This is a genomic window from Salinisphaera japonica YTM-1, from assembly GCF_003788585.1.
Classification (GTDB): domain Bacteria; phylum Pseudomonadota; class Gammaproteobacteria; order Nevskiales; family Salinisphaeraceae; genus Salinisphaera; species Salinisphaera japonica.
Map to the genome: position 1 here is coordinate 1 of NZ_AYKG01000004.1, position 82,674 is coordinate 82,674.

The following is an 82,674-nucleotide window of genomic DNA, read 5'->3' on the forward strand; positions in this document are numbered from 1 at the left end:
TTATCAGCCTCAGATCGCTCGGTGAGCCGCTTGGTTTCAGTCGGGCGAGATGGTATCTAGCCCTCGCGCGCGGCTGGCCCGCGGGCCGCATTTCGGATGGCCGCAAAACCGCGGCCTGCTGCGAAAACCGGACACTCGGCGGCCCGGTTTGCGCAAACGGGATTTGGCAGGCCCTCCAGGCCTCGGTATAGTCAAGTTGCGATCGCAAATCGCGTAGGAGAGAGCGGCACGACGATGTGTCGCCGCCGAAGGCGCAATTCCCGCCCGGAAACGCTCAGGCTCACGGACTACGCGCCGGCTGCTTGCGGCCACGATCGACTCTGGAGAGCAACCGCCAAAACGCGGTTCACCGACGGGGCTAATCTCTCAGGTGCCAGGACAGAGGGGCGGCGGACAACGAATCACGGCCGATAGCGCCGTTCATGCCGCCCACGCGCCCAGAGTCGATCGCATGGCAAAGACAACGCCGCTCCACGCTGAACACGTCGCCCTTGACGCCAAACTGGTGAACTTCGCCGGCTGGGACATGCCGATCAACTACGGCTCCCAGATCGCCGAGCACCGCGCGGTGCGTGAGGATGCCGGCATGTTCGATGTCTCGCATATGCGCCCGGTGGATGTGTATGGCCCCGAAGCCCGGGCTTTTCTGCGACACGTGCTGGCCAACGACGTGGCCAAGATCGACGAGATCGGCCGGGCGCTCTATACCTGCATGCTCAATACCCGTGGCGGGGTGATCGACGACCTGATCGTCTATCACCTGGGCGAAGAGTGGTACCGCATCGTCATCAATGCCGGCACCGCGGAAAAAGATATGGCCTGGCTGCACGGCATGGCCGAGCACCACGAGGTGAGCGTCGAGGAATTCCGCGACTCGGCCATCATCGCGGTCCAGGGGCCGAAAGCCGCCGACAAGATCGCATCCGCCCTGGGGGAGCACGCCGAACGCGCGGCCGCTCTCAAGACGTTTCGTGGCTTTGCCGACGGCCAGTGGTCGATCGGGCGGACCGGCTACACCGGGGAGGACGGCTACGAGATCGTCATGGCCGCCGCGGATGCGGTGTCCACCTGGCAGGCGCTGCAACAGGCCGGTGTCACGCCGATCGGCCTGGGCGCGCGTGACACGCTGCGCCTGGAGGCCGGGCTGAATCTCTATGGCCAGGACATGGACGAGGACACCACGCCATTGGAATCCGGCCTGGGCTGGACCGTGGCGTTCGAGCCGGCCGAGCGTGATTTCGTGGGCCGCAACGCGCTGGAGCTGGCACGAGAGCTCGACGACGGCAAGAAGCTGGTCGGGCTGGTGCTGGGGGCTCGCGGCGTCATGCGCCACGGCGCGGCCGTACGCCCGGCCGGTGATGAACACACGAGCGCCGAGGCGGCAGCCGGTGTCATCACAAGCGGCAGTTTCGGCCCGACCGTTCAGTGCTCGATCGCGCTGGCGCGTGTGCCCGTCGCCTGGACAGGCGAGGTCGAGGTGTCACTGCGCGGGGCGTGGAAGCCGGCTCGTATCGTGGCTTACCCGTTCGTGCGCAAGGGCCGCTCACGCATCCCGTCGAACACCGATTGATCAAACCCGCACGGCCGAGTGCATCGAATCGGCTGCCATTTTCGAATCACTACCCAAGCCCCGACAAGGAAGTACGGCCATGAGCGAAATCCCCAAGGATCTGTCCTACGCCAAGACCCACGAATGGATCGCCAACGACGGCGACGGCACGGTCACCATCGGCATCACCGAATATGCCCAGGGCTCGCTGGGTGATCTGGTGTTTGTCGAGCTGCCCGAAGCCGGTACCAAGGTATCGGCCGGGGACGCCGTGGCCGTGGTGGAATCGGTCAAGGCCGCATCGGATATCTATGCCCCGGTCAACGGCGAGATCGTCGAAATCAACGAAGACCTGGACGAGTCGCCCGAGCGCGTCAACGAAGATCCCTTCGGCCAGGGCTGGCTGTTCAAGATGGCCGTCAACAACGCCGACGATCTGGACGGGCTGCTCGATGCCGCAGCCTACGGCGAGATCGTCGACGCCGAAGAAAGCTAACCCGTCTCAACGATTGCCTCTGGCGCGCCGAGAATCCGGTGCGCGCGGCTTTGCCAACGCGACTGATTTATGCCTTTCATCCCGCATACCGACCACGATATCCAGCAGATGCTGGCTGCCACCGGCGCCGACTCGATCGATGCGCTGTTCTCCGAGATCGATCCGTCGCTGCGCGATGTCGATATCTCGGCCGTGCCCGAGCGGGCCAGCGAACAGGCCGTCACGCGCTTGATGCACGACCGGGCCAGCCAGGACGCCCCCGGGCTGTGTTTCATCGGCGCCGGGGCCTACGAGCATCATATTCCGGCAGCGGTCTGGGAGATCACCACGCGCGGCGAGTTCTATAGCGCCTATACGCCGTACCAGCCCGAGGCCAGCCAGGGCACGCTGCAGGTGGTCTATGAATACCAGTCGATGATGGCCGGGCTGACCGGCATGGACGTGGCCAACGCCTCGCTCTACGACGGCGCTTCCGCCCTGGCCGAGGCGGTGTTGATGGCCGTGCGGGCCAATCGCAAGTCGAAATCCGCGCGCATCCTCATGCCGGCCAGCGTGCACCCGTTCTATCGCGAAGTGGCCTACAACATTTGCAAGAACCAGCAGATCACGTTCGAGGCCATCGGCTACGACGAGACGACCGGTCTGATCGATCGCGAGGCGCTGTCGGCCTGGGCCGATGAAGACATCACCGCGCTGGTCATCCCACAGCCCAATTTCTTTGGCGCCATCGAGGATGTCGACGCCTTGACCGATTGGGCGCAGAATAACGGCGCGCTGGCCATCGGCGTGGTCAATCCGTTGTCGCTGGCGCTGCTGAAGGCGCCGGGCCAATGGGGCCACGGCGAGGGCGCGGATATCGTGGTCGGCGAAGGCCAGCCGCTGGGCGCGCCCATGGCCGGGGGCGGGCCGTATTTCGGCATTCTGTGTTGTCGCAAGAAGCATGTGCGCCAGATGCCGGGCCGTGTGGTCGGCAAGACCACCGACATGGAAGGCCGCGAAGGCTATGTGCTGACGCTGCAACCGCGCGAGCAGCATATCCGCCGCTCCAAGGCTACCTCCAATATCTGTACCAACCAGGGCCTGCTGGTCACCGCGGCCACGATCCACATGAGCCTGATGGGCAATACCGGGCTGCATAACGTGGCCGCCACCTGTGCGGCCACCACGCGTGATCTGGTGGCCCGGCTGACGGCGATTGCCGGGGTCGAGAAAGTCTTCGACTCGGCCTATTTTCACGAGTGTGCGCTGCGCCTGCCGGTGGCAGCAGAGAACGTGCTGGCCCAGCTTGCCGAGCGCGATATCTTCGGCGGACTCGATCTGTCGCGGTTCTATGCCGGTACCGAGAACGTCATTCTCGTCTGTGCCACGGAAACCAAAACGGACGGCGATCTAGCGGCCTTCGCCGAGGCCTTGGCGGACGTGCTGGCCGACGAGACGGAGGCCGCCTGATGCGTGTGACGATCACCCGCCGCGGCGAGACGATGCAGATCAATGACGGTTTCCCGGCCGTCGGCGATACCTTGGCGCCCATGCGTCTGACCGGCTCGGATCTGGGCGACGTGGGCCTGGCGGATTTCGCCGGCCGCAGGAAGATCTTCAATATCTTTCCCAGCCTGGATACCAAGACCTGTGCGCTATCGGTCAAGCAGTTCAACGCCCGCGTCGAAGCGCTTGCCGATACCGTGCTGCTCCAGGTCTCGGCCGATCTGCCGTTTGCCCACAGCCGTTTCTGTGCTGCCGAAGGGCTGGAAAACGGCGTCACGCTGTCGATGATGCGTGACAAAGCGTTCGCCGCGGACTACGGCGTACTGATCGAGGACGGCTCGATGGCGGGCCTGTGTGCCCGGGCCGTGATCGTGGCCGACGGCGACGATCGCGTAGTGCACGCCGAGCTTGTCAGTGAAATCGCCCAGGAACCGGACTACGAGGCCGCTATGGCCGCGCTATCGCGCGACTAGCTTCGCCGCGCGTCTGATTTCCCAGTCGCCGAGCCGCTCGGCGCCAAGACAACGATGACGACCATGACCGAACAACTGATCTTCGAACACAGCCGTCCCGGCCGCCAGGCTGCCGCCCAGGCGCCGGCCAGTGCCCCGACCATCGATGACCTGCCGGCCACCGCCATGCGCCGTACCGCGCTCGGCCTGCCGGAGGTCTCCGAGCTGGATGTCGTGCGTCACTACACGCGGCTGTCGCAGCAGAATTTTTCCATCGATACGCACTTCTATCCGTTGGGCTCGTGCACGATGAAACACAACCCGCGGGCCTGTAACACGCTGGCCTCGTTGCCGGGGTTTCTGGGCCGTCATCCGCTGGCCCCGGCCCGCCACGGCCAGGGCATGATGGCTTGCTTCTACGAGCTGCAGGAGATGCTCAAGACCGTGACCGGCATGGCCGGTGTCTCGCTCACGCCGATGGCCGGCGCCCAGGGCGAGTTCACGGGTGTGGCCATGATCAAGGCCTATCACGAGGCCCGCGGCGATTACGAGCGCGACGAGATTCTCGTGCCCGAGGCGGCCCACGGCACCAACCCGGCCACGGCGGTCATGTGTGGTTGCAAGGTGGTCGAGATCCCGGCTGACGGTGACGGCGACGTCGATGTGGCCGCACTGCGGGAAAAGGTCGGGCCGAAGACCGCGGGTATCATGCTCACCAACCCGTCCACGCTGGGCGTGTTCGAGCAGGACATCCTGGAAATCTCGAAGATGATCCACGAAGCCGGCGGGCTGCTCTATTACGACGGCGCCAATCTGAACGCCATTCTGGGCAAGGCACGTCCGGGCGATATGGGCTTCGACGTCATCCATATGAACCTGCACAAGACCTTTTCCACGCCGCACGGCGGCGGCGGGCCGGGCTCCGGAGCCGTGGGGGTGGGCAAGCGTCTGTTGGATTTCATGCCGATCCCGGTGGTCGGGCGTGACGGCGAGGGCGAAGGTACGACTTATCGCTGGCTCGACGAGCGCGACGTGCCCCATACCATCGGCCGGCTGTCGGCGTTCATGGGCAATGCCGGCGTGCTGCTGCGCGCCTATATCTATGCGCGTCTGCTGGGGCGCGAGGGCATGACCCGGGTCGCCGAGTTCGCGACGTTGAACTCCAATTACCTGATGACCCGGCTCAAGGCTGCCGGCTTCGATGTCGCCTATCCCGAGCGCAAGGCCAGCCACGAGTTCATCGTCACGCTCAAGCGCCAGAAACAGGAGCTTGGTGTCGGCGCGGGTGATTTCGCCAAGCGCCTGCTGGATTACGGCTATCACGCGCCCACGGTCTATTTCCCGCTGCTGGTGCCCGAATGTCTGCTCATCGAGCCGACCGAGACCGAGTCGCGCGAGACGATCGACGGCTTCGTGGACGCCATGATCGCGATCTGGGATGAGGCCAGGGTGGATGCGACAACACTCACCGAGGCCCCGTTCAACCTGCCGGTCCGCCGGCTCGACGAGGTGGCGGCAGCCAAGAATCTGGATCTGAAATTCGAGGCCGAAACGGGTGACGCACGCAGCGTGGCCTGATCGCGGCGTCGCCATGCTTTTGTCGCGGGCTACTTGCAGCGATAATACAGGCGCTCGGTTTGGGGAACGGCCGGGCGTCATTCGTATAACGAGATCGGACGTGTCGTGACGCCACAACGAGTTGGCGTGCCCGGCATGCGGCTCGTTCAATGCACGATCGAGCCGATTTGTCATGAGCCACGCCCTGTATGACCTCGCCGCGCGTATCGACCATACGCTGCTCAAGCCCCAAGCCAGCCGCGATCAGATCGCGGGGTATTGCGACCAGGCGCTGGCCCATGGCTTTGCGGCTGTCTGCGTCAATCCACGTCATGTACGGGCGGTGGCCGATCGTCTGACGGGTAGCCACGTGGCGACCTGCGCCGTGGTTGGTTTTCCGCTGGGCGCTCACACCACCGAAATCAAGGCTGGCGAAGCCCGGCGGGCTGTGGCTGACGGTGCCCGCGAGATCGATATGGTGATCGCCATCGGCGCGCTGCTCGAAGGCGATGAGGCCTATGTGGCCGACGATATCGCCCGTGTACGCCAAGCCTGTGGCTCGGCCTCCTTGAAAGTCATCCTGGAAACCGGCCTGCTGGACGATGCGGCCAAACGGCGCGGCTGTGAAATCGCCCGCGCGGCCGGTGCACATTACGTAAAGACCTCGACCGGATTCGCCGACGGAGGGGCCACGGTGGCCGATATCGCGCTCATGCACGCCACCGTGGGCGGGGCGATGGGCATCAAGGCGTCAGGCGGGGTGCGCACCCGCGAGGCCGCCCTGGCTCTGGTCGAGGCCGGCGCCACGCGTATCGGCACCAGCAACGGCGTGGCCTTGCTGGGCGACTAACAACAAGAGAGTGCCGTGACAGCCAAACACGTGATCATCGACTGTGATCCGGGCCAAGACGATTTCATCAATCTCATGCTGGTCGCGGCCGCGCCCGAGGTCTTTGAGGTGGCCGCAATCACCACGGTGGCCGGCAATGTGCCGCTGGCCTTGACGACCCATAATGCCCGGCTGGCCTGTGATTGGGCTGGCTGGCGCCAGGTGCCTGTCTACGCCGGCTGCCCGGCGCCGCTCATGCGCGGCCTGGCCACGGCCGAGCACGTACACGGGGCCACCGGCGTCGACGGCCTGCCGCCGGCCACGCCCGGCACGCCACTGATCGACACCCACGCCGTGCCCGCGATGATCGATGCGCTGCGGGCCGCCGAGGCGCCGATGACGCTCATCGCCACTGGCCCGCTGACCAATATTGCAACGGCGCTGATCATGGCGCCGGACATCGTCGATGGCATCGAGCAGATCGTGTTGATGGGCGGGGCGCGCAGCGCGGGCGGCAACATCACCCCCTCGGCGGAATTCAATATGGCGGTGGATCCGCACGCCGCGGCTCGTGTGGCCGCGGCCGGCATACCGCTGGTGATTTTTGGCCTGGATGTAACCCATCAACTGCGTATGACCGGGCCGCGACGGGCAAGGCTACGCGCGATCGGCACGCCTGTTGCAACGGTGATTGCCGACATGCTCGACAGCACGGCCAATCGAATGACGTTTGCCGCCGATGATGGCCCGCCGTTGCACGACCCGTGTACCGCACTTTTTCTCATCGCCCCCTCGCTTTTCGATCTCGTGGATTGCCATCTGGCCGTTGAGACCGACAGCCCCGTGACCTACGGCCACACGGCCGTGGATATTGCCGGTGCCACCGGCCGGCCGGTCAACGCGCGCTGGGCCACGGCCATCGACGACGAGGCCGCGTTTGCCTGTATCGAGCAGCGCCTGGCCGGCCTGGCGGCCGGGGCCAACTGATGCCGCCCGGACACGCCCGTGGCGCCTTGATCTGGCTATGCGTCGTACTTGGCCTGGTCATGGCTGGCGCTGCCCGGGCCGAGGCCGGCGAGGGCGCTGAACAGCTTGAAGTGCCTGTGGGGGCAGATGCCGATGAAGCCGAGCAGGGCGATTCAGATAGCCCGTATCTGTCGGACTGGTTTCATCAGCAGGTTCAGTTCATCGGCTCGACGGATATTCGTTTTGGCCCGCGCCCGGTCGATGATATCTATCTCGAATACGAGTTCTTCGGTACGAAGGGCCCGTTCGATATCTACGGCTATATCGACTTCAACAAGATTTTCGGCGTTGGCAGTGATTTCAATAACGGCGTCTGGGACGCCGACGGCTCGCCGTTTTTCACCGAGCTACAGCCGCGTATGTCGCTCGACCGGCTGTTCGGCCGCGATTTCGGGTTTGGCCCGATCAAGGAATGGTTCGTGGCCACGGACTATATCCTGGATGTCGGTCATAACCGCAGCTCGCGCCAGAACACGTTCTATGTCGGCCCCGGGGCGGCTATTGACACCCATTCGCCGGTCAATCTGGAAGTCAATTTCTTCTTCCGGCGTCAGTTTGCTTATTACGATGCGCCGACCGTGGATACCTGGGACGGCTATCGTTTTCAGGCCAATTACTCGGTGCCGCTGGGCCGTGCGCCGCTGGATGGCAATCTGCTTTATGTCGGCTTTTTGAACTATGACTTTGGCTCGGAGCTGGGTGATCGAGCGGGTGCGTTTCGCACCAACGAGGCCCTGGTCGAAACCAACGTATTGATCCTGTCCTACACCCATCTGCGCTATTTCCTTGCCGCGCGTTATTTCAAGAACGGCGGGCAATGGCAGGACGGGGCGATCCTGGATTTCGGCAACGGCCCGCAGCGCCTGGATGAAAACGGCTGGGGCTATTACCTGGCTATCGGCTGGCAGTTCTGAACCATCAAGGATTTATGAATAACCCCCAGAACGCGACCCCGCACGCCGAGCGTGCTTCGGAAAACGTCGAGACGATCGGCATCGCCCCGGTGCCCGAGGCACGGCGTGATATGTCGGCGCTATCGCTGTTCTCGATCTGGGGGCTGGCCTCGGCCTCAGCCACCACGCCGGTGATCGGGTTGCTGCTCTACGACGTGGGGCTGACCAATTTCTTCATCGCGGTAATCATCGCCGGGCTGATCGGCATCATTCCGGCAGGACTGTTCTCCGAGCAGGGCCGGGAAGTACCGCTGATCTCACTGGTCACCGCACGGGCGACCTTCGGGCCCGGGGCCAGTTTCTTCCTGTCGATTCTCTATACCATCGTGGGGGCGGGTTGGTTCGGGCTGAACACCGATGTGGGCGGCCAGATCCTGTCCACGCTGTATCCCGGCTACGGCATGCTCTGGTACTGGCTGTTGGGTATCGGCCAGACCGCGCTCGTGTTCCTGGGCATGAAGTGGCTGGAACGGTTTTATAACTGGACCGCGCTGATCTTCATCGCCAGCTACGGCGTGTTGATCTATTACATGGTCACCCGGTTCCCGCTGGTATTGCCTTTCGAGGCCACCGGCTCGGTGCACTGGGGCGCTATTATCCAGACGATCCTGAGTTTCTCGCTTTTAGCGTGGGCCTACGAGTTCTCGACCGTCTCGCGCTTTTGCCCGCCCAAGACTGCCGACGAGCCCCCGGCCCGGCGCGCAGCTTATTTCAGTGCGGCCACCGTGGGTGTGCTCTTGCCCGTATTGTTGATGGGCGTGCTGGGGCTGATCGGCAAGGCCTCGACCGGCGAGTGGAACATCGCGCTGATCGCCAAGGACCTGCCCGTCGGCGGGGCGATCGCGGCACTCGGCGTGATTCTGGCGATCGCCCATACCAACGCCATGAATCTCTACCCGGCGGTGACCAAGCTGTTGGCGGCCAGCGAAACCGTACGCACGCCGCATCGCCTGGATCAGCCGATCGCCTCGCTCGTGCTCGGCCTGATCGCCACCCTCATGGCGGTCGGCGGCATTCTGGAGCACGTGGAGCCGTTTCTCTCGGTGTTGGGCGTGTTCCTGTTTCCTTTCACGTTCTTGATGATGTTCGACTGGGTGCTGATTCAAAAACGCGCCACGCCGGTCTCGGCGTTCTTCGAGAAGAAACAGCGGCTTGCCGAACAGTTTCGCCCGAGTGCCTGTATCGCGTTCGTGATCGGTGTGGCGTTGTCGCTGCTGGGCTATTTCAAGGTCTTGCCGGGCGTGTGGATCGAAACGCTGCCCTGGACGGTGATCGCCTCGGTCATCGCCTGTGGGGTCTATGCCGTGCTGCGACTCGTGATCAACGACCCGCCGATCCAGAGCGAGACGCCCTGATGCCCGCTGTCGTTGATTGGGAGGCGCTTATCACCGCGGCCTGGCGGGTGCGGGCCAATGCCCATGCGCCGTATTCACGCTTTGCCGTGGGGGCAGCACTTCAGAGCCTCGACGGGACGATCCATGCCGGCTGCAACGTCGAGAACATCGCTTTTCCCAGCGGCCAGTGTGCCGAGGCCAGCGCGATCGGCAACATGGTCAGCACGGCCGGGGCGATATCGATCGTGGCCGTGGTTGTGGCTACCGAGGCCCTGACGTTCACCTGGCCCTGCGGACAGTGTCGTCAGAAACTGGTCGAGCTGGCAGCCCCTGATTGTAGGGTGATGTCGGTCACGGCCGATGCCCGCTCGGCGCCGCGCGGGCTGGCTGTTCTGTTGCCCGGCGCATTGACGAGCCTGACATGAGTGCCGGGCGGTGTATTGTTCTGGTCATGGATTCGCTAGGCATCGGTGCGGCCCCTGACGCGGCGGGCTACGGCGATGACGGGGCCGATACGTTGGGGCATATCGTGGCCGAAACGCGGGATCTTCGTTTGCCGGTTCTGGCCGGTCTGGGCCTGGCCCGCGCAGCCGAGGCCGCCCGCGGCCAGCCGTTGGCCCACGACATCGGCGATGTAAACGACAACGCAGCCTGGGCCCATGCGTTGCCTGTCGGCCGGCCCAAGGGCAGCACCGGCGGTCACTGGGAGATCGCCGGCCTGCCGGTGCACGAAGACTGGGGCTATTTCGGCCGCGATTCGGCTGATCCGTACCCGGCGGGCCTGCTCGAGGCACTGGCCGGGCAGGCCGGCATCGACGGTGTCATTACTGTCGGGCGCGCCTCGGGCACGGCGGTAATCGCCGAGCACGGCGAGGCCCATGTCCAGAGCGGGCGCCCCATCGTTTATACCTCGGCCGACAGCGTGCTTCAGATCGCCGCCCACGAGCGTGTCTTCGGTCTGGCACGGCTTTATGCGGTCTGCGAGGCCGCGCGGACCTTGTGTGATGCCTATCGTATCGCTCGCGTCATCGCCCGGCCCTTCGTGGGCGAGGGGGCGGGGGATTTCAGGCGCACCGATAACCGGCGTGATTTCGCCATGCCGCCAAGCGCGGCCACGCTGCTCGACCGGTTACAGGCACACGGCGTGCCGGTGATCACCTTCGGCAAGATCGGTGATCTGTTCGCGCATCGCGGTATCGACACACAGCATCCGGCCACCGGCCAGGAACAGGTCTTTGATGCGCTGGCGGACACGCTGGCCAATCGCCCCGAGCCGGGTTTTCTGTTCGCCAATTTCTGTGATTTCGACTCCAAGTACGGCCATCGTCGTGACGTGGCGGGCTACGCGGGCGAGCTTGTGGCTTTCGATGCCCGGCTGGGGCGTTTTCTGGCCGAGCTTTCACCGAATGACCGGTTGATCATCACCGCCGATCACGGCAATGACCCGACCGCACCCGGCAGTGACCACACCCGTGAATGCGTGCCGGTGCTCTTGCACGGCGCCGGCGTGTCGCCCGGCAATCACGGGCGACGAGACGGCTTTGCCGACGTTGGGGCCACGGTCGCGGCATTTTTCGATCTGCCGGCGACGGGCCTGACCGGCCGGCCCATCACCTACGAGACAGATTCATGAGCCAGGCACGGCAATATCATATCGGCCTGTCGGCCGCCGATATCGGCGGGGCGCTCGACGTGCTGTTACCCGGCGATCCGGGCCGCGTGGCGGATCTGGCGCGGGCACTGGACGACCAGGCGTACGCGCTGGGCCAGAACCGGGAATATTGTTCCTGGCTGGCTCATGTCGACGGGCGCCCGGTGCTGGTGTGCTCGTCGGGGCTCGGCGCGCCCTCGACCGCGGTTGCCGTGGAGGAGCTGGCCAATATCGGCATCAAGCGTTTCATCCGCGTCGGCACCACGGGCGCGATCCAGCCCTATATCGATTTCGCCGATATCGTGATCAGCAAGGCCGCGGTGCGCCTTGAGGGCACCTCCCGCCACTATGCGCCGCTGGCCTATCCGGCGGTGGCCTCGTTTTCGCTGACCCAACGGCTGGTCGCCGCCGCCGAGCGCCTGGGCGTGCCGCATCATGTGGGCATCACGGCCTCGTCGGATACGTTCTGGCCGGGCCAGGAGCGCTACGACAGCCACTCCGGCTACGTGCGCCGCGCGTTTCAGGGCTCGTTGGCCGAGTGGCGCGCCCTGGGCGTGGCCAATTTTGAAATGGAGGCGGCCGCGCTATTCACGGTTTGTGCAACGTTCGGCCTGGACGCGGCCTGTATCTGCGGGGTGATCGCCCGGCGCGTTGACGCCGAGGCCGTGAACCACGCGGCTTACCCGCTGGCGGCCGAGCGTTGGCAGTCGATTCTGCTTGAGGCCTTGCGCGAGCCGGTCTGATGGCGGGCGGGCGCCGGCCATAAAAAGCCCTGCGCAAGTATGGCAAGATACCGGCCATATATGCCCCGCCGGGTATTGGTTTTGCCGATAAAGGATGTTTTATGTCCGCTCTGATTTGCGGTTCGATCGCTTTCGACACGATCATGGTCTACTCGGGCCAGTTCAAGAACGAGATCCTGCCGGATCAGGTTCACATGCTGAACGTGTCGTTTCTCGTGCCGGATATGCGTCGTGAGTTCGGCGGCTGTGCCGGTAATATCGCGTATTCGCTGGCACTGCTCGGTGGCCAGGGACAGGCCATGGCCACCGTAGGCAAGGATTTCGACGACTACGGCGACTGGATGGCCGAGCACGGCATCAGCCGCGATTACATCAAGGTCATCGACGACGCCTATACCGCCCAGGCTTATATCACGACCGATCTGGATGATAATCAGATCACGGCCTTTCATCCGGGGGCCATGAACCATGCCCACGAGCAGAGCGTGCCGGCCGATACCGGCATCACGCTGGGTGTGGTCTCGCCGGACGGCAAGGACGGCATGGTGGCCCATGCCCAACAGTTTGCCGATGCCGGCATCGATTTCATGTTCGACCCGGGCCAGGGCCTGCCGATGTTCAACGGCGACGAGCTCAAGACCATCATCGGGCAGGCGTCTTATCTGGCCTTGAACGACTACGAGTCACAGCTCGTGCGTGACCGCACGGGCATGAGCGAGGCCGACATCGCCGCACAGCTCAAGGCGTTGATCATCACCAAGGGGGGCAACGGCTCGATCATCTACGCCGATGGCCAGACCCACAAGATTCCGGCCGGCAGCCCGGCGGCACTGGCTGATCCGACCGGCTGTGGCGATGCGTTTCGCGCCGGGCTGATCTACGGCATGCAGCAGGGCTGTGACTGGCCGACGATCGGGCGGATCGCCTCGCTGATGGGCACGATCAAGATCGAGCGCCCGGGCACGCAGAACCACTCGTTCACGCTGGATGGCTTCAAGGCCCGCCTGGCCGACGAGTTCGGCGCCGAATACGCCGAAGCGCTCGGCTGATGAGACGTTGCGGCCGGGGCCGTCCGGGGCCAGTGCGAGGCCGGCCCGCGTGATCGTCATGCCGCGCCGACTCGTCACCGATCGGCTGACGCTGCGCCCCCCGACGCGCGACGATGCCTCGTCGATCTGGGCCTACGCCAGCGACCCTGTGGCTACCCGCTATATGGTGTGGCCGACGCACGTCGATCGTGACGATGTTGACGATCATCTGGACGATGTCGCCGACGGCTGGGCCGCCGGCGATGACTTCGCTTATGTGATCGCCCTGAGTGATCCAGGCGACGTCGTGGGCATGGTATCGGCCCAGTTCAGCGACGACGGGGTCGAGATCGGTTTCATCGTCGCGCGGGCCCATCAGCGCCGCGGTATCGCCACCGAGGCGGCCACGGCCGTGATGCAGGCGGTGCAGTCACTGGACGATGTCTATCGTATCTGGGCCAGTTCTGACGCCGATAACCCGGCCTCGGCAGGCGTTTTGCGGGGCCTGGACATGCAGTTTGAAGGCTGTCTGCGACGGCGCTCGGCACGGCCCAACCGAGCGGATGTTATCGGCCCGCAAGATGATCATATCTATGCTTGGGTGCGCTGATTCTTCGATCGGCGCGGCCTGTTATTCCATACCGTAGCGATACTGCCCATGTTCGTACGCCCTGATATCGACCCGGTCGCGTTTTCGATCGGCCCCATTGCCGTGCACTGGTACGGCCTGATGTATCTGTTGTCGTTCCTGGTTGGCTGGGGGCTTGCGGTCTGGCGCACGCGTCTGCCCCATATCCGCTGGAACAGCGAAGAGGTCGGCGATCTGCTGTTCTATGTCGTGCTCGGCGTGGTGCTGGGCGGGCGTCTGGGCTATGTGCTGCTCTATCAGCCGGGCTTTTTCCTCGGCCATCCACTGCAGATATTCGCGGTCTGGGACGGCGGTATGTCGTTTCATGGCGGCATGATCGGGGTGTTCATCGCCTCGGCGATCTTCGGTGCCAAGACTCGCCGGACGTTTTTTCAGATCACCGACTTCATCGCCCCGATCGTGCCCGTGGGCCTGTTTTTCGGGCGGATCGCCAACTTCATCAACGGCGAGCTGGTCGGCCGGGTCGCCGAAGTGCCCTGGGCGATGGTCTATCCCGACGTCGGCCCGCAGCCGCGTCATCCCTCGGAGCTGTACGAGGCCAGTCTTGAAGGGCTGGCGTTGTTCGTCATCCTGTGGCTGTATTCGTCGCGGCCACGGCCACGCGCGGCTGTCTCGGGGCTGTTTCTTCTTGGCTACGGCACGTTTCGTCTGTTCTGTGAATTCTTCCGCCAGCCGGATGCTTTTGCCGGGTTCATCGCCTTTGGCTGGGTCACGCTCGGCATGGCCTACTCGGCGCCGATGATCATCGCCGGCATCATCATGCTGATCTGGGCCTATACGCGCACCGATCCGAATAAGACAGACACCCGTCAGGACGCGACGTGATGCAGGCACTGGAACAGCCGTACCTGGATTTGATGGCCGAGATTCGCGATCACGGCGTGACCAAGGCTGATCGCACCGGGGTGGGCACGCGCTCGGTCTTTGGCCGCCAGATGCGTTTTGATCTGAATCGTGGGTTCCCCGTGCTTACGACCAAGAAACTCTATCTGCGAGCCATCATCCACGAGCTGCTGTGGTTCATCGCCGGCGATACCAATATCGGCTATCTGCGCGATAACAAGGTGCGCATCTGGGACGAGTGGGCCGATGCCAACGGGGATCTGGGCCCTGTGTACGGCTATCAGTGGCGCTCGTGGCCGGCCCCGAACGGCCAGGCCATCGATCAGCTGGTCCGTGTGATCGAGGCCATCAAGCACAACCCGGATTCACGCCGGCATCTGGTCACGGCCTGGAACCCGGCCCAGGTCGATGACATGGCGCTGCCGCCGTGTCATGCCCTGTTTCAATTCTATGTCGCGGAGGGGCGGCTGTCCTGTCAGCTCTATCAGCGCAGCGGTGACGTGTTTCTCGGGGTGCCGTTCAATATCGCAAGCTATGCGCTGCTCACGCATATGGTCGCCCAGGCGTGCGGGCTCGGCGTGGGCGAGTTCGTGCACACCCTGGGCGATGCGCATCTGTATCTGAACCATCTGGATCAGGTCGAAACCCAGTTGGCACGCGCGCCAAAGCCGGCACCGCGGCTATGGCTCAATCCCGAGGTGCATGACGTGTTCGCCTTCACCTTCGACGACATCACTGTCGAGGATTACCACAGCCACCCGAGCATCAAGGCACCGATCGCGGTATGACCTCAAAGGATTCCAGGCCCAGGCTCACACTCATCGCCGCGATGGACGAAAACCGGCTCATCGGCGCCGACGGCGACATGCCCTGGCATATTCCCGGCGATCTGCCGCGCTTCAAGCGACTGACCACGGGTAAACCCATTCTCATGGGCCGCAAGACGTTCGAGTCCATCGGCCGGGCGTTGCCCAACCGTCACAATATCGTGCTCTCACGTTCCAGCGCGCTGGATGCTCGGGACGACATCACGCGGGTCGCCTCGGTCGAGGCCGCGCTGGCCGCAGCCGGCGATGCGCCCGAGCTGATGGTGATCGGCGGGGCCGAGGTCTATCGCCTGGTGTTGGCCGCGGCCGACTGTCTGGATATCACGCATATCCAGGCCGAATACGCCGGAGACACCTGGTTTCCCCCGGTCGACTGGTCGGCCTGGCGTATCGAGGCCGAACAGTACATCGCCGCCGATGGCCAGACACCGGCCCACCGGTTCGTGACGTGGGTCCGGGCCGCGGTATAGACTCGAAAATCGATCGTTTAAAAAAAGAGGAGACCCCAATGGCCGATCTACAAGCCGACTTCGAACAGGCCCAGAAAGATGTCGAAACCCTGAGCAAGAAGCCGGGTAACGATGATCTCCTGGCTCTCTATGCGCATTTCAAACAAGCCAAGGAAGGCGACGTATCCGGCAAGCGCCCAGGCATGACCGATTTCAAGGGCCGCGCCAAGTACGATGCCTGGGCCAAGCTCAAGGGCACCGACGCCGAGACCGCCAAACAGGGTTATATCGACAAGGTCAACGCGCTGCTTGATGCCGACAAGAAATAACGCCTGCATCGAACCCGGTCGGGCCATGCGTAGAGTCACGCTATGACGCAGATTCCCAACTGGCTGATATTCGATCTCGGCGGCGTACTCGTCGACGTCGCCCCCGGTGACGTGACGCACGCGCGGTTGGCCGCGGCATTCGGCATGGCCGAGGCCCGTCTGGATGAGGCGTTGCTCGCGCCAGACGAGGACGACGGGCTGTCGCGTATCCAGCGCTTCGAAACGGGCGCGCTGGGCGTCGACGAGCTGCTTGGCGCGTTGAACGAGGCCGCGACGACACGGCTGTCTCGCCAAGATTTCGTAGTCGCGCTCAACGCCATGCTGCCGGGCTGTTTCGACGATACGGCAGCGCTTGTAGGCCAGCTGTCGGCAGCGGGCATCAATATCGCCTGCTACAGCAATACCAACCCGGTGCACTGGAGCCATATCCAGCGGCAATTCGCTTTCTTCGACGACATCATCGAGCCGTTTGCCTCGCACGTGGTCGGCCATCGCAAGCCCGACCCGGAAGGCTATGCCCGCGTTGCCGCAGCCCTGGGCGCCGATCCCGAGGCATGTCTGCTAATCGATGATCGTCTGGAAAACGTCGAGGGCGCATACAGCGCTGGCTGGCAGGCGCATCATTTTCAGGGGGTGGCCGGTCTGCGAGACAGCCTGCGTGAAGCCGGTTTTGTCGTCGAGGCGATCTCTTGAGCACGACCGCAGTCGATACCGCGCCCGCGAGCGCACGCAGCGATAACGTCGCCGCGCTGCGCGATTTCATCGACGCGCATCGCCGGCTGTTCGTGCTGAGCGGGGCCGGCCTGTCCGTGGGCTCGGGCATCCCTGATTATCGGGATCGCCAGGGCGGCTGGAAAGGGGCCACACCCATCCAGCATCAGGCGTTCATCTCGCAGCACGATAAACGCCAGCGCTACTGGGCCCGCAGCATGGCCGGCTGGCCGCCGGTGGCCCGGGCACGACCCAACGCCGGCCACGAGGCTTTGGCGGGGCTCGGCCGACGCGAGCAGTTGTCGTTGCTGGTGACCCAGAACGTCGACGGGCTGCATCAAGCCGCAGGCAGCCGCGGCGTGGTGGATCTGCACGGGCGCCTGGATCGCGTGGTGTGTCTGGAGTGTGGCAATCGTATCCATCGTAACGAGGTACAGACCGCGCTGATCCAGGCCAACGCCGGTTGGCTGACCGATGCCGATGCGATCCGCCCGGACGGCGATATCGAGCTGGGTGACGTCGACTACTCGCGCTTCAACGTGCCCGGCTGCCCGATGTGCGGCGGCGTGTTGAAGCCCGACGTGGTGTTTTTCGGTGGCTCGGTGCCCAAGGCCCGGGTCGAACGCGCCTGGGCCGGGCTGCGCGCCTCGGACGCGGTACTGGTGGCCGGCTCGTCGCTGATGGTGTGGTCGGGCTTTCGATTCGTGCGCGAGGCCGCGCGCACGGGGCTGCCGGTCATGGCCATCAATTACGGCAAAACCCGGGCCGACGATCTGCTCACCCACAAGATTGATGACGACTGCGTCGAGGTTCTCGAGGCCGCACTCGGCCACGGTTAGCCAGAGTTCGCGTGCCCACGGCGCTCGCGACAGCGCATGGGCGGCTGCGGGCAAGCCTGAAGCAGCCATTCGACAACAGACACACATAAGTGCAGCATGCGGGTGTGCTATCGTCGATATATCACATCGTCTGATGGAATCGACATGGCAGAAAAAAATCCGGAAAAAGGGTATATCGCGTTGCTGGGCTGGGCGATGGGCGCCATCGAAGCCGCCGAACGATTTGATCGGCGCTATGTCGTCGTCGCCCCGGAATGGGCCGAAGATTACTGTAAAGAGCACGATATTCCTTTCGTGCCCTGGAACTTCGAGCGTCTGAACGACCGCTCGCTGGAAATCGCCGAAAAGCTCAAGGAAATGGGCGTCGACGCGGCGGTGCCGCTGTTCGAGGAAGTCGTCGAATGGGCCGGGGCGATCAACTCCGTGCTGATGGATAACCCGCGTCTGCACGGTCAGGCCGTGTTGTTCCGCGACAAGGCGCTGATGAAGCGTCGTGCCCAGCTGGGCGGTATTCGTGTCGGTATTTTCGAGGAAGCCCACGAGCGCGACGATGTCTATCGTTTCTTCAAGCGCGTGAACCAGACGCTGCTCAAGCTGGACGGCGATACCGAAGACCCGATCCATCTCAAGGCCTTCGACAAGGCCGGCTGTCTGGGTCATCGCATGATCAAGTCGGCCGAAGAGATCGAGCAGATTCCGGATGCCGAATACCCGCTGTTGATGGAAAGCCATCTCGACGGCTGGGAGTTTGCGGTTGAGGCCTGGGTCTGGAACGGCAAGATCCAGTTCCTGAATATCTCCGAGTACGTCACGCTGGGCTATTCGGTGTTCGTGCCGGCCACGCCGGAGCTGGAATCCTGGCGTAACCTGATCACGCAGCAGATCGAGCTGCTGATCAAGACCTTTGATATCAAGTTCGGTCAGATCCATCCGGAATACTTCGTGACCTCGGACGGCACGATGTACTTCGGCGAAGTGGCCTATCGCCCGCCGGGCTTCAAGGCCTTCGAGTTGATCGAGCGTGCCTACGGCTTCAGCGCCTACCAAGCCTCGATGCTGGTCTTCGACCCGAACACCACGCAGGAAGAGGTCGATGCCTTCTTCCCGGAAGAAGTCACCGGCGCCAAGGGCTATGCCGGCTGCTTCGGCGTCTACCCGCGCAAGCGCGTGGTCTCCAAGTTGGAGATTCCACAGGAAGTCAGCGAGCACGAATACTTCGACTTCCACGAACTGAACGCCCCGCTGCAGGAAACCGTAACCAAGCGCAACGCCTTCGGCACCCATTGGGGTCTGGTGTTCTTCTTCGGCGACAGCCCGCACAAGCTGCGTGATCTGCTCAAGCATCAGGAAGAGCTGGACTATTACGTCTAGCCTGCTGCCCGCTTAGCCAGTAAAGAAAAAAGCCTCCGTTCGCGGAGGCTTTTTTGGTTCAGCGCAGATTAGCCGGACGCCACGCCGCGCGGGCGACTTGTCCGCAAAGAACACAAATGAGCGCAAATAATCTTCGATGTGGCATCGAAGCGACGCCCGCCGCTCCAACGCGCGCGCTGAACGTGGGTTATCCGGAAAAACCTTTTTCATGGATCTTCATCGCAGACTTGATTCGCAAGAACAGACCATAACCACTTGTGCCTGTGGTCTTTATGTGCGGTTTATTCGCATCTATTTGCGGACTGTCATTCTCGAATCCCGCTGATCTGCGACGAACCTTTTTTCTGGATCGGTCCGCTAGCGGTGTGGCGCGCTCAGCGCTCGTGCCATTCAAAACCCTTGCCCCAGCTGGCGGCAATGGCCGCGCGTATGGCCTCGATGGCCGTATCCGGCACGCGGGTGGGATCACCGGTCTCGGCGGCGCGGTAATGAAACACGTACAGACGCGCGGCAAAATCCTCGAACAATAGTGACGACTCGCCCTCGAGCTCGCCGTTGCCGTACGTCGAGGTCACGATGCCGTGGCCCCAGTTCTGGGCCTTGTCGCGGTTGGGGTTATAGAAATACACCCGCCAGGCGCCGGTGCCGTCCTGGGCGACGCGCTGAATGGCGACCGCGTGCCAGCCGACCCAATCGCCGCTCGATGTCGTGGCCGCGATGCCACAGGGCTGGGCATACACCAGCGCGCGGTCACCGTTATAGGCCGGGTGATAAGCGCTGCAGAAGGCGCGCAGGAAACCGCTGCAATCGGTGATCGCGTTGGTCGATAATTCGATCAGTGCCGCGAAATCGCGGGTGACCCACCAGCCATGCATCTCCGGGTTGACCCAGCGATGGCCGTCGCCCAGCCGGCCGACCGTGCGTCGACCCATCTCGACATAGAGCCGATCGATGTGTGGCGTAAGCAGACGCGACACGGCATCCAGCTCGGTATGCAGTGTCTTGGCCATGCCGGCGTCGAGCCCGGCCGAGTGCATGACCTGGCCCTCGAAATCCATGACGATATCGTGGTCACGGGCGGCCGAGGCGATCAGATCAAGCAGATAGCCCGGATCATTCTGTGCCCAGAGGCTGATCGCCCGCGCGGACTGGCACGTCGGGTTGTGTCCCTGATCGACGCCGCGCGGCTGGCCGAGCACCGCACAGGCCCCGGCCAACAGCCGAGTGCGCGCGCGCTCGTGATCGGCCGGCGCCTCGGGTAACAGAGCCGCCACGGCGTCGGGGTGGAGCGCAAGACGCGCCAGACGCTGCAGGCCGGGCAGCACGGGCCGTTGAAAAACCAAGCCGGCCCCCAGCAGGCGCGACAGGCCATAGATGGCATAGGCCGTGTCCGGCGTGATCGCCTGGTCGATCAACGCGCCGATCGCCGGGGCGTGGGCGGCATAAGCGGCCTGGCCGATCGTGCTACAGCCCAGTGCCGCCGGAATCAGTGCTGGCGCGTGCGTGGATAGATGACGAACCAGAACAGCGTGGTCACGACACACCAGGCCTGTTTCGTTCATCGAAGCACCGAAAACGCCGGCCTCGGCGGCCAGCTGGTCAGCGTCGCAGGCGGCGAGTGCCGCGGCGTAGCCATCGCCTTCGGCCTGGGCAAGCACGCTGGGGGCCTCGACGGCTGACAACCAGTGGCGGGCCACCGCGGCCACGCTGTCGTCAACGCTGGTTTCTGTAATCGCCTGGCCGGCTGCTTGAATAAGAGCGACGGCTCGATCACTCATGATCGGGCGCTGGGCCATGATCTCGGCTACCTCGGCGAGCAGCCGGTCGAGAATAAGCCCCATGCCCAGGCGATGCGCCAACAGGTCGAACAGCCCGTGCAGGCGTGCGCTATCCGCGGCCGAGCGCTCGCGCGAGGCCTCGGTGGCCTCGCCGAACAGGAGATCGAGATTGGCCGCCATGGCCTCGGCCAGAAACGCGCGTGCGTCTTGAGCCGACAGCCCGGCGTGCGCGGTGCGCGCCTCGGCGATGGCCAACAGGCGCAGCTCGCTCAGGCATTCCAGGGTGGCTGAGTCGCCACCGGCGCGCAGCGTGGGCCCGACCAGCGCGGGCTGCAGGCCGGCCGGCATATCCCAGTCGGTGCCGGCGAACACGCCGGCCGCATCGAACCCGTCAGCCCGGTCAGCCAGCACGGCCACGCCGCCCGGCGCCTTGAGCAGCTTGGCCGTACGCACCAGCAGCTGGCTTTGATGGGTGTATTTCGAAAACGCCGGTGCCTCGGCCAGGCGCACCAGCGTTTGATCAAAATCCTCGACGAGGCGCGGCGAAGGCGAGGCTGTTTGGGGGTCGGACAACACGGATACCAGGCGGTAGCGATCCACGGCGGATCAAAACTGACGTTAACACGCGCGCCCGACCATCCAGCGGCGCGGACAGGCGTTGGTCAGACGGGCATGGCCCGACCATCAGCAAAGACCGCGATACCGCGAATAAAGCGATAGGCACACCAGAGCCAGAGCACGAGATAGCCCAGCACGCCGATCAAAAAAGGCGTGAGGATCAGACAGACCACGCTCCAGAAAATCGTGAACCAGAAGGTGCGCATCTGCCAGCGATGATGGCTCCAGGCCACGCCGCCCCGCGGTACGTCGCCCAGTTTGATGTGATTGACGATCACACCGGCAATCGCGGTCAAAAAGAAGAAACAGGACAGGCCATACAGCACATAAGTGATCAACAGCACGTTGCGCTCGCTGGCACTTGCCGGGCTGTCGGTTTCGATCGGCGGTTGTGGTGTTTCGGAGGTCATAGTCATCTCATCGGCCGGTCAATCGAAGGCGGGTGATTTGCTAGGGCCTGTTGCCGTTTCATGCGAGCGCCGCGTTGGAGGCCGCAAATCGTGTCCTGCAAGGCGCGAGTCGCCGTATCGTGGCGTGTCACGATCAAGACTCGCAACGCAGCAGGACGCGATTTGCGGCCCAACCCTTCGGGACAAGCGCTGTTTTGCGGCAATACAGCGTTCTAGCCCACTAGCGCAGAATGACTGCGCGGCGCGGGCTACGCCTCGTCTTGCCGCAAAACAGCGCTTGGCGCGGGCTCGCATGAAACGGCAACAGGCCCTAGAGTCAGACCACGTTTTCCAGGTCTGCCCGCTCATGCTCAAACTGTTCACCCATCACCGAAGCGTGTCTGCTCATCGGGTACGGATCGCGCTGAATTACAAAGGTGTGGCCTATGAGTCGATTTTCACGGGGCTGGACGGTGCAGCCGCCGATCGACAATCGTTTCTCGAGGTCAACCCACAGGGCCTGATCCCGGCGCTCTGGGTCGAGAACGATCTCATCATCTCGCAGTCATCCGCCATTCTGGAATATCTGGAAGAGCGCTACCCGGAGCGGGCGCTATTGCCCGAGGATATCGCCTTGCGCGCACGGGTTCGGTCGTTCGCCCAGATTGCCATCGCCGATACCCATCCGTTGAACAATCTGCGGGTGCTGCGCTATCTGCGTGATGAAATGAACGTCGAATATGACCATCGACGGGCCTGGTTCGAGCATTGGCTGCACAAGGCGTTCGGGCCGATGGAGTCGTTGCTGGCCGAACAGGCCGAGACGACCCATTCGTTCTGTTTCACGGCCCGGCCCAGCCTGGCGGATGTCTGCGTCGTGCCACAGATTGCCATGGCCGAGCGCTACGGCGTGCGTCTGGATGATTACCCACGGCTGCGGCGCGTGTATCGGGCCTGCCTGTCGCTGGCCGCGTTTCAGGCTGCGGCTCCGGACACCCAGCCCGACAACCGGGGCACGCCACGCACTTGAGCCGGTTGTACAAGGCTTGAGTCCCGTGCAGGCCAGGGCGTAACGTCAAGCCTTGTTCTCCTGTCGCCGGTTGCTGCGATGAATACCCAGACCGCTCGTGTACTGGCCGAAATTCGTGCGTTCATCGATGCGGATTCGCGCATTGTCGATTCCAGTGCGGCGATCGCTTTTGCCGAGCGCTATCTTCAGGGCGTGCCGGCCTCCATGCTGGCCGCGCGCTCGACCGAGCGGGTATATGAAGCCGTGTTGGCGCATTACGCGCAGATCGCCCATCCGCGCTCGCCGGGCACGCCGCTGATCGAGATCGTTTCCATCGACGACGGCGCCAGTGATTGCGATACCGCGCTGATCAGCGTGGCCGACGACATGGCGTTTCTGGTGGACACCGTCACGCTGGCCGTGCGCGCCACCGGCGCCGAGATCGACTGGACGCTTCATCCGGTGGTTGCTGTCACGCGTGATAGCGATGGCCGGCCAAGCGCGATAAGCGACGTGCACGAACATGCCCCCGGCGGGCAGCGCACGAGTGAATCGCTGATTCGCGTGGAGTTTGCCGCACCGGCGGGGCTGGACCGCGACGCCTTGATCGAGCAGGTCCGGGCCAGCCTGGTGGATGTCCACACCGTCGTGACCGACTGGCGCGCCATGCGTCGTCGCCTGCAGCAGGTCATCGATGATCTGGAACGCGCGGCCAGCGGCATCGACCGGGAAGAACGCCTGGAAACCCAGGCGTTTCTGTCGTGGCTGGCCGACGATCACTTCACCTTTCTGGGGTATCGCTGTCGCGCGGTCGAGGCCGATACCGACGGCGAGGCCATGATCGACCTGCCCGATACCAGCCTGGGCCTGCTGCGCGAGGATCGTGCCGGCGTCGATCCTGACGGCTATGTGGCCCCGGCGGCGGTACTGGATGAATACACCCAGTCGCCGCGCCTGGCGGTGATCACCAAGGCCAACCGCCACGCCTGGATTCATCACCCGGAAACCATGGACGTGATCGCCATCAAGCGCCTGGACGCGGCCGGCAACGTCATCGGCGCACATCGCTTTCTGGGGCTGTTCTCCGGCGAGGCCTATCGCGCCAGCCCGCGGGATATCCCGCTGCTGCGGCGCAAGATCAGCCACGTCATGGCACGGGCCGCGTTTCGGGATCGCTCGCACGCGGCCAAGAGCCTGCGCTATATCCTGGAGACCTTCCCGCGCGATGAGTTGTTTCAGGCGAGCGAGGCCGAGCTGTTCGATACGGTGACGGGCGTGCTCAACATGCGCGAGACCGAGCGGCTGCGCCTGTTTCTACGGCGCGACCGGTATCGGCGTTTCTATTCGGCGATCGTCTATATCCCCCGTGAGCGTTACACGGTGGCGCTGCGCCAGCAGATCGAGGCCACGCTGGAAGCTGCGCTGGCCGGCCGGCGCCAGGACGCTGACGCCGACTTCCTGCGGGGCTCGGTGGTGCGCCTGGTCTTTCAGATCGCCACCGAAGCCGACACGCCCACACCGGACACCGCCGAAATCGAGCGCCAGCTCGTTGATCAGACCCGTGCCTGGCCGGATCGATTTCTGGCCGCGGCTCGCCAGGCCGGGCTGTCGATGCCGGCCTATGCACATGCCTTTGACAGCGCCTACCAGCGTCGTAACGCCGCCGACGCGGCCATCGCCGATGCCGGTGTCCTGGCCGAGTTGGCCGGTGACAGCCGGCCGGTGCTGCGGGTCGCCGGCGTGGGCGAGGACAACACGGTCACGCTCAAGCTCTATGGCAGCGGCGAGGCCCCGGCGCTGTCGGACGTGTTGCCGATCTTCGAGTACTTTGGCCTGGCGGTGATCAACCAGCACCCGTTCAGCGTGGAGCGCAGCGGCTTTGCAAGCCAGTGGATCCACGAGTTCGAGGCGCGCCATCCCGCGGCGACCCGCCTGGCCGAGCGCTCGCGTCGCGATGCGCTGGCCGAGCTTTTCGATGAGATCATGGCCGGCCGCGTGGCCAACGATAACCTGAACCGTCTGGTTGTCGAGGCCGGCTTCTCCGCGCGTGAAATCGTGCTCGTGCGCAGCGTGGCGCGTTATCTATTGCAGACCGAGCTGCCGTTTTCGCCGGTCTATATCGGGGATCGGCTGGCCGAACAGTCTGATCTGGTCGCGCGTATCGTCGAGCTGTTCGGCCTGCGCCTGGATCCCGATCAGGCACGCTCGGCCCAGGCCGAAGCGGCGGCCGTCGAGGCGATCGAGGCATCGCTGGAAGCCATCGCCAGCCTGGATACCGATCGCGTGCTGCGGGCCTTCTACGGCGTCGTCGATGCCGTACTGCGTACCAACTACTACCAACACGACGAGCGTGGGCAGCCGCGGCCTTATGTCTCGCTCAAGCTGGATTCCTCTGGTCTGGCCGAGCTGCCCGAGCCGCGGCCCTGGGTCGAGACCTTCGTCTATGCCCCCGAGGTCGAGGGCGTGCATCTGCGCGGCGGGCCGATCGCGCGTGGCGGCCTGCGCTGGTCCGACCGGCTGGAGGATTTCCGGACCGAGGTGCTGGGCTTGATGAAGGCCCAGATGGTCAAGAACGCGGTGATCGTGCCGGTGGGGGCCAAGGGCGGCTTCGTGCTGAAGGGCCTGCCCGCGGATATCGATCGCGATACCCGTGCAGCCCGTGGCATCGCCGGCTACAAGGTCTTCATTCGCGGGTTGTTGGATATCACCGACAACCGCGTGGGCGACGACGTGATCACGCCCGACCGGGTGGTCGCGCGCGACGCGGCTGATCCGTATCTCGTGGTCGCCGCCGACAAGGGCACGGCCAGTTTTTCGGATATCGCCAACGGCCTGTCGGCGGAATACGATTTCTGGCTGGACGATGCCTTTGCCTCCGGCGGCTCGGCCGGCTATGACCACAAGGTGATGGGCATCACCGCCCGCGGCGCCTGGGAGGGCGTCAAGCGTCACTTCCGCGAGATGGGCCGTGATTGCCAGAACGAGGCCTTCACCGCCGTGGCCGTGGGTGATATGGGCGGCGACGTGTTCGGCAACGGCATGCTGGCCTCGCGCTGTATCCGCCTGTTGGCGGCGTTCAATCACCGTCATATCTTCATCGATCCGGATCCGGACATGGCGGCCAGCTACGCCGAGCGCGAGCGGTTGTTCACCGCCTCGGCCTCGGGCTGGGATGCCTACGCTGCCGAGCTGATCTCGCGCGGCGGCGGGGTCTATGAACGCTCGGCCAAGCGCATCACCGTCTCCGACGAAGCCATGACCGCCCTGGGCCTGGGCCAGCGTGAATACACGCCGACCGCCCTGATCGCGGCGCTGCTGGCCGCCCCGGTCGATCTGTTCTGGAACGGCGGCATCGGCACCTACGTCAAGGCCAGCCATGAATCACACGCCGACGTGGGCGACCGGGCCAACGACGCGCTTCGGATCGACGGCCGGGCCATGCGCGCCCGCGTGGTCGGCGAGGGCGGCAACCTGGGCTTCACCCAGGCCGGGCGGGTCGAGTACGCGCTGGCCGGTGGGCGTATCAACACCGATGCCATCGATAATTCCGGCGGCGTCGATTCCTCGGATCTCGAGGTCAATATCAAGATCGCGCTGGGCACGGCCGAGGCCGACGGCCGGCTTGATCGTGAGGCCCGCAACCGGCTGTTGGCCGAGATGACGCCGGATGTGATCGCGCTGGTTCTGCGTACCAACGTGTTACAGACCCAGCAGATCAGCCTCATGCAGGCCGAGAGCACGACACGTTTTGATGAGCAGATCAGTTTCATGCGCGCGCTCGAGCGCGACGGGCGGCTGGATCGTCGCCTGGAGGGCCTGCCGGATGACGAAACCATCGAGGTACGCTCGCGCGAGCGCCTGGGCCTGACCCGGCCTGAACTCGCCGTGCTGATTTCCTATAACAAGCTGGCCCTGGCCGATGCCGCCCTGGCCGGCGGCCTGGCCGATGATCCCGCTCTTGAAGGCTGGCTGTTCGACGGGCTGCCGGAGGCACTCGGCGAGCGTTTTGCCCCGGATGTGCGCGGGCATCGGCTGCGGCGAGAGCTGATCGCCACGCTGGCGACCAATCAGATGGTCGACCGGCTGGGTATCGCCAGCGCGCATCGCCTGCCGGCCGGCTTCGGCACACGCATGGAGGCCGCGGTGCGTGGCTACGTGCTGGCCGATGCCTGGTTGGGCGGCGAGTCGTTGTTCTGTGCCATCGACGGGTTGGACGACACGATTTCCGCGGCCGAACAATACCGCGCGCATCGTATCGGCATCGCGTTCTTGAAACATGCGATGAACTGGTGGCTGGCCACGCCCGGTCTGGGCGAGGATATTTCGGATCTGCTGGCGCGCTATCAGCCGGGTGCCCAACGCCTGACGACCGCGCTGGCGGATTATCTCGTTGGCGCCTATCGCACGCGCTTTGATGCCACCTACGCACAGTGGGAGGCGCTTGGCGTGCCGGGCGAGCTATCCCACCGCATCGCCGTGGCCGATGTCGGCGGTGGCATCATGGATATCGCCGCGTTGGCTGCCGAGCGCGATGTGGCCGTCACCGAGGTGGCCGGCCTGTATTACCGCGTGGGCGATTTGCTGGGCGTGGCCTGGCTACAGAACGCGATCCACCAGCTGCCGGCCAACGAGCGCTGGCAGGCCCTGGCGCGCATGAGTCTGCGCGGCGACAGCTACCGGATCCATCAACGTATCGTGGATCAGGTGCTCACGCGCGAGGCCGATGATCCGCTGGCTGACTGGCAGGCCGACAACGAGCGCACGCTGGCCTTCATTGCAGCACGCCTGGCTGAACTCCAGGCCATCGAAACCCCGGGCCACGAGCATCTGACCGTGGTGGTTCGCGATCTGGCGCGCCTGACGCTGCCCGGCCAGACGAGCCTGAGCGGGGCGGCATAAAAAGCCCCGGCGATCGGACTGATCGCCGGGGCTTGTCTGCAGCGCCGGTTGACGCGCCGGTGGCTATTCCTGGAGCTGTTCCCGCAGCGCCAGCTTGCTGAACTTGCCGGTTGAGGTGCGCGGAATCTCGTCGATGAAGACATAGTCGTCCGGCACCATCCATTTGGGCATCCGCTCCAGCAGATGCGCTCGAATGGCGGCCTCGTCGATTGTCTTGCCCTGGACGGCCACAATCGCGGCCAGCGGGCGCTCGCCCCATTTATCGTCGCTCTTGGCGATGACCGCGGCTTCAGCCACGTCGGGGTGGCCCATGATCTCGTTTTCCAGATGGACCGAGGATATCCACTCGCCGCCGGACTTGATCACGTCTTTCGTGCGATCAGTGATATCGATATAGCCGTCGTCATCGATGGTGGCGATATCGCCGGTCCGCAGCCAGCCGTCGGCGGTGAATTTCTCTTCGCTGTTCTCCAGGCGATAATAATTGCCGGCAATCCACGGGCCGTGGATCTGAAGCTCGCCCATGCTTTCGCCATCGCGCGGGGCCAGCTCGCCTTCGTTGTCGACGATACGCACCCGCACCAGTGGCACCGTGGTACCCACGGTGGCGCGCCGGGCATAGCGGGCATCTTCATCCAGTGCCTGCACCGCCGGTTTCAAGCGCCCCGAGGTGCCCAGCGGCGAGGTTTCTGTCATGCCCCAGGCCTGGATGAGCTGCAGGCCGTGGCCGTCAAAGCGCCGGATCATCGACTCCGGGGCCGCCGAGCCGCCCACGATCATCGATAGATTATCGACCAGTTGCCAGCGCTCGGGCTCCTTGTCCAGCGCGTTGAGAATACCCATCCAGATCGTGGGCACGCCGGCCGAGATCGTCACGCCCTCGTCCTGATACAGGTTCAACAGGCTTTCGGCGTCCAGGTGTGGGCCGGGGTGTACCTGCTTGGCCCCGCACAGCGTGGATGAATACGGCAGCCCCCAGGCGTTGACATGAAACATGGGCACCACCGGCAGAACCGTGGCGTTGTAGCTGAGATTCAGACAATCCGGCAGCGAGGAGGTCAACGCGTGCAGCACGGTCGAGCGGTGTGAGTAGGTCACGCCCTTGGGCTTGCCCGTGGTGCCCGAGGTGTAGCACATGCCACAGGCGTCGTGCTCGTGCTTGTCGGGATAGACGAAATCCTGTGAGGCCGAGTCCAGAAAGGCTTCGTAATCGATCATCGGTTCGGCCACGGCCTGGCCGGTCAGATTGACGACCACGACTTTCTCGACGTTGATCTGGTCGGCGAACTTTTCGTAGAGCGGCAGCAGCACATCATCGACGACAAGGATCCGGTCCTCGGCGTGATTGATGATCCAGGCGATATCCTCCGGCGCCAGACGGATGTTGATCATGTGGCAGACGCCGCCCATGGCCGGGATGCCGAAATAACATTCCAGATGGGCGAAATGATTCCACGACAGGGTGCCCACGCGATCGCCGAGCTGAATGCCGGCATCGGTGAGGGCCTGGGCCAGTTTCTTGGCCCGCGCTGCCATGTCGGCGTAAGTCTCGCGGTGCCGGGACTTGTCCGGCATCTGGCTGACGATCTCGACGTTCGGGAACTCGGTGGCCGCGCGCTCGAGTATCTCGTCGAGCAGCAGGGGGGACGACATCATGCACGAGCCCATCAAACACTCCGCTGGCAAAAGGTCTGATCAGCGTGTGGGCGCGGGCCGTGCAGGTCTATACGGCTTTCGACGCACGCGCGGTGGCGCGTGGCGTGCCGTATCAGCTGCGGTGAGGCGCCGAAATATAGTCTGGGGTGCTCATCTCGTGCAGGCGACTGGACGTGCGCTCGAACTCGAAAGCCAGTTCGGTGCCGGCGTAGAGATCGTCCGGGCCGCCGTCGGCGGCCAGAAACACGTTCACGCGCCGGTCATAGAACTCGTCGATGGCGTTGATGAACCGTCTCGCTGCGTTTTCGTCGCGATCGACCAGCACGGGCACGTCCGAGATCATCACCACCGGGAACTCGCGCGCGATCTCGATATAGTCGTTTGCCGATCGGGCCGAGCGACACAGCGCATCGAACTCGAACCAGACCGCGTTCTCCGCGCGATAGCGGGTGGCAATCTTGCGGCCCAGAATCTCGACGTTGCCGGCATGCACCACGCGCCCGGCGGCCAGCTTGTCAAAGCTTTTGCCCAGGGCGTCATCGGCCGCCGGCCCGGCAGGCGTCTGATAGGTGCTGGCCTCCTGGATATGATCCAGGCGGAAATCCGTGCCGTCGGCCAGATGCAGGATCTGACAGTTCGTCTTCAGCCGTTCGATCGCCGGCAGGAAGTTCTCGCGCTTGAGCCCGCCCTTGTAGAGATCGTCCGGGTCGACGTTGGAGGTGGCCACCAGGGTCACGCCGCGCTCGAACAGGGCCTCTGTCAGGCGCGACAGGATCATGGCATCGGCGATGTCCGAGACGAAGAACTCGTCGAAGCACAGCACGCGATCGCTGGCCCAGTCGTCGGCGATCTTGACCAACGGATCACTCTGATTGGCGTAGGTCTTGCGCGCCTCGTGCACCTTCGCCATGAAGCGATGGAAATGCAGACGCGACTTGTCCTCGAAGGGCAGGGCCTCGTAGAAACAATCCATGAGATAGGTCTTGCCGCGGCCCACGCCGCCCCAGACATAAAGCCCGGTCACCGGCGTGCGTTTTTTCTTGCGCCCGAACAGCCCGTGTGAGGTGGTGCGGTTGGCGCACAGCTCGTCATAAATGCGCTGCAGGGCATCCACCGCCTCGACCTGGGCCGGATCGCGCTGGAAATCCGTGTGTTCCAGATCGGCCTCGTAGCGCTGTTTGGGCGTGAGCGATGAAGCTTTGGACATGAGCTCGGCTGGCCGGGAAAAGCGTTGCATTATACGCTTTCGCCATGGCTGTAATCGATGCACTGGACAAGCCCGTTGCTGAAACCATCGCGCGTTTCATCGATGCCCTGTGGGCCGAGCGCGGGCTGTCCAAGGCCACGCTGGATGCCTATCAGGCCGATCTGGCCCGCTTTGCGGCCTCCGAGCAATGCCCGAGCAACGGCCTGCTGGCGGTCGCGCCAGGCGATATTCAGGCGTATCTGGCAGCGCGCACCGGCCCGGGAAACAGCCCGCGCAGCGTGGCCCGGCTGTTATCGAGCCTGCGCCAGTTCTATCGTCACGAGCGGCGTGCCGGGCGCATCACGGCCGATCCCACCGCACTGATCGATAGCCCCGCTCAGGGCCAGCGCCTGCCCAAGACGCTGAGCGAGGCAGACGTCGAAGCCCTGATCCGGGCGCCGGACACCGACACCGAGCTGGGCCTGCGTGACCGGGCCATGCTGGAGTTGATGTATGCCGCGGGCCTGCGTGTATCCGAGCTGGTCTCGGCCAGCCTGTCGCAGGTCAATACGCGACAGGGCGTGATCCGGGTGATGGGCAAGGGCGGGCGTGAGCGCCTGGTGCCGATCGGCGAGGCGGCCGGCGCCTGGATCCAGCGTTACGTGGCCGGCGCCCGCGGGCTGTTGCTGGGCGCGCACGTCAGCGATGCCCTGTTTGTGACCGGCCGCGGCGGGGCGATGACGCGCCAGAACGTCTGGCATCGTATCCGCGGCCACGCCGAGCGGGCCGGCATCGCCAAGGCGGTTTCTCCGCATGCGCTGCGCCATGCCTTTGCCACCCATCTGCTCAACCACGGCGCGGATCTGCGCGCGGTACAGATATTGCTGGGCCATGCCGATCTCTCGACCACCCAGATCTATACCCATGTCGCCCGGGCACGGCTCAAGGCCCTGCACGGCGAACATCATCCGCGAGGCTGACCGTTGGCACGCAATATCGAGATCAAGGCACGGGTTGCTGACCTGGCCGCATTGGAAACCACAGTGGCCGGGCTGGCCGACGAGGGCCCGGTTGTCATCACACAGGCTGATACGTTTTTCTGCGCTGAGACGGGGCGTTTGAAGCTGCGTGATTTCTTGACGAGACCGGCCAGCGGCGAGCTGATTTATTATCAACGCAGCGACCAGACCGGCCCGAGGGCGTCGTTCTATCGTCGCGTCGTGACCGATGACCCGACCGCGCTACGCGATGTGCTGGCCGCCGCCCAAGGCATCAACGGGCGCGTGGAAAAGACACGACGGCTCTATCTCGTCGGGCGCATACGCATCCATCTCGACCGGGTGGCCGGGCTTGGCACGTTCATGGAGTTGGAGGTGGTGCTTGCCGACGACGAGCCGGAAACAGCCGGTCAGGCTGAAGCACAGGCGCTGATGGCCACGCTGGATATCGACGAAGACGCCCTGTGCACGGGCGCCTACGTCGACATGCTCGGCCAGCAATCCGTCCAGGGCGTGTCGTCATAAGATATGACGTCGCATTGCTCGCGCCGGGCGTGTCAGGCAAGGCGCGGGCCGCCGAGCGGGGCCCGCCACGGTCAAGGCCCGTAACGCCGCATGGCGCGTCCGGCGCGAGCAACCCGAATGGGCCGGCGGCCAAGCCCCGGCAATCCTGCGCCATAGTCGATTTTTAGGGGCTCATTTACGTGGAATAACCCCGCTGCCCGCGCGATGCCTTGTCTTGCCGCGGCTTGGCCGCCGGTGCGCCGCCTTATCTTATGACGACACGCCCTAGCGCTCCAACAGCTCGCGCTTGTTGGCTTTGTCGGCCCACTCGTCGGCGTCTTCCGGCGGTTTCTTCACTTCAGTGATGACCGGCCATTTCTGTGACAGCTCGGCGTTGAGCTCCAGGAAATCCGCCTGATCGGCCGGGAGATCGTCCTCGGACAGAATCGCCTCGACCGGGCACTCCGGCTCGCACAGCGTGCAGTCGATGCACTCCTCGGGATCGATCGCCAGGAAGTTCGGGCCTTCGTGGAAGCAATCCACGGGGCAGACTTCCACACAGTCGGTGTATTTACACTTGATGCAGTTTTCGGTGACAACGAAGGTCATGCGTTACGCCTCGTCCCTCGAGATGTTCGGTGATCGCGTGGATCGGTTCGGTTAGCCGAAAGTCTATCAGCCGAGGGCCGCTCGCGCGCTCAATATCGCGGCGTGGCGGCCAGATTCATCGCTTTCCAGTCATCGGCGCCAAGCGCTTCTACGTGGACGTCGTGCCTGCCGGATTCGCGATCAGCCATATAACGCGTCAGCGCCCGGTGGATGGTCGGAAAAGCCAGCTGTGACCAGTCGATCTCGTCAAGCGGCACGAACGCCACCTCGCTGCTCTCCGGACCGGCCGGCTCGCGCGCGCCCTGTTGTACGGCGGTGAAAAAGATATGGATCTGGCCGATGTGCGTCACATCGATCATCGAGTGCAGGGACAGATCGCGCGCGACGATGCCGGCTTCTTCCCAGGTCTCTCGTGCGGCGCCATCTGCTGCGGTTTCGCCCAGTTCGAGAAAGCCGGCCGGCAGGGTCCAGAATCCAAGCCGCGGCTCGATGGCACGCCGACACATCAGGATCGCGCCGTCGGCCTCGATGATCGTGCCGACCACATTGCGCGGGTTGTCATAAAAGATCTCGCCGGTGGCGGTGCAGACATTTCGTTTGCGGTCGTCGCCGTCGGGGATCTTGAACTCGGTGGGCGCACCACAGTTCGGGCAAAAACGCATTGGGCGAGACATGACGGGCCGCGATCAGGGATCAAACACGCATCCTACCGCAGCTTGGCCTGTCGGCGGGCGCGTAGAGCGTGGGCCACGGCTTACGCGCTGGCACGCGCCGATGAGGCTGATATGCTCCGGTTTGGGGAAACGATTCCATAAAAGCCGAACATGAATCCAGCAATCAACGAAAAACACCCCGCGACCGGCCAGGCCGACCAACAAGAAGCCGATCGCGAACTACGAGGCCAGGTGCGCCGTGCCGGGGCGCTTCTGGGGGATGTGCTTCAGGCACAGGCGCGCTCGGAGGTCTTCGATACGGTTGAGACACTGCGTCGCGGCTTTATCGGTCTGCGCGAGGCCGACGACGCCGAGGAACGCGCACGGCTCATGGCGCTGATCGATGCGCTGCCCGCCGAGACGATGACCGAAGTCACGCGTGCCTTCGCCATCTATTTCAACCTGGCCAATCTGCTGGAAGAGCTGCACGCGCATCGCACGCGTCGCAGCCTGGCCGCTGACGGCGACCCGCGCTGGCTGGGCTCGTTCAACCGCACGTTTACGGACATGGCGGCCCAGGGCGTGGCGCTCGATGATCTGATGGGCCGGCTGCAGACCCTGTCGTTCATCCCGGTGTTCACCGCCCACCCGACCGAGGCCAAGCCACGGGCCGTGCTGGATGCGCTGCGCCGGATCTTCGAGTGGTTTCACGAACTCGCCTTTGGCAATCCCGATGCCTTGAAGCGCGAGGAGATCGAAGAACATATCCGCCAGAACATCCAGGTGCTGTGGAAGACCGAGGAGTTGCGTGGTTCACGGCCCACCGTCGAGGATGAGATCCGTAACGGACTGTATTACTTCCGGGCCTCGTTGTTTGCCAGCGTGCCGCAGATCTATCGCAATCTGGAGAAAGCCGTGGCCAATGCCTACGGCAAGCCGCACGTGGATGCGCCGACGGTGCTCACCTTCGGCTCCTGGATCGGTGGCGATCGCGACGGCAACCCGTACGTCACCGCGCGCGAAACCCGCTACGCGCTGCGGATGCAGTCACGCGAGATTCTGTCGGAATATCTGCGCCGGATTGATGACCTGTCCAGCCGGCTGTCGTTCTCGGCGCGCTGGTGCAGCCCCAGTGACGACTTCTGGGCCTCGCTGGAGGCCGACGAGCAACGAATCGCTTCGCACTCGGGTGTTCGGCCCGAGCGTTATGCCGCCGAGCCGTATCGGCGCAAGCTCTATCTCATGCGGCGCCGGTTGGCGGCCATGGTTGACCAGATCCAGACCGAGCTGCGGCTGCGCGCCGAGCGCAGCGAGCGCACCTCGCTGGCCTATGAAAGCGCCGATGCGCTGATCGCGGATATCCGTGTCATGCGTGAGTCGTTGGCCGGCCACGGGGATGAGGTCATCGCCGAAGACCAGATCAAGGATCTACAGCGCCTGGTCGAGACGTTCGGTTTTCATCTGGCCCGGCTGGATCTGCGCGAGGAATCCACGCGCCACACCCAGTGCGTGCACGAGCTGTTCGCGGCCCTCGGCCACGATATCGACTATGAATCGATGGACGAGGCGGCCCGCGTCGAGTTCCTGAATGCCGAACTCGCACGCGATGACATGCCGGCCATCGGCCGCGTGGATGTCAGCTCTGACGTCAACGACACGCTGGAATCACTGGCCGTGGTGCGTGAATTCACCCGCACGCTCGGCAACGCCGCGTTCGGCAGCTATGTGATCTCCATGACGCACAGCGCCTCCGACGTGCTGGCCCTGCTCTGGCTGATGCGGGTCACCGGCGTCTACGAGCCGGGGGCCACCAGCGCGCCGCCGCTGTCGATCGCGCCGCTGTTCGAGACCGTGGCCGATCTGGAACACATCGAGCCGGTGCTCGACAAACTGCTGGCCAACACCCATTACCGGGCCTTCATCGAGGCCGGTGAATCCGACGACACGTTGCGCCAGGAAGTCATGCTGGGCTATTCGGATTCCTGCAAGGACGGCGGCATCATGACCTCGCGCTGGCAGCTCTACCGCGCCCAGCAGGAGGCCGTGGCTCTGTGCGAGCGTCACGGCGTGGATTGTGTGCTGTTCCACGGGCGCGGCGGCACCGTCGGGCGCGGCGGCGGGCCGACCCATCAGGCGATCATGAGCCAGCCGCCCGGCACGGTGCGCTCGCGCATCAAGTTCACCGAGCAGGGCGAGATGATCTTCGCCAAGTACTCGAACCCGGAAACCGCCGTGCACGAGCTGACTCTCGGTGTGACCGGTACGCTCAAGGCCTCGTGCAGCCAGGCCTCGGATGCCGATTATTCCGACATCGCCAGCCGTCTGGCCGATACCGGTGAAGCCTTCTATCGCGACCTGACCGAGAACACGGAAGGCTTTTTCGATTATTTCCAGGCTGCCACACCCACGGCAGAAATCGGCGCGCTGAACATCGGGTCACGGCCCGGCTCGCGCCCGTCCAAGGCCAAGCTCGACAAGAGCTCGATCCGCGCCATTTCGTGGGTCTTCGCCTGGGCCCAGTCACGCCATACCCTGCCGGGTTGGTTGGGCCTGGGCACGGCACTGGCCGAGGTCGAGACCGAGACGCTGCAGTCGCTGTATCGCGAGTGGCCGTATTTCCGCACGATCATCGACAACGTCCAGATGTCGCTGGCCAAGGCGGATATGTCGATCGCGACCGAGTACGCGCGCCTGGCTGAGGGCCAGCATCATATCTTTGATGCTATCCAGGGCGAATATGACCGCGCGGTGCAGGGCATCCTCAAGATCACCGGCGAGCACAAGATCCTCGACGACGACCCGGTGCTACAGACCTCGCTGGACCGGCGCCGACCGTATCTGGACCCGCTCAACCATATTCAGACCGCGGCACTCACCCGGTATCGCGAGAACGGCGATCGGGCCTGGCTCGATCCGGTGCTGCGCTCGATCAACGCGATTGCGGCCGGCATGCGCAACACCGGTTAACAAGGCAGGGCTTGTCGGCGGCGAGTCCTCGGGCTCGTCGACGGCGCGCGCTGTTATCCTATGCGCATTATTCAAGCTAAAAGGATCAGGCCATGGCCGAGAACATGCCCGAAATCAAGATCGATGCCGACAATATGTACCGCGAGGAATCCTTCACGGATCTCAAGGTCGGCAGCATTCGTCGCTTGATTCCGGTAACCGCCAGCGGCGACGACGACGCGTCGCGCGAGGTGCACTACGAAGGCTCGGCGAGCCTGATGACCCCCGCGGGCAGCCTGCCGCTGTCGTTCGAGCTTGAGGCCGACGATCTGGCGGGCGCGATCGAGAAATTCCCGGACGCGGTCAATCAGGCCGCAGAGAAAGCGATCGACGAGCTCAAGGAAATGCAGCGCCAGCAGAGCCAGAAGATCCAGGTGCCGGGTCAGGAAAACTATGGCGGTGGCCAGGGTGGCGGCGGCGGCCGTATCCAGTTCTGATTGCCGAATCGACCGTGGACACGAGCCGACGTCATTTCGACGTCGGCTTTTTTGTGCGCGCTGTCAGTAGTGCGGCGGACGCTCGTCGGTCGGCGACGGCGTGTCGTCGCCTTGTTCCTGTATCTGCGTCAGGCGTTGTTCCAGAGCCTGGCAGCGCGCGGCCAGGCGCGACAGCGCCTGATCCTGACGATAGATCTGTTCGCTGAGCTGGCTGATCGTATCGTCCTGATACGCGATACGGATTTCCAGTTCTTCGAGCGTTGTCTCAGGCATGGGCGTTGCCTCGCGCCACGGCCTTCAGATTCAGCGCATCGGCCAGCGCCGCCGTGATCGTATCGATACGAGACGCCGTGTAATCATCGCCCGGCGGCAGGTGGCCCCAGACCGGTTTGGGCCAGCAGGCATCGTTTTCATGCCGGGCGACCACATGCACATGCATCTGCGGCACCTCGTTGCCAATGGCGGCGACGTTCATCTTGTCCGCAACAAAGAACTCACCGGCCGTGATCGATAGATCACGAACCTGGCGGCTGATCCGGTCATGCTCGGCGTCGTCGAGTTCGTGCCAGCCGCGTGCATCGGTATCGGGGACCAGAATCAACCAGGCCACGCGCGCGTTGCGATGCAACAACACGCTGGCGCGCTCGAGCCGGCCCAGCAGATGACAGTCGCCGGCCAGGCGCGGATGCAGGGCACCGACCGGATCACGGGCCGGATCAACGGCGAGATAACCGGTCGCGGATGGCGCGGCCGGTTGAAAGGATTGCTCGGGCAAGGCTGGAGCCTTTTGATAAAGAGTTGCCGGCTTGGATGATACAGCGCGTCAAAGGTTCCGCGCTGCGTGTGGGCCCGGCGTATGATCATCAGTTCATTGCTTCGATCCAGCGCGCCATACGCTTGCGCGAGCGGCGGTTCTTCAACCGCATGGTGGACACGCTTTGCGGCCGGATCTTGAGATCATCGCCGTTAGCCGCTTCACCCTGAATCAAAAAGTCGCGCTCGAAGCCGATGGAGTTTCCGTCGGGGCCATAGTTGATGATCGCCGTCATGCGAATCGACTGCAGGCCCAGGGTGGTCAGATCATCGTTGTCGATATTCGTGACCGAATTCTCGCGGGCCGCCTGCAGGATCAGATCGTTGAAGCTGCCGGTCGTCATCGAGCATCCGGAGTTCAACGGGCCCTGGCGCGTCACCGAGCCGTCCTTGAGATCCGGCTGTTCGCCGCGGGACCGATCGATATCGGTGATCGAACACGTCGTCTCTCCTTGGCTGGTCGACAGCGTGATCAGCAGCAGCTGGATATAGACCGGCTCATGCGACATGTTGCTCAACAGACAGATCGAGCTTGTATCGTTGCCATAGGCCTGGTTGATCAACAACCGCGAGCGGCGTTGACGCTGAAAGCTGTACAGCAACAGTTGGGCATAGAACAGCCATACCAGCAGTGTGAGAAACGTCCCCACGGCCGATAGGCCGGAGGCGTTGTCCATGATCCAAGACCACATATCAATACTCTTTTTCTTTTTAGATGATTGGCCCACGCCCGTAGCCTGGCCAGTCGCTATCCATGAATGAGGGCGCGAGATAATAGAGCGTGCGTGTCTGATTGCTATCCGTGCGCGTACGGAGCGTGCGTTACGGATGGCCTGTCAGACGCATTCCCGGAGCTTTGCAGGATGTTGCCAGCGAGACGGCAAGACACGTACGGGCACACCGGGTTGTTGCAAAACAACCATTGGGGTTGGGCCCCGTCGACAAAATGTTCCAGGCCCACATCCAGCCCGCAGCCACTGACTGGAAATCGTTACACCGCCCGCGGCGCAGACGCACTTTGCCCGCGGTGAGATGGCAAAGCCATGACCGGAGGCTGAGTAAACGTTAAGGAGAGTCGGTGCCGATCGGCACACGGCGTACGACCCCTTGCGAGGCGCCGACTGCTGTCAGGGCCACACTATTTGGGTCGAGATGTCGCGTGGTGCCGGGGCGGCTCCAATAAATAAAATATAAGGCAATGATAATAAATGTTTTTAATTTTATCCAAGTATAACGTACCCCCAAAAATACCCCCAGCGTTGTATGACTAGATATTCCAGGAAGGCTGCGCGAGCGTAATACACCTGTGTCTAAATTCCGCCAAAAGCTATTTTCGACGACCATATGTAAATGACAGCTCACACAGTTTGAAGGCTGTTAGCTGTCACGAGAGCCGCGCCTATTACAGCGAATTCTCAAACCTCTCGCGAAAGTGCGCAAGGCGCGAAACGCGGGCAATCCGTCAGATACGGCCTCGCTGGCCGACTCGGCCATGTCCGCGGCAGTGAAATCGGCGCAACGAATTGTCATCTGATAAGGCTGATGACTGTCGAGCATCGATAACCCGATGATAAACGGTATTTTGCTGAGCGAGCCGAGGAAAGCAATTCATTCCGTCTGTAGCAATGTGATCGCCGCGTTCGGCTTTGGTAGATTCACGCCGAGCGACCCAGCGGCATCCGGAATCAGAATCACCTTCAGCAGAGACTGTTTCCGGCTGCCTGTTGCCCGGCATGTCCAGATGTTTTCGTCGTTGGGTGTCTTCCGGTGTAGTCTCAGCTTCTGAAACCGCTTTTGTGCGTGGCTCCAATTCGCTGAGTCAAAATCGCGGAATATCCGCGGTGAGACTAGCGCTAAACCTTCCGGCACGACATGGATCCGCGCCTGGGCGGTGTTGATTGGTACCGATTCAAGCTCGATCGACTGTTTTAGCCAGGCGAGGAATCGCTCGCCCGCATCCTCGCTGGAATCCATGCCGTCGACGTGGCCATCACCCTGATGCGGTTGTGGGTCTGATTCAGGAGCCGACGAGCTAGGTTCTGTAGCAGCGGCGTCCTCGACCGCCGAATTAGCCTCAATGTTGAACGGTAAAGGTAACTCATCTAGTGCGTCCTCATTACTCGCGTTGCTTACCGCAGTCGATTGATTGCCAACATCGCCGTGCGGTGATGAGGCGCCGGTGGCAGGTGCTTTCTGGTTCTCAACCGACGGCTCATTCTGGAGCGATGTCTCGCTGGGCTTTGTCTTTTGCTGATCGGCCATGACGGACTCGACAGATCCATCCATAACGACGGGTCGACGGGACGAGTCTGGCCAAATCTGGTCTGCCTGAAATCGAAGGCACGTCAGTTGCTTTTGCCAATCGGCGATTGTGATCGAGCAGAGCCAGACTGCGCGGTCTTCGTTGGGAACCAATAGACCGTGCTGTTGCAACTCGTCCATAAGCCGATCATTCCGTGTCGGGATGCCGGTCTGGCCTTCCTCGATCAGATGAGTGCGGAGCTTGTCGAGTGTGGTCTTGGACACCAGCCAAAGCGTGTCGCCGTCGAGATAGGCCGCCGCGCCGCGACGGTTCATCGGCAATTCGCCGTTATCCAGCAGATAACGCAGACCAGTGATCAGGCGCTCAACAAGCGGCTTGGCCTTGGCTGTCGGCAGTTGCACGTTCTTGCGGCCACTGAGGTTGCGTGCGACCGACAAGCCATCCGCCTTACCCACGATTTCACCGATGGCGCCGGCGTCGGTGAGATCACCCTGAATGGCCGCGAGCCAGTTATGTAGTGCGCTCTGATCGCCCGCGATCCACCGTAGTCCTTCGGTTGGCATGAGATGGTGCGCCAGCAGCGGCGGGATCCGCTCATGGTGGCGATAGACACGCTTCGGATTGAAGTCGATGGAATACGTTGCCCCGATCGGCATCGACCCGTGAACCGGCGACCAAGCGCTGCGCCGGCCATATGTTCCCTCGTAAAGCGTGATGCACTGATCCGTGACCGGTTTACCGAGATCGTGGAGCAGGGCGGCGGTAACGCAGGCATACGTCCACAGATCCTGCACTCGAGATTGAACCTCCGGGGCTTCGCCGCGCGGGAGGATGACGCCCTGTTTCAGATCCAAGGTGTGGCGCACGACTTCGATACCGTGCTGTAGCAGCCCACCAACGCCCCCGTGATGATGGGATTCCGACGCCGGAAGGCGCTGAACCAGGGCCGCATAATTATCGAAGACCGCTTGGTACAGAGATCGCCAATGTTCAGCCGGCACGCCGGCGCGGGCACGGATCGCTGCGAGCTCGCCTTTAAACGGGGCGAGCAATTCCGATGACGCTAGAACTTTGAAACGATGGCGTTCGGGGCCATCGGCCGTTCCAGCGTCCTCGCTGGGGCGCAGCCATTTCTTGAAACGCGAAACGATCATGATGAGCGATCATGCTGGATCGGACCGGGTTCTGGGTGCAATAAATTCACTCGGGCACCGAGTGAATTTATACCCTTTCGCCCTTTCAACGGGCTCTATAGCGACCTTTGACCGGGTAAGCCCATTACCATTGAAAAACCTATTCCATTCGGCCCTTTGCACCAGCCCTTCGGCCCTTCGCCGTCACCGCTGTTGCAACGTGAAAGGCCGCGCATCGGCGCGGCCTGGGTGACTACCGTATTGAGCGTGTTGCTCGCGACGCGCCGCACCGTGAAAGCGCGCATCGCCTGATTGGAGGAGTGCCCCAAGGCTATGATATCGGCCTCGCCGTCAGTAAGGCCCGGTCATGCGGGTTCGGGATCGGGGCGTCGGAACCTGATTCATCTTTGGGCACGGATTACCGCACAAAGGGGCGCCGTCAACTTCCGGAGACGGGCAGCCGGCGTGGTCAAGGAAGGCCGTGGCCTTCCCGTGATCGGCTCGGAAGCCGGCCCTGGGAAGGCCACGGCGCAACCACGCCTGAATCAGCTAAAAGAGGGGCGCCAGTACACACCTGGCGCTATGTGAAGCGTTCCCGGCTGTCGATGGGCTGAGATTGAGCGTCTGTGCCCACCGAGAACGCAGGATCGGATCCTCGAAAGGACACTCCGTCTCACGATCCGAGCGGAGTTTGCTGCCGAAGCAGCAAGGGCCGTTGATAACCGCAACGGTACGGATGAAATCGTTGCTGCTTATACTCGCATGATTCCATTACGCGAGTCATTCCCGGTAAAGTGCGATGAACCGAAAAAAAGCCCCGCGTTGTGCGGGGCTGTGTGGGTTCAGGCCGTTTTGGGCGTTTCCTGTGTCTGCAGGTGGCCAATCAGCCATTGATAGGCGGTCTCGGCTTGAGCCGCCGCCCGGAAAATCGCTGACTGGTCCTCTTTGAGGATACTGAGCCAGTAATCGATATAGCCCGCGCTATCCTCGAAGGTCTGGCCGTGCAGGCCGAGCGCTGACATCGCATAAGTGGCTGTAATCTCGGCGATAAGCTCCTCGAACGCGTAAGCGCCCTTGCGAACAGTGGTCTCGTACTTAGGTCGATTGCAGCGATCCCGCGTCTTGGTGGCGTGGGCCAGTTCATGAAGAACGGTGACGCTGTAATCCACCGCCGAACTGAACCGATCGCGGTCGGGCATCGCAATGATGTCCGTATTCGGTTGATAGCAGGCCCGTGTGCCGCCGTGCAGAACGGTAATCCCAATGGCATTAACGATCCGCTCGACCGCCTCGATTGGCTCGAAACCGAACCGCGGTCGCGGATCCGGGGCTTCGAGGCCGTCGATCTGATCGAGATTGAAGACATTGAAGTATCGCAGAATACGAATCTTTTCTGTGACAGCCTCGCCGTCTGCGTCGACTTCGTCGGTCTCTTTCTCGATGGCCTTGTAGAAAACAGCCGGTGTGCTGTGCTCATCCTTGCGAACCTGACCGCCCAGCTTCTGGGCCTGTCGGTAGGTGAGCCAGTGGCCGGTGCTGTACTTCTGATCCAGCTGCATCGCCCATAGGATGGCCACGTTGATGCCGTGGTAGTCATCGCCCGTGGACAGATTGACCGGGATGTTGAATGTCTGAGTCTGATCCCAGGGGCAGCGCCAGGGCCGTGTCCCCTGTTCCAGTGCGTGAATGAACTGATCGGTGATCTGTTGCCGAATGTTGGTTTTAGCCATGGTGTTTCTCCATAAAAAAACGGGGAAACACCGATCCCGCAGGGAACGATGTCCCCCGATGGGATTGAAAGCGAAGTAAAAATCGGGACGCGAACGTCCCGATTGGTTTGGCCGATTAGGCCGCGGTAGCAGCTGGCAGACGCCAGACCTTGTCCTGGCCGTCGAAACGATAGCCTGCTTCCTTGAGCGCGGCTTTGCGCTCCTGGAAGTCGGGATCGTCTTTCGACAGCGCGACTTCGGCCGGCATGCCGTCAGGATCCGACTCGGGCGATTCAGGCGTGGCCGCTTCCGGTTCGGGGGCGGTCTCGGATCCAGCGTCGCTATTTTGCGATTCCGGTTCCTCGCCGTCGTCGGATTCCGTCTCGGTGCTGTAGACAGTCTCGCCATCGATCTTGATGAAGCCGATGTAGAGCAGGCGGGCTTTCAGGCTGATGCCTGTCTCGCCGGCACGTTCGCCCTTGGAATAGGTGAACGTGTCGGGATACAGATCTCCGAGCCGGAAACCGATCAAGACCTTGCGGTCTTGTGCTACGGCATTCTGATACTGCGGGACCAGTTCGATCGCCTGGGCACCGCTGACACGGCAATCAAAACGTGTGTGATTGACGTTATCTTTGGAACCGTGCAGTGCCGCGATGTCGCAAGCCCAGAACGGCGAACCGTTCTTGGGGCGAACTTCGCGGACGCGGTTCAGATAGCCGATACCCTGCGTGTGAAGATCGAAATATTCAGACATGGTGTTTCTCCTGGAATAGGGGATACACCACACCCTCATTGGGGATGATGATCCCCAAGAGTGGGTTGGAAGATGCCGCAAAAGCAGCAGGTTTATAAGAATGGATCGAACCTCGAAAGGCGTCTCTGTTCGCGATCCGGAGAGACTTCAAGGGCCGCTATCAACCTAGCGGTAGGGTTTCAGGTGTAAGGCAACCAGATTAGAAACGTTCCGTCAAGCGAAGGCCGCCATGGCAGCGCACGTCAGATTGATGCGATCGCTATAAATGGGCAAGTTGCTCTGAAATTCGGTTGCGTAACGCTTCATTGATACGGCCCGGCACCGCGTCTGCGCCTAGCTCAATGACTCGGTCACCGACCGTCTGCTGCTTTTTGGCAATATCGAGCAGCAAAGCACAAAGATCGGTGAAGCCGGCGTCGCGAAGAACATCTGCGGCGCGCCGTGCGCGCTGGTCGCTGCGCGGTAGAAAAATAGCGCTGGCAGGACCGAACCGGTCTGGCAAGGGAATCCAGTAGAAGGCGGCGCCAAACGGCCTCATGGCATCGATGAAAACGCATTCGGAGTTTGCTTCGGCGTGAGCAGCGAATATGTCGAATTCGTCGCTCAGGGCTTCGATTGCGAAGCTGTTCAGGGAGGTCTGATGAATCTCCGCTTCGATAATCACAGGGAGATCGAAGGAGCGTGAGAGATATTGGGCTACAGCAAAATGATGGCTACCGCCAACGTTCGATAGAAAAACCCGACCGTCCCAAGCATAGGACGACAAATGATCAGCGGGATTCTCGCAGTGGATGATGCGAATTTCATCGTGGGCCAGCGCTCGGTAGAACGCAGTTTCATCGGCTTCGCCAAGTTCTTTCTTGCATTCATGGCGTACAAAGTCGGTCAGACAATCATATTTTTCTAAGGGTCCTTTAGAGCAGCTCAGACCATCAATATCGCGTATATCAATGGCCACTTGCCGCTTGGTAGTCGACGCGAAATCCAGAAGTGGCTGACACGTTCGTCGGTGTCCTCGGTAATCGCCAAATGAGTCACGAGCCCAGCCTGTAAGTAGGCCATCTTCGCGGCGTGGAAACATGAACACGGGCCATTGACCGAATCGATGCCATGGGGCTACCAAAGTCTCGTCGATACCGCTGGATGCAACACTGATAGCGGGCACGTCATCGGCCGGAAAATGCTCGGTCCACGCCGTCAGACGAGCAGGTGTACCCAACCAGTCATGAAATGATAACCACGCCTCATCGCGCATCGAGCGCCAATAGCCGGCCCACGTTTTGTTGCCGATTAACTCACTCATCGGACCGTTGTTGTGTCGGAATCTCGCGTTGTCGTTCTCGTGCCAGGTCGATCAGCGTTTCAATGCGGATCAACCGTTCTGTATTGGCCGTGACCGATTGGTGTAACGCATCTACTTCGGCGCGCAATCTGTCGACACGCTCGGTTACCACGGTCATCTCGCGGCCAGCGGAAAGAAGCGTTGTCCAGACACTCATCGCTAGGCCTGGATCAAATGGGCGACGCCCGAGATGAGCGCCGGATCCTCGGCAGCTTCACGCCGTGTGCGCTCACGGATACGCTCTATCCATGCCGGATCGGTAAGCTGCTTTCGTGCCTTGGTGGCACGTTCAAGTGTGCCCTCAATCTTCGTATTCAGGTCTTCGATCTGCCTGAGCAGATCCGCGGCCGTTGCCTCGACTATCTCTTGCTCGGATGCATTAAGCGCATCCGAATCAAAAGTATCGATGGCGCGCCGGATAAGCTCGGCATCGGAACTCAGCCCGAGTTCGGCACGCAGCGTCTCGATTCGACGTACATGCGCAGCGCTCAGGTGATACTGCTTGCGCAGCATCCTAGGCTCTTCGTGATTGGTGGCCATAATCAACTCTGCAGTACTGACTCAATCGTATTGTACACCTACACATCCGCCGACACATGCACAGCTTGCCGCGGCTACATCACTGCTTTGGGGGCGAGGTTGCCGATTTGACGCGATAGCCGCGATGTATTTGACTCGTACAGATCACGGTACTTGCTTGTTGTTTGGCGGGCTCGATGCCTGGCTGCTGACGAGCACGGCGATCCTCGTAATCTAATCATCGTGCGCCATCTGTAGCGCGACCTTGAGCAGCATCTCCTGGACGGATTCGAGCACGACTTTCGCGACACCATCTATTTCGGCGGCGATGTCCGACAGATCGACGATGCCAGGCACGGCCAGCCGAGCACCTTTAGATACGTGCAACTCTCATCAGTGACTTGCTATCGGATGAGCTCAAATCATAGGTCAGAAGTGTCTAATGGACCCGGACAAGTCCACTTGACGCTCCAATAAGTCCTTGGACTTTAGGCCAAATGGACAAAGGTGATCGTCCATCACCATGCGGTAAAGCGTTGCGATCTTGGTCATTGGTGTACCTCTGCGTTGCCGGATTTGAAAGTCTAGGTCGCGAAAACGGCGTAGAACCCTCGCGACGCTCAGTACCAGGCCCTGATGCCTATGACGAATGCGGTCGACGAGGTCGCTTCACCTTCGCATTCAGCGATGTCTTCAGTCTCACCGTGCAGCGCCTCGTAGCGCACGCCGACGTAGGGCGCGAACTCGCGCTTGATCTCGTAGCACAGGCACGGGCCCATCTCGGTGTCGTTGACGCCCTGGCCCAGACTGTACTCGGGTACGTCGTTGGCACTGGCGCCGAGTTCCAGGCGCGGCTGCAGGATCAAGCGTTAGCTGAGCGGCAACTCGTACTTGAACTCGCCGCGGAAACTCACGTCGCCGTCCTCGCTGACGAATAGTGCGGTATCGGACTCGAGCCAGTAAGGTGCCAGACTCTGTATGCCAAGCACGGCGAAGGCGCGGTCGGCACCGGGGCTGGTGTCGTAGCGAATACCCGCCTGGGCGCCCCCGAAAGGGGCTGATTATGCGGTTATACAGCGCCTGACACTCGGTGTCCTCCAGCCGCCGTGAAATCACACCAACATCCTTAAGGTAGCAGCATTACTCGCCCAAGCTCAGACCATAGCGGTTCAGCTAGGATACCGAGACCGATCGTCAACAACGTAGCCAGATAGAGCGCCTTTTGGGCCCAGCCACCGAGTACTGGCACCGGCCCGTCGAGATCACCAAAGTACACGGGACCGAGTACCCGCAGATAATAGACTAACGAAACGACTGTATTGATGACGGCGATCACGGCCAGCCAGGCATAGCCGGCCTCGATCGTGGTCACGAACAGCGCCAGCTTGCCGACGAAACCGCCCAGCGGCGGGATGCCCACCAGCGACAGAAAGCTCACCACCAGCACCGCAGCAATCCCGGGCCGGGCCGTCGCCAGCCCGCGGTAATCGGCAAGATTCGTCCGGCCGCGCAGTTGCGTGACCGCCGCGAATGCTGCCAGATTGGCGGCCGCATAAGCGCCCAGGAAGAACAGCAAGGCCGGTATCGCCTGCGCGTTCAGGCCGACCGCGGTAACCGCCATCAGAGCATAGCCGGACTGTGAAATCGACGACCAGCCCAGCAGCCGGCGCACGTCGCTCTGGCCGAGCGCCCCGAGATTGCCAATGGTCATGGTGGCCACGGCAAGCGTGGCGACAAGCGGCCGCCAGGCGACAACGTCGGCCGGAAAGATTGTCACCAGCCGTGCCAGCGCAATGGCCGCGCCGATCTTGGGGGCCACGGTCAGAAACGCGGCAGCCGGTGGCGGCGCGCCCTCGGACACGTCGGGCATCCAGGTATGGGCCGGCACCGCCGCCAGCTTGAAGGCGACGCCGACCACGACCAGCGTCAATCCGATCAGTGCCATGATTTGGGGCGCGCCGGTGGCGGCTTTTGCTATTTGCGCGTAATCCGTGCTGCCGAACAGGCCAAAGAGCAGCGTCACCCCGATCATGAGCAGCGTATTGGTGAGCGCGCCGACCAGGAAATACTTCATCCCCGCTTCCACCGACAGCGGCCAGGCGCGGTGGTAGGCCGCGAGCGTATAGCCGGTGACCGACGACAGCAGCACCGCCATGACTAGCTGCAGCAGATCGGCCGCCCCGGCAAGCAGCATGGCTCCAAGTGCTGCCAGCAACAGCATGGCGTAATACTCACCGTGGCGGCGATCGCTGCGCAGCCATTCCGGGGTCAGCGCCACGCAGATCGCGGTGGTGGCCAGAATGAGCAGGCGAGCCCAAATACTCGCGCCGTCGAGCGCCCAGACGCCGGCGAACGTCAGCCGCGCCGGCTCGCCCAGCTGTAGCGCACAGAGCACGGCCGCGGCGAACAGGCTGGCGAGCGCCCCGATGGCAAGCCGCCAGTGGTCCTGCTGGCGCATGAACGAGGCGGCCAGCAGCAGCACGACCGCGCTGACCAGGACACTGATCTCGGGCAGGACGTCGCCGATCGGCATGCTATGGCCCACCGGTGAGCACCGCCGTGGTGCTGTTGATCAAGGTCAGCAGCCAGACCGGGTAGATGCCGATGACAACCACCAGCACCGCGAGTACCGTCAGCATCCGGGTTTCGACCCGGCCGAGGTCGCTGAAATCGGACCAGCGCGCGGGCAGTTCGCCAAAGAACAGCTGCTGGAGCATCTGCAGGAACAGGGCCGCGGTGATCAGGATGCCGACGAGCCCGATCGCCGCCAGCCACGGATAGACGCCGAAGGTGCCGACAAAGATCTGCAGCTCGGCCACGAAGCCGGCCAGCCCCGGCAGGCCGAGACTGGCAAAGGAGGCCAGTACGGCGAAGCCGGTGAGTCGGGGGGCAACCTGAGCCAGGCCGCCGTAGGTTTGCAGATCGTATTCACGGCCGCGCTGCCAGAAGACGCCGCAGATCAGGAACAACGAACCCGTGATCAGCCCGTGGGCCACCATCTCGACGGTCGCGCCGGTCAACGCCATCTGACGCGCGGCCTGCTCGCCACCGCCGACCAGGGCGCCGGCTGCGGCGATGCCGAGCAGCGAGTATCCCATGTGATTGACCGAGGTATAGGCAATCCGGCGCTTGAGATCGCGCTGTGCCATCGCCACCAGCGCGCCCCAGAGAATCGAGACCACCGCAACGATTCCGAGCGCGAAGGCGTAACGCGCGAAGGTCGCGCTCATCATCGAAAACGGAATACGGATGAGCCCGTAGGTGCCCATCTTGAGCAGCACGCCGGCCAGGATCGCGGACGCCGGGCCGGGCGCATCGACGTGGGCCGGCGGCAGCCAGGTATGCAAGGGCACGAAGGGCGTCTTGATTCCGAGACCGATGACAAAACCGAGCAGCACCAGCGCGCCGCGCACGTCCATGCCGGCCAGCGGCTGGCGCGCGATGAGTTCGCGCATGTCGAAGGTGACCGGATCGGTGGTCAGCACCAGAGCAATGATCGCCAGCAGCATCGCCAGCGAGCCGGCGAAGGTATAGACAAAGAACTTGAGCGCGGCGCGCTGGGCGTCGCCGTGACCCCAGCGGCCGATCAGAAAGAACAGTCCGACCAGGCTCAGATCGAAAAACACATAGAACAGCAGCAGATCCAGGGTCAGGAACACGCCCAGCGACACCGCTTCCAGGAATAAAAACCAGGCGTAGTACTGGCGCGGTCGACCCTGGGTTTCGGCCGGCCAGGCGATCGCGGCCACGAACAGCAGGGCGCTCATGGTTGCGATCGCCAGGGCGATGCCGTCCACGCCCATGCGCCAGCCGACCCCGAGCGAGGGAATCCAGGGATAGCTCTCGACCCATTGAAAGACCGGCGCGCCCGCTCCGGTATCGAAACCGATCCAGGCGATGATCAGCAGCAGCAGCGGAATCGCGCCGAGCACGCAGGCCACCTTGCGGCAGCGGTCCTCGTTGACGTAAAGGATCGCCAGCGCGCCGATCAAGGGAACCAGAATAGTCAGCGTGAGCATGTCAGCTCCCTGCGAGCAGAATTAGGGTCAACACCACGACCCCGATCGCGATGAGGGCGAAATAATGATGGGAGAGGCCGGTCTGCAGGCGACGGCTGTCTTCGCCGCCGAGGGCGACCCAGCGCGCGGACCCTTCGGGCAGGCCATCGGCCAGGCGTTCCAGAAAATGCCAGCCGGTCTGGGCGATCGCTGTGGCCGCGGCGGCGATACGCCCGACCGTATAATCGATGACGTGGTCGTCGAATCGGGCGCTGTATTGCGCCAGCTGGCTGGTCGGCGCCACGACGAGCCGATGGATCGCGACCGGCAGGCCGAGCCAGTCGGCGCTGGCGGCCAGCGCGCCGTCGCCGCCCAAGGCCGGATCGCGACGGGCGACCAGCAGGCCCGCATAGAGACCGGCCGCGACCGCGATCAGCGAGCCGATGGTCTCCCAGCGCTTGAACGCGGGCAGGCTTGCGGCAAATCCCTGTTCGAGCGCGTCGCGCACACCCGGCAGCCAGAGTGCGCCGAGTGCGACACAGGCCAAGGCCAGCAGGGCCAGCATCACGGTCTCCAGCCGGTATGGCGGCTTGGCGCTGTGCCCGGCCTCGTCGCCCGGACCGAAGACCGAATACTGGAAACGCATCGCATAGGCCGCACTCAGACCGCCGGCAAGTATGACTGCGATCGCCAGCGTCGGCCCGGCGTGGCCGGCGGCCGCGATCACCGCCTCCTTGGTCCAGGCCGCGCCCAGCGGCGGCACACCGGCCAGCGCGAGCGCGCCCGCCGCACTCAAGACCGTTACATAGGGCAGGGTGCGCGCAAAGCGCATGCGGCTCAGCTCGAAACTGCCGGCCTGTTCGCCGGCAATGCCGGCACCCAGGAACAGCAATGCCTTGAATGCCGCATGGCTCACCATATGCGCGAGCGCAACGCCCGGATAGCCGGCGCCGACAGCGACGAACATGAGCCCGTACTGGGCCGAGGTCGAGGCGGCCAGCAGTTTTTTGGCGTGTGGCTGCAGCAGCGCCACCGTGCCGCCGGCAAGGGCTGTGACCAGACCGATGCCGATGGTGACCGGGCCAAACCAGGCGGCGCTATCGAGTACCGGATGCAGCCTGATCAGCAGATAGGCGCCGGCCGCGACCATGGTCGCCGCATGCAGCAGCGCCGATACTGAGGTCGGACCGGCCATCGCGCGAAACAGCCAGGGCGCAAACGGTACTTGGCCGGATTTGGCCGCGGCCGACAGCAACACGCCGAATACCAGCAGCTGCTGCAGCGGACCGTCGAGCTGGCCCAGCCCGGCAAAGGCGAAGCTGCGAGTGCCGGTAAACGCCGCCATCGCGGCCAGGAACAGGCCGAGATCGCCGAGCCGGGTCGCTACGAAGGCATAGCGTCCGGCCGCCGGATTGTCGGCGTCGCGCCAGCGGTGACTGATCAGCGCCCAGGAACAGGCCCCCACCAGTTCCCAGCCGATCAGCAGCGTCAACAGATCGGCCGCGATCACGAGCAGTTCCATAGCACCGACGAACAACAGCAGCAGGGCGATCAGGCGCTTCAGGCCCTGGCTGTCCTCGTGGGCCGTCGCATAGACCACGACCGGCAGAGCCACCGCGGGCACCAGGATCGCCATCACGGCGGAGAAATCGGTCAACCCAACCTGGAGCCGTAGTGCCCCGCTCCACGCCAGCTGTCCGCTCCAGCCGCCGAGCGCGGCCCAGATCGCGAGTGCCAGGGTGGCGGCTAACACGCCAGCGGCGGCGATACCCAGCGTCGCGCGGCGCTCGCCTGCGCGCAGGAAAACCGCCGGAGCAGCCAGAATCGGGATGAGCGCGAGTAACCAGAGCATCAGTGCTTCATGGTGCCGAGGCTTTCGGTCATATCGGCCTGCCGGTTGCGATAGACCGCGGTGATCAGCGCAAAGCCCACCGACATTTCCACCGCCATCACGGCCATGGTGACGATGGCCAGCAGTTGCCCGGTCGGCACGCCGCCGGCGGCCAGCGACCAGAAGCCGACTGCGGCCAGCAGTACGCCGTTGAGCATGAGTTCCAGGCCCATCATCAGCATGACGAACGACTGCTGGGAAAGCGTGCCATAGAGGCCGATGCCGATCAGGGCCGCGGCCACGAGCAGGATAGCGGTGAGGGTCATTGTTCTCGTCTCCTCAATGATGGTGATGGCCGTGGCCGCCGCCTTCCTCGGGCAGACGTCCGGCCGGCTGACCGCCCGGTTCCAGGGGCGGCGGAACAGAGCCTTCGTCCGCGGGACCGAAGCGCCCGCTGCGGCTCGACAGGATCACGCTGGCCACCATGGTCGCCAGCAGGGTCACGCCCGCGGTTTCGAAGATCAGCATCGAGTCGCCGAGCAGTTCCTTGCCGAGATCCGTTACCACGCGCGCGTCGGAAGCGACCGGGTTATCCGCAAAGTCGGTGACCAGCATCACCGCCGCCAGACCCACAAACGCAGCGATACCCGCGCCGATCGAAAAACGGTGCTGATGCACCATGACCATCGGGTTCAGGCCGGCGGGATTCATCATGTACATGACCATGAACAAGGCCATGACCATCATCTCCACGCCCATCATGAAAATGGTCGCAATGCCGAGGTAGGGTGCGCCGAGCAGCAGCATGATCAGGCCGACCGCGATGAACGAGGCCAGCAGCAAAAACGATGCGCGCACCATCGAATCGGTACAGAAAACCCGCCAGCCGGACACGATTGCGGTCAGGGCGAAGATCCAGAAGGCCATATCGTCCACAACGCTCATAGCGCCACCAGTCCGGCCCAGACGAGATCGATGAACGCCAGCGGCATGAGCACGATCCAGATCAAGGTCAGCATCCGGCTCGGTGAAATACGCGCAAATAAGTGGCTGAGCGCAACCAGCAGCACGAGCACCACGGCCGTTTTGAGCAGCAGCCAGAGCGGGCCCGGCAGCACCGGCCCGAGATAGCCGCCGAGGAATACGGTCGCCGCCATGGCCGCCGTTGCCACCAGCATGGCCAGGCGCGCGAATTCCCAGACCAGCCGCGCCGCTCCCGAGATCTCCGAGGCCGTGCCGTCGGCCAGATCGGCCGAGTCCGCATAGTTGAACGGGCCTCTGAAGCTGAGAGACAGGCCAAGCAGCAGGAACAGCGGGAGCCCGAGCGGCTGGCGGATGACATTCCAGAGTTCGTGCTGGGATTCGATGATCTTCGGAACGGCCAGCGACTCGGCGGGCAATGCCGCCGCGATAAGCACGAACATGCTGATCAGCATCACCGGTAGCCCGATGGCGACATAGCGGTAGGCGCCGATCAGGCCGAGTTGAGAATTGGCCGACCAACCGTGCAGGAAGACGACCACGACCGTCAGCGCTTCGACGGCGCCCCACCAGACGATGCCGACTTCGAGGTCCGCAAGCACGCTGGCGCTGGAGAAGGGCACGAGTGCGACGCCGGTACCGGCCAGCCCGGCATACAGTGCAGGCGCCAGACGCCAGTTCAGCAAATCCGGCGCTTCGGTCAGGTTGGACTGTTGACGCAGTATCGTGGCGCACCGGTAGAGCGGGTTGGCGAGCGGCGCGCGCGGCTGTCGACCTTCGCGCGCGGCCGCCCAGAGCCCGTCGAGCACGGCTATGTACCACGCCATGCCGAGGAGGAAAGCGACCCAGGTCATGGTTAGAACGATCGGGGTCATGGGGCCTCCAGTGGCGCCATGCGACACAGCGCGGCGCTATCGAAACTGTTGAGCACCAGCAGCGCCTCACTCCATTCAAGCCCCGGTAACAGCTCGGTTACGCGATAATCGATCGGCGGTGCCCGATGCGCCCATGGCGCCTCGATAAGTGCGCCATGGTCGATCATCGCGTCGGGTGCCGCCGAAACGAGCGCCAGCGCTTGTTCGGCTTCGTCGAACCACTGCGCCAGACGCGCTCGACAGTCGCTTTGTGTTTGCATGACCGGCGTGAAGTCGAGTCGTGTGTACGTTGGGTTGTCGCTGCGGTGGTCGATGGCGTGGCCGGCAGCGCGTTGTACCGGGCCGCCGAGTTCACGCGCCAGTCGGTCATCGATCCGACCGAGCCCCGGCGCGAGTGCAGCCTTCAAACCGGATCGGGCGGCCGCTTTTCGCAGCGGCGCAATAGCGATGGTCTCGTTCGCGCGTACGCGTGCCGCCAATATTTGGGCGCGCCGACTCAGTGTTGGCAATCCGACGAGCGACAGGAGGCGGGCGATGCACACGAGATGGTGCGCAGCGCGTGCTCGCTCGATCTGCGCAAGGGCCGTCGTTTCGTGCAGCAAGTGATCGAACGGTACGCGATCGACGTCGCGCGGCGGATAGGTTGGGTTAACCACTTCGGCTGACTGGATCACGTCGCCCTGGAACGTCACCTCCAGTACCAGTCCAGCGGGCCAGTACGGCATGAACGGGCCGATCTGGGTGGTGTAGACATCCAGCGTTAGCCCGTCGCGAATATCCGGCGTCGGCGGCATGGGCATCATGCGCCCGTAGGGCACGCCACCCATCATCCCTTCGCCGCCCTGACCGTGATCGCCCTTGCCGCGCCAGGGTGCGGGTGGCTCGTCCGCGAGCCGGTGGGTCTCCGATGCATGGGCGCCGGAAATCAGGTTGCGGTAAAGCACGCGTAAAGCCACTACGGGATCGTCGGATGACGCAGCGCGCCGCGCTTCGTCCACGTCGTCGCCCTGTTCGTCTCCCCACCAGAACGTGGCGCGTGGGTGCGGCAGCTGGTCGTGGAGTCGGTCGAGATAGGCCTGGTCGCTATCCCGGACGCGGCCCGCGACTAACAGGATACTGGCGTGCCGGGGTGTGGCGGTTACGTCGATATCCGCATTCCGCAGCAAGCGCTCGACGGCAGGGGCGCGGTCGCGCCCCATGGCCACGAATACCGGCACGGGGGCGCGTGCCGCCAGGCGCTCGAGCATCTTCACTGCCACCGAAAGATACCTTCGCGCCAGCCGTAGAGGATGCCCACCGTGAGGATGGCGAGGAACATGCCCATCTCCGCGAGCGCCTTGACGCCTTCGGCGACGTACACGACCGCCCATGGGTACATGAACATCATCTCCATCTCGAAGGCGATGAACAGCAGCGTCATCGAGTAGTAACGCACATGAAAACGCTGCCAGGCGTGCGTGTTCGGTGCGCTACCCCCGAGAAACGGGATCTTCTGCGACTCGACCACGCGATCGCGACGAGTGCGTGCCGCAACCCACTGCAACAGCAGGGCGCCCGCCACGATCGTGCCCATGATGGTGAGTAGGCCCGTTAACGCCATTGGGTTTTATCCTCTTTGGCTCGCTGCAAGCCCGTACGCGAAGTCCACAGACATGCTAATGAGATGAACGCCCTCCATACATCCGGTGATTTCCCTATCAGTACCAGGCGCGGATACCGACCACGAAAGCGGTCGACGACGTTTCCTCGCCTTCGGCCTGGGCGATGTCCTTGGTTTCGCCATAGCTCTGCTCCCAGCGTACGCCGATATAAGGCGCGAACTCGCGCTTGATCTCGTAGCGCAGCCGGATCCCCATCTCGGTGTTATTGAGACCGCTGCCCAGTCCGTATTCCGGCACATCCTGGGCTGAGGCATTGATTTCGGCCCGTGGCTGCAGGATCAAGCGCTGGGTAAGCAACAGCTCGTACTCGAATTCGCCGCGGAAACTCACGTCGCCGTCTTCGCTGACGAACAACGCCGTATCTGATTCGAACCAGTAGGGCGCGAGCCCCTGCAGGCCAAACACCGCAAAGCCGCGGTCCGGGTTTGGATTGACGTCGTAGCGCAGACCGGCCTGGGCGCTCCAGAAAGGCGTGATCGTGCGGTTGTAGAGTGCTTGGAACTCGGTGTCCTCCGGCGAGCCGCCACGCATCGGGCCCTCGCCTTCGGTCTTGAGCCAGAGCTTGTTGTAATCGCCGCCAATCCAGCCCTGGGCGTCCCAGAGATAGTTGTTGGTCCCGTCGACGTCGCCGTATTCGAGGCGATCGATCAGAAAGAACTTATGAATCTGCTGATCTTTGATGGGCTTTTTCCAGGCCAGCGGCGCCCCGCTTGAGGGCTCGACGGGCCCCTGGGGGATGACCGAGTCGAGATCGGCTTTGCCATCGGATGCCGCAAAAGCTGGGGCCGTAGATCCCAAAAGAAGAACGGCCGCGCCGAGGATGGTTGGGGTCGATTGTTTAAGCATTCTTGTCTCCGGATTGATCGCTCACGCGCACGACGCGGAACATGCCCATTTCCATGTGATAGAGCAGATGGCAGTGAAAGGCCCAGCGGCCCGGTTCGTCTGCCGTGATCAGCAGCGATGCGCGGGATCCCGGCAGCACGCTTAGGGTGTGCTTGAACGGCAGGTGCTCGCCCTGGTCGTTCTCAAGCTCCATGAACATGCCGTGCAGATGGATGGGATGTTCCATCATCGTGTCGTTAACCATGATCAGCCGAATCCGCTCGCCGTACGGAAACTCGATCGGCGTGGCGTTGGAGTACTTCACACCGTCGAACGACCACATGTAGCGGTCCATGTTGCCGGTCAGGTGTACCTCGATCGTGCGCGAGGGTTCGCGGCGGTCGCGCATCGGGACCATATTGCGCAGCTGACTGTAGGTGAGCACGCGATGGTTGACGTCCTCGAGCCCGGTCCCACGCTCGCCCAGGCGATCACGCTGAACGTTGGCCACGGTCAAGTTGCCGGCGCCGTGATGATCCGGGCCGTGCTTGGCTATGACCGGCCCGGATTGTTCCATCATCGCGCCCGTACCCATGGACCCGGCATTCGGGCCCGTGCCATGGGCCATCTTTTTCATATCGTGGCCCATGCCGGCCATTTTTCCAGACATCTTCGAGTCGGCCATCTTGTGGCCCTGATGCGACATCTCGGCCATGCCGGAATCCTTTTTAGGCATGTCCATCTTTTGCATCGAGCCGTGATCCATCGCCATCTGGCCGTGGCCCATCGGTTTCGGGCGCTTGCCCTGCGACATCTTCATGCCGCCCATGCCCATCTGACTCATGTCCATGCCCATATCGATCATCGTGCGCTGGGGCTGCTCGCGCAGGGCGGGCACGGGCGCGACCATGCCGACACGCGGCGCGAGTGTGCCGCGGGCATAACCGCTGCGGTCCATGGTCTCGGCCATGATCGTGTAGGCCTGATCGGCCTTGGGTTGCACGACCACGTCGAAGGTCTCGGCGACGCCGATCTGGAATTCGTCGGTCTCGACCGGCTGGATTTCCTTGCCGTCGGCCGCGACCACGGTCATCGGCAAGCCCGGCACGCGGACGTTGAAATAGGTCATTGCGGAGGCGTTGATTACGCGCAGGCGAATACGCTCGCCGGGCGTGAACAGGCCGGTCCAGTTGGCATCGGGATGCACGCCGTTCATTAGATAGCTATAGGTATGGCCGGTGACATCGGCGATGTCACGCGGGCTCATGCGCATGTCGCCCCAGGCCAGGCGATCCTTCAGAGTCGTCGCGACACCGGATTGGCGAAAATCCTCGGCCAGATCGCCCAGCGTGCGCTCGCTGAAGTTGTAATAGTCGCTCATTTCCTTGAGCTTGGCCAGCAGACGATGCGGATCCTCGAAGGTCCAGTCGTTGAGCACGATGACGTACTCGCGATCGGCGTTGATGCCGTCGTCGTTGGCCGAATGAATGACGATCGGCCCGGTCTGGCCGACCTGTTCCTGTAGGCCAGAATGACTGTGATACCAGTAGGTGCCCGCCTGGCGGACCGGGAAATCGACTTCGAAGGTCTCGCCAGGATCGATGCCGGGAAAGGCGACGCCGGGCACGCCGTCCATCTGGAACGGCAGCAAAATGCCGTGCCAGTGGATCGAGGTCGACTCGTCGAGATGGTTATGCACTCGGAGATGGGCGTTCTGTCCTTCCCAGAGTTCGACGATCGGGCCGGGCGTGGTGTGGTTCAGCGTAATGGCCGACGCGCGACCGCCGGCGATATCGATCATCTCGCGACGGACATGGACATCCATGACGACGTCGCGCGCGCCGCCGCCCGGAACCTGGGCCGCTGCGGTATTGAGGTGGCGTGTCATGCCCTCGCGGGCATAGGCGGGCAGCAGGGCGTTGAAACCCGCCAGCAGCCCGGTTGCGCCCATGGCCCGTAACAGGCGACGGCGGTCGCTATCGTGTGTTCGATCACTCATTGAAGGGTGCTCCTGAATTCGTGTTCTGTAGATGGACGAGTCCGTGATGCTCAGCCGTGTGCATGAGCACTACCGTTCGGATCTGAATGGGGCTGTTCTTGGGCCTCGCCGTGTGAGTCTGGATGCCCGCTGGCCTCGTCCGAGGCGTGACCGCCACCGTGGCTCTCGTCAGATTCATCGTGATGGCCTTCGTCCCCATGGCCGATGCCCTGAGCCTTAGCGGTCTGCAGCATCTGCCGGTAATCGGAGGCGGACATGCTCGGCAGTTGCTCGACGAAGGCGGTCATCGCCCATATCTCCTCGTCGCTATGCGACGCGCCCCAGGCAGGCATGGCCGATGCCTTGATGCCGTGCTTGATTACCCAGAAGAGTTCAGCCGGACTTTTCTCTTTGGCCGCATGGGTAAGCTCCGGTGGTTTGGGGTACATGCCGCGCGCAGCGACCGACTGTTGGCCGCCGGGCGGGGCATGACAATCGCTGCACATGGCGTCGAAGTTGGCAGCGCCTGCCAGTAACTGGTCTTCAGAGCCCAGCTTCGGGGCTTCGATGCCGGAGGCCTGTTTTTCAACCGAGCGATGGACCGTTTTCTGTAATGCCCAGCGCGTGATCGGCCAGTGTTCGCTAGTCGCCGCGACGTTATAAACACCGGAATAAATGACTCCGGCGGCTGCGGCGCCTACGATGAGCAAGCTCACGAGTAGGGTCGCTATGACAATTTTCCAAGTTCGCACAATGCGTCTCCGTGGGAACGGTGACGCAGCACGGCGCTCTAGGACTTTGCTGAGATAACCGCCAAGTGGCGACTTTCAACAATCTCCTAGTGAAACGCTATGCAAAAGCCGCAACCACCGTTCTGATTGATGTTCGGCGCATCATTAATGCACCAAAAGCTTCAATTAGACGCGAGTAGGCGGCGGACGATAGGGAGGATGTTCGAACCCGGGGGCGACCGCGACAAGCGCACGGCTTACCAAGTGCGCCGCAGGGGGAGACAGCGCATCAGTTGGGAAGCTGGTGTTGACCGCACTCGAGGAGCAATGGCCCATGACCGAGCAGCAGCATCGATCATGGGATGGGGAGTCGCCACTACCCTCGACGTGCTTCGTCGCGTGCGAGTGCTCGCTGGCCGTCGCACCCGAGTTCGTAACAGCGGATGTTTCCGCGTTAGCGTGCTCGGAATCGTGCAGGCAAGATATCCCCGGAACGCCCGCTTGGGCGACCAAGGCTTGCAACAGCAAAATTAGAACCAAGAAGGCACGCATCGTTTGACTATATCAAAATAGGCGAGGCTAGCAATGGCCGTCGGCTAAGTTTTTTCTCGAGCAAAAAAACGTTTTTGTAAATCATCGAGGTTGGCTGGTTCTAAGGCGCGCGGCGCATGCATGCGAGCTCGAACATATTCTGGGCTCGTCTTACATTAGCGATCGAAGACCTTAGAGCTTTTGAAGCTTAAGGTAGCGATGGGTTCGCGGTGCTCGGAAGCGACGTAGAAAGCGTTGAGGGCGGAAGGCAAAGCCCCGAGTCATTACAGGCTTGTACCACGGCCTCGACGGTGGATATGTCGTTGTCGGCAACTTCATCCAGGGCCGCTATCAACTTAACCTTACCCGAATACACCCGGATCGGGTCTTCAAGGCCGACGTCGAGTTCATCGCCCGGTGGGTATACAAGCTCGGTCGATAACAGCACGCCGTTCGCAAATACCTTGATGTCGGTCGGAATAAGAAAGTCGAAAGAGGCGGGATTGGCGTTGATATGCCACTCCGATGCGATGTCCAGTTCTATTTGGATCGTATCGCCGTCGCGCGTTGCATCGAGATCCACGTGGGCCGCGCTAAAACGCTGTGTTTGCGGTGGGACGGACTTTGAGACTGTTGATGACTCTGACGCGGTATAGAGGTCAACAACGTCCCGCTTGCCATCCCGGCTATTACCTGTCGACTGGTCGGTCGTCGATTGCACTTCGGGCTCCGTACTAGGTACGGTCCATTGCGAGAAAAGAAAAAGGCCGCTGACCGTGACCGCGATGGTCGCTGGCAACAGCCAAGTGAGGACAAAACTCTTACGGGTCGACACGCGTCTGCTCTCCACTGGTTTCGATGGCTGTTTTCAAAGTGCCCACCGTAAATAGATCGGGTAGGCGTCGGTGCACGGTCCCGTCCGGCTTCAAGACCACGGCGAAGGGCAGGCCGGCGCCACCGAAGGATCGTAGGTAGGCATCAAGCGCAGCGTCCGGCCGCGTGAGATCGGCGCGTAGAACGCGCATCTGGGCTGCATCGACGGATTTCACAATCGTGGCGTCGGCGTAAACGGTTTGTTCCAGAACTTTGCAGTTAATACACCAATCCGCCGTGAACTCGACAAGCACCGGCGCGCCGGCAGTGCGGGCCTCGGCAAGCGCGCGCTCCGTTAGCGGCTGCCAAGGCAACGCGTGCTGTGCGCCGGCCCCACGATCAAAGCCGAGCGTGACGGCGCCGGCCACGCCAGCGACCAAGACGAGCGCCGGTACCAAACGCGCGCCGAATCCGGGGCCGACCACCAATGCGCGGATCAACCAGAAAGCCAGGGTCCCGAGCCAGGCGGTCCACAGCAGGGTGCCGACGCGTTCCGCGAGCACGGTCGTTGCAAAAAACGTCGCGCCGGCCAGGAGAATCAGGCCCATGACCTGCTGCACGCGGGATAGCCACGCGCCGCTGCGTGGTATGCGTGTCAGTAGTCCGGGTCGGGCCAGCAGAACGAGGTAGGGCAGGGCCAACCCGACGCCCACCGCCATGAACAGCGCGAAGATCGTGCTCGGCGCCTGCGTGAGCGCAAATGCCATGACGCCGCCCAGGAAAGGCCCGGTGCAGGGCGCGGACAAGACCGCGGCCAGAAAACCGGCCAAGTAGGGTTCGGCGTAGCCGTTTCCCTGGACGCGGTAGACCCATTGGGGTGGTTGCACGCCGCGCCCCGCGAGACTGTAAACGCCGAGGCCGGCGAGCAGGAAAGCCAGTGCCGCGCGAAACCAGAACGCCTGGAACAGGGTGCCCCAGGTCCAGTTCAGCATGGCGGTCGCCAAAGCGAGCGCACCGAAGAAGGTGAGCGTGCCAGCCAGCAGCGCGATCGCTGCCAGAAAGCGTTGTCGCGAACCGTTGCCCACCACGCGCGCGATCGTGCGCAACTTGACGGGCAACGCGGGTAGCACACACGGCGTGAGATTGAGCAGCACGCCGGCGAACAGCGCCAGCAGGAGATTCGTCCAGATCGTCATCGCGTGGCGTTTTGGCGGCGGCGATCCCGCGCCCTGGAATGGTCGTGCTCGCGGTTTCGCTCATGCGCGCCCCGCGATCGGATGACGCGCGCCGCGCCGAACAAGATCAGCGCGGCAATGCCTGCGAGAGTCCAGATATAGGCCGGCAAGTGCAGCGCCTGACTACCGAGCAGTACGCTCAGTACGGTCAGCGGCAAAATACCCACGCCGGTGGTCCAGACGAACGTCCATCGCGGCACGCCGGCGAGTCCCGCGGCGTAATTGATCAGGTTGAACGACATGATCGGTATCAGGCGCGCGGTCAGCAGTGTCGAAATACTGCTATCACTCACGAATGCATCCAACCGCGCCTGGTAACGCAGCGGAACCAAGCGCGTCCGCGTGGCCGGGCCCAGGGCCCGTGCGATCTCGTAACTCAGTATTGCGCCGATCATTGCGCCCGCCCAGGTGAGCAGTACACCCAGCCCGGAGCCGAAGACGACGCCATTGGCGATTGCGATCACCTCGGCCGGGAACGGTACGAAGGAATGAGCTGTCATCAGGCCGATGGACGCGGCAGGCGCCCAGGGGCCAGCGCGCTCGAGGAGCGTGCGCAAACCGTCACTACTAAAATCGACAGCAAACAGGCTGTATTCGACCAAGCACCAGATGATGACGATATCGATCCAGAGCAGTGCTGCGGTTAGCACCACAGCCGCTATCAGCCACCCCTTGCGCGCGGTGCGTAGCAATGTGCGGAAGACCACGGCCAACAACACGAGGCCCAGTGCGGCCAACGCCAGGCAGACGAACAGCAAATCGGCGTTCATCGCCATCGGGCTTCTCGCTGATTTTTTCGTTTCGGTAGAAAATTAAGCTTGAACATGGGTACCACGGGCGGTCATGAGCCCCCAGAGCCAGTTGATTTTGTAGGTTTCGATCTGCACGGCGGCGTAGCCGCTTTCTTTGAGCATTCGAGCGCACTCATGCGTTCGATAGGTCCGTGCGTGCGCATGAGCGCGCAGCCGTTGATAGCGCTCGAACAGCCGGCACATCAGATAGTCGCCACACCAGTCCGTGAGCACGAGCTGGCCGCCGGGGCGCAGCACGCGCCGCATTTCGATCAACGCGTCGAGCGGCCGCGCGACGTAGTGAAACATGCTGCAGGAAACGACGAGGTCGAACTGTGCGTCGGCAAATGGGAGCTGCTCTGCCCATCCCTCATGAAGCGCTATATCAGACGGGAGTTTGCGGCGCGCGATTTTGAGCATGGCGGGTACCGGATCCACGCCCACGAGCCGAGTTGGGGGATGAACGGTCGCAAGACGATAAAGCAGGGCGCCCGTTCCGCAGCCCACATCGAGTAATCGATCCTCCTCGCCCAGCGGCAAACGCGCGATCGTCTCCTGCATCGTCGCCTCGATATAGAACGACCACTTCCGATCATAGCGGCCCGCAATCCGAGCGTATTCCGCGACAACCTCTTGGTACGGAGCTTGGGTTTGCATGTCGGAAACAAGCCTTTGATTGGATGGCCGACGTCATGCATCGATCGGGTCCATACCCAGCGCGGACGGCTCATGACGTGATCGCCGGTAACGCCCCGGATACAGCAACGCGACGCGCCTGTATCCGGGGCAGCACACTCTCAGTCGTTACTTGTTCGGCTGCTTGGTCATGCGCAGGTAGGGCTTGAGTTCGTTCCAGCCGGCCGGGAACAGCTTCTCGGCTTCTTCATTGGACAACGCCGGCGACACGATCACGTCGTCGCCGTCCTGCCAATTGGCCGGGGTGGTGACCTTGTAGTTGTCGGTCAGCTGCAACGAATCGATCACCCGCAGAATCTCGTCGAAATTGCGCCCGGCGCTCTTGGGATAGGTGAGCGTCATCCGGATCTTCTTGTTGGAATCGATGATGAACACACTGCGCACCGTCGATGTATCGCCTGCGTTCGGGTGGATCATGTCGTAAAGTTCGGCGACCTTGCGGTCGGAATCGCCGATGAGCGGGAAGTTCACGGCCTGGCCCTGAGTTTCCTCGATATCGGCCGACCAGCGTTTGTGATCGTCCACCGAATCCACCGAGACCACGATGGCTTTCACGTTGCGCTGGGCGAACCTTTCCTTGAGACCGCCGACCGCGCCCAGCTCGGTGGTGCACACCGGTGTGAAGTCGGCCGGATGCGACATCAACATGCCCCAGCCGTCGCCAAGCCATTCGTGGAAATCGATCTCGCCTTCGGTGGTATCGGCGGTGAAATTCGGGGCGGTATCGCCTAGATGTAAGCTCATTTCTATACTCCTGTTCGATCAAGAAGAGGCCGGCGGCCACCGGGATTGGGGCCGCCGGCGCATTCGTGTCTAGCCCTTGTCGGTCGAACCGTCCGGGCCGTTCATATTCTCCATCTTGCTCTGCATCATCTTGTTGCAGGTTTCCATCATGTCGTTCATCCGGGTCATCATTTTCATCATCGGCATGTCCTTGTCGTTCATGCCCATGCCATGACCCTTTTCACTATCGTCTTGCATCATCTGCCCCATGTTGTCCGCGGGTGCCGACTGGGTATCGTCGCCTGGCGTGGCGGCGAGTACGGCGGGTGCGCCCGCGATCAGAGCGGCGGCAATAATCGTTTTTACTGTTGTACGCATGGTTCTAGTCCTCTTTGGATTGTGCAGAAGGCGCGCTCAACGGCGCTGTCTGCTGTGAATAACGGGTTTGCGTGTTTGGTTCCTGTCGGGCCGTTGAATCATCAGTAGCTTTCGGTCGCATGCTCCACATCATCCAGCCCATCATGATCATGCAGGGCAGGATGAACAGCAGCGGCACGGCCCCGATGGCCACGACCCAGTTCCAGTTGAATACGAGCCCGATTACCGCGGCGACCAAGCCGCCCACGAGCACGCTGCGTGGCTCGAGCCAGCGCCGGGCCGGATGACCCGAGTCGGACGACGAAGTCGATGCTTCGGAATTGCAGCTTTTCACCATTGATTTCCTCGATGGTTGCCTGAAGACAGGCCTAATACGTCGTGTAAACGTCATCACTCAGCGTGTGAATCACGAAAGGTTCCTGCTTTTCGCCACCCATGCCGGGGGATCCCATCGGCATTCCGGGCAGCGAGATGCCACGGATATCGGGCTGTTCGTCCAGCAGTTTGTTGATTACTTGCGCCGGCACATGGCCGACGACGACATAGTTGCCGACCATCATGGTGTGGCAGGAGGAGAGCTTGGCGGGCACGCCGTGCTGACGGTTGATGCCGGCCATATCGTTGGTGTCGAGCACTTCGACGTCGAAACCGTTTTCATTGAGGTAGTCGGCGTATTTCTCGCAGCACATACAGCCGGGGTTGTGATACAGGGCGGCCTGGATCGGCGCCGCGAAAGCGATGCCGGTAAAGGCCGAGGCAAACGCCAGGAGCGACCACATCGCTATGGCGCGAATTAGAATGTTCTTCATCGGAATATGACTCCACGTGACTTGAATCGATGTGTCCGGATTCATCCTCAGGGGCACGGTTTTCGCATTACCCGTATTTCGTCGGGTCACGACGATCGTGTGCTGCGGAGCGCTGCGGTCGGGCACAAATTGCCCGAGCGACCGCCAGGAAGAATCCGAGGAACGTGGCGCGTTAGGCGCCCGTCGGATCAGGCGTGGAGGTCACGCGGAGGGAAGGGATCGGGGCCATCCAGCAGCCGGCCGCGATGGGCGGACGGGGGAGGAAACAGCGCCGCGGGCGCCGGATGAAAAACCGGCATATCGGTACGGTTCATGCTGGCGACCATCGCGCAGGCGGCCACGGCACAGCTGGCGGTAGCCGATGCCGAATGCGGCTGATTCGACAACTCGTTCTGGCAAAGTGCGCAATCGTCCATCCGGGTCTCGGACTCCATGGACCATGCCATGACCGCGGGGCTCGCCAGTACGCTGCCGAGCATAACGATCATCACGAGCAATTGGGCAATGAACCGCTTCATATAAAAACTATAGGGCTTGGATTTTATCTTTACAAGACTGAAGCCGGGTACGGAGTCGAGGTTTTTTATACACGATAGTAACTCGGTTTATGAACGAACGCGGTAGTAACGCATCATGCCGTTATCCTCGTGTTCCATGTTGTGGCAGTGATACAAATAAAGCCCCTCGAAGTCGGCGAAGGTCAACGCGACACGCACGCGTTCGCCCGGCAACACAAGCACCGTGTCGTGTAGCCCGGAATCGACCAGTCCGGCCGCCAGACCGCTCCAGCCCCGGCGGCCGCCGATTTGCTCTCGCCCGACGACCGCGAACTGCAGCCCGTGCACGTGCATGGGATGCGGCATCATGGAGTCATTGACAAATTCCCAGACCTCGGTGTGTCCCAGGGGCACGATTTCGTGGTCGGCCACGGTGGCGCCTTCGAACCGGCGGCCGTTGATGGCGAAGCCGCGCATCATGACCATGCCCAACTTGAAGCGGCGCAACGGGGTGTCGCGCTCGACCGGTGGCGTCTGCAAATCCTCGGCGAGACGTTCAGGCAGTCGTTCCTTGCCGCGTTCGCGCCGTGTTACGCGCAAGGCGAGTAACGGGACGCGTGTGCCTGCGGGGAGGTCTGCGCCGCCCATCATGCCGCTACCCATCATTCCGCCGCCCATCATGTTGTCCATCATCCCGGCCTGGTAGCTGTCGCTGAGCAGGCGCAGTTCATCGCCGGGGTCGTTTGCGGATAAATCCACCCACAGATCGATGCGCTGGGCCGGCGCCAGGGCCACGAAGGGATATTGGCGCGGCGCCGCCAGCAGGCCACCGTCGGTGCCGAGCACAGTCATGGGCCGGCCGTCGCTCCAGGCCAGTTTGTAGATGCGCGAGTTGGAGCCATTGAGTATTCGTAGACGGTACGGCCGGGTGGCGACTTCGCGTGCGCTATCCGGTTGTCCGTTGACCAGGATGCGGTCGCCGAGAAAGCCGCGCATGCGGGTCATCATGGTGCCCATGCCGCTGCCGATATAGGTCAACTCGTTGTCGCCGGCGAAGCGGCGGTCTTGCAGAACCAGGATCATTTCCTGATCCCCGGCCGGCAGCCCCAGGGCGCGCTCGGCCTCGTCCTCGATGACCAGCGGGCCGGCCAAACCCGCATAGCTTTGAAAGCCCACCCGGCCGCCGTCCGGTCCGTGCGGGTGCGGGTGGTACCAATACAGCCCGGCGCGGTCGCGCACATCGAAGGCTACGGTCATGGCTTCGTCGGGCTTGATCGGCAGCCGTGGCTGGCCGTCCACATCCGGCGGCACGTGCAGTCCGTGCCAATGCACGGTGGTGTCCTCCGGCAGGCTGTTCTCCAACCGGGCGTGGAAACGCTGGCCGCGGCGCAGCCGGATCAGCGGCCCGGTGTAGCTGTCGCCCACCGGGGTGATGGTATCCGCGGGGCCATTACGCAGTTCGGCCGTGTAGCGCCAGACTTCGCTTGGCGTGCCGGGCAAAATGGGCACGGTATCCGGACGCGCGCGCAGCCGAATGTCGACGTCGAAGGGGCCATTTTCGAGGCCGTAATGGCCCGCGCCTTCGCGTTTCGTACCCGCGGCCGCGTTGTCTTTACACGCCGTCAACAGAGCTGTGGGCGTCAAAGCGGTGATACCCGCAAGGCCGCCCACGCAACGCAATAGCATGCGGCGTCTGGGGTCGATAGTCGTCATCAGCTACGCAGGTATTTGATCAGCGCCACCACGGCGAGCACCAATACGCTCAACACGAGAAGTGCAAACAGCACCCACGCGGCCATCATCGGGCCACCCATCATGCCGCATTGCATCATTGATCCGTTCATCAGACCGCCGTCGCCCATGCGGCCCGGGCCGGTCTGTCCCGCGGCAGGGGCGATCCCGATAATGGAGCCAAGCAGGCTCAACAGCAATGCTACGAATAGCTTCATGGTGTTTTCCATGCTTTTGGTCGGTAGAGATTCAGGTATCGAGCCGTACTTGTCATTCAAAATTACTCTAGCGTGCCCGGCCAGCGGTGGGGATTCGGGCAGCCCGAGCCGGGACTCAGCGATCGGGCCGATACGCTCACTCGCGGTATCTTGCATGTGCCCACATCAGTGATGCAGCGCCGGTTGTGATCCAGACGTCGGCCAGGTTGAATGCCGGCCAGTGGTACTGTGCGAAATGGAAATCGAGAAAGTCCACGACGTAGCCGCGTAGCAGGCGATCCGTCAAGTTGCCCAGCGCACCGCCTAAAATCGCACTGAGCGCGATCCCTTGACCTTGCGAAGTCACCCCGCGCCACAGCCAGCGCAACAGAAAGGCCGATATGACAACGGCGACACCGATCAGGAATGCCCGTTGCCACCCACCCGCATCGGCCAGAAAGCTGAATGCGGCACCCGTATTATGTAGATGTGTCCAGCTAAAAAACTCTGTGACGGCTCTGCGCTCACCATAGTCAAGATAGGTGCTGGCCGCGTACTTGGCTGCTTGATCTACGAGCAGCAGCGCAAGAGACAACCCCAGCCACCGCAGCTTGTCGGTCGGGCTAGCACTTTTCAGCGTGCCGCCTATCGACCCCGTAGACACGAGCTGTGACTCCTGTTCGCAGTGCACGTATATATCGCCACGTCAAAGGGCTCCCGTGGGCGACGATGCCTGAAGTTCGTCTCGCGTTTTGCGCGCGTCCTTCAGGATGCGGACACCGCCGCGTAGGACGATGAAACCAACGACCAGACCGATAATGAGGTCGGGGTAACGCGTGTCGAAGTAGTAGACAAGCGCGCCGCCGACAATGACGCCAACATTGGCGATCACATCGTTGGCCGAAAAGATCCAACTCGCGCGCATATGGACGCCGCCTTCCCGATGGCGGGCGATGATGAGCAAACACGTGATATTCGCGACAAGTGCCGCCAAGCCCATCGCTATCATGTAGGCGGGCTCGGGATCGCTGCCCATAACGGTCCGCCGGACCACTTCGCCCAAGGCGAACAAAGCGAGCAATATCTGCACAACGCCGCCAATGGAAGCCGCGCGCGCCTTGTGATGGACGGCGCGCCCCACCGCATACAGCCCGGCAGAATAAACCGCCGCATCGGCGAAGTTGTCGAGTGAATCGGCGATCAGCGCGGTGGAGCCGCCCAGCAAACCAATCCCGAATTCAGCCAGAAACATGACGCCATTGATCGCCAGCAGCCAGTAGAGCGCCTTTTGTTGGGCCTGGTCTTCGGCCTCGAATTCACAGCCGCAATCGGCCATCGCGTGTTACCTCCACCGGCGCAATCGTGCACCGACTCTGTTGAACATATAGCGACGATAAAACCTCTAGCAACTAAAGGGTCAAGCAGTCAGCGCGAAGAATCCCTTTGCCTTTTCCCTGCCCAAACGAGCATGCTCAGCGCGATCCCAATGAAAGCCAGTACCGGCTTGTCCCGCCAGCGGACGTAGGGCGTGGTCCCCGTGCGCGGTGTAACCTCTGCCGGCAAAACAGTCGACTCGAACTGTGGCGCGCGGGCCAGCGCTTGACCGTTGTGGTCGATCATGGCCGTGAGGCCGGTGTTGGTTGAACGTAAGAGCGGACGCCCAGTCTCAATGGCGCGCATTTGCGCAATTTGCAGATGTTGATGCGGCCCGAGGGAATCCCCGAACCAGGCGTCGTTACTCAGGTTGACCAACAACTGCGCGGCCGGGAGCAGGTCGGCGACTTCAGCGCCGAACGCCACATCAAAGCAAATCAATGCACCGATGGGCACGCCGGAGGCATATAGCAGTCGCGGTCGCTGGCCTGCACTGAAGTCTTCTACCGGCGCGCCCAGGATATTGAGCCATGGGCCGACGAGTCCGCGCAGTGGGACGTATTCACCGAAGGGCACCAGATGGCGCTTGTAATAGAACCGACGCGGACGAGCCAAACTGACGGCGGCATTGTATGCCTGGCCTTGGTCGGTGCGCACGGGAATCCCGAGTATCAGGGTCGATCCGCGTGCGCCGAGGCGTGTTTGGAATCGGTCTAAATATTCAGAGGCTTGACCGAACCACGCCGGCACGGCGGTTTCCGGCCAGACGATAAGGTCGGTTCCCGCGTAGGGTTGGGTAAGCGCTCGATAGCGCCTCAAGGTGAACGCGAGCGCCTCCGGCTTCCACTTCCTGTCTTGTTTCATATTCCCCTGCACAAGCGCGACGGACAGGGGTTTGGCGACCGGCTCGGTCCATTCACGATCAAGCAGTGATGTGCCGAGCAATAGCGCCACCAGTGCGCCGCTTGTGATTGCCAGGCGCCACAAGCTGAAACGAAGCATCGTCCACGCCAGAGCACCTGCCATCACGGCCACAACAAAGCTCACGCCCAGCACGCCAAACACCGGTGCGATTGCGGCAAGCGGTGTGCCGATCTGGCTGTAACCTAGAAAAAGCCAAGGAAAGCCGGTCAGGAACCAGAGCCGGACCCATTCGCTCAATACCCATGCCGCCGGCAATCCAAGCCACAGTGCGAAACCACCCGTCCGCGAGCATAAGGTGCGCACGAGAAATATCGCTGACCACGGGAACAAGGCCAACAAGGCCACAAAGGCCGCAGTGAGGAACATGGCAAGCGCAGGCCCGCTGCCGTAGCGACTGATGCTGATAAACACCCAGGACACGCCTACGCCGAAGTAACCCAGGCCGAAGAAATAGCTCGTCCAGAGCGCTTGGCGTTTCGGTAGATGGGCGGCCAGTAGGAATAGAGCAGCCGGCGACAGCACGGCGAGCCAATACCAACCCAACGGCGCGAAAGCTAGCGGCAGAAGCGCGCCAGCAAGCAAAGCCACGCTATAGACCGCGAGCAGGCCCGGGAATACTGTTATGTTGCGCGCCGGCACGCGGTTGATCAATGCTTGCTTGCACACACGATATTCCTACGCTTGAGTTGCCAGCGGGCGATAGGAGCGCCACGATAAATCCTCGAGTTGCTAGAGCTTCAAGCACGAGGTATTCATGACGCAATCCGATCTGCGTATTGGCGATCTCGCCCGACGCACGGGCGTAGGCGTGGCCACGATCCGCTACTATGGCGATGTAGGTCTGCTACCGGAAGCGGGCCGCAGTGAGGGGGGTCAGCGCTATTACGACACATCTCACCTTGAACGGCTCATATTCATCAAACGTTGCCGGGAACTGGGTTTCAGCCAAGACGATGTACGCACGCTCCTGACACATGCCGATCAGAGTGAGGCTTCCTGTGAAGACGTCGCTCGACTCGCAGAAAAGCATCTTGAAGCCGTGCGTGACAAGCTTGCGACCTTGCAAGCTTTGGAAAACTCACTGGACGATATGATCCATGCCTGCCATGGGGGGCGGATCGAAGATTGCCGCATCGTCAAGGCCCTGGCGAATAACCACTAGCGTTGCCGATACGCTGCGGACAAGCGTCGCAGTTAGCGTACGATTTTTCCGTTTCGTGAGATGACCCCGTCAACGTCAAATGGGCTTTTCGCGCTGTCACGATGGTGCCAACATCTCTATCGTTATCAATCTCAGCTTCGTTTTTAACGCCGACGAGTAGGAATCCCGGCGACAATGCGCCGATACTCGTTACACTCGCCATCCACCGCCGACGGGTGTGGTCGCTCTCGTTCATGGCGAATATTGACGGGCCATCGACGATCGGTAGTTTCCGGCCCCCATGACCGGTCTAGCTGCGCAGATACTTGACGAGCGCCACGATGGCAAGCACCAGCACGACGAGGACAAGAAGCGCGAATAGCATGCAGGCGAACATCATCGGCCCGCCCATCATCATGCCGCCGTTCATCATTCCTCCGTCCATCATGCCGCCCTCGCCCATCCGGCCGGGCCCGGTTTGCTCCGCGGCGTTGGCGATGCCGGCGAACGGGGCGAAGAGAGTGAGGTAGATGCTTTCAAGTATTTTCATGGTCTTGCTCCTTAGCGTGGTTGAAACGAGGTCCTCGATTTGTGGAAGCTACGGATGCCGGGGGGCTGGCGCTGTGCCCAGGGTCTGTCCCCCGCCGTTCTATCCGGCACGCGAGTCTCTGTATTGATCGGCGGCGATCAAGCGTCACGATGTCCTCCGGGTCTGGTTGTGCCCGACTCCGTGTCGGCCTCCCGCGACAAACCGCGTCCCCGCCAGAACGAGAAAATCACAGGGAACACGATCAGCACCATGACCAGCGCCGAAGCCACGCCGCCGAGCATGGGCGCGGCAATGCGCTTCATCATCTCAGCGCCCGAGCCGTGGCTGAGCATGATGGGGATCAGCCCCATGAACAGGGCCAGGCCTGTCATCAACATTGGCCGGATGCGGTGGGTAGCGCCGACTTCGATGGCCGCGATCAGGTCCGTGTGGCTGTGGATCAGTCCTTCGTTGCGGTAGCGCAGCCAGGACAAATCCAGATACACCATCATGAGCAGGCCCAGCTCCACGGCCAGGCCGGAGACTGCGATAATGCCCACGGCGACTGCTACGGACAGCTTGTAGCCCAGCGCCCACAGCAGCCAGACGCTGCCGACCAGCGAGAACGGCAGGCTGAGCATGATGATCGCGGTCTCGACCAGCGAACCCCGATGCATGAACAGCATGAAGAAGATCAGGCCGATGGTCAGCGGCACCAAAATTTGCAGGCGTGCCGCGGCCCGTTGGTAGTACTTGAACTTGCCGGCCCACTCCAGGCGATAGCCGGGCGGGATGTCGACCTGGTCCGCGACCACCTGTTTGGCCTTGGCCACATAGTCGACGATGCCGATTTCGGATTTGACATCCACGTTCACGTAGCCGGCGAGCTGGCCGTTTTCGTCGCGGATGCTCGGCGGCCCGGTGGTGAACTCGATGTCGGCCACCTGGGAGATCGGGATCTGGGCACCGTCGGCGGTGGTGACCAATGTGCGCTTGAGCGACTGGATGTCATCCCGAAAGCCACGCGCGTAGCGCACGAGGATGTCGTAGCGCTCGCGGCCCTCGACCGTCTGCGACACCGCACGGCCGCCCATGGCGGCGACGATCACGTCCTGGACGTCGCCGACGTTGAGCCCGTAGCGGGCGGCGGCGGCCCGATCCACGATAAAGTCCAGGAAGTAGCCGCCGGTGGTACGCTCCGCGAAGGCACTGCGCGTGTACGGTGCGGTCCGTGGGTCTTCCTGCAGAGCCTGTTCGATGGCGATGCCGGTGGATTCGATCTTTTTCAGATTCGGGCCGAGCACCTTGATGCCCAGCGACGAGCGAATGCCGGTAGCCAGCATCTCGGTGCGGGTCTGGATCGGCATCCACCAGATATTGGGCATGCCGGCGAAGTCCATCGCCTGGTCCATCTCCTGGATCAGCTTGTCCCAGGTCATGCCCTCGCGCCACCGGTCCTTGGGCTCGAGCATGATGTTGATCTCGAACATGTTCAGCGGGGCCGGGTCGGTGGCCGTGGAGGCGCGCCCGACCTTGCCGAACACACGCTTGACCTCGGGGAATTCCTTCAACCGGCGGTCCATGGTCTGAATCGTTTGATTGGCCTGCTCGATGGACATGCCGGGCAGGGCGGTGGGCATGTACAGGATCGAGCCCTCGTTGAGCGGCGGCATGAACTCGCTGCCGAGCTGCTGATACACCGGCACTGTGGCCACCAGGGCCGCCGCGGCCAGGCCGATGACGAGCCAACGGGCATGGACCGCGGCCCGAACCACCGGCATGTAGGCCCGCTGCAGGCCACGGTTCAGTCGGCTCTTGTCGCCGCGGATCTTGCCGCGAATCAGCAGCACGGCCAGGGCCGGCACCAGCGTGACCGACAGCAGCGCGGCGAAGAACATGGAATAGGTCTTGGTATAGGCCAGCGGTTTGAACAGACGCCCTTCGCTGCCTTCCAGGGCAAACACCGGCAGGAACGACACCGCGATGATCAGCAGCGAGAAGAAGATGGACGGTCCCACCTCCTGCATGCCTTCGATGATCACCGCCGTGCGCGATTTGGCGAGCTCTTCGGGCGGCGCTTCGCCAGACTGCCAGGCGGCCAACCGCTTGTGGATGTTGTCGATGATGACGATAGCGGCGTCCACCATGGCGCCGATGGCCACGGCGATGCCCCCCAGCGACATGATGTTGGCGGTCAGGCCCTGGTAGTACATCGGGATGAAGGCCAGCAGCACCGCAATCGGCAGGGTGATCACGGCCACCAGCGCCGAGCGCAGGTGCAGCAGGAACACCAGGAGCACCACGGAGACGATGAGCATCTCCTCGGTCAGAATCCGCTTGAGCGTGTCGATGGCACGCTCGATCAGCGAGGAGCGGTCGTAGACGGGCACGATCTCCACGCCCTCGGGCAGCGAGGCCCGGACCTCGTCCAGGCGCTGCTTGACGCGGTCGATCACGTCCAGCGCGTTCTCGCCGTAGCGCATCACCACGGTGCCGCCTACGGTCAGGCCGTCGCCGTTGAGGTCGGCCTGGCCGCGGCGCATGGCCGGCCCGAGGTGGATGTCGGCGACCTGGTCCAGGGTGACGGGTGTGCCGCCGGGCCCGGTGCCCAGCACGACATGCTTCAAATCATCGACGGATTTCACGTAGCCGCGGCCCCGGATGAAGTGCTCGTGGCCGGAGACCTCCAGCACCCGGCCGCCGACATCGTTGTTGGACTCGCGCACCGCCTCGATCACCTGGTCCAGCGAGAAGCCTTGAGACGCCAGCTTGTTGGGGTCGACGTTGACCTGATATTCCTTCTCGTAGCCGCCGACCGAGGCCACCTCGGCGACGCCGTCGACCGCCTCCAGGGCATAGCGGATGTTGAAGTCCTGGATGCTGCGCAGCTCGGCCAGATTCTGGTTACCGGATGTATCCTTCAAGGCATACTGGTATACCCAGCCGACGCCGGTGGCGTCCGGGCCCAGGGTGGGATTGACGCCCTCCGGCAGGTCCTTGCTCGCCGAGTTGAGGTATTCCAGTACTCGCGAACGCGCCCAGTAGATGTCGGTTCCGCCCTCGAAGACTACGTAGACGAACGACAGGCCCATGAAGCTCTGGCCGCGGACCGATTCAACGTTGGGCGCGGCGAGCATGGAGGTGACCAGCGGATAGGTGATCTGGTCCTCGACCAGGTCCGGGCTGCGGCCGGGCCAGTCCGTGAACACGATCACTTGCACAGGGGACAGATCGGGGATCGCGTCCAGCGGCGCGCCGTCCAGCGAGCGCCAGCCCCAGGCTGTGGCCGCGGCTACCACGATCAGGGTGAGTAGCCAGTTACGCGCGCAGTACGCGATCAGCCGCTGGATCCAGTCCGGCCGGTCGCCGGCGCCGTGCATTTTTTCGCTCACCATTGCTTGATCCCCGTCTTCAGGCGTGTTTCGGCGTCGATCAGGAAGTTACCGGAGGTCACGACCGTCTCGCCGGCCTCCAGCCCGGAGGTGACTTCGATGTAGTCCTCGTTGCGCTGGCCGGTCTCGATGTAGCGCGGCTGCAGGCGGCCGTCGCCAAGGTCCACGAACACCACGCGCGCGTCGCCGGAGAACAGGACCGCCGACTCGGGTACAGACAGACGCTTCCCGAGATCGGCCTGCAGCTCGACCTCGGCGTACATGTTTGGCTTGAGCCGCCCGTCCGGGTTGGGCAACGACAGGCGGATCTGGCCGGTGCGAGTCTGCCCCTGGAAGTAGGGGTAGACGTAGTCGACCTCGGCCTCGTAGTGGGCGTCGGGCAGATAGGGCAGGGTGACCTCGGCGGTCATGCCCGCATCGATCAGCGGCAGCTCGCTGTCGTAGACCTGGGCATCGATCCAGACCGTGGACAGATCGGCAATGCGCATCAAGATCTGGCCTTTCTTGACGGCCGAGCCCTCGACCACGTTCTTCTCTACCACTGTGCCGGTCGCCGGCGCATGGATCGGCAGGTACTTGATCGGCTCACCGCGCCGCTCGATCGCGCGCACCTGCGCCGGGGCGATATCCCACAGCATCAACCGCTGGCGGGCGGCCTGAACCAGGCTGTCGTCCAGGCCGCGGCGGGACAGCCGCTGCAGGGTCTGCAGATACTCCTGCTGGGCCGAGAACAACTCGGGGCTATAGATGCCGAACAGCATCTGGCCGCGCTCGACCGGCGCGCCGACGTAGTCGATCTTCAGGTTGCCGACCCAGCCGTCGTACTTGAGCGTGACATCACTCAACTCGGTTTCGTCGTAGACCACCTCGCCCACGGCGCGAATCTCGCGCACCAGCTGGCGACGTTCGACTTTGCCGGTCTCGAGGCCGATGAGCTGCCGCCGGCGGTTATCGAGGTTGATCGTGGGCATGTCCGAAGCTGCGTCGGCGACTTGCCCGCCTGAATCCATTTCCCCCTTGGCTCCGCCGCCGAGGCGACGGCCGCCGGTGGCGAGCTGTAAGCCCTGTCGACCGGTCGCCAGGTCGAAGCTGATCCGGGTTTTGCCGAGGCCGGCCTTCTTGATCTGCAGGGTTAGCGGCCAGGCACCACTCATTTTCAGGTTGAACGGACCCGCGTAGCGCCCCGGCTCGGTCTCTTCGAGCTCGGCTGGGGCCTGCATGGCCGCCATGCCCCCCATCGCCGGCATGGTGGCCACCGCCTTGATGCTGGCACCGGAGACTGGATTGCCGTCGCTGTCTTCTAGCCGGATGGCCAGCCGGTTTTTACCGACCACCGGCGTTTCGGGGGAGACCGCAATTGCGAGTCGAAACGGTCCCGATTGGTAGGTCGGGGCCTGGGCCAGGGATGCCGGGCCGGCGTCGGCGCCACCCGCGTCGCGCAACAGCAGCCAGCCGCCGATGCCGGCCGCCGCCAGGATCGCGATCAGGGCGCTGATCACTAATCTCTTATTCATGCATAAACTCCTCGGAATTCATGGCGGCCGGCACCGTGATGCCTGTCAGCTCGCCGCCGCTCCAGCGCCTCAATTCAGCCAGCGCGGTGAAGTAGTCCGCGCGGGCGCTTTCCAGTTCCAGTTCCGCGTTGAGCTTGCGTTGCTCGGCGGTAATCACATCCAGGAACGCGCCACCGCCGGCGCCGTATTCGGATCGGGCGGCGCCCAGGTTTTCCAGCGTGCGCGGGATCAGCTCGTTCTCGTACAAGGCGATGGCGTGCTTGGCTTCCTCCACCGCGGCGTGGGCCTGTTCCAATTGGCTCAGCAGCGTGGTCCGGCGGTCTGCCAGCTCGTATTCCGTGCGCATGGTCTCGGCTTTGGCCTCGTCGAGGCGAGCGCGGTATTTGCTGCGGTCCAGCGGGAGGCTGATACCGACACCGGCGATCCAGCGTTTCTCGCCGGCGTCCCACAGGCTGTTATAGCCGCCGAAGACCTTGAAGTCGGGATAGAACGCTTTTCTGGCCAGCGCTTCGCGGTCCTCATCGGCGGCAATGCGCTTTTGGATTTGCGCCAGTTCGGGATGACTGGACAGGGCGCTGCGGCGTAAGCGGCTATAGGGCGGCAAGCTTCCGGGGAGGGGCAACCCTGCCGGCCCGGCAACGGGCGCGGTGGCCTTTCGATTGAGCAGGTTGTTGATTTTGGCCCGCACGCTGCGCTTGATGCGTCGCAGCTTGATGGCCTGGTGTTTCAGGCGCTGGAGTTCAACCTCGGCCTGCAACACATCCTGCTGGCCGGTCAATCCCGCAGCGTAGCGATTTTCCGCTATCCGGCGCAGCTCATCCACCAAGTCTTGATTGGCGACATTGATCTCCAGCGCCTGGTGTACGTAATACCATTCGGCATAAGCCGAGCGGGTGGCCGAGGCTAGGCGCAGCCGCACCGCCGCGACGTTATCGTCGGCCGCGAGCGCTTCTTTACGCGCAGCGTCCGCGCGCAGACCCAAGGTGCCGGGCCAGGGAAAATCCTGGCTGACCTCGAAACGAATATTGGTACTGCGCTCACGTCCGGACGGCGTTTCAAAGCCGCCAATGGTCTCCGGCGCCACCGCACCCGAAAGTTGCGGGTCAGGCAGCGCCCCGGCGGGTTCGATACGCGCTTCGGCGGCGTCGACCGCCGAGCGCATCGCGGCCAGACCGGCGTTGCGATCGAGAACCGACGCGACCAGCGTGTCGGGTTCGAGGCGCGCCGAGTCATACGCGGTGTCTTGCGCCAGCGCCTGCGTGGCGGGCAACAGGACGGCGGCCAGCAGCACGCCGACGCAGGCGATTTCTTGTATTGTCGCGAACGCCCACTCGCGGGCGCCGCCATGCGCGCGCCGATAGCGCGTGAATATGCCAGGGGACATGTGTCATCTCCGGAAAATGCTGAACAAGAGCCGCGCATGCCAATGCGCGCGCCCTGGAAAAGAGCTAGATCCGGGAGATGAGCGGGGGGCGAATCAATTCGTGGTCGTGGGGCGGTGTGGGATGGCCCGGTTGGGCATCCGGGCGCTGCCTGGCTGTCACCGTAACCGGCAATGGTTTTTGCATGTCGACCAAGGCAACACAGCCGACGGCGCAAGGCGCCTGGCAAAAGATCTCGCCGTTACAATGGCTATCGGCCATGACCGCGGTATCGGTGACGGGAACCACCGAAGCCTGGGCCGTTTTCTGATCCAGCGATTGCGCATTAACACTTGTCGCCAAGGCGAGCGCGGGCAGCACGGTAAGTACCGCCAGTACGAACACCCATAGACGAAAGGCAACCGGAGATTTCAAGATAACGACCTATTCATGCCACAAGCGTAAACATTAAGTCCGGACTGTGGTACGGAGTCAAGTTTTTCTCCCAGGCGCCTGAGCCCGGCAGCCGAGCACGTTGCCGGTGTGGCTGTCGTGACGGATTCGGCTTGGTTATTCCTCGAACAGATTAAGAGGGCCGGGCAACGCAGCAGCCGTCGGGGTAAGTTAATCGCAGATGGTGCAAGTCATGGGCGCTGCCATCTTTCCACCCGGTTGCCCTTGAAGTTGGCGGAAAATACGGTTCCGTCGGCGGCCACGGCCACCGTGGTTTCGGTATGGCCGGGCCCGCCGACGTTATCCGGCGCGAAGGCCGTCAAATAGTCGCCTTCGGCATCGAACTTCTGGATACGATCGTTATAGAAGTCGGCGGCGAACACGTTGCCCTGCGGGCCGACGGCGACCGAGTTGACGGTGGTGAACCAACCCTTGAACGGGCCAAAGATATTGACCCCGAACGGCCCCCGCCCCATGTGCGCACGAACGCGCCGTCGGGGCCTAACTGCTGCCGTTACCCGACCAGCCGCCCAGGCCCGATCCCTGCGCCGACGAGCCTGACAATCCGTGGTGCCCGGTTACTGGCGATGGCAACAACGGTAAGGGGAGCGGTAATGGGTAACGGCAATGCGGCGGCAGGGGCTCCGCCGGAGGCAGCGGCGACGGTTGAGGCCATGGGTTTGCAGCGTCGCTTCCGCCTGTTTTCGGTGTTGATTTCAAGCCCGATCATCTCGTCCTGTTGGTTGAACTGCTTTTCAGCGCCGCGGGGTTGCGAAGTGCGGGCCAGATACTCCAACTCAACACACCGAGCGCCGCGAGTTGCAGGATCGCCTTGGTCCAGAAGCCGATGATCGCCCCCTCAACCAAATGAAACAGCACGAACAGCGTAAGCAGCGGTGCGATATAACGATGCCCTCGCCACAAACCAACGACGAAGTACGCGACCAAAGCAAGGGAGATATAGATGTTGCAGGCGCGATACGATAGCCACCCGAAATTGATCACCTCCGGCGCCCAGCCTTGGGCGCGGTAAATCAGAACGCTGGTCGCGCAGGCGGCGAATAAAAGTTGCAATACAATCAGCGTAATGGTCTGCCATCGATTAAGCGACCACACTTGTCGTTCCACTCTCATTGGCTCGGCTCCATGTCAAAATCGATAAACGGCGAGCTTTTTCGTTCAGTCGGCCACACTCGCCACCGCATCGAAAAACATCGTTGGCCGCTGCCACAGCGAGTTGACGAAGATCGCGGTCACGCTGGCCGCCATGGCGACCATGGCCCACACCGGGTAAATCAGGCCCGTGGCTGCCAGCGGAATACCGATGCCGTTGAACAAAAAAGCCAGGCCCACGTTCTGCAACATCTTGCGATAGCCCCAGCGGCTGATCTGCCAGGCCGTGATGACCGCACCGAGCTGTCCGTTGAGGATGATGATATCGGCCGCGTCGATGGCGATGTCGGTGCCTGAGCCCATGGCGATGCCGATATCGGCCTGCATCAGCGCCGGGGCGTCATTGATGCCGTCGCCGACCATCGCAAGACGCACGTTGTGCTGCATGTCACGCAGACGTTCGGCTTTCTGATCGGGGAGCACGCCGGCATACACGTCGTCGATGCCGGCACGTTTGGCGATATGGGTCGCAGTGCGCTTGTTGTCGCCGGTGAGCATGGCAGTGCGGATGCCCAACTCGTGCAATCGGGATATGGTATCGACGGTGTCGGCGCGCAGCGCATCGCCAAGCGCGATTGCGCCGAGCAAGCGATCGCCGCGGGCCACGACAATCACCGTGTGGCCCTGTTGTTCGGCAGCGTCGATGCGTTCCTGCAAGGCATCCAACGCGATGCCGGCCGCACTCAGGAACGCCGGGCTGCCGACCCGCACGGTCTCGCCGTCGACTTGCGCCGTCACGCCGCGCCCGGATTCGGCCTGAAAATCGGCGACTTCGGGGAAGTCCAGCCCGCGTTCCAGCGCGGCTTCGACCACGGCCCGGCCCAGCGGATGCTCCGAGGCCGCTTCCACGGCGGCGGCCAGCGCCAACAGCGTGTCGTCATTGCTATCGATGCCATGGATTGCGCGCACCGCCGGCCGGCCTTCGGTGAGCGTGCCGGTCTTGTCGAACACCACGGTGTCGATTTTGCGCAACGCCTGGAAGGCTTCGCCGGTGCGCATCAGCACGCCCTTGTCCGCGGCCTCGCCGGCACCGCGCACGATCGACAACGGCGCGGAGATGCCGACCGCGCAGGGATAGCCCATTACCAGCACCGTCAGCGCGGCGAACACCGCCCGCTGGAATTCGGGGTCGGCGCCGAAGGCCAGCGGCCCGAGGGCCCACCCCAGAAAAGCGAGCGCGGAAATCGCGAGCACCGTCGGCGTATAGACTTGCAACACCCGATCGACGATGTGCAGCAGGCCGGGCTTGAGCGCGCGGGCGTCTTCGACACTGGATATCACTTGATGCAAAAAACTGTCGTCGCCGACCGCGGTGACCCGGATCAGCAGGGTGCCGTTGCCGTTGATGGCGCCGCCGACGACGCTGTCGCCGGTGGTTTTTTCCACCGGTAGCGGCTCACCGGTGATCAGCGCCTCGTCCACGGCCGAGCCGCCGTCGATCACTTCGCCGTCGACCGGAATACGCTCGCCGGGGCGCACGCGCACCTGCATGCCCGCCTCGACCTGTTCGACTGACATATCCCGTTCGTTGCCGTCGGTGACTACGTGCGCGGTCTCCGGCTGTAGATCCAGCAGCCGCTTGACCGACTGCGCGCTGCGCGTCTTGACGATCAGCGACAGCCATTCGGAAAACAGGTGGTAGGTCAGCACCATCACCGACACCGCGAAAAACGCCGCCGTTGGATAGCCCGACGGTTGCGCCACCAGCCCGATCGCGCCGCCGATCAAACCGGCGAAGGCGCCGATCTCGACCAGCACGTGCTGGTTGAGAATGCCGCGGCGTAGCGCCTGAAAGGCCATGACCCCCATATGCCGGGCCAGCCCGAATATCATGGCGAGCCCGAGCGCACCCACCAGCAGCGGCTCATAGCCGGCCAGCACCCCACTCGCACGTAACCCGAACAGGACCAGCCCGCCGGCGGCCAGGCCGGCGCTGCCGGTCGCGGCGGCGGCTTGGCCGCGGCCGCGCAGCACGGCGTAGCCGAAGACGACCAGGCTGAGGTAGACCACCACCGACAGGCCCAGGGTCCAAAGGCTGGCGGTATCCACGATGAGCCCGACCGCGGCGAGACTCATCGCCAGGGCTGCCAGGAAGCGGTTGCGCTCCACCGCCAGCGCCTGTTCCTGCCGTTCGAAGGGTTCGACCTTGCGCGGATCGCTCAAGGTATAGCCGATCTGCTGGAGGGTGCCCATCAGGGTTGCGGCGTCGGTCTGGCCATCGTCGTATTCGACCAATGCCTGCTCGTGGGTCAGACTGACCGCCACCCGCTGCACGCCGGGTTTGGCGCCCAGCGCCCGTTCGATGGTGCCGGTGCACAAAGAGCAGTGCATGCCGCCGATATGGGCGCGCACGCGGCGGATGCCGGAATCGCCGGTGGTTTCCTCGCTCCACGGGTGAAGCTCGTCGGGGTTTGCGGTTGTGTCGTTCATGGCATCACCTTTTAATGGAGAATGCGCGGTGCGATGTGTGTTCGTCTCAACATGAGCAGTTGCCGTCCTGCTGCACTGGTGGACAGGGCACCGATCCATAAGAGCAGTACACGCAACAGTCACCAGCTTCGGGGCGCAGCAAGGCACCGCAGCCGCCGCACTCGTAGAAGTACTGGCAGGCATCGGTCGGCATGGTCTCCGGGGCTTCATGCCCGCAGGCTGGACAAACGAGCGTGGTTTCCAGCGTCACAGTATTCATAGGTCACTCCGCGTGCCGATACGCATATCGAAAAGGAACTGCCCGGCTGTGCGCTCGCCAGACACGGCCTCACAACGCCAGCCCGATGGACCAGACCCCGAGTAGTACGAGCACTGCGCCGGTGACGCGCGGCATGCGGGCGGCGAAACGGGCGATCGCATTCAATAGCCGCCTTCCACGTTGGGTAAACACCGCGAGCACGAGCGGGCTGGACAATGCGAGTCCAAAGATCAGCAGGGACACGCCGCCATAGGCCATTCCGCCGCCGGCGGCGGCCTGGGCGGCTGCGCCGCCGAGCAATACCGCGAGCAGCGGCGCCGCGCAGGCCGGGATATTGAAGCCGAACAACACGCCGAGCGCGGCGCCCCCGGAGGTCGCCGGTACGCGCGGCAGCAGCCGATCGCTCTGGCGAATCAGCCACGGCGCGCCGCCGACCAGATAGGCCAGCCCGAGCGCGACATACAAGCTGCCCAGCACCATCCACAAGCCGTGCTGGATGCCCAGGAATCGGGCGCCGATCGCCGCCGCAAACACGCCCAGTCCGGCCATGAGTCCGGCCCGGGCCACCGTGAAAACCAGCGTTTGATACAAACGCTGACGCTCCGGCAGCCGATCCAAGAATTTCAGGAACAACAGGTGGCTGCCCACCGAGCACGGCTCCACGAAAGCCAGCAGTCCAAGGCCGGCGGCCAGTACCCCGGCCTGTGCGATCTCCAAGGCTTAGGCCGGCTCGGCCGGATAACCGGCATCCCGAACGGCTTTGGCCAACGTTTCGGGCGACACTTGATTGGCGTCGTGCGCGATACGCGCCTGCTTCGCGTCCAGTGACACCGAGACGCCTTTGACGCCGGCCTGCTGTTCGATCACGTTTTGTACGATCTGCACACAGCCTTGGCAGTGCATCCCGTCGATACTGAGTGTGGTGGTTTGCATGAGGTGCTCCTTTTTTTAGCCAAGCTCAACCAGCTTCGGTCAAGCCGCATGGTGTTTAAAGGAGCGTAGTACCTGGAGTTGACTCCAGGTCAAGAATTATTTTCGACCTTGGCGCTTTTGCACTTTTGACTATTCAGCCGACGCGTCGAGTCCGTCGATGATCGGGCAACCCTGGTCGCTGCCGCGGCATAGCTGTAAAAGGTTCCCGAGCTCCTGTTGCAGCCGATCCAGATCGGCCATACGGGTTCGAATATCTTGCAGTTTTTGTTCAGTCAACCGCGCGACTTCCGGCCGAGCGGCATCACGGCAGCTCCGGGATTCGAGTAGTACCCGGATTTCGTCGAGCGAAAAATCACAGCGTTGGGCGCGCTGGATGAAATGTAGACGGGCGAGATCCCGCGCGACATAGCGCCTTCGCCCTCGGCTATCCCGCGCAACGGGGGACAACAGCTGAGGGTTCCCCACAAATCAGGCCGATATTGAATAGCAGTGCAAATAGGCTTGAAGGGCA

81 protein-coding genes, 2 pseudogenes and 2 riboswitches are annotated in these 82,674 nt (G+C 62.9%); of the genes and pseudogenes, 29 read left to right on the top strand and 54 right to left on the bottom strand.

Annotated elements, in window-relative coordinates; all coding sequences use genetic code 11:
• Positions 1 to 204 precede the first annotated feature (204 nt).
• Positions 205 to 300: riboswitch (glycine riboswitch) on the top strand.
• A gap of 10 nt (positions 301 to 310) precedes the next feature.
• A riboswitch (glycine riboswitch) is annotated at positions 311 to 392 on the top strand.
• Positions 393 to 451: 59 nt separating this feature from the next.
• From gcvT to SAJA_RS02215, 21 genes are all read left to right on the top strand, one after another.
• Positions 452 to 1,570 carry a glycine cleavage system aminomethyltransferase GcvT gene (gene gcvT / locus SAJA_RS02115; RefSeq protein ID WP_123657017.1) on the top strand — a complete coding sequence of 373 codons (1,119 nt, stop codon included), beginning with the start codon at positions 452 to 454 and terminating at the stop codon, positions 1,568 to 1,570.
• 79 nt (positions 1,571 to 1,649) lie between these two features.
• On the top strand, positions 1,650 to 2,045 hold the full coding sequence (gene gcvH, locus SAJA_RS02120) for a glycine cleavage system protein GcvH (RefSeq protein WP_123657018.1): 396 nt from the start codon (positions 1,650 to 1,652) through the stop codon (positions 2,043 to 2,045).
• Between the two features lie 69 nt (positions 2,046 to 2,114).
• Entirely contained in the window at positions 2,115 to 3,494 is a 1,380-nt protein-coding gene (gcvPA, locus tag SAJA_RS02125; RefSeq protein ID WP_123657019.1) for an aminomethyl-transferring glycine dehydrogenase subunit GcvPA, read from the top strand.
• A complete protein-coding gene (tpx, locus tag SAJA_RS02130) occupies positions 3,494 to 4,003 on the top strand; it encodes a thiol peroxidase (protein ID WP_123657020.1) in 510 nt (169 codons plus the stop codon). The genes gcvPA and tpx overlap by 1 nt, the downstream gene beginning before the upstream one ends.
• Before the next feature lie 54 nt (positions 4,004 to 4,057).
• Positions 4,058 to 5,560, top strand: coding sequence for an aminomethyl-transferring glycine dehydrogenase subunit GcvPB (gcvPB, locus tag SAJA_RS02135; RefSeq protein WP_123657021.1), 1,503 nt, complete (start codon positions 4,058 to 4,060; stop codon positions 5,558 to 5,560).
• Positions 5,561 to 5,732: 172 nt separating this feature from the next.
• Positions 5,733 to 6,389, top strand: a complete 657-nt coding sequence (gene deoC, locus SAJA_RS02140; RefSeq protein ID WP_123657022.1) for a deoxyribose-phosphate aldolase — start codon at positions 5,733 to 5,735, stop codon at positions 6,387 to 6,389.
• 15 nt (positions 6,390 to 6,404) lie between these two features.
• Positions 6,405 to 7,355 (top strand): nucleoside hydrolase, encoded by a 951-nt coding sequence (locus tag SAJA_RS02145; RefSeq protein WP_123657023.1) that lies wholly within the window; start codon positions 6,405 to 6,407, stop codon positions 7,353 to 7,355.
• On the top strand, positions 7,355 to 8,308 hold the full coding sequence (tsx, locus tag SAJA_RS02150) for a nucleoside-specific channel-forming protein Tsx (protein WP_123657024.1): 954 nt from the start codon (positions 7,355 to 7,357) through the stop codon (positions 8,306 to 8,308). The genes SAJA_RS02145 and tsx overlap by 1 nt, the downstream gene beginning before the upstream one ends.
• Positions 8,309 to 8,322: 14 nt before the next feature.
• The gene (locus SAJA_RS02155; protein ID WP_123657025.1) at positions 8,323 to 9,702 is read left to right on the top strand and encodes a purine-cytosine permease family protein; all 1,380 of its coding nucleotides are present in this window, start codon (positions 8,323 to 8,325) and stop codon (positions 9,700 to 9,702) included.
• Positions 9,702 to 10,106, top strand: a complete 405-nt coding sequence (locus SAJA_RS02160; protein ID WP_123657026.1) for a cytidine deaminase — start codon at positions 9,702 to 9,704, stop codon at positions 10,104 to 10,106. The genes SAJA_RS02155 and SAJA_RS02160 overlap by 1 nt, the downstream gene beginning before the upstream one ends.
• Entirely contained in the window at positions 10,103 to 11,314 is a 1,212-nt protein-coding gene (locus SAJA_RS02165) for a phosphopentomutase (protein ID WP_123657027.1), read from the top strand. Before SAJA_RS02160 ends, SAJA_RS02165 begins: the two co-directional genes overlap by 4 nt.
• A complete protein-coding gene (udp, locus tag SAJA_RS02170; RefSeq protein ID WP_184999707.1) occupies positions 11,311 to 12,075 on the top strand; it encodes a uridine phosphorylase in 765 nt (254 codons plus the stop codon). Before SAJA_RS02165 ends, udp begins: the two co-directional genes overlap by 4 nt.
• A gap of 101 nt (positions 12,076 to 12,176) precedes the next feature.
• Positions 12,177 to 13,124: a carbohydrate kinase family protein gene (locus SAJA_RS02175; RefSeq protein ID WP_123657029.1), complete on the top strand. Its 948-nt coding sequence runs from the start codon at positions 12,177 to 12,179 to the stop codon at positions 13,122 to 13,124.
• 58 nt (positions 13,125 to 13,182) lie between these two features.
• Positions 13,183 to 13,713, top strand: a complete 531-nt coding sequence (locus SAJA_RS02180; protein ID WP_184999708.1) for a GNAT family N-acetyltransferase — start codon at positions 13,183 to 13,185, stop codon at positions 13,711 to 13,713.
• A 48-nt stretch (positions 13,714 to 13,761) separates the two neighbouring features.
• Complete coding sequence (gene lgt, locus SAJA_RS02185; RefSeq protein ID WP_123657031.1) at positions 13,762 to 14,577, top strand: prolipoprotein diacylglyceryl transferase; 816 nt, start codon at positions 13,762 to 13,764, stop codon at positions 14,575 to 14,577.
• On the top strand, positions 14,577 to 15,383 hold the full coding sequence (locus SAJA_RS02190) for a thymidylate synthase (RefSeq protein ID WP_123657032.1): 807 nt from the start codon (positions 14,577 to 14,579) through the stop codon (positions 15,381 to 15,383). The genes lgt and SAJA_RS02190 overlap by 1 nt, the downstream gene beginning before the upstream one ends.
• Positions 15,380 to 15,892, top strand: coding sequence for a dihydrofolate reductase (locus tag SAJA_RS02195; protein WP_123657033.1), 513 nt, complete (start codon positions 15,380 to 15,382; stop codon positions 15,890 to 15,892). Before SAJA_RS02190 ends, SAJA_RS02195 begins: the two co-directional genes overlap by 4 nt.
• Positions 15,893 to 15,930: 38 nt before the next feature.
• Positions 15,931 to 16,200 (top strand): acyl-CoA-binding protein, encoded by a 270-nt coding sequence (locus SAJA_RS02200; protein ID WP_123657034.1) that lies wholly within the window; start codon positions 15,931 to 15,933, stop codon positions 16,198 to 16,200.
• Between the two features lie 42 nt (positions 16,201 to 16,242).
• Positions 16,243 to 16,893 (top strand): HAD family hydrolase, encoded by a 651-nt coding sequence (locus SAJA_RS02205; RefSeq protein WP_123657035.1) that lies wholly within the window; start codon positions 16,243 to 16,245, stop codon positions 16,891 to 16,893.
• A complete protein-coding gene (locus SAJA_RS02210; RefSeq protein ID WP_123657036.1) occupies positions 16,890 to 17,750 on the top strand; it encodes an NAD-dependent protein deacetylase in 861 nt (286 codons plus the stop codon). The genes SAJA_RS02205 and SAJA_RS02210 overlap by 4 nt, the downstream gene beginning before the upstream one ends.
• Before the next feature lie 144 nt (positions 17,751 to 17,894).
• Positions 17,895 to 19,121, top strand: a complete 1,227-nt coding sequence (locus SAJA_RS02215; RefSeq protein WP_123657037.1) for an ATP-grasp domain-containing protein — start codon at positions 17,895 to 17,897, stop codon at positions 19,119 to 19,121.
• A gap of 374 nt (positions 19,122 to 19,495) precedes the next feature.
• On the opposite strand, the gene SAJA_RS02220 is transcribed toward SAJA_RS02215, so the two are convergent.
• Positions 19,496 to 21,472, bottom strand: coding sequence for a hypothetical protein (locus SAJA_RS02220; protein WP_148070949.1), 1,977 nt, complete (start codon positions 21,470 to 21,472; stop codon positions 19,496 to 19,498).
• A gap of 89 nt (positions 21,473 to 21,561) precedes the next feature.
• Positions 21,562 to 21,933 (bottom strand): DUF4870 family protein, encoded by a 372-nt coding sequence (locus SAJA_RS02225; protein WP_148070950.1) that lies wholly within the window; start codon positions 21,931 to 21,933, stop codon positions 21,562 to 21,564.
• Between the two features lie 340 nt (positions 21,934 to 22,273).
• Here SAJA_RS02225 and maiA point away from each other — a divergent pair, with 340 nt between their 5' ends.
• A complete protein-coding gene (maiA, locus tag SAJA_RS02230; protein WP_184999709.1) occupies positions 22,274 to 22,936 on the top strand; it encodes a maleylacetoacetate isomerase in 663 nt (220 codons plus the stop codon).
• Positions 22,937 to 23,014: 78 nt separating this feature from the next.
• Complete coding sequence (locus SAJA_RS02235) at positions 23,015 to 27,814, top strand: NAD-glutamate dehydrogenase (protein ID WP_123657041.1); 4,800 nt, start codon at positions 23,015 to 23,017, stop codon at positions 27,812 to 27,814.
• Positions 27,815 to 27,877: 63 nt separating this feature from the next.
• Here SAJA_RS02235 and SAJA_RS02240 read toward each other — a convergent pair whose 3' ends face one another.
• Positions 27,878 to 29,470, bottom strand: coding sequence for a long-chain fatty acid--CoA ligase (locus SAJA_RS02240; protein ID WP_245963206.1), 1,593 nt, complete (start codon positions 29,468 to 29,470; stop codon positions 27,878 to 27,880).
• A gap of 112 nt (positions 29,471 to 29,582) precedes the next feature.
• On the bottom strand, positions 29,583 to 30,677 hold the full coding sequence (gene zapE / locus SAJA_RS02245; RefSeq protein ID WP_123657043.1) for a cell division protein ZapE: 1,095 nt from the start codon (positions 30,675 to 30,677) through the stop codon (positions 29,583 to 29,585).
• A 44-nt stretch (positions 30,678 to 30,721) separates the two neighbouring features.
• Here zapE and xerD point away from each other — a divergent pair, with 44 nt between their 5' ends.
• Both xerD and SAJA_RS02255 read left to right on the top strand, forming a co-directional pair.
• Positions 30,722 to 31,636 carry a site-specific tyrosine recombinase XerD gene (xerD, locus tag SAJA_RS02250; protein ID WP_123657044.1) on the top strand — a complete coding sequence of 305 codons (915 nt, stop codon included), beginning with the start codon at positions 30,722 to 30,724 and terminating at the stop codon, positions 31,634 to 31,636.
• Positions 31,637 to 31,639: 3 nt separating this feature from the next.
• On the top strand, positions 31,640 to 32,179 hold the full coding sequence (locus SAJA_RS02255; RefSeq protein ID WP_123657045.1) for a class IV adenylate cyclase: 540 nt from the start codon (positions 31,640 to 31,642) through the stop codon (positions 32,177 to 32,179).
• Positions 32,180 to 32,443: 264 nt separating this feature from the next.
• On the opposite strand, the gene fdxA is transcribed toward SAJA_RS02255, so the two are convergent.
• Together fdxA and SAJA_RS02265 are read right to left on the bottom strand one after the other, a co-directional pair.
• A complete protein-coding gene (fdxA, locus tag SAJA_RS02260; RefSeq protein WP_123657046.1) occupies positions 32,444 to 32,767 on the bottom strand; it encodes a ferredoxin FdxA in 324 nt (107 codons plus the stop codon).
• An 89-nt stretch (positions 32,768 to 32,856) separates the two neighbouring features.
• The gene (locus SAJA_RS02265) at positions 32,857 to 33,441 is read right to left on the bottom strand and encodes an NUDIX hydrolase (RefSeq protein ID WP_245963207.1); all 585 of its coding nucleotides are present in this window, start codon (positions 33,439 to 33,441) and stop codon (positions 32,857 to 32,859) included.
• A 150-nt stretch (positions 33,442 to 33,591) separates the two neighbouring features.
• Between SAJA_RS02265 and ppc the strand changes: the two genes are divergently transcribed.
• Positions 33,592 to 36,387, top strand: coding sequence for a phosphoenolpyruvate carboxylase (gene ppc, locus SAJA_RS02270; RefSeq protein ID WP_123657047.1), 2,796 nt, complete (start codon positions 33,592 to 33,594; stop codon positions 36,385 to 36,387).
• A 92-nt stretch (positions 36,388 to 36,479) separates the two neighbouring features.
• The gene (locus SAJA_RS02275) at positions 36,480 to 36,863 is read left to right on the top strand and encodes a hypothetical protein (protein WP_123657048.1); all 384 of its coding nucleotides are present in this window, start codon (positions 36,480 to 36,482) and stop codon (positions 36,861 to 36,863) included.
• Between the two features lie 63 nt (positions 36,864 to 36,926).
• On the opposite strand, the gene SAJA_RS02280 is transcribed toward SAJA_RS02275, so the two are convergent.
• The 29 genes and pseudogenes from SAJA_RS02280 to SAJA_RS02425 form a co-directional block, all read right to left on the bottom strand.
• The gene (locus tag SAJA_RS02280) at positions 36,927 to 37,136 is read right to left on the bottom strand and encodes a SlyX family protein (RefSeq protein ID WP_123657049.1); all 210 of its coding nucleotides are present in this window, start codon (positions 37,134 to 37,136) and stop codon (positions 36,927 to 36,929) included.
• On the bottom strand, positions 37,129 to 37,638 hold the full coding sequence (locus SAJA_RS15415) for an HIT domain-containing protein (protein WP_123657050.1): 510 nt from the start codon (positions 37,636 to 37,638) through the stop codon (positions 37,129 to 37,131). Before SAJA_RS15415 ends, SAJA_RS02280 begins: the two co-directional genes overlap by 8 nt.
• 88 nt (positions 37,639 to 37,726) lie before the next feature.
• A complete protein-coding gene (locus tag SAJA_RS02290) occupies positions 37,727 to 38,368 on the bottom strand; it encodes a hypothetical protein (protein WP_123657051.1) in 642 nt (213 codons plus the stop codon).
• Between the two features lie 916 nt (positions 38,369 to 39,284).
• The gene (mobH, locus tag SAJA_RS02295; RefSeq protein ID WP_123657052.1) at positions 39,285 to 41,093 is read right to left on the bottom strand and encodes a MobH family relaxase; all 1,809 of its coding nucleotides are present in this window, start codon (positions 41,091 to 41,093) and stop codon (positions 39,285 to 39,287) included.
• Positions 41,094 to 41,914: 821 nt separating this feature from the next.
• A complete protein-coding gene (locus SAJA_RS02300) occupies positions 41,915 to 42,802 on the bottom strand; it encodes an ArdC family protein (RefSeq protein ID WP_123657053.1) in 888 nt (295 codons plus the stop codon).
• Positions 42,803 to 42,917: 115 nt separating this feature from the next.
• On the bottom strand, positions 42,918 to 43,577 hold the full coding sequence (locus SAJA_RS02305; protein ID WP_425471632.1) for an STY4534 family ICE replication protein: 660 nt from the start codon (positions 43,575 to 43,577) through the stop codon (positions 42,918 to 42,920).
• Between the two features lie 220 nt (positions 43,578 to 43,797).
• Positions 43,798 to 44,841 (bottom strand): DUF6685 family protein, encoded by a 1,044-nt coding sequence (locus tag SAJA_RS02310; RefSeq protein WP_123657055.1) that lies wholly within the window; start codon positions 44,839 to 44,841, stop codon positions 43,798 to 43,800.
• A complete protein-coding gene (locus SAJA_RS02315; RefSeq protein ID WP_123657056.1) occupies positions 44,834 to 45,037 on the bottom strand; it encodes a hypothetical protein in 204 nt (67 codons plus the stop codon). Before SAJA_RS02315 ends, SAJA_RS02310 begins: the two co-directional genes overlap by 8 nt.
• Before the next feature lie 2 nt (positions 45,038 to 45,039).
• A complete protein-coding gene (locus tag SAJA_RS02320) occupies positions 45,040 to 45,420 on the bottom strand; it encodes a hypothetical protein (RefSeq protein WP_123657057.1) in 381 nt (126 codons plus the stop codon).
• Positions 45,421 to 45,633: 213 nt separating this feature from the next.
• Complete coding sequence (locus SAJA_RS02325; protein ID WP_342777533.1) at positions 45,634 to 45,786, bottom strand: recombinase family protein; 153 nt, start codon at positions 45,784 to 45,786, stop codon at positions 45,634 to 45,636.
• A gap of 75 nt (positions 45,787 to 45,861) precedes the next feature.
• Positions 45,862 to 45,951: pseudogene (locus SAJA_RS15515) on the bottom strand (glutaredoxin family protein); the annotation flags it as partial.
• A gap of 68 nt (positions 45,952 to 46,019) precedes the next feature.
• Positions 46,020 to 46,430, bottom strand: a pseudogene (locus SAJA_RS15315) (copper resistance protein B).
• A gap of 95 nt (positions 46,431 to 46,525) precedes the next feature.
• Positions 46,526 to 47,932 carry an NADH-quinone oxidoreductase subunit N gene (locus SAJA_RS02345; RefSeq protein WP_123657060.1) on the bottom strand — a complete coding sequence of 469 codons (1,407 nt, stop codon included), beginning with the start codon at positions 47,930 to 47,932 and terminating at the stop codon, positions 46,526 to 46,528.
• A 1-nt stretch (position 47,933) separates the two neighbouring features.
• Positions 47,934 to 49,418, bottom strand: coding sequence for a complex I subunit 4 family protein (locus SAJA_RS02350; RefSeq protein ID WP_123657061.1), 1,485 nt, complete (start codon positions 49,416 to 49,418; stop codon positions 47,934 to 47,936).
• Position 49,419: 1 nt separating this feature from the next.
• Positions 49,420 to 51,249 (bottom strand): NADH-quinone oxidoreductase subunit 5 family protein, encoded by a 1,830-nt coding sequence (locus SAJA_RS02355; RefSeq protein WP_123657062.1) that lies wholly within the window; start codon positions 51,247 to 51,249, stop codon positions 49,420 to 49,422.
• Complete coding sequence (gene nuoK / locus SAJA_RS02360) at positions 51,249 to 51,554, bottom strand: NADH-quinone oxidoreductase subunit NuoK (RefSeq protein ID WP_123657063.1); 306 nt, start codon at positions 51,552 to 51,554, stop codon at positions 51,249 to 51,251. Before nuoK ends, SAJA_RS02355 begins: the two co-directional genes overlap by 1 nt.
• 13 nt (positions 51,555 to 51,567) lie before the next feature.
• Positions 51,568 to 52,173, bottom strand: a complete 606-nt coding sequence (locus SAJA_RS02365) for an NADH-quinone oxidoreductase subunit J family protein (protein ID WP_123657064.1) — start codon at positions 52,171 to 52,173, stop codon at positions 51,568 to 51,570.
• Positions 52,170 to 53,084 carry an NADH-quinone oxidoreductase subunit H gene (locus SAJA_RS02370; protein WP_245963208.1) on the bottom strand — a complete coding sequence of 305 codons (915 nt, stop codon included), beginning with the start codon at positions 53,082 to 53,084 and terminating at the stop codon, positions 52,170 to 52,172. Before SAJA_RS02370 ends, SAJA_RS02365 begins: the two co-directional genes overlap by 4 nt.
• A complete protein-coding gene (locus SAJA_RS02375) occupies positions 53,081 to 54,331 on the bottom strand; it encodes an NADH-quinone oxidoreductase subunit D-related protein (protein ID WP_184999710.1) in 1,251 nt (416 codons plus the stop codon). Before SAJA_RS02375 ends, SAJA_RS02370 begins: the two co-directional genes overlap by 4 nt.
• A gap of 2 nt (positions 54,332 to 54,333) precedes the next feature.
• Complete coding sequence (locus SAJA_RS02380; RefSeq protein WP_123657066.1) at positions 54,334 to 54,684, bottom strand: NADH-quinone oxidoreductase subunit A; 351 nt, start codon at positions 54,682 to 54,684, stop codon at positions 54,334 to 54,336.
• Positions 54,685 to 54,781: 97 nt separating this feature from the next.
• Entirely contained in the window at positions 54,782 to 55,591 is an 810-nt protein-coding gene (locus tag SAJA_RS02385; RefSeq protein WP_123657067.1) for a copper resistance protein B, read from the bottom strand.
• Positions 55,584 to 57,569, bottom strand: coding sequence for a copper resistance system multicopper oxidase (locus tag SAJA_RS02390; RefSeq protein ID WP_123657068.1), 1,986 nt, complete (start codon positions 57,567 to 57,569; stop codon positions 55,584 to 55,586). Before SAJA_RS02390 ends, SAJA_RS02385 begins: the two co-directional genes overlap by 8 nt.
• A 50-nt stretch (positions 57,570 to 57,619) precedes the next feature.
• Positions 57,620 to 58,264, bottom strand: coding sequence for a c-type cytochrome (locus tag SAJA_RS02395; RefSeq protein WP_123657069.1), 645 nt, complete (start codon positions 58,262 to 58,264; stop codon positions 57,620 to 57,622).
• A 754-nt stretch (positions 58,265 to 59,018) separates the two neighbouring features.
• Positions 59,019 to 59,645, bottom strand: coding sequence for a protein-disulfide reductase DsbD N-terminal domain-containing protein (locus SAJA_RS02400; RefSeq protein WP_184999711.1), 627 nt, complete (start codon positions 59,643 to 59,645; stop codon positions 59,019 to 59,021).
• Positions 59,632 to 60,819, bottom strand: a complete 1,188-nt coding sequence (locus SAJA_RS02405; protein ID WP_123657071.1) for a protein-disulfide reductase DsbD family protein — start codon at positions 60,817 to 60,819, stop codon at positions 59,632 to 59,634. The genes SAJA_RS02400 and SAJA_RS02405 overlap by 14 nt, the downstream gene beginning before the upstream one ends.
• Positions 60,816 to 61,634 carry a TVP38/TMEM64 family protein gene (locus SAJA_RS02410; protein ID WP_123657072.1) on the bottom strand — a complete coding sequence of 273 codons (819 nt, stop codon included), beginning with the start codon at positions 61,632 to 61,634 and terminating at the stop codon, positions 60,816 to 60,818. Before SAJA_RS02410 ends, SAJA_RS02405 begins: the two co-directional genes overlap by 4 nt.
• A 36-nt stretch (positions 61,635 to 61,670) precedes the next feature.
• Complete coding sequence (locus tag SAJA_RS02415; RefSeq protein WP_123657073.1) at positions 61,671 to 62,306, bottom strand: class I SAM-dependent methyltransferase; 636 nt, start codon at positions 62,304 to 62,306, stop codon at positions 61,671 to 61,673.
• A gap of 147 nt (positions 62,307 to 62,453) precedes the next feature.
• The gene (locus SAJA_RS02420) at positions 62,454 to 63,089 is read right to left on the bottom strand and encodes a peroxiredoxin (protein ID WP_123657074.1); all 636 of its coding nucleotides are present in this window, start codon (positions 63,087 to 63,089) and stop codon (positions 62,454 to 62,456) included.
• 69 nt (positions 63,090 to 63,158) lie between these two features.
• Entirely contained in the window at positions 63,159 to 63,446 is a 288-nt protein-coding gene (locus SAJA_RS02425; protein WP_123657075.1) for a hypothetical protein, read from the bottom strand.
• Between the two features lie 119 nt (positions 63,447 to 63,565).
• Between SAJA_RS02425 and SAJA_RS15090 the strand changes: the two genes are divergently transcribed.
• Positions 63,566 to 63,733 carry a hypothetical protein gene (locus tag SAJA_RS15090; RefSeq protein ID WP_184999712.1) on the top strand — a complete coding sequence of 56 codons (168 nt, stop codon included), beginning with the start codon at positions 63,566 to 63,568 and terminating at the stop codon, positions 63,731 to 63,733.
• An 81-nt stretch (positions 63,734 to 63,814) separates the two neighbouring features.
• On the opposite strand, the gene SAJA_RS02430 is transcribed toward SAJA_RS15090, so the two are convergent.
• From SAJA_RS02430 to lnt, 7 genes are all read right to left on the bottom strand, one after another.
• Positions 63,815 to 64,255, bottom strand: a complete 441-nt coding sequence (locus SAJA_RS02430; protein ID WP_006911936.1) for a DUF411 domain-containing protein — start codon at positions 64,253 to 64,255, stop codon at positions 63,815 to 63,817.
• 188 nt (positions 64,256 to 64,443) lie between these two features.
• Positions 64,444 to 64,773, bottom strand: coding sequence for a hypothetical protein (locus tag SAJA_RS02435; RefSeq protein ID WP_123657076.1), 330 nt, complete (start codon positions 64,771 to 64,773; stop codon positions 64,444 to 64,446).
• Between the two features lie 87 nt (positions 64,774 to 64,860).
• Positions 64,861 to 66,465: a multicopper oxidase family protein gene (locus tag SAJA_RS02440; protein ID WP_245963209.1), complete on the bottom strand. Its 1,605-nt coding sequence runs from the start codon at positions 66,463 to 66,465 to the stop codon at positions 64,861 to 64,863.
• Positions 66,465 to 66,857 carry a hypothetical protein gene (locus tag SAJA_RS15320; RefSeq protein WP_123657077.1) on the bottom strand — a complete coding sequence of 131 codons (393 nt, stop codon included), beginning with the start codon at positions 66,855 to 66,857 and terminating at the stop codon, positions 66,465 to 66,467. Before SAJA_RS15320 ends, SAJA_RS02440 begins: the two co-directional genes overlap by 1 nt.
• Positions 66,838 to 67,344, bottom strand: coding sequence for a signal peptidase II (gene lspA / locus SAJA_RS02450; protein WP_021031445.1), 507 nt, complete (start codon positions 67,342 to 67,344; stop codon positions 66,838 to 66,840). Before lspA ends, SAJA_RS15320 begins: the two co-directional genes overlap by 20 nt.
• A 42-nt stretch (positions 67,345 to 67,386) precedes the next feature.
• Positions 67,387 to 68,016, bottom strand: coding sequence for a cation diffusion facilitator family transporter (locus SAJA_RS02455; RefSeq protein ID WP_006911931.1), 630 nt, complete (start codon positions 68,014 to 68,016; stop codon positions 67,387 to 67,389).
• A gap of 89 nt (positions 68,017 to 68,105) precedes the next feature.
• Positions 68,106 to 69,644, bottom strand: a complete 1,539-nt coding sequence (gene lnt, locus SAJA_RS02460) for an apolipoprotein N-acyltransferase (protein ID WP_006911930.1) — start codon at positions 69,642 to 69,644, stop codon at positions 68,106 to 68,108.
• Between the two features lie 88 nt (positions 69,645 to 69,732).
• On the opposite strand from lnt, the gene SAJA_RS02465 reads away from it, so the two are divergent.
• Positions 69,733 to 70,140, top strand: coding sequence for a MerR family transcriptional regulator (locus SAJA_RS02465; RefSeq protein WP_006911929.1), 408 nt, complete (start codon positions 69,733 to 69,735; stop codon positions 70,138 to 70,140).
• 289 nt (positions 70,141 to 70,429) lie between these two features.
• Here the strand turns inward: SAJA_RS02465 and SAJA_RS02470 are convergent, their stop codons facing one another.
• The 12 genes from SAJA_RS02470 to SAJA_RS02525 all read right to left on the bottom strand — a co-directional run bounded on the left by SAJA_RS02470 (position 70,430) and on the right by SAJA_RS02525 (position 82,628).
• Positions 70,430 to 70,669, bottom strand: coding sequence for a hypothetical protein (locus tag SAJA_RS02470; protein ID WP_123657078.1), 240 nt, complete (start codon positions 70,667 to 70,669; stop codon positions 70,430 to 70,432).
• A 137-nt stretch (positions 70,670 to 70,806) separates the two neighbouring features.
• A complete protein-coding gene (locus SAJA_RS02475) occupies positions 70,807 to 74,043 on the bottom strand; it encodes an efflux RND transporter permease subunit (protein ID WP_123657079.1) in 3,237 nt (1,078 codons plus the stop codon).
• On the bottom strand, positions 74,037 to 75,554 hold the full coding sequence (locus SAJA_RS02480) for an efflux RND transporter periplasmic adaptor subunit (RefSeq protein WP_123657080.1): 1,518 nt from the start codon (positions 75,552 to 75,554) through the stop codon (positions 74,037 to 74,039). Before SAJA_RS02480 ends, SAJA_RS02475 begins: the two co-directional genes overlap by 7 nt.
• A complete protein-coding gene (locus SAJA_RS02485; RefSeq protein ID WP_006911925.1) occupies positions 75,547 to 76,938 on the bottom strand; it encodes a TolC family protein in 1,392 nt (463 codons plus the stop codon). Before SAJA_RS02485 ends, SAJA_RS02480 begins: the two co-directional genes overlap by 8 nt.
• Positions 76,939 to 77,002: 64 nt before the next feature.
• On the bottom strand, positions 77,003 to 77,350 hold the full coding sequence (locus SAJA_RS02490) for a hypothetical protein (protein ID WP_006911924.1): 348 nt from the start codon (positions 77,348 to 77,350) through the stop codon (positions 77,003 to 77,005).
• 209 nt (positions 77,351 to 77,559) lie between these two features.
• A complete protein-coding gene (locus SAJA_RS02495) occupies positions 77,560 to 77,844 on the bottom strand; it encodes an NHL repeat-containing protein (protein WP_006911923.1) in 285 nt (94 codons plus the stop codon).
• 250 nt (positions 77,845 to 78,094) lie between these two features.
• A complete protein-coding gene (locus tag SAJA_RS02500) occupies positions 78,095 to 78,496 on the bottom strand; it encodes a hypothetical protein (RefSeq protein ID WP_123657081.1) in 402 nt (133 codons plus the stop codon).
• A gap of 51 nt (positions 78,497 to 78,547) precedes the next feature.
• Positions 78,548 to 80,971, bottom strand: coding sequence for a heavy metal translocating P-type ATPase (locus tag SAJA_RS02505; RefSeq protein ID WP_123657082.1), 2,424 nt, complete (start codon positions 80,969 to 80,971; stop codon positions 78,548 to 78,550).
• Positions 80,972 to 81,017: 46 nt separating this feature from the next.
• A complete protein-coding gene (locus SAJA_RS15420) occupies positions 81,018 to 81,230 on the bottom strand; it encodes a GDCCVxC domain-containing (seleno)protein (protein ID WP_021031451.1) in 213 nt (70 codons plus the stop codon).
• A 69-nt stretch (positions 81,231 to 81,299) separates the two neighbouring features.
• The gene (locus tag SAJA_RS02515; protein ID WP_006911912.1) at positions 81,300 to 81,947 is read right to left on the bottom strand and encodes a cytochrome c biogenesis protein CcdA; all 648 of its coding nucleotides are present in this window, start codon (positions 81,945 to 81,947) and stop codon (positions 81,300 to 81,302) included.
• 3 nt (positions 81,948 to 81,950) lie between these two features.
• Complete coding sequence (locus tag SAJA_RS02520) at positions 81,951 to 82,163, bottom strand: heavy-metal-associated domain-containing protein (RefSeq protein WP_006911911.1); 213 nt, start codon at positions 82,161 to 82,163, stop codon at positions 81,951 to 81,953.
• Between the two features lie 129 nt (positions 82,164 to 82,292).
• Positions 82,293 to 82,628 (bottom strand): MerR family DNA-binding protein, encoded by a 336-nt coding sequence (locus SAJA_RS02525; RefSeq protein WP_123657083.1) that lies wholly within the window; start codon positions 82,626 to 82,628, stop codon positions 82,293 to 82,295.
• Positions 82,629 to 82,674 lie beyond the last annotated feature (46 nt).

Bases quoted from the DNA above. Each gene is read 5' to 3' on its own strand.
- gcvT (WP_123657017.1), top strand. From the start codon at position 452: ATGGCAAAGACAACGCCGCTCCACGCTGAACACGTCGCCCTTGACGCC.
- gcvH (WP_123657018.1), top strand. From the start codon at position 1,650: ATGAGCGAAATCCCCAAGGATCTGTCCTACGCCAAGACCCACGAATGG.
- gcvPA (WP_123657019.1), top strand. From the start codon at position 2,115: ATGCCTTTCATCCCGCATACCGACCACGATATCCAGCAGATGCTGGCT.
- tpx (WP_123657020.1), top strand. From the start codon at position 3,494: ATGCGTGTGACGATCACCCGCCGCGGCGAGACGATGCAGATCAATGAC.
- gcvPB (WP_123657021.1), top strand. From the start codon at position 4,058: ATGACGACCATGACCGAACAACTGATCTTCGAACACAGCCGTCCCGGC.
- deoC (WP_123657022.1), top strand. From the start codon at position 5,733: ATGAGCCACGCCCTGTATGACCTCGCCGCGCGTATCGACCATACGCTG.
- tsx (WP_123657024.1), top strand. From the start codon at position 7,355: ATGCCGCCCGGACACGCCCGTGGCGCCTTGATCTGGCTATGCGTCGTA.
- SAJA_RS02155 (WP_123657025.1), top strand. From the start codon at position 8,323: ATGAATAACCCCCAGAACGCGACCCCGCACGCCGAGCGTGCTTCGGAA.
- SAJA_RS02160 (WP_123657026.1), top strand. From the start codon at position 9,702: ATGCCCGCTGTCGTTGATTGGGAGGCGCTTATCACCGCGGCCTGGCGG.
- SAJA_RS02165 (WP_123657027.1), top strand. From the start codon at position 10,103: ATGAGTGCCGGGCGGTGTATTGTTCTGGTCATGGATTCGCTAGGCATC.
- udp (WP_184999707.1), top strand. From the start codon at position 11,311: ATGAGCCAGGCACGGCAATATCATATCGGCCTGTCGGCCGCCGATATC.
- SAJA_RS02175 (WP_123657029.1), top strand. From the start codon at position 12,177: ATGTCCGCTCTGATTTGCGGTTCGATCGCTTTCGACACGATCATGGTC.
- SAJA_RS02180 (WP_184999708.1), top strand. From the start codon at position 13,183: ATGCCGCGCCGACTCGTCACCGATCGGCTGACGCTGCGCCCCCCGACG.
- lgt (WP_123657031.1), top strand. From the start codon at position 13,762: ATGTTCGTACGCCCTGATATCGACCCGGTCGCGTTTTCGATCGGCCCC.
- SAJA_RS02190 (WP_123657032.1), top strand. From the start codon at position 14,577: ATGCAGGCACTGGAACAGCCGTACCTGGATTTGATGGCCGAGATTCGC.
- SAJA_RS02195 (WP_123657033.1), top strand. From the start codon at position 15,380: ATGACCTCAAAGGATTCCAGGCCCAGGCTCACACTCATCGCCGCGATG.
- SAJA_RS02200 (WP_123657034.1), top strand. From the start codon at position 15,931: ATGGCCGATCTACAAGCCGACTTCGAACAGGCCCAGAAAGATGTCGAA.
- SAJA_RS02205 (WP_123657035.1), top strand. From the start codon at position 16,243: ATGACGCAGATTCCCAACTGGCTGATATTCGATCTCGGCGGCGTACTC.
- SAJA_RS02215 (WP_123657037.1), top strand. From the start codon at position 17,895: ATGGCAGAAAAAAATCCGGAAAAAGGGTATATCGCGTTGCTGGGCTGG.
- SAJA_RS02225 (WP_148070950.1), bottom strand. From the start codon at position 21,933: ATGACTATGACCTCCGAAACACCACAACCGCCGATCGAAACCGACAGC.
- maiA (WP_184999709.1), top strand. From the start codon at position 22,274: ATGCTCAAACTGTTCACCCATCACCGAAGCGTGTCTGCTCATCGGGTA.
- SAJA_RS02235 (WP_123657041.1), top strand. From the start codon at position 23,015: ATGAATACCCAGACCGCTCGTGTACTGGCCGAAATTCGTGCGTTCATC.
- SAJA_RS02240 (WP_245963206.1), bottom strand. From the start codon at position 29,470: ATGATGTCGTCCCCCCTGCTGCTCGACGAGATACTCGAGCGCGCGGCC.
- zapE (WP_123657043.1), bottom strand. From the start codon at position 30,677: ATGTCCAAAGCTTCATCGCTCACGCCCAAACAGCGCTACGAGGCCGAT.
- xerD (WP_123657044.1), top strand. From the start codon at position 30,722: ATGGCTGTAATCGATGCACTGGACAAGCCCGTTGCTGAAACCATCGCG.
- fdxA (WP_123657046.1), bottom strand. From the start codon at position 32,767: ATGACCTTCGTTGTCACCGAAAACTGCATCAAGTGTAAATACACCGAC.
- SAJA_RS02265 (WP_245963207.1), bottom strand. From the start codon at position 33,441: ATGTCTCGCCCAATGCGTTTTTGCCCGAACTGTGGTGCGCCCACCGAG.
- ppc (WP_123657047.1), top strand. From the start codon at position 33,592: ATGAATCCAGCAATCAACGAAAAACACCCCGCGACCGGCCAGGCCGAC.
- SAJA_RS02275 (WP_123657048.1), top strand. From the start codon at position 36,480: ATGGCCGAGAACATGCCCGAAATCAAGATCGATGCCGACAATATGTAC.
- SAJA_RS02280 (WP_123657049.1), bottom strand. From the start codon at position 37,136: ATGCCTGAGACAACGCTCGAAGAACTGGAAATCCGTATCGCGTATCAG.
- SAJA_RS02290 (WP_123657051.1), bottom strand. From the start codon at position 38,368: ATGTGGTCTTGGATCATGGACAACGCCTCCGGCCTATCGGCCGTGGGG.
- mobH (WP_123657052.1), bottom strand. From the start codon at position 41,093: ATGATCGTTTCGCGTTTCAAGAAATGGCTGCGCCCCAGCGAGGACGCT.
- SAJA_RS02300 (WP_123657053.1), bottom strand. From the start codon at position 42,802: ATGGCTAAAACCAACATTCGGCAACAGATCACCGATCAGTTCATTCAC.
- SAJA_RS02305 (WP_425471632.1), bottom strand. From the start codon at position 43,577: ATGAGGGTGTGGTGTATCCCCTATTCCAGGAGAAACACCATGTCTGAA.
- SAJA_RS02310 (WP_123657055.1), bottom strand. From the start codon at position 44,841: ATGAGTGAGTTAATCGGCAACAAAACGTGGGCCGGCTATTGGCGCTCG.
- SAJA_RS02315 (WP_123657056.1), bottom strand. From the start codon at position 45,037: ATGAGTGTCTGGACAACGCTTCTTTCCGCTGGCCGCGAGATGACCGTG.
- SAJA_RS02320 (WP_123657057.1), bottom strand. From the start codon at position 45,420: ATGGCCACCAATCACGAAGAGCCTAGGATGCTGCGCAAGCAGTATCAC.
- SAJA_RS02345 (WP_123657060.1), bottom strand. From the start codon at position 47,932: ATGCCGATCGGCGACGTCCTGCCCGAGATCAGTGTCCTGGTCAGCGCG.
- SAJA_RS02350 (WP_123657061.1), bottom strand. From the start codon at position 49,418: ATGCTCACGCTGACTATTCTGGTTCCCTTGATCGGCGCGCTGGCGATC.
- SAJA_RS02355 (WP_123657062.1), bottom strand. From the start codon at position 51,249: ATGCTCTGGTTACTCGCGCTCATCCCGATTCTGGCTGCTCCGGCGGTT.
- nuoK (WP_123657063.1), bottom strand. From the start codon at position 51,554: ATGACCCTCACCGCTATCCTGCTCGTGGCCGCGGCCCTGATCGGCATC.
- SAJA_RS02365 (WP_123657064.1), bottom strand. From the start codon at position 52,173: ATGAGCGTTGTGGACGATATGGCCTTCTGGATCTTCGCCCTGACCGCA.
- SAJA_RS02370 (WP_245963208.1), bottom strand. From the start codon at position 53,084: ATGACCCCGATCGTTCTAACCATGACCTGGGTCGCTTTCCTCCTCGGC.
- SAJA_RS02375 (WP_184999710.1), bottom strand. From the start codon at position 54,331: ATGCTCGAGCGCCTGGCGGCACGCGCCCCCGTGCCGGTATTCGTGGCC.
- SAJA_RS02380 (WP_123657066.1), bottom strand. From the start codon at position 54,684: ATGGCGTTAACGGGCCTACTCACCATCATGGGCACGATCGTGGCGGGC.
- SAJA_RS02385 (WP_123657067.1), bottom strand. From the start codon at position 55,591: ATGCTTAAACAATCGACCCCAACCATCCTCGGCGCGGCCGTTCTTCTT.
- SAJA_RS02390 (WP_123657068.1), bottom strand. From the start codon at position 57,569: ATGAGTGATCGAACACACGATAGCGACCGCCGTCGCCTGTTACGGGCC.
- SAJA_RS02405 (WP_123657071.1), bottom strand. From the start codon at position 60,819: ATGACGATCTGGACGAATCTCCTGCTGGCGCTGTTCGCCGGCGTGCTG.
- SAJA_RS02410 (WP_123657072.1), bottom strand. From the start codon at position 61,634: ATGGCGATGAACGCCGATTTGCTGTTCGTCTGCCTGGCGTTGGCCGCA.
- SAJA_RS02415 (WP_123657073.1), bottom strand. From the start codon at position 62,306: ATGCAAACCCAAGCTCCGTACCAAGAGGTTGTCGCGGAATACGCTCGG.
- SAJA_RS02420 (WP_123657074.1), bottom strand. From the start codon at position 63,089: ATGAGCTTACATCTAGGCGATACCGCCCCGAATTTCACCGCCGATACC.
- SAJA_RS02425 (WP_123657075.1), bottom strand. From the start codon at position 63,446: ATGCGTACAACAGTAAAAACGATTATTGCCGCCGCTCTGATCGCGGGC.
- SAJA_RS15090 (WP_184999712.1), top strand. From the start codon at position 63,566: ATGCTCCACATCATCCAGCCCATCATGATCATGCAGGGCAGGATGAAC.
- SAJA_RS02430 (WP_006911936.1), bottom strand. From the start codon at position 64,255: ATGAAGAACATTCTAATTCGCGCCATAGCGATGTGGTCGCTCCTGGCG.
- SAJA_RS02435 (WP_123657076.1), bottom strand. From the start codon at position 64,773: ATGAAGCGGTTCATTGCCCAATTGCTCGTGATGATCGTTATGCTCGGC.
- SAJA_RS02440 (WP_245963209.1), bottom strand. From the start codon at position 66,465: ATGACGACTATCGACCCCAGACGCCGCATGCTATTGCGTTGCGTGGGC.
- SAJA_RS15320 (WP_123657077.1), bottom strand. From the start codon at position 66,857: ATGCAAGATACCGCGAGTGAGCGTATCGGCCCGATCGCTGAGTCCCGG.
- SAJA_RS02455 (WP_006911931.1), bottom strand. From the start codon at position 68,016: ATGGCCGATTGCGGCTGTGAATTCGAGGCCGAAGACCAGGCCCAACAA.
- SAJA_RS02465 (WP_006911929.1), top strand. From the start codon at position 69,733: ATGACGCAATCCGATCTGCGTATTGGCGATCTCGCCCGACGCACGGGC.
- SAJA_RS02470 (WP_123657078.1), bottom strand. From the start codon at position 70,669: ATGAAAATACTTGAAAGCATCTACCTCACTCTCTTCGCCCCGTTCGCC.
- SAJA_RS02475 (WP_123657079.1), bottom strand. From the start codon at position 74,043: ATGGTGAGCGAAAAAATGCACGGCGCCGGCGACCGGCCGGACTGGATC.
- SAJA_RS02480 (WP_123657080.1), bottom strand. From the start codon at position 75,554: ATGAATAAGAGATTAGTGATCAGCGCCCTGATCGCGATCCTGGCGGCG.
- SAJA_RS02485 (WP_006911925.1), bottom strand. From the start codon at position 76,938: ATGTCCCCTGGCATATTCACGCGCTATCGGCGCGCGCATGGCGGCGCC.
- SAJA_RS02495 (WP_006911923.1), bottom strand. From the start codon at position 77,844: ATGGGGCGGGGGCCGTTCGGGGTCAATATCTTTGGCCCGTTCAAGGGT.
- SAJA_RS02505 (WP_123657082.1), bottom strand. From the start codon at position 80,971: ATGAACGACACAACCGCAAACCCCGACGAGCTTCACCCGTGGAGCGAG.
- SAJA_RS15420 (WP_021031451.1), bottom strand. From the start codon at position 81,230: ATGAATACTGTGACGCTGGAAACCACGCTCGTTTGTCCAGCCTGCGGG.
- SAJA_RS02520 (WP_006911911.1), bottom strand. From the start codon at position 82,163: ATGCAAACCACCACACTCAGTATCGACGGGATGCACTGCCAAGGCTGT.